We start from the raw sequence: 111,337 nt of genomic DNA, 5'->3' as shown, positions 1-111,337 counted from the left end.
CGCGCGTGCGCCCTGCGCGAACAGGGCATCCAGCACGGGCATGCGGCCGCTGCCCGGGATATCGGCGCGCAGGCCATCGATGGAAACCAGCAGCAGGGTGGGGGGTGGAACGGACGCGGCATCGTCGCGCCGCGCGGGGGAGCTGCAGGCGGCCAGGCACAACAGCATGGCCAACCACGCCCCCCTGACGATTGGCAGGTGCATGGGCTACGTAATCACTCTAGAACGGCAACAGCTTGGCAGACTCCGGGACATTCCGCATGACAACGCACCTCCGACTTTCGTCCACGCTGCTGTTGGGACTGGCCGCCGGCAATGCCCTGGCCGCCTCACCGGACGCCACGCGGCAGGCCGAATGCGCTGTCTGGCAGCGCGAACTCAGCTTCGCCCAGTCCGTCGCCGACCACGATCCGAAGGCGTTCGCCGAGCACCTGCATGCCGATGCCGCTTTTGGCGTGAGCCGTGCGCCCACCCGGGGGCGCGAGGCCATCACCCGGGAATGGGCGCCGTTGATCGAGGGCAAAGCCTTGAAGCTGCGCTGGTACCCGGCGGTCGTGACGCTCGGCGGCGACGGTCGCACGGCCTATTCCAGCGGCCCGGCCCTGTACGAAGATCCGGTGACCGGCGAGCACAGGATCGGCCGCTTCGGCTCGGTGTGGCAGCGGGACGATGACGGCACATGGCGCGTCCTGTTCGACGATGGCGTGTCGCCGCAGAAGGTGGATGCGGCGGCCGTGCAGCGCTTCCACGAAGGGCGCAAGGCCCAGTGCCCGGCTGCCTGATTTCAGCCTGAACGATCAGGGCGCCCAGACTCACATTAACGCGTGGCGAGGCGTAACGTAGTGATCACACGCTCGACCGGGAGTCGATCATGAAACGCCTGACCCTCTTCGCTTTCGCTGCCTGCCTGGCAGCCACCGCCGCGCACGCCGAATCGCCTGTTGCCGAAGCGCAAGCCGCGCCTTCTCCAGAAGCGACGGCCACTGAAACCCGCGACGCGATGCCGGCCATGGACGCAGAGGCCGCTTCCGCATCCACCGAAAAGCCGCCCGTGTCGGAAGCCAACTGCGTGCGCCAGACCGGCAGCCGCATCCGTCCGCGCGATCGCAAGACGGCCTGCAACGGTCTTCCGGGCCGTGCGTACACCAAGGAAGATCTTGACCGCACCGGTCACATCAGTCTGGGTGACGCATTGCGCACGCTGGATTCCTCCATCCGATAGGTCCGGAACGGCGCACGCCTTCCCGGTTCCGGATCGGCCAGGAAGCAGGCGCTCCGGCGCGCGCTCCTCGCTGAGGGGGGCGCAACGCCTCAACAGTCGTCCGAACGCCCCGCGGCATACCGCAGCCCGCGCACCAGCTGCGCGATGACGTTCGCATCCGCATACACCACGGCATCGTGGCCCAGCCCCGTGTACCAGCTGCGTCCGCCATCGAAGGCATGGCACCACGCGATGGGATGGTCTTCACCCATCAGGCCGCCGTCATACGCGCGTTCGTCCACCGTGGCGATCACCTTCACGCGTCCGCGTGGATTGGCGCGGTAGTTGTACAACTCGTCGGTGATCGGCCAGCGCTCGCCCACGGGCTTTCCGTCATGTTCGGGTTGCACGTGGGTGGATTGCAGCCCGGGCGGGTGATCGTGGAAGTACGCGCCCACCAGTTGCCCGTACCAGGGCCAGTCGTACTCGGTGTCGGCCGCGGCGTGCACGCCGACGAAACCACCACCGTTGCGCACGAAGCCCTCGAGTGCCGCCTGCTGTGCATCGTCCAGTACATTGCCCGTGGTGCTGGCGAACACCACCACGCGGTAGCGCGCCAGATGGGCGGCGGTGAAAGCGCTGGCATCCTCGGTGTGGTCGGCGACCATGCCTTCCGCCGTGGCGATCCGTTGCAGCGTTGCCACGGCCACCGGGATGGATTCGTGGCGGAACTTCGCCGTCTTGGTGAACACCAGGATGCGGTCCGGCGGCGTGGCCGCCACAGGCGCCGCGCATGGCAGGCCGGCCAACAGAACAGCGGAGAGAAGCAGGCGGATGGCGGTCATGCCCCGATTCTGCCACGCATGCCATCGCGCACTGCAGCATGGCCGTGGCTCGCGCAGGGCATGGCCTCCCGCCGATAATGGCGGCATACCTGCATCTGGAACCCGCCATGTCCGATCCCCGCCACGACCCGTCCCGGGTCATCCGCGCGCCGCGCGGTGCCACGCTCACCTGCAAGTCCTGGCTCAGCGAGGCGCCATACCGCATGCTGCAGAACAATCTGGATGCGGAAGTCGCCGAAGACCCCACTTCGCTGGTCGTCTACGGAGGCATCGGCCGCGCCGCGCGCGACTGGGCCTGCTATGACGCCATCCTGAAGTCGCTGCGCGAGCTCGACGACAACGAGACCCTGCTGGTGCAGTCCGGCAAGCCGGTCGGCATCTTCCCCTCCCACGCCGATGCGCCGCGCGTGCTGATCGCCAACTCCAACCTGGTGCCGCACTGGGCCACATGGGAACACTTCAACGAACTCGATAAGAAGGGCCTGATGATGTACGGCCAGATGACGGCCGGCTCATGGATCTACATCGGCAGCCAGGGCATCGTGCAGGGCACGTACGAAACTTTCGTCGAGATGGGGCGCCAGCACTACGGCGGCAACCTGACCGGCAAGTGGATCCTCACCGCCGGCCTCGGCGGCATGGGCGGCGCGCAGCCGCTGGCCGCGGCGCTGGCGGGCGCGAGTTCGCTCAACATCGAATGCCGCCAGTCCAGCATCGACATGCGCCTGCGCACGCGCTACGTGGACGAACAGGCCACCGACCTCGACGACGCGCTCGCCCGCATCGCCAAGTACACCGCGGCCGGCGAGGCGAAGTCCATCGCGCTGCTCGGCAACGCGGCCGAGATCCTGCCGGAACTGGTGAAGCGCGGCGTGCGTCCGGACGCGGTCACCGACCAGACCAGTGCGCACGATCCGGTGCATGGCTATCTGCCGATCGGCTGGTCGGTGGAGCAGTGGCTGGCCGAACAGAAGGCCGAACCCGAGCGCGTGCGCGATGCCGCCAAACAGTCCATGCGCGTGCACGTGGAGGCGATGCTGGCGTTCCAGCAGATGGGCGTACCCACGTTCGACTATGGCAACAACATTCGCCAGATGGCGTTCGACCAGGGATTGAAGAACGCGTTCGACTTCCCCGGCTTCGTGCCAGCCTACGTGCGCCCGCTGTTCTGTCGCGGCGTGGGCCCGTTCCGCTGGGTCGCGCTGAGCGGCGATCCGGAGGACATCTACAAGACCGACGCCAAGGTGAAGGAACTGATCGCCGACGACGCGCACCTGCACCGCTGGCTGGACATGGCGCGCGAGCGCATCAGCTTCCAGGGCCTGCCGGCGCGCATCTGCTGGGTCGGCCTGGGCCTGCGCCACAAACTCGGCCTGGCGTTCAACGAGATGGTCCGCAACGGCGAACTGAAGGCGCCGGTGGTGATCGGCCGCGATCACCTCGATTCCGGCAGCGTGGCCTCGCCGAACCGCGAGACCGAGGCGATGAAGGACGGCAGCGACGCAGTCAGCGACTGGCCGCTGCTCAACGCGATGTTGAACGTCGCCGGCGGCGCCACCTGGGTGTCGCTGCACCACGGCGGTGGCGTGGGCATGGGCTATTCGCAGCATTCCGGCGTAGTGATCGTCTGCGATGGCACGGAGGAAGCCGACAAACGTATCGCGCGCGTGCTGTGGAACGACCCGGGCACCGGCGTGATGCGGCATGCGGACGCAGGCTACGACATCGCGGTGCAGTGTGCGAAGGAGCAAGGATTGAAGCTGCCGATGGTGTGAGGGTGGAGGCGTGATCCCGCTACGAAACGGCCCGCGATCGCGGGCCGTTTCATGTGTGGCTGCTTCAACGGCAGTTTGCGGGCTACCTGGAAAGCCGTTGCGGTGTATGGTCGATTTTCGACCAGCAGCTTCGTCGCCAACAGATCCCTGCCAAAAGGAGCTCCAATGAAATACCTCGGCCTTGCCTACTTCACCCCTGAGAAATTCGCGGCGATGAGTCCAGGCGACATCGAGGGCCTGGTCAGCCAGTGCCCTGCATTGGACGAGAAGATGCGCGCTACCGGCAAGGTGCTGGTTTCCGCGTCACTGGGAGATCGGGACGGCTGGGCCACGCTGCGTCCGCGGGGTGGCAGGACGCATGTCAGTGATGGGCCCTACGCCGAGTCGAAGGAAGTGGTGGGCGGCCTGTTCATCATCGAGGCGGACGACCGCGACGAGGCCCTGCGCATCGCGTCCATGCATCCGGCAGCCACGCTGGGCGAAGAGGGAGGATGGGCCGTCGAACTCATCCCCATGGATTTCTTCCTGGCACGCTGAGGTCACGGGCACGGTGTTCCGACGCCCGATGTCCATCCCCCCATCGACGGCTTCGCGAGGCATTGCGGCGATGTCTGTTCCCGACGCATGCATACAGCCGAGACCTGGGGCCATGCCTCCAGGCTCTCAGCATGACCTTTCGTTGAAACGGGGATTAACCCGTACAGCTTGAAGGTCGCAGCTGACGTCTGGCGGGCACGTTGCCGTGCCCGCCGTTGGACGTTCTCAGAAGTCCCAGCGGCCGGTGATGGACAGCGGAACCGAGACGCGGCTGCCGGTGTCGTTGATGGCCGCCAGGCCAAGCCCGGCGATCGCGGAATCGTCGTCGGCAAGATCGTCGATGTAGTTCACCCCTGCGGCGAGCTTCATGCTGAAGCGCTCGGTGAACGGGATCTGCACACCGGCCTCGAGCCCGCCGCTCAGCGCCCAGCCCTTCTCGTAGAACGGCGCATCCGGAATCGTGATCGCGGCGTCGGGAATCTCGAAGGTGGCGCGGATGACATCGGTCTCGGTCGCACCCAGTCGCGCCGCGACGAACGGCCTGACCCGGCCACCGTCGCGAAAGAAGTGCCGGTAACCCACCTCCCACGTGTACGCGTCATAGCCCGAGAACTTGCCGAAGACGTCGAGCTCGGTATCGAGCGCCGGCACGTAGGCGGCACCGACGCGCACGCGACCATCATCGGCGCTGGTCTCCCTGGCCAGAAGGAACACTTCGCTCCGGTCACTCAGTCCATAGCCCACCTCCAGGCCCCAGGACTTGGCGGTGCCGTAGATCTGCTCGTGGCTGCGGGAGCGGATGCGCAACTCCGCGCTGACGCCTGCCAGTGCGGGATTCAACGGACCGAGATCCGGCACCGGCGCCACGGCGCCGGAGTGGACATCGCCGCTGACCGGGAAGTCGACGCCGCCTGACACCGACATCGAGAATTTTCCCTGCTCGGGACCTGCCGCGAATGCCGGTCCTGCCACCATCAGCAAGGCAGCGCCAAGAAGTTTGATCTGCATGTTCCTCTCCCATCAGAACGGGTGACGCCTACCCACTGTAGGCAGGTGCTTTACGCAAGAATGGTGGAGATGGATTCACCGAGGCGCCGTACGTAAGCGCCCTTTCAGAGGTCCTCACACCGTTTCCACGTTGCTGTACGCACTTGCCGTTTGTAGGCCCTGCCACGGCTTGGTCCGACTGCCGCATCCGATCTGGAAGATCAGGGCCATGGTGGGCGCATCGATGGTGTCTTGTCTGCTCTGGATCACTTTGCGTCCGCACAGAACCACGCCGCCTGGCGTGCAAACGGAGCGGTGCTCGGAAGGTGAGGGATCGAGATGCGTTTGCCCAGGTGGGGCTATACCGCACGCCAGGGCGTCTGCTTCCGACCTATTCCGTTGAAACACTCTCCAGTGACGCGGGTAAGGTCGAAAACAGCGCGTTTTCAGCACAGTTTGAAGCTCGAAACCTGTGGATATCACGCTCTCGTGGCATTTCGCCCGGTGAGAAATCCGGGCAACCAGGTTTTCTCAACAGAATAGACCCGAAGCGGACGTTCGCGCTTCCACCGACGTCCCCTCCGTTCGCCATGCGATGATGCGGCAAGCCTCAAGCGCCTAGCCCTCATGCTCCGCATCGTCTTCGCGTCAATCATCCTGGTTGTGTCATTCCACAGTTCGGCCACCGAAGCGGAAAAACCGCTTGTCGGACCGCGTCCCATCGCTGTACTTCTCACCAAGGATCCGTGGGGCATGGTTCTTGGTGCTGACACGCCGTGGTTTGCACTCTACGACGACGGCCAAGTCATCTTTGTTGAGCAAACATCCGAAAACGAGTACACGCACATGGCGGCTCGCTTGACTCCTTCGGAATTGGCGGGAGTCAAGGCAAAACTATCCACATACGTCGCAGAACCTGCTCCGAAGGAAATCAACTTGCGGCCTGGTGTGAGCGATCAACCTGAATCTCAGTTTTTCCTGGACGTTGACGGGCACAAGCTTGCTACGTTCGTCTACGGTCTCGGAACACCTGCGGATTCCGACGATGAACCAACCGATGGTCGGGATGGGGTCGATGTGCTCCCCGCCAACATCAAAGGCTTGCATCAGTATCTGTCAGAGTTCCACGTTGCGACTGCCAAGAAGTGGACCCCCGACCAGATCGAAGTGATGCTCTGGGATTACAGCTACGCGCCCGATGCGTCTATCCAGTGGCCGGCCCACTGGCCGGACTTGAGTGATTCGACCACTCTGAAGCGCGGAGACGCATACTCGATATTCCTGCCTGGTACTCAAGAAGAGGCATTGATTGCGTTCCTAGCAACCCGAAGGGAGAAGGGAGGGGTGGAACTCGACGGCAAGAAGTGGGCAGTGTCCTATCGCCGGGTTTTCCCACGCTGGCATGACGCATTTTCCAAGTAGCAGCGGATCTCCGCTTCTGGCCGAGACCAGCCACTATAGCCTCGTGGTTTTACTAAGCACGTCTACCTCTACAGGCTGCGTGTTCCCCACGCGGATCAGTGAAGGTGAGCGCCGTGAGAGGCTTTTCCAAAGCGTCGTCGGCAAGAGCGACTTGTCAGTCTGCGTTGGGTCTTCTTCTCTGCGTCGCTTTCGCGGTCGCCGCGGCATCAGGGCCATTGCCATCAGCCGCTATGATGCCAGTAGCTGATTGCCTCAAGATCGAGCAGCATCTGACGGAAGAACTGCAAACACGAATCAATCGACAGAAGCGGATCGAAGGACAAAGCAGGGAAGTATCTGCGCAAGTTGGATTCGATCACTCCAGCAAGAGAGTGATCGTGGATCTGAGTCGAGGATATCTTCCAACGTATGCTGGGGGACAGTTGGAAGACCTCGAAACGGAACTAAGAACAGTCGTTGAAGAGCTTTTGATGGGCTTGGTCGACTTTAGCGGCGTCCAGTTCCGCTACGACGGAGAATCAATCCAGTACTTCCATCCCGATCCACCACGGCCCACTCGCCGCCCTGGCAGCCGGACTCCGCCTGGCTCCCGACTCTGACTGTATCTGGAGGATCCCTCCGCTTCCGCCCCGAAACGGACATCCCGGGGTTGCGCGCCAAGAAGGTGACCTTTTGGCGACATTTGCATTGCTAGCTTCGCGCTGCTTCATCAAGTGAACATGGCCACTTCTTGGGGGTAGCGCGATATGAAAAGGTACTTCAGACGGGCATTGTGGTTGGCTCTTTCGGCGCACTTGATCGGATCCGGCCTGTCCGCCCACGCGGCGGAGGCGCCCGGCGCCCTGACCATCGTCGTCAGGGATCAATACACCGAACGGCCGCTTTCAAGCGTGCAGGTCACGATCACGGAACGGGAGACCGACCTGGTGCGATCTCTGGAAACCGATGCACAAGGTCGCATCGTCGTTGATCAGCTCGATCCCGGCCTCTATTCGGTAACCGTGGCCAAGGTCGGGTTCGCTCCGCTATACGAACCCAGCGTGCGCGTCATTACGAGGAAGAACTCCAGGATCGAGCTCGAACTTGGAGCGCCGACACTGGAAGAAGTGGTGGTTGAAGCTCGGGTACTCGATGCATTCGCATCACCCTCGAGTACCTATCTCGATCGCGAAGCCTTGCGGGATGCCGTTGGCGGTGGCGCGGATCCGCTGCTCTCGCTGGACGGCCTGCCGGGCCTGGCTTCTGCCAGCGAGTTCGCAGCCTTCAGCGTGCGCGGACGGGGGCCCCGGGACAACCTGATCTTCGTCGACGAGTTCCCCTTCGACAAGGCGGTGCACTTCGACGCGACGCTGGGCGAAGACGAGGACGTTGGGGGTGGCGGCCGCTTCTCGATCTTCGCACCGAACGTCATCAATGGTGCCGAGTTCTCACCGGGCGGATGGGGGCCTGCGTATGGCGGGCGGGCAGGGTCGCTGCTCAAGCTTGACGTCGCCGACGGCAGCCCGAGCCCGTCGGCGAGTCTGCGCCTGGACCTTGCAGGCTATGAAGTCGGCTACGACGGGCCGCTCGGCATCACGCAAGATGCCACCGTGCTGGTATCTGCCCGCCGGCTGGATTTCGGTGACTTCTTCGAGGACATCGAAGAACTGGACATCGGAAATCCCGTGCTGAGGGACATCCTCGTCAAGTCGGCCGTACCGATCAACCCGTCCAACACGCTCGAGGTGCTGCTCATCGATACGCGTGAGACCTACACGCGCGACGTGACCCACGTCTTCCAGTCGCCCAACTTCGAAGATGCATCGCTGCTCGATTTCAGACAGGACAGCGATCTGTACGGGCTGACCCTGCGATCATTGATCGGTCAAGACGCTGTCTGGACAAACAAGGTGTACCGCCGCGCCAGCAACAAGGTCAGCTCGGAGGGCGAAGCATTCCCTGATCTGGTGCCCCCCGGATCGCCCGCCTCCAGCTTCCCGGTCCGGGAAGACATCATCACCGTTACCGAAGACGAGACCGAGATCGGCTGGCACAGCGACTTCGCGACGTTGAATCGATGGGGTGCTTTCAATGCAGGCGTCCAGCTGACGCAGATCGACCTGGACTACAGCACCGTGCTGGACGGCGACTGGATCCGGTACGTCTACGACGCCGATGACTTCCGGCCAGACCCCGGGCAACGCTACATCGTGTTGACGCCGGAGAACATCAACGCGTCGCTGAGCCGGAAAGCGACCAGCTACGCGGGCTACGTGGACCAGGTATTCAAGCGCGGCGTGTGGGACCTGAGCACGGGCTTACGGCTGGAACGGGACGGCCTGACGGACGAAACCCTCGTGTCGCCGAGACTCAGGGCCAACTGGCGGCCGAGCAAGAGCGTCAGATACTTCGCGACTGCAGGGCTTTTCCACCAGTCACCCCGGTTCCTGGACCTCGCGGCCAACGAGGCGAACACGCTCGAGAACGAGAAGATCACGCACGGCAGTGTCGGTCTGGAGTACTTCCCGAACGACAGGTGGTCGGTGTTGACGGAAGCCTATTACCAGGATCTCGCGAATCTCGTCGTCGACCTGGATCGGGCGAGCGGAACGTTCGCCAACATCGGCGATGGCACGTCCTATGGCTTCGATGTCGTGGTCAAGGGCACGATTCGGGAGGGCCTCTACGCGACCGCGACCTACTCGTACAACGATGCGGAAGTGGACCGGAAGGATGGCCGTGGCGCCGTCGCCGACGCGTTCAGCCGCGAGCACGTGGCGACCCTCGGGCTGACCTGGGAAATCACCGATCGCTGGAAGGTGGCTGCGCGCTACAAGTATCTGTCCGGGAGGCCGGAGGACGCCTACATCATCCACGAAGACGTGCTGGGCCCCGGGCAACCCGTGCGTTACTCGAGGGAGACGATCGAGCGCGGCGTCGGTCGCAAATCCGGTTACGGTGTGCTGAACGCCCGTGTCGACTATCGGCGCGCATTCGGCCCCATCGACATCACGGCCTTTCTCGATGTCATCAACGTCACCTCGGCGTCGTCGACCGACGACACCGAGTTCGACTACCGCAGGGGCGTCAACGTGAAGGACGACAGCGAAGCCGAGCCGCTTATCGGACTTCGGCTAGACTACGCTTGGTAAACGGGAGACGGCAGATGGCACGCGCTCTTGATGCTGCGCCCATCAGGGCGTTGATCGTCGAGGACAACCGCGACATCTGCGGGAACATTGCCACGTACCTCGAAAAGCTCGGCTATGTCCTGGATTTCGCCCACGACGGCGTCACCGCGATGAACCTGGCGCTGACGAATCCGTTCGACGTCATCGTCCTGGACCTCATGATCCCGAGGATGGATGGCCTCACCTTCTGCCAGAGGTTGCGGGCCGATGCCGAGATCGAAACGCCCGTCCTCATGCTGACCGCGAAGGACACGCTCGACGACAGGCTCAGAGGGTTCGACGCCGGCGCCGATGACTACCTGGTCAAGCCATTCGCGCTGCAGGAGCTGCATGCGCGCATCCGGGCCCTGTACAAGCGGAGCCACCGCAATGCCGACACCCTGCTGACCGTCGGCGACCTGACATTGAACCGGTCCACGCTGCAGGTGCATCGGGCGGGGCGACGGGTCGAGATCAACCCTGCCGGCATGAAGCTGCTCCGGCGTTTGATGGAGGAGTCCCCGTCCGTCGTGGATCGCGACGAGCTCGAAACGCTGCTGTGGGCCGACGAGCGGCCCGATGGCGATGCGCTCCGCTCGCACATGTACAAGCTGCGGCAGGCAATCGACCGGTCATTCGACCGGCCATTGATCCATACGGTGCATCGGATCGGATATCGCATCGCAGAGGATTCCCCGTAATGCTGCGACAAAGTCTGCGCAAGCGTGTCGAGTATGCGTTCGCGCTGTGTGTGGTCGGACTCAGCGTGGCCTGGGGGCTCGCGTTCTACGCGGCCATCCGCTTCAGTGAAGACCGGGTGCTGGTCAATCAGCTGCAACGCGCCGCCGAGAACTATCCCGATCTCACGACGAGTCTTCGGGGCTACGACGATGCGGGGAGCTTGCCGGAACCCCTGAGGGAATGGGCGCAGGCAGGCCCTGACGAGGGCGTGTACGAGTTTGTCGCCGAAGAGCTGCATGTCGCGGTGGTCCCCGCCGACAATGCAGGGGGGCGCGCCTTCGTGGTGTTCGATGTCGCCGGCATCGAGGCGGCATCCTCCGAGGACTGGTGGTGGCTGCTCGTCATCACCGGTGTCGTGGGCGTGCTCGGCACCCTGGGTTTCGGGCTGGGCGTCCTGGTGATGCGGAGAGCGGTCGCGCCGGTGGTGCAGCTCGCCGATGTGGTCGCGGGGATCGACCTGGAGCATCTTTCCGCCGGAGACCACAAGCTCATCGAGTCCAGCCGGTTCGGAAGCGACGAGGTCGGCGTCCTCGCCGGTGCCATCGAGAAGACGCTCGAGCGCATCAGCGCGTTCGTCGTACGCGAGCGGGACTTCACCGGTTCCGCCAGCCACGAGTTGCGGACGCCCATCACCGTGATCACGGGCGCGCTCGAACTGCTGGAGCAAAGCGATCTGTCGGCCGACGACGTAAAGGCGGTGGACCGGATCCGGCGCGCGACGCTCGAGATGAAGTCCACGATCGAGATGTTCCTGTGCATCGCCCGCGAAGCCGACGACGGCCTGTATGGCGAACAGTTCCCGGTCGCGCCCTTGGTAAGCCGGGCGGTCGACCAGCAGCGCTACCTGCTGAACGGCAAGCGCGTCGACGTCGAGGTCGAAAGTCTTGCGACACCGGTCGTTCGAGGGCATCCGCAGGCCTTCCTCATCGCCGTCACCAACCTGGTTCGAAACGCGTTCGAGCAAACGCCCGGAGGGCAGGGGCCGATCACGGTGCTCCTCAAGGAGCACGCGCTTCTGGTCACCAACCGGTTGGGCGATGACGAGGTCGGGCGGCTCACGCCGGCCGCCGCCTCTTCCAACGGACATGGCCTGGGGTTGGGCATCGTCCAGCGACTGTGTGAGCGCAACGGCTGGGAATTCTCGCTGCAAGTGGACGAGGCGAATGTGACCGCCTGTCTTTCCTGGTGATCGCCACTTCGAAACAGCGGGCGCGCGGCAGTCAACGTCCCGCGCTTATCGCCGATCCACAGAGGAGTTCAAGAAACGCGGTGGCCGTCATCGGTGGATGTCGCGGTCGCGACGCCCGGTGAAGCTCGCAAGACCCACAGGCCGAGCAGGCAGTACCACAGGCTCTGCGCGACGACCACGAACGTCATGCCGGGGACGTCGAGCGAGATCAGTCCAGTGGCATAGCCGATCAGGCACAGCAGGCCCGCGATCGCGCCGCAGGCGCCGCATGTGGTCGCCAGTGGCCCGGCCTGGCGCAGCATCGCGATCGACCACAGCACGATTCCCGCCGACATGCCGAGCGTGCCGAATCCCGCCAGCACCTGATTGGCGGAGAAAGCAAGCAGTACCGAAGGCAGCGCGCCCTCAGTGCGTGGGATCAACGGCAGGACGCGTTGCAGGTAGTCGCCGATGAGGAAGCCGCTGATCAGTGCGGCGCCCAGCATGGCAGCGGCGCCCAGGGCGTAGACGCGTATTGCGGTCCATACCCAGCCATTGTCCTGCCATCGCCGCGCGAGGTGGGCCAGCGACAGCCAGAGGGCGACGATGCACATGATCATCGCAAGGTGCACGTGCCGGCTGAGCGCCGAGATTTCCGTCAGGCTGGTGAGCCGCGACGCCATGTCGCCGCCCTGCGCGGTGGGATGGAAGATCATGATGAGCGGCGCCAGCACTCCGCTCGCGATCAGCAACACGCCGGACAGCACTGCGCCTGTCGCGCGGGAGGAAGTCGTGGTCATGCGATGCCCCTGCGAAGATGGAGCGTACAGGCTAGCGAGGCGATCACGGCTGGTTTCCGGACAATCGCGGCCCAATGTCCGGGAGGGTTCGTGGGATGATCCCGCTCATGACGCAGCTCGAACCCAACGAAGATCCCCGCAGGCGGCGCACGCGCCAGGACCTGATGGCGGCGTTCTTCTCGCTGGTGCTCAGTCGGCGCTACCACGAGATCCGCGTCGGCGATGTGCTGGCGCGATCGGGCGTCAGCCGCTCGACGTTCTACGAACACTTCCGCAACAAGGACGAGTTGCTTGCCGCCAGCCTGGAGGGGCCTTTCCAGACACTGGCCAATCTGGTGGGCGAGCAGGCGGACGTCAACAAGGTGTGCGCGATGCTCGAACATTTCTGGCAGAACCGCGCGCTCGCGCGCAGTCTCTTCCAGGGCGCTGCGCTACGTGTTGTCCGTTCCACGCTGGTCATGCACGTGGAGAACACGCTGTCCCAGGCGCAGCGCAGCCGCCTGCGCATTCCCGTGCGCCTTGCCGCACATGGGCTCGCCGATGGTCTGTTCTCGCCCGTGGTGGCGTGGTTGCTGGGCGACGCCAAGTGCAGTGCGCAGGAACTCGCCGTCGCGTTGCAGCTGTCCACGGCAGCGGCCACGCGCGCACTACAGACCGGCGTTTCCGCCGACGACTGGCCAAGGAGAAGAGGATGAAGATGCAGCGCGTGATCCCGATGCTGCCCGTCCGCCACATGCCGACGAGCGTGGAGTTCTACGCAAAGCTGGGTTTTGCCGTGGAAAAGCGCAACGACGAATGGCGTTGGGCGATGCTGGTGCTGGACGAGTGCCGGCTGATGGTGGACGAATCGATCAACCAGCCGCCGGATGCACCGCGCACTTCGGTGATCTACCTGTACCCCGACGACATCTTCGCCTACCACCGCGATGTGCGGCGGCGTGGCCTGGACGTGCCTTCGATCGGCCATCCCTTCTACGGGATGAGCGAGTTCCGTATCGAAGATCCCGACGGCAACCGTCTATGGATCGGGCAACGGACGGGAAGCTGAGCTTCGCTTAGGGAGCATGGCGTTCAACGGAACGCCCCCGAGGATGTCTGTTCCTGGCGGGAAGCGGACATCCGCCTTCTTTTCCTACAGGGCAGGCACTTGACTCCGGCTATGGCAGGCGTAGGATTTTAAGCAGCCGCGGGACAGACCCAAGGCACGCACAACGACATGAGGGATTCTCATGGAATACGACTATCTGGTCTTCATCGGGCGTTTCGAGCCCTTCCACAATGGCCATGCCGCCGTCGCCCGCCTCGCACTCAGCCGGGCCAGCAAACTGATCTTCCTCGTCGGCTCTGCCGACACCCCCCGCAGCCTCCGTAACCCTTGGACCGTGGCCGAACGTGCGGTGATGATCCAGGCTGCCCTCGATGGGTCAAGCGATCGTCTGCTGATCCGTCCGCTGCGCGACCACCTCTATAACGAGGCCCAGTGGATCGCTGGCGTGCAGCGTACCGTGGCTGAGGCGATTCGGAGCGACGGCGGTGATGCCGAGGCTAAAGTGGGCCTCATCGGCATGGACAAGGACGCCTCGAGCTACTACCTGCGCGAGTTCCCGCAATGGCCGCTGGTGGACGTGCAGCACACCGAGACCCTGTCGGCCACCGAGTTGCGCCGCTACCTGTTCGAGGCGGGCACCATCGATTTCCACGGCGCCCTGCTGATGCTACGCGGCAATGTACCGGCGCCGGTGTACGACATGCTGGAAGCCTTCCGCAAGAGCTCACCGTCCTACGGCCAGTTGGTGGCCGAGTACCAGTTCATCGAGCACTACAAGGCGGCCTGGAAGGACGCTCCCTACGCGCCCACTTTCGTCACCACCGATGCGGTGGTGGTGCATTCGGGCCACGTGCTGCTGGTGCGCCGCCGCGCCGAACCAGGCAAGGGTCTATGGGCGCTGCCGGGTGGCTTCGTCGGCCAGAACGAGGGTCTGCTGGACTCCTGCCTGCGCGAGCTGCGGGAGGAGACGCGCCTCAAGATCCCGGTCCCAGTACTGAAGGGGTCGCTGAAGGGTCAGCACGTGTTCGACCACCCCGAGCGCAGCCAGCGCGGCCGCACAATTACCCACGCCTTCCACTTTGACTTCCCGACCGGTGAGCTGCCAGAGGTGCGTGGTGGCGATGATGCCGACAAGGCCCGCTGGATCCCGGTCAGTGAAGCGCTCGACATGGGTCCCAAGTTGTTCGAGGACCACCTGCACATTCTGGAGTTCTTCCTGGGCCGGGGCTGATCCCGACCTCTCCCGCTGGTGGATAGACCGCCGGCTTCACTCGACGCGAAGGAGCTTCCGTCATGCAATGCCTCAACAATCTTCTCCTCAACACCGACAGCTACAAGGCCAGCCACTGGCTGCAGTACCCGCCAGGTACGGACGCTACCTTCTTCTACGTGGAATCGCGCGGCGGCACCTACGACCGCACCGTGTTCTTCGGTCTGCAGGCCATCCTGAAGGAATACCTTGCCAAGCCGATCACCCACGCCGACGTGGACGAGGCGCGCGACCTGTTCGCCGCCCATGGCGAGCCGTTCAATGAGGCTGGCTGGCGATACATCGTCGACCACCACCATGGCCTGCTGCCGATCCGAATTCGCGCCGTGCCTGAGGGCACCGTAGTGCCAACGCATAACGCGCTGATGACCATCGAATCGACCGATCCCCAAGCCTATTGGGCGCCGTCCTACCTGGAGACCATGCTGCTGCGCATCTGGTATCCCGTGACGGTGGCGACCATCAGCTGGCACGCCAAGCAGACCATCCGCCAGTTCCTGGAGCGCACCAGCGACGATCCGGAAGGCCAGTTGCCCTTCAAGTTGCACGACTTTGGTAGTCGAGGCGTTTCCAGCGTTGAGTCGGCCGCCATCGGCGGCGCGGCGCATCTGGTCAACTTCCTGGGTACCGACACGGTCTCCGGCCTGCAACTGGTCAAGGCTTACTACCACGAGCCAATGGCGGGCTACTCCATTCCCGCCGCCGAGCACAGCACGATCACCAGTTGGGGTCGTGAGAACGAGGTGCAGGCCTATCGCAACATGCTGATGCAGTTCGCCAAGCCGGACTCCATCGTGGCGGTCGTGTCGGACAGCTACGATATCTATCACGCCATCAAGGAACACTGGGGCAAGACGCTCCGGCAGGAAGTCATCGACTCCGGCGCCACGGTCGTCATTCGGCCGGACTCGGGCGATCCGGTGGCGGTGGTGCACCAATGCCTGGAGCTGTTGGACGAGAGTTTTGGCCACAGCATCAATGGCAAGGGTTACAAAGTGCTCAACCACGTCCGGGTGATCCAGGGCGATGGCATCAACCCGACCAGCATCCGCGCCATCCTAGAGCGCATTACCAGCGCCGGCTATGCCACAGACAACGTGGCCTTCGGTATGGGTGGTGCACTGTTGCAGCGGCTGGATCGCGATACCCAGAAGTTCGCACTCAAATGCTCGGCCGCCCGCGTCAACGGCGAGTGGATCGATGTTTACAAGGATCCGGTGACCGACAAGGGCAAGCAGAGCAAGCGGGGGCGCATGACCCTGCTCCAGCACCGCGAGTACGGCAACTTCCGTACAGTCCCGGTATCGGTCGAGGCCGAGTCACTAGCCGAGGTCGAGAAGCCGCTGGGCTTCGATGATGCGATGGTGACGATTTGGGAAGACGGCAGGATCGTCCACGACGACACCTTCGCCGACATCCGCGCCCGCGCCAACGCCGCCCGGCTCTAGCCCGTCCACTCGTTGCCAAGTATTAGTAGTCCACACTCGGATTGAACGGGTCATCCATTCGGGATGGCCCGGCTGACGTCCGCTCCCGACCCGAAGTACACATCATTCCAGGTCAGGTGCGAGTGATGGACACGCCGCCGTCGACGAGAAAGGCAGTCCCCGTGATGAAACTCGACGCATCCGATGCGAGGTGCAGGACGGAGCGTGCGATCTCTTCTGGCGAGGCCATGCGCTTCAACGCGTGGATACGCTCAACGAAGGCCTGCACCTCCGGCGTGGCGTCCGGCGCGTTGGTGATGCTGGCGGGCGTGTCGGTGCCTCCGGGGAGTACGGCGTTCACCCGGATCCCGCTCGCGCCGTATTCGGCCGCCAAGGCCTTGACCAGGCCGATCTGGCCCGCCTTGCTGGCGGCATACGCCGCCATGCCGGGAAGGCCGGCCGTGTAGCCGACGAAGGAAGACGTGAATATGAGCGAGCCGCCGCCGCGCGCCAGCATGGCCGGCACCTGATACTTGGCGCCCAGGAACGCGCTGGAAAGATTGGCGTCGAGCGTCTCGTGCCATTCGTCGAGCGACATCTCCGTGATGGGCTTGGTCTCTCCCAGCACCCCTGCATTGTTGAACGCTACGTCAAGGCCTCCGAAGCGGTCGATGGCTGTGTCGACCAGGGCTTTTGCAACTTCTTCGCGCTTGATGTCGCCCGCAACCGCGATTGCATGCCCGCCCGCCGCTTCGATTTCGCTGACGAGCGTGTCGAGTTCGGCGTGACGACGCCCACTCACTACGACGCATGCGCCTTCTCTTGCGAACAGCCTGGCCGTCGCGCGTCCGATGCCGGAACTGGCTCCCGTGACGATGGCCACCTTCTCTGCCAGTACATCCATCTGCAACTCCCGTCTCGTTGTGTCGGGAGAATCTATCGGCCTGTGTCGCCGGCCGATATCCGTTTCTTGCTTTCGCACCAAGGAAGGTGGAGCGCATATTCATATGGCATGCCAGGTCGGGATGCATTGATGGGCCTCCGAATGCACATGCAGCAACCCGAGGCGTGCCATCTCGGGTTGCGGGTGTCTCGTATGTTCACTGCTGGCAGGAATCCGTGATTGCGCACGGGGCCGTGGTGATGCGGTAGAGACCATGCCGACGTGAAGGGACATATTGCTCTCCTCGTTGATCCGTCGAAGAAGGCTCGAAGGTTGCTCCGCGCAAGAACAACTCGTTCATCGAGGTCGATTGTTCGCCTCGGCGCAGGGCGCCGACTGCGGACAAGTCCGCAACGTCGTTCAAATGCCGCGAATTCTCCTGGAGATCGATGGGTTCAAGTGGCAACGTGCGCGAGTTGCCATCTTCACAACGCATCCACGTACTCCAACGTAGGCTGAAGACGCGTGATGGCTCAGGCTAAAAGACAGATATATTTCGAGGCCCAAGACGAAGGAGGTTGGAATGTTTACGAATACCAAGCAACACTTTGCGATGGCGCGTGTGCTCGGCGTGGCGATCGTCGCCGCCATGGGTCTGGCGGGTTGCGCCACCTACGATGACGAGTTCGCAGGGATCAACTCGCGCCTCGATCAGCTCGACACGAAGGTGCAGGGCGCGGCCCAGAGCGCCGACGCCGCGAATCAGTCCGCGCAGCAGGCCAACCAGCGCCTGGACCAGATCGAAGGCCGCGTGCGGCAGCTCGAAGCGGCGCCGCGCCGCGTGCCGCGCGGCTGATCGCGCTTGCACGGTTCGTGACGAATCGTGAGACCTGGAACCCGGTGGCCGCTGCTGGCCGCCGGGCTTCCGCTTGATACCGTTTTGTTTTGAGGAACTGCGCCATTCGTACCTGCCTGCACCCTGCAATCCGTGCCTGTTCTGGCGCGCTGCTGCTGACGTTGGCGTTCGCGAGCTCCGCTGCGCCCAAGACCGAGCCTGACACCCAGCAAGCGACCGCCGTCGCCGACCAGCTTCCGGAAGGCCAGGACGTCTCCGGGACGGTGATCGAGCTTGCTGGCTGGATCGTCGCCACCAAGGACAGCCAGGGCTATCCCTTCGCGATCATCGACAAGGCATCCGCGCAGATCCTGGTGTTCGGCGGTGATGGGCGGCCTCGCGGTGCGGCGCCTGGACTGTTCGGCTCGGCGGTCGGCGACCACACGGCCCCAGGCATCGCCGGTCTCGCGCTTCGCGAGATTCCAGGCCGTGATCGCACGACGCCTGCCGGTCGCTTCGTGGGTGGTTTCGGTCCGTCCATCGACGCGGGACGCGTGCTGTGGGTGGACTACGATTCCGCGGTATCCATCCACCCGACCGCCACCGGCGTCCCGGCCGAGAAGCGTGAAGAACGCCTCGCATCGCCCACGCCCGATGACAATCGCATCACGCACGGCTGCATCAATGTATCGCCCGAGTTCTACGAGCGGATCATGCAGCCGACGTTCGAGAAGGGCGGGGTGTTCTACATCCTCCCGGACAAGGACTCGATCGAAGAGACGTTCCCGGAGTTCGCGCAAAGTCGTGCGGCTGCGCAACGCAGCGACGGAAAACGTGCACGGTCCGCCCGCCGGTAGAGGCCCGTCGGCGTGTTGCCTCTGGCGTGAGGGACAGAGCAGCGGCTGACATGGCAGCTGCACGCCCGGAGCGGGAACGACGGTTTCCACGCGGCAACGCTATGCCATCCGGATAACGACCTTGCCCTTCGTTCGCCCTTTGTCGACGTATGCCATCGCCTCGTTCGTCGATGCGAATGGGAATGTCCGGTCGATGACGGGCCGGATGGCTCCGGCGTCGATCAGGGAGCCGAGTGCGCGCAACTGATCGCCGCTGGCCTTCATGAAGAGGAATGAATAGCTCACACCTTGGCGCCCCGCTTGCTTCCTGATGCGCCGGCTCAGCAGCCGCATGACCTGCCTGATGAACCAGGGGGCGCCGATCTCCGTGGCGAAGCCGGGATCGGGCGCCTCGTGACCACCGCAAGAGGGCTGCAGGCGACGCCGGGAGCATCGCCAGCGCGCTGGCCAGCCCCCCCCCGCGGGTGCGTCAGCTCCCAGCCGCAAGCCGCGGACCCTCGCCGGCGCCCTTCCGATTCCCGACGCTGACATGCCGTAGCCCTGCGCGCGGGGTGCAGAGACTTGCGCGCGAGTCCGGAAGCGTCGGGGAAGCAAGCCTCGAACACCTGACCGCAAGGTGCGGAGGTCCGGTTGCAGGTCGCGGAAACCCGCGCTCCCCGCTTCGAGCTTCGCGGGCGAGCGTTCGAGGCTTGCAGCGGCAAGCGTCTGCGCCTCGCATGCAAGCCTCCACGCGTCGTCGTCGCGCGCTGGCGGCTTGCGCGCACGTCATTTCCGGCGACGTGTCGCTTTCCAAGCCCTGCCGACGAGGATCCCGGGCTTGCCGTGCGGACTCAATTGGCCGGCTGAATCCGGGCTCCCGCGGTGCACCGTTACCCGATGCCGGGCAGCGGCGCGTCGGGCGCGACCAGCCCGGCGCTGCGCAGGTCGCGCCAGAAGTCGACGGGCACCGTCTCGTGCAGGGCAGCACGGTCCTCGGCGATGCGTTCCGGCCTGCTGGCGCCGGGGATGACCGCGGCGACCGCGGGATTCGCCAGCACGAACTGCAGACCGGCGGCTTTCATGCTGATGCCATGACGGTCCGCCAGCGCCTTGATGCGTGCCACCTTGTCGAGGATCTGCGGCGTGGCCGGTGCGTACTCGAAGTTGGGGCCTCCGACCAGCGCGCCCGAGCTGTAAGGTCCGCCGACCACGATGCCCAGGCCTCGTTCGGCGACCTTGGGCATCACGCGTTGCAGGGCGCGGCTGTGGTCCAGCAGGGTGTAACGGCCCGCCAGCAGGAAACCATCCGGACGCGGGCCTTCCAGATCCAGCAGCAGCTCGATCGGCTCCACGCGGTTCACGCCCAGCCCCCACGCCTTGATAACGCCTTCGTCGCGCAGGCGGTCCAGTGCCTTGAAGGCGCCGGTGCGCGCGCTTTCGAACATCGAAAGCCATTCGTCGCCATAGAAGTCCTGCGCGATGTCGTGCACCCAGGCGATCTCGATGCGGTCGGTCTTCAGGCGCGTGAGGCTGTCGTCGATCGAGCGCAGCGTGGCGTCGTAGGAATAGTCGTTGACGATCCGGTTCGGACGGCCGTACTTGAACACGTCGCCCTTCTCGCCGAGGTCGCGCGCACTGACATCCTCGATTTCGTCCAGCACCAGTCGCCCGACCTTGGTGCTGATGACGTAGGCATCGCGCGGCTTGTCGGCCAGCGCTTCGCCCATGCGGATTTCCGCCAGGCCGGCGCCGTAGAAGGGCGCGTTGTCGAAGTAGCGGATGCCGTCGTTCCACGCGGCGTCGACCGTCGCGCGCGCTTCCCCCTCTGGGATGTCGCGGAACATGTTGCCGAGCGGGGCAGTGCCGAAGCCGAGCTTGCCGGGAAGCAGGTCGTGGAGGGACATGGTGGACTCCTGGATGCGGGAACGGGGGGAAGAAGGTGGAAGCGCGCCGCCGCCGTCAGGCCGCGTTCGCCTCGGGCAAGGTGAACTGCGTGTAGCCTTCGGCGCCATCGCCGAAGTAGGCCGACAAGGGTGCATCGAACTGCGGGGTTTTCGTGCACAGGCGGTCGACCGGACCGGGGTTTCCGATGAAAGGCGTGCCGAGGGCTATCCGCCCTCGGTAACGCGCGCGACATTGCCCATCCTGATCTGCCGCCATCTGGCGCCGCTCCGCGAGCCGGCACACCAGTGACTGCGTGCCCGCCTTAAAGTCCTCTTAAATATTGCTGCCTAACTTGGTGGGCAATGTGGAAGTCAGCGTGTCCGGGATGCCGATGAAACGGCAGTTCCCGCCTGACGATTTCCGCACGGCGTTCTTTGCCGCTGTCGGCATCCTCCGTCGGACACCACGCAGGCGTTGGATGGGAGGAAGGCCGCCACGCACGCGCCTGCAGGAACGTGTCCGTCATCCGCGGAGCGCGGTCTGCGTCGTGCGGACGCCGCGTCATCCAGCGCGACAGCGTCATCGCGTTGACCACCCCGCCGCATCACCAGAAGAGGCAATCATCATGGCGAATTGGACAGCGTCCGACATTCCGCCCCAGACAGGCCGCACCGCGGTCGTCACCGGGACCGGTGGCATAGGGTTCCAGACCGCATTGGCGCTGGCGCGGGCAGGCGCCAATGTCATTGTCGCGGGTCGCAATGCAGCGAAAGGCGCCGTCGCGATCGCGCAGATCCGCCGCGAAGTCCCGGTGGCCAACGTGCGTTTCGCGGCGGTGGATCTTGCCAGCCTGGAATCCATCGAAACCTTTGCGGATACCTTGCGCCGTTCGCATGGCGGCCTGGATCTGCTGGTCAACAACGCGGCGGTGATGGCACCCCCGCGCCGGCTGCAAACATCCAACGGTTTCGAGCTGCAGTTCGGTACCAACCATCTGGGGCATTTCGCCCTGACGGGTCACCTGCTGCCGCTGCTGTGCAAGGGCAACCGTCCGCGTGTGGTGAGTCTTTCGAGCGTGGCGGCCAGGAGTGGCGCGCTGGATTTCCATGACCTGCAGTCGGAGCGCGACTACAAGCCGATGGTGGCCTACGGCCAGTCGAAACTGGCGTGCCTGATGTTCGCGTTCGAACTGCAGCGGCGGAGCGTGGCGGCAGGTTGGGGCATCCAGAGCATCGCGGCGCATCCGGGTATTTCCCGTACCGATCTGCTGATCAATGGCGTGGGCGCAGGGAGTATGCCGGGCATGGCGCGCCGCTATCTGTGGTTTCTTTTCCAGCCTGCCGAACAGGGCGCGTTGCCGTCGTTGTTTGCCGGCACCGCGCCCGAGGCGGAGGGCGGCGCTTACTACGGTCCCGACCGGATGGGCGAGACGCGTGGATTCCCGCGCCCGGCCAGCGTGCCGATGCAGGCGAAGGACCTGGAGGCCGCCGAAAGACTGTGGAGCGAATCGGAAAGGCTCACCGACACGGTGTTCGTGACCGACAGAAGGCCGCAACCCGCATCCTCGCTGTTCGCTGTCTAGTCTGCTCGCGGATTTGTGTTGCCATGCCGTACGCGCTGCATGGTGGTGTTTCCGCGGCATGGGACTTTGTCCATGTGCCATGTCGCGGCTGCGCATGTTCAAGGATCGTCGTCATCCGATCGCTCATGCGCTTAAAACAATCTTAAACGTGGAAGACGATGCTTGCGTCAGGCCGACGAGCAAGCGGAAGTCTTCGGCCTGATCCCGCAGCAACCTCCTGGCTGTTCCCACTGCTGCCGTTTCCCGCATCGCGGTTCCGATGCCATGCGCGATGCGTCGCGGCGCGCTGCAAGCGGTGGTGCCGGTCATCGACGCACTGGCTCGACGTTCGTTGGCCGATCGTCTGCCCGACAAGCAACAAACATCCCGTAGCAATCCTTCCCCCATCACTACGCGAGTGAAAAAAGATGAGAAATGATCTCTCCATTGAACGCACCCAGCCCACGCGAGCCCACTGGCGACGCCGCGTCGCGGCGATGGCACTGATGCTGGGCGCCATGGCCGGTTCGAGTGCTGCCCTGGCGCAAACGGCGCCGAAGCCCGACTGGAGCCTGGCGGACATGCCTTCGCAGGCGGGCCGCTTCTTCCTGGTGACGGGCGGAACCAGCGGCATGGGATTTGAAGATGCCAAGGCGCTGGCCGCTTCGGGCGCGCACGTGGTGATCGCCGCGCGCAACGCCGAGCGTGGGCGCGAGGCGATGGACAGGATCAGGAAGGACACGCCGGATGCCAGGCTCCAGTTCGAAGTGGTCGACCTTGCGAACCTGGACTCGGTGCGCGCCTTGGGCCGGCGTCTCGGTACGGCGCTGCCGCGCCTGGATGGCCTGATCAACAACGCAGCGGTCATGGCGCTTCCGCAGCGTGGCGTGTCCGCCGATGGCTTCGAGATGCAGCTCGCCACCAACTATCTCGGACACTTCGCGCTGACCGCGGAACTGATGCCGCTGTTGCGGAAGAGTGCGTCTCCTCGCGTGGTCACGCTGTCCAGCATCGCCGTCCATCGTGGTGGTCTCGATTTCGACAACCTCCAGTCCGACAAGGCCTATGACGCGTATGCGGCCTATGCGCAGTCGAAGATTGCCTGCCTGATGTTCGCTTTCGAGCTGCAGCGGCGCAGCGACGCGGCGGGCTGGGGAATCACGAGCATGGCCGCGCATCCGGGTATCGCGGTGACCGAACTGGTCGCACGCGGTCCGGGGCTGGACAGCGAGCAGGGGCGTCGGTGGGCGGCCGGGAAAGACCAGATGCAGTCGGCGGCGCAGGGCGCGATCCCCACGCTGTTTGCCGCGACGGCGCCCGAGGCCGTGGCCGGTGCCTACTACGGGCCGACAGGCATGAACGAAATGCGCGGCCCGCTCGGCCTGGCCACGGTGCCTGCGGTGGCACAGGACGCCACGGCTGCAGCGCGTCTCTGGGACGTATCGGAAGCGCTGACGGGCGCGCGTTTCCGCTGACATGAGCACGCCGCTTCCAGGACAATCCATGAGCAGCTCCGACGCGCGCACCGCGGGCCCGAACCCGCCCCCTAGCAGGTGGCAGGCCATGTTCAACCTGCGCCGCGGGGAAGCCGTTCCCGTCCTGATCGCGGCGTGCTTTTTCTTCCTCGTCCTCACCGCACTGATGCTGCTGCGGCCCGCGCGTGATGCGTTGGGCATGGAACGCGGCATCGAGAGCATCCGTTGGCTGTTCATCGGCACCGCGCTGGTGACGTTGGCCGTCAATCCCGCGTTTGGTTGGCTGGTCAGTCGGTTGCGGCGGTTGCACTTCATCGCGGCGACCTATGGCTTCTTCATCCTGGGTCTGGTGGGCTTCTGGGCGCTGTTGATGTTCGCGCCGGAGGCGGTGGGGCAGCGCAGCGGCCAGGTGTTCTACGTGTGGTTCAGCGTATTCAACCTGTTCGCCACCATGGTGTTCTGGGCGTTGATGTCCGACCGCTTCACCAGCGACCAGGGCGGACGCTTCTTCGCGCTGATCTCCATCGGCGGAACGCTGGGCGCGATCGTCGGGCCCTGGCTGACCTCGCAACTGGCCGAACCGTTGGGAACCGCCAGCCTTCTGCTGGTCTCGGCGGGATTCCTGTCCCTCGGCCTGCTGACCGCATGGCTGCTGGTGAGGGTCGCGCCGGACCGCACCGGAACGAATGGCGTACATGCACCTGCGTTTCCGGACGAAGCCGAACGCATCGGCGGCAGCATATGGGCCGGTGTCCGTTCGGTGATCCGGTCCCCCTTCCTGAGCGGGATCGCCGGCTATGTGCTGCTGATGGCGGTGATGGCGACGCTGGTGTACTTCACGCGCATGCAGATGGTCGCCGACGTCGCCGAAGGTACGGACGCACGTGCCGCACTGCTGGGCAGCATCGACATGTGGACGCAGATCGCGGTGCTGGTACTCCAGCTCACCCTGACCGGGCGCTTCATCAGGCGCTTCGGCCTGGGCGTTGCGCTGGCGATCCTGCCGCTGGCGACGGCGCTGGGATTCATCGGCCTGGCGATCTACGGGTCGTTCGTCGTGCTGGTGCTGCTGGAGGCTGCCAATCGCGCGGTGCAGCGCGGCATCACGCGCCCGGTGCGCGAGGTGCTGTTCACCGTGGTCGATCGCGAGGACAAGTACAAGGCGAAGGCGTTCATCGACACCTTCGTGTACCGCGCCGGCGACGTGGTCGGTGCGCAGGCGGAAGGCGTGCTGGGCCGGATCGGCCTGGCGATCGGTGGCCTGGTCAGCGTGGTGGTTCCGCTGGCGTTGTTCTGGGCCGCGTTGGCGCTATGGCTGGGCCGCGCGCATGCGCGACGTGTGTCCCAGGCGTCGGATGTCGTGCCGGACCGCAGCGAGCGGCATGCGCACGATGAGCCAGTCGTCGGTCGGCACGCGCAGCCCCTGCCGCAAGCCGGACCGCCATGACCCGGCCCATCGGCCGAATGCGCCTTCGATGACAGCGGTCAGGCTTCCAGCGAGTCAACGCCGCATGCGGCGGGTCAGGGACGCCACGCCACCCAGTCGCCAGGGGCCACCGGTTGAACGTCCACCGATCTGTCGCGCGCCGCTGCCCGCAGCCGATCGAGGGCGTCGTCCGCTTCCACGTATTCCTTCATGCCGGTGACGCCGTAGTGGATGGGCACCAGCGTGCGCGCGCCCAGGATGGTGGCGGCGGCGACCGCCTGCTCGGGTGTCAGCACGCCCGGCTGGCCGCTGACCGGTTGTCGCCAGCCGAATCGCGCGCCGTTGATCGGAAGGAAGACCGCATCGAATGGCCCGAACTGGCGGCCGATGCGCCACCAGTGGCCATGCCATAGCGTGTCGCCCCCATGGAAGATGCGGCGTCCGCCGGCAGCGACCACCCACGACACCTGGGTGTCGCCATATCCGTCCGATGCCGGTACCGGCGTGGCGGTGAAGTCGCCCAGCAGTTGGGGTTCCCACAGCGCGCTTGGTCGCGCGCGTGCGCCGGCCGGCATCGGCAACGGCTGTGTCCCTGCCGGATAGGCGAGCATGCCGCCGCGGCCGAGCGCATCCGCCACGGCGTGCGCATCGAAATGGTCGGAATGTGTATGCGTGATCAGCACGCTGGTCTCGCCCACGCCGTCATCCACCGGCACCAGCCGGTCGCCGAGTGCGGTTCCCCACGCGTCCGGGTTGACCAGCGGATCGATGAACAGGGTCGCCTGCGGCAACTGCAGGCGGATGCCGGCCCACGCCAGGCGCTGGACGCGGAGCACGGGCGCGGGGCCCGACGCCAGCAGGCTGCCCGAAGACAGCAGCGCCGCGGCGGATGCGCCCACGCAACCCGCGAGGAATCGCCTGCGGCCTTCCATGTGCGGATCACCGTTCATGCATGCATCTCCCGGGACGCGAGGGAGGCATCCAGCGCGAAGATCGCCTGCGACGTGATGACGCCGAGATTGTGTCCATGCCACTCGCGTTCGAACGCCGTGGGCACCACACCCGGTGCAAGGCAATCCTCGATGCGGAGCGTCGCGATGCGGTCGTCGGCGTCCACCTCCGATACCTGCGTGCGACAGCGGACCACGGCATCCCGCAGCCGGTCGAGATAGTGCAGGGCATTGTCGAGCACCTTCGCATCGAACCTGCCGATATGTCCGCCGATCACCGTGCCGCGGCCGAATTGGAGCATCCGCCCGATGGCGGCGCGGAGCAGGGCAGGATCGGCCTTCGACAGGTAGACGATGTTGCCGACGATGTTGTCGCCCGCGCAGACCAGGTCCGCCGTGGGCACGTCCACGCTCAGGTGGTCCATCGTCTTGCCCGGGTTGTGGAGGAAGCGCAGCGCATGCGCGCCCCAGCGGATGGCCATGTTGTCGAACACGATGTCCGGCTCCCGGTAGAGCGCGTCCATGCGGCGGTTCTGCGAGAGGTAGGCGTGGCGATGGTGACGGTGGGCCATCGTCAGCGCGTCGGGAAACAGTGACATGCCGGCGATGTGGTCGCTCATGAAATGGGTGGCGGCGACCAGGCGCACCGTCTTGCCCAACTCCCCGCAGAGCACATCGCGCAGGCGGCCCGCGTCCCGCGCGCTGCCCAGCGAGTCGACCAGCAGCACATCATCGCCATCGATGAATGCCGTGGCGACGGATTGCACGTCGTCGCCGACGAACATCAGTACGTCGGTATTCACTTCTTCGAACTTCACGAGGATCACCTTGCCGTGGGTGGCCACATGGTGGCCAAGGCCCTCACGGGCGACAAACGAGTTGTTTTGCCGTTCGCTTCAGAAAAAGTAACGCGATACGATGCCGGCCGGCCCCGCTACGCCCAGGTGCTCGTGAAGCCCCGTCATCCTGCGCCACTCAATGCACTCCGCACGTTCGAGGCGGCGGCACGGAACCTGAGTTTCAACGTGGCCGCGCAACAGTTGTTCGTCACGCCGGCGGCGGTCAGCCATCAGGTCAAGCATCTCGAGACGTATCTGGGCGTCACGCTGTTCCATCGCAGCAATCGCTCGGTGGAACTCACTGTGGAAGGCAAGGCGCTGGCGGCTGCGCTGGGCGACATCTTCGGGCAACTGGATCAGGCGCTGCACCGCGTGACGTCGCACGCATCCGCGGACCTGCGCGTGAGCACGCTGGAGTCCTTCGCCGCCAAATGGCTGGCACCGCGGCTCCACCGCTTCCATCGCGCGTTCCCCGATATCCGCGTGCGTATCGAAACCGGCAACGCGCCTGCCGACTTCGCGCGCGGTGTCGATGTCGCCATCCGCTATGGTCCCGGCGGGTATGCGGGCCTGCATGCGGAACGCCTGATGGAAGCGCCGGCATTTCCCGTCTGTGCGCCATCGTTGGCGCTGTCGCGGTTGGAGGACCTGCGACAGCAGACGCTGCTGCACGACGAAAGCGCGCTGGGCCGGCCCGGCGTACCCCAATGGGCCGACTGGCTGGAAGCCGCCGGTGTCGAGGGTGTCGATGCTAGTCGCGGCCCGGTCTTCGCCAGCATCTACCTGGCGCAGGAAGCGGCCATCGCCGGGCACGGCGTTGCGCTGGGCATCGCGCCGCTGGTGAAGGAGGACGTGCTCCATGGTCGCCTGCTCCCGCCCTTCGACCACAGCGTGCCCAATGCGTACGCCTTCTGGATCGTGCGACGGGACGATGCGCGCCCGCGCGCCGAGATCACCGCGTTCTACGGATGGCTGCAACAGGAAGCGGGCGACGATGCAGCATTCTGGGAAGCGCGACGCACGGATCGGTAAGGGTGTCGCGGCGGTGCGCTTGGGGGCGTCGGTAATTCCCGATGCCGGGACGCTTCACGGCCGCCCTGCATACCGGCTGGGCGCTTCGCCCACATGCCGGCTGAAGGCCACGCTGAACGTGCTGGTGGAGCCGTAGCCGACGCGCTCGGCCACGTCGGTGACCGTCAGGCCGTCGCGCCTGAGCAGTTCCTTCGCGACTTCCATGCGCCAGGCCAGCACGTACTCCATCGGTGGCACGCCGACGGTGCGGGTGAACCGCTCGAAGAACGTCGAGCGGGAGAGCGCGGCGATGTTTGCCAGTTCGCCCACGGTCCACGGGTGCGCGATGCGCGCGTGGATCTGCTTGAGCGCCATCGCCAGCCGCGCATCGCCCAGTCCGCGCAGCAGGCCGGGAGGTGCGTTTCCTGCGGTTGTCGAGCGCATGGCTTCCACCAGCAGCATCTCGACCAGCCGGGACAGCATGTACGCATTGCCCGGCTGCTGCTGTGCGTACTCCTCGCCGACCATCTGCACCAGGTGCATGAGCCGCTGCGAGCCCTGCACATGCACGACCGTGTGCAGCAGCGATACCAGCAGCGCGGCGTCCTTCGTGTCGAACAGGAATGCGCCACCCAGCGAGCGCATGTCCGGCGGTCCGTCCGGATCGCCATGACGCAGTTCGCCCTGTCCTCCGGGCACGATGCCGGGATCGATGAACACCGGTGGCGCGGGCAAGAAGCCTGAAAGCGTGAAGGCCGGCGTGGTGGGCAGCAGCACGAAGTCGCCCGCGCTGATGGTGATGGGGGCGTGCCCCTCCACGGCCAGCCGCGCGCTGCCTTCCAGCACGATGCAGAAGCCGGGCTGGCCATAGTCGGCATACCGCACGGCCCAGTTGCCCTTGCCGCTGATGACGTTGGCGAACACCGCCTGCGGGTGCAGCAGCTGGACGACATCGGACAGCGGATCCCCCATTCCGGACTCCGGCTAAAACAAACAGGACGATGCGTTATCGATCATCCGGGAAGGCTGGCCTATCGTTCCCGCCGAGTCAACTCACCCCGGAGAACGAAATGAAGACTGTCCTGATCACCGGCTGCTCGTCCGGCTACGGCCTGGAAACCGCCCGCCACTTCCTCGCGCAGGGATGGAACGTCATCGCCACCCAGCGGCATCCGCGCGAAGACCTGCTGCCGCCGTCGCCCCGCCTGCGCCTGCTCGCGCTGGATGTCACCCGCCCCGAAAGCATCGCCAACGCCGTGGACGCCGCCGGCCCCATCGACGTGCTGGTCAACAACGCCGGCATCGGTCTGTTCGGTGCGTTCGAGGCCACGCCCATGGCCACTGTGCGCGAGGTGTTCGAGACCAACACCTTCGGCCTGATGGCCATGTGCCAGGCCGTCATCCCGCAGTTCCGCCAACGCAGGGCAGGCGTCATCGTGAACGTCACCTCCAGCGCGACGCTGGCGCCGTTTCCGCTGGTGGCCGCGTACACCGCCAGCAAGACTGCAGTCGAAGGCTTCACCGCATCGCTGGAGCACGAACTCAAGGCCTTCGACGTGCGGGTCAAACTGGTGCAGCCCGGCTACGGCCCTTCCACCCGGTTCACCGCGAATGGCCAGCAGCGCATGCAGGGCCTGATCCCCGAGGCGTACGAACCCTTCGCCCACAGCGTGTTCGCCGGACTGGGCGACATCGCGGCGGTGACCACCGAGGCCGACGTCGCCGACGGCGTGTGGCGCGCCGTGAACGACACCACCGGGCAGCTGCATTTCCCGGCCGGTGCGGATGCGGTGGCGCTGGCGGCCTCGCGCTGAGCACGGTGCACAGGTCGGGTCCGCACTGTCCGTTACCGTTCCGGGCCGCCGGATGTGTCATGCTCCCAGCGGTCGCAACGACCATGGGAGTGCACGTGATGGCCAAGGGCCTGGACAAGAAGAAAGAGCAGAAGAAAAAGCCGGCGAAGACGATGAAGGAAAAGCGCGCCGAGAAGAGCGAGAAGAAGGCCACGCGCGGATTCGCGCCGACCTGATCCGCTCCTGCAGACGCGCACCGGCCGTGTGTTGGGGGGAGCGCGCGAACCCCAACCATGCACCCACGTTGCCAGCCGGCATCGGCGCGAGCATGTGGCGTGGAATGGACCTGGCGCGAGGCGGAACCGCTCGTCGCGTGTTGAGCGGGTTGCTGCACTGCCATAGAATGCGCGCACTGCGCAGGCCCTGATATCTCGATGACGCCGCCCTGACCCTTCCCTGATGCATGAAGCTGCCGATCCTCCGGCGGCCGAAGGGTTCTTGTCTTTTACGCCACCATGCAACGCGCCCTCGGCGGCGCGCAGGAGTCACCCCATGTCTGTCAACTATCCGCTGCGCGAGCAGTGGTTCGGCAATGTCCGTGGCGACATTCTTTCCGGTGTCCTCGTCGCACTGGCCCTCATTCCCGAGGCCATCGCGTTCTCCATCATCGCCGGTGTGGATCCGAAGATCGGGCTGTACGCATCGTTCTGCATCGCGGTGATCACGGCCATCGCCGGCGGGCGGCCGGGCATGATCTCGGCCGCCACCGGTGCCATGGCGCTGCTGATGGTGGACCTGGTCAGGGACCATGGGCTGCAGTACCTGTTTGCCGCGACCATCCTGGCGGGACTGCTGCAGATCGTGGCGGCGGCGTTGCGCCTCAATTCGCTGATGCGCTTCGTATCGCGGTCGGTGGTGGTGGGCTTCGTCAATGCGCTGGCCATCCTGATCTTCCTGGCGCAGTTGCCGGAACTGACCGGCATGCCGTGGACGGTGTACGCGGTGTGCGCGGCCGCGCTGGCCATCATCTACCTGCTGCCCCGCGTGACGAAGGTGGTGCCTTCGCCGCTGGTCGCGATCGTGGTGCTGACCGTTGTCTGCATCTGGCTTGGCCTGGACATCCGCACCGTCGGCGACATGGGCGAACTGCCGGACAGCCTGCCGGTGTTCCTGTTCCCGGACATTCCGTGGACGCTCGATACACTGAAGATCCTGCTGCCGGTGTCCGCGACGCTGGCGGTCGTCGGCCTGCTGGAATCGCTCATGACGGCGCAGATCGTGGAGGACATGACGGATACGCCGACCGACCGGCGCCGCGAGTGCGCGGGCCAGGGCGCGGCCAACATCGTCACCGGGTTCTTCGGCGGCATGGCGGGGTGCGCGATGATCGGCCAGTCCGTGATCAACGTGTCTTCCGGCGGCCGCGGAAGGCTGTCGTGCTTCATTGCGGGCATCGTGTTGCTGCTGCTGGTGGTCTATGCGTCGGAGTGGGTATCGAGGATTCCGATGGCGGCACTGGTCGCGGTGATGATCATGGTCAGCATCGGCACCTTCCACTGGAAGAGTTTCGCCGAACTGAAGACCCATCCCCGGACCGCGAACCTGATCATGATCGGTACGGTCGTCGTCACCGTCGCCACCCACGATCTGGCCAAGGGCGTGCTCACGGGCGTGCTGTTGACCGCGCTGTCGTTCACCCGCCGGGTGAGTGCGATGCTGACGGTGGACGATGAAGACGCGGCCGACAACGTCCGTGTCTACAGAGTGAGGGGCCAGGTATTCTTCGCCTCCGCGGTCCAGTTCGCGAACAGCTTCGACTACCTGCATGCGCCGAAGAAGGTGGTCATCGACCTGACCGGGGCCCACTTCTGGGACACCAGTGCAGTCGCGGCGCTGGATCGCGTGGTGTTGAAGATGCGCAAGCATGGGGCGGAGGTGGAGGTGGTCGGCCTCAACCGGGCCAGTGAATCGCTGGTGGACCAGTTGGGCACGCACCGGGACGGGAAGGCCGGGTTCAGCGCGGGTCACTGAATCCTGTGGGCCGTCTGCGAAGCCACGTTCGCGCGGCAGGAACACACCGGCCGGTCCTTGCGCCGGCCGGCCACGGCTTGCATGCGCTGCGACACGGCTGGCGACTCAGTCAGGCGTGCGTGCCACCCAGCCGCGGAACGTGAACCCGGCATAGAACAGCTCGATATCGACAAAGCCCGCCTCGCTCAGCAGCGCCTCGTCCTGTGCGGGCGACAGCAGCGGCAGGCGCGCGTTGATCGCGGCGGCGGCGTTGACCATGTTCGCCGCCGGAATGCCGGAGGCGACCGCGAAGGCGGCGTAGCGGGAGAGCCAGCGCTGGCGCTTGTCCGCCGCATCGTCAACGCTGTGGTGGGCGACGACGAACGGCGCGCCGGGCTTGAGGCGGCGGCGCACTTCGGCCAGCGTGTGCAGCCGCTGTTCCGCTGTCAGGAAGTGCAGGGTCAGCAGGCAGGTGGCGCCGTCGAAAGGACCCTGCGGTGCATCGTCGATGTAGCCTTCGATGAGCGCCGCGCGCGACGCCAGTGGCCCGAGGGTGGTGGTGGCCAGCTTCAGCATCTCGGCCGACGGATCGACGCCGGTGAAGCGCCAGCCGGGCTGCGCGTCGGCGAACGCCTTCAGTTCCAGGCCGCCACCTGCACCGAGCACCAGCACATGGCCGTCCTCCGGTACCGATTCTGTCAGCAGCACGCGCGTCATCTGCTGCAGGCCGTGGAAACCCGGCACCTGGCGGACGGGGCCCTCTGCATAACGGGTGACGGCATCGGGATCGGTGAAGGACATGCGACGCTCCGTGTGGGGGAAGCGCCATGCTAACGCGCCCCGCGGCCGGCTCAGGGCGCGGCGGGCCCGCCGCCCAGACGCGCCAGTTGCTCCTCCAGTTCCACCTGGCGCGAGATGTCGGTGAACACACCGAACCAGCTGCGGCTTCCGTCGGGCGCTGTCCTCGGCATGGCGCGGCTTGATACCCAGCGCCAGCGATCGTCGAACCAGCGAAGCCGGAAACGCGTCTCGAAGGCGTCGCGGGCATGCACGGCGGCCAGCCATTCGGCGCGGACGCGGAGGCGGTCGGTCGCATCCATCCGCGCATACCAGGCCGCCATGCGCGCTTCCATCGTGCAGCCTTCGGGCTCCTGCGGGGCCGGGCTGATGTAGGTCAACGTGCCGGCGGCGTCGCTGACCCACAACACGTTGGGCCCCAGCTCCACCACGGCCCGATAGAGCGCCTCGCGTGCGCGCACCTCTTCCTCGGCGCGCTTGCGGTCGGTGATGTCGATGGTGACCACGGAGACGCCGATGGGCTGCGCGGTCTCGTCGGTCACGCGTGTACCGACGACCAGGAAGGTCTCCTCGCGTCCCGGAAAGCGGAACTCGACGGTGGAGATGTCGCCGCTGTCCAGGATCCGCCGCGATGCCTGCACGATCCAGGCCGCGATGTCCGGTGCATAGACCTGCTGGACGTGCGCTTCGACGATCTCGCTCAATGGCCGGCCCACCATGCGCGCGAACTGCATGTTCGCAGCCGCGTACCGCATGTCCAGATCGAGGAAGGCCAGGCCGACCGGGGCGTTGGTGTAGAGCGAGGACAACTGGTGCTGGCGCAGGTAGGGCGACAACGGCAGCGACGCGGGCGACGCCGCGCACGTGGGTGCCGCCGCCAGCACGCGTGCCACCTCGTCGCCCGGCATCGGCCTGCCGGTCAGCCAGCCCTGCGCGAAATCACAGCCCAGCTCGCGCAGCACATCGGCCTGCGCTTCGGTCTCCACGCATTCGGCCACCACCGGCACCTCCAGGCTGTGGCCCAGTCCGATGATGGCCGACACCACCTTGCGGCTCTCGCGGTCGATCGCCAGGCGCTGGATCAGGCTGCCGTCGATCTTCAGTTCGTCGAAGCCGAACCGGCTGAGCCGCACCATGCTGGAGAATCCCGTGCCGAAGTCGTCCAGCGACACGCGGATGCCGTGGGATTTCAGATAGCCGAAGGCCCGTTCGGCCGTGGTTTCGTCCTCGACCAGTTCGTCCTCGGTCATCTCGATGCAGATGCGATCCAGGGGAAAAGACGATTCGGACATGGCCTCCAGCAGCAGGCGCACCGCAGGCGCGTCCTGCAGCAGCGAAGGCGGCACGTTGAATGCCAGGCAGAAACCGCCAGGCCATGCGCCGGCCTCGGCGCAGGCGCGGCGCACCAGGTTCAGTGTCAGCAGCGGCAGCAGCGAGGCCTGCAGCGCGATGGGGATGAAGTCCTTCGGCGGGACGGCGCCGAACTCGGGATCGTGCCAGCGCGCCAGCACTTCCAGCCCGTGGATGGCACGGGTCTGCAGGCAGACGATGGGCTGGTAGGCGGGGAAGATCTTTTCATGGCACACCGCGTCGGCGATCCGCTGACGGAGCGCGTGGGCAGTGTGGAACGGTGGCGTCGCCATGCAGTTCCCCTGTGCAGCCTTGCCAGACCTTCCGCGTCGTCGGGGTCTCCCCACACGGCATCGGCCGGCGGTTGCGCGACTTGAGCCACGTGGCGCAACGTGCGCATGCCGGCGACGCCAGTCACCTTAGCGCGTGCCGTGGGGCTGCGGAAAGGGCGTGCCGACAGGCGAGGAGGTAAGGGCGATTACATAACTGCTGTCGCGCTCAGTGCGGTACGCGGCGCAGCTTCGACACGTCGTAGCCCAGCGCTTCGATCTGGCGCACGCGCGCCTGGTAATCCGCCTCCGGAATCCGCGGCGTGCGCGCCATCAACCACACGTAATCGCGCTTGCTGCGTCCGACGATCGTCTGCTGGTAGTCGGCGCCCACGTACGCGATGACGTACTCGGCCTGGATCGGCCACACGAACTGCATGTCCCACACTGCACCGCCACCGTCGGGCTTCACGGTGCCGATGGGGTGCATCGTCTTCTCCGGTCCGTCCAGCGCGCCCTTGCGGAAGCGGAACGTGGTCTGGATGCGGCCGTCGGGCAGCTTCGCGTACGACTCCACGGCGGCATAGGCCTCGCGTTCGGGAAACGATGGGATGTGCGCGATGACGTACCAGTCGCCCATGAAGCGGTCCACGTCGACCGGTGCGGCCGTGGGAATGGACGGCTTGACGTAGCCGGAGCGGCAGGCGGCGGTGGTGGTGGCGACCAACAGCGCGAGCAGCATGAAGGGCAGGGTACGCATGTCAGTGCTCCCGGGTCGGGCGCTGGAAGCGATAGTGCGCGACCAGCCATTCCTGCCCGCCGCGATAGCCGAACAGTTCCGCGCACGCCATCCAGAACATGCGCCAGCGCTGGTTCCATAGCGGCGCGGCATCGCCATAGGCGCTGCGCAGCACGTCCATCACTTCCGCGCGATGTGCATCGTGCCGCGCCAGCCAGTGGTTGGCGGTGCGCTGGTAGTGGGTGCCGTCGAGCAGCCAGCGTTCCTGCAGATGCAGATGGTCCTGGAAGAACAGCAGCAGGTCGGCCGACGGCATCATGCCGCCGGTGAAGAAATGCCGGCCCATCCAGTTGTCCTCACCCTGCGTCTCGAACGGATACATCAGGTGGCGGTGTACGAAGATGTGCACGAACAGCGCGCCACCGGGGCGAAGCGCGTCATGGATCCGATGTAGCAGCGCGGCATGGTTGCTGACGTGTTCGAACATCTCCACCGACACGCAGCGATCGAAGGCCTGCGGCTCCAGCTGCAGCTGGTTCACGTCGCAGGTAATGACGCGTACGTTGGTCAAGCCACGTTCTTTGCAGCGCGCCTCGATGAACTGACGCTGCGAGTGGGAGTTGGACACGGCGGTGATGCGTGCGCCCGGATAGCGCGCGGCCATCCACAGCGTCAGCGAGCCCCAGCCGCAGCCCAATTCCAGGATGTCCTGGCCATCGGCCAGCGCGGCGCGTTCGCCATACAACGCCAGCATCGCGCCTTCGGCCTGGTCCAGGGTCTCGGTGCCGGTGGGGTAATAGCAACTGCTGTACTTCAGGCGCTCGCCAAGGCAATGACGGAAGAAGTCGGCAGGAAGTTCGTAGTGCTGCCGGTTGGCGGCATCGGTATGCACGGCCAGCGCCCCCTGGCGCAGCGCCTGCAGCCGATGCGCGAGCAGCGCGGACTGCGTTTCCTGGCCGCCCTTGCTTTCGTCGCGCAGCCGCTGCGCGCACAACTGGCGGATGCCGGCGCGTATCAGCATGTCGGGCAACAGGCCGCGTTCGGCCAGGCCCAGCAGGCCCGGGGCAGCCTTGTCGGCGGCCAATTCTTCCACCATCGCGTTCATCGTGTCGCCTCCTTGGTGGCGGGTTTGGGAAACCAGGGCAACAGCATCGCTGTGGTGCGCTGGTACTCGCGGTAGTCTTCGCCGCGCGTGCGCAGCGCCTGGGCTTCGGTATAGGGAATGCCGGAGATCCAGCGCAGGAACACGTACATCACCACCGGGCCTGCCCACGCCAGCCAGAACCACGACGAACCGACCGCCAGCGCGATGTACGCGAACCAGTGCAGCCATTCGAAGAAATAGTTGGGATGGCGCGAATATCGCCACAAACCCTCGCGGCATGTCCTGCCGCGATTGGCCGGGTCAGCGCGGAAGCGCGCCAGTTGCCGGTCGGCGACGGCCTCGCCGGCGACGCTGCCCGTCCAGATGGCCACCGCCAGCACGATCCAAGGCCAGGCCCCGTCCACCGGACTGCGCGCCACGGCGGCGAACGGCAGGGCGAACAGCACCACCAGCAGCGCCTGCGCCATGAAGAACAGGAAAAACTTGCCCTGGTGTCCCTGCCAGTGCTCGCGCAGATGGCGGTAACGGCCATCCTCCGGCTCGCTGCGCACGCGGTGCCACAGGTGCAACGCCAGTCGTGCACCCCACGCGCCACCGAGCACGGCCAGGGTGGCGCGCGCCTGCCACGCGCCGTCGCCCAGCGCGGCGAACAGAACAGCGCTGCCCCCCACGCATGCGGACCACAGCACGTCGACGATGCCGGCATTGGCATGCCGTCGCTGCCACCGCCAGCCCAGCATCATCACGACGGCCGCCAACACGGCGACGAGGGCGAAGACATGCAGGGGATTCATGCGGCCCCCGATGGATGGCCGGGACGCGCCATCAGCAGGTGCGACACGCCGATGGAGCGCTCCAGGAAGCCGCCTTCGCAATAGGCCAGGTAGAACTCCCACAGGCGGATGAAGCGCTCATCGAAGCCCTGTGCGCGTACATCCGCCAGGCGCGTCATGAAACGGCGCCGCCATGCGCGCAACGTATACGCATACGACAGCCCGAAGTCCTCCTGGTGGACGACCTGCAGGTCGCCGGCACGGGTCTTGGCGTCGTACATCGCGTTGAGCGACGGGATGAAGCTGCCGGGGAACACGAAGCGTTTGATGTAATCCACCGCGTCGCGCGCCTGCACGTAGCGGTGATCCTCGATGGTGATGGCCTGCAGCAGCGCCTGTCCGCCCGGCCGCAGCAGACTGCCCAGCCTGCCGAAGAACGTGTCGAGGTATTGCGCGCCGATCGCCTCGATCATCTCGATGGACACCAGCTTGTCGTACTGCCCCTGCAGGTCGCGGTAGTCCTGCAGCAGCAGGGTCACGCGATCCCCGAGGCCGGCCGCGGCGACACGCGCGCTGGCCAGCGCGTGCTGTTCCCGCGAGATCGTGGTGGTGGTCACGTGCGCGCCGTAGTGGCGCGCCGCATGCAGCGCGAAGCCGCCCCAGCCGGTACCGATCTCGATCACCCGGTCCCCCGGCGCCAGCGCCAGCTTGCGGCACACCGCATCGAGCTTGCGGTACGAGGCCGTTTCCAGGTCCTCGTCCGGCGAAGCGAACATCGCCGAGGAATACATCAGGTCCGACGACAGGAACAGGGCGAAGAAATCGTTGCCGAGGTCGTAGTGCGCAGCGATGTTGCGACGGCTGCCTTCGCGTGTGTTGCGCCGGAGTGCGTGCCAGCTGCGCAGCGCCCAGCCCCCCAGCCGCGCGAGGCCGCCTTCCATGCCATCCAGCAACGCGCGGTTGCGCACCAGCAGGCGCACCAGACCTACCAGGTCGTCGCAGCGCCATTGGCCGCCGATGTAAGCCTCGCCCGCGCCGACGCTGCCCTGGGCGGCCACCGCGCGGTAGAACGCGGGATCGTCGATCCACAGATGCACGGCGGGCAGCGCATCGCCACCGGTGCGACCGAAGCGGTGTTCGCCCAGCGCGTCGCGGACCACCAGCATGCCGTGGTCCAGCGCATCCAGGCGCGCCAGCAGCTGCGAGCGCAGCAGGCGATCGAGCGCGCTGAAGGACGCGGTGGCAGGGACGTCGGCGATTTCGTTCATGGGGTCTCGCGGGCGAGGGAAGGGTGGTCGTGGACGGGCGTGCGCTTGAGCCACAGGCGCAGCGCCTGCCAGTGGATGCCGGCGACGACCTGCGCGGTCATCAGCGGGTAGCGCCACAGCACGCGGGCGAGCGAGGCGCCATCCAAGGGTCGGCGCAGCAGGGTCAGGGTGGCGTCAAAGGCGCGCCGCCCTTCGCGCTCGACTTGCATGTGCACGCGCAGGGCGTCTTCAGGCGGTGTGAAGCGCCAGCGGTAGGTGCAGTCCATCGGCAGGAACGGCGACACGTGGAAGGCCTTGTCGAAGCCCCATGCCCAGCCGTCGCCGTACGGCACACCGTCCTGTACCGGCAACACGTAGCTGTGCCGTTCGCGCCAGGGCGTGTTGGTGATCTCGGCCAGCACGGCGTCCAGCGTGGTGCCATCAGGCTGGAAGCAGTAGTAGAAGCTGACCGGATTGAAGACGTAGCCGCCGTAGCGCAGGTGCGTCAGCAGGCGGACCGGGCCTTGCGGCCGATGGCCGAGCGCGCGTTCGACCCGGTCGCGCACAGCCTCGGCCAGCGGCCGGTCGTGCGGTGCCAGGTAGTCGCACCGGCGGAACTCGGCCAGGTTGCGGCGATCCACCGACCACAGCCAGCGACGGTCGAACACGGTATCGATTTCGTCCAGGTCCAGGTAGAGCTGCGCCATGCGATAGCGGAAGGCATGCGCGCGCGGCGCATACCGGCGATGCCGCACCCAGCCCTCGTATACGGCGCTTGCCAGCGGCGCGGTCACGCGCTCACCGCTTCTGCGTCGCGCCGGACGGCCGTTGCGGCGGTCAGCGCCTCGATGGCATCCACCACGTCGCGCGCGCTGCGGATGCCGTCCTCATGGAAGCCCCAACCCCAATAGGCACCGGCGAACCACGTGCGCCGGTGTCCCTGGATCTCGTGCCTGCGCCGCTGTGCGGCGACCATGGCGTGGTCGTAGACCGGATGGCGATACTGCATGCGCTTGAGGATGCGCGCGGGATCGATCGCCTCGCTGCGGTTGAGGGTCACCACGAAAGGATCCGGCGACACGACGTCCTGCAGCAGGTTCATGCAGTAGCTCACCGTGCACGGTGCCGACGGGTCGCGCGGCACGTGCGCGTTCCATGCGGCCCAGGCCTTGCGGCGACGCGGCAGCAGGCGCGCGTCGGTGTGAAGCACGGTGTCGTTGGACTGGTAGCGGATCGCGCCGAGGATGTCGCGCTCGCGGATGTCGGCGTCATGCATCAGGCGCAGCGCATCGTCGCTGTGGCAGGCCATCACCACGTGGTCGAAGCGTTCGCGGCCACGCAGCGTATCGAGTTCGACGCCATCCGCATCGCGCCGTACCGCCAGCACGGGCGTGGACAAACGTTCCTGCACGCGCCAGCGACGACGCAGCGCCTCCACGTACGTCGCCGAACCGCCGGCCACCACGCGCCACGGCGAGCGTTCACCCAGCGTCAGCATGTGGTGGTTCGCCATGAACTGCACCAGGTAGCGCGCAGGAAACGCGAGGATCCCCTGCGGCGGGGACGACCACAGGGCCGATGCCATCGGCACCAGATGTTCATCGCGGAAGGCATCGCCGTAGCCGCCGGCCTGCAGGTAGTCGCCGAGCGTGGGGCCCGTCTGCTCTCCGACCAACAATGCAGGCGCCTCGCGGTAGAAACGCGCCAGGTCGCGGAGCATGCCCCAGAAGCGCGGCGACAGCAGGTTGCGGCGCTGGCAGAACAGCGTATCGAGCGAGGTCGCGTTGTATTCCACGCCGCTGCGCGCGCTGTGCACGGAAAAACTCATCGTGGTCGGCTGCGAGGCCACGCCAAGCTCGTCGAAGAGCCCGCACAGCAGCGGATAGTGGTCCGGGTTGAAGACGATGAAGCCGCTGTCGATGCGGTACTCGCGCCCGGCCTGCTCGACGGCGTGCGTATGCGTGTGTCCGCCAAGGTAGTCGTTGGCTTCGAACAGCACCACCTCGTGCCGCTGCGACAGCCACCAGGCCGACGCCAGGCCTGCGATGCCGGAACCCACGATCGCGATGCGCATGCTCAATGCCTCGCCTTGGCCAGCACCCAGGCGGGCACGGGCTTGAGTTCCTGCACCAGGCCGACCAGGGCGAGCAGCCGCAGTCCGTACCAGGTCAGGTCGATCTCCCACCAGCGGAACCCCTGGCGCGCGGTACCAGGGAAGAAGTGGTGGTTGTTGTGCCAACCCTCGCCGAAGGTCAGCAGCGCGAGCCAGACGTTGTTGCGGCTGTCGTCGTGCGTGTCGAAGCGGCGGCGCCCGAAGCGGTGCGCCAGCGAATTGATGGTGACCGTGGCATGGAACAGCACAACGGTGGACACGAAGAAGCCCCACACCAGCAACTGCGGGCCGTCCGTTCCCCACTGCGGCGCGACGTGCTGCAGCAGTTCCCCGGCCGCATACAGGCTGGCGGCCAGCAACACCGGCACGACGGTGTCGTAGCGGTCCAGCCAGCGCAGTTCCGGATAGCGCGCAAGGTCGGGAATGCGCGCCCAGTCCGTGCGGAAGCCGCCGCGGGTGAGGAACCAGCCCGCGTGGCTCCACCAGAAGCCGTGCACCGCGGGCGAATGCGGGTCCGCGGGGGTGTCGGCATGGCGATGGTGGTTGCGGTGGTGCGCAGCCCACCACAATGGGCCGCGCTGCACGCTGGCGGCGCCGATCAGCGCGAACACGAACTGCAGCACGCGCGACGTGCGGAACGTGCGGTGCGAGAAGTAGCGGTGATAGAAGCCGGTGATCGCGAACATGCGCACGGCGTAGAGCGCCACTGCCGCGATCACCGCGGCAGGCGATACGCCGACCCACAGCACGGCCACGCACGCAAGGTGCATGCCGATGAAGGGGACGGCACGCAGCCAGTCGATCTCGCGGGCGCGCCCTGCGTCTTCGTCATCCGCCATCTGCGTGTCGAACCAGCGACGCACGGCCGCCAGACCGCGTGCCGCCAGCGTGGAGAGGGATGAAACGCTGGCCGGCATCGCTCTGTCTCCGCTGCATTCACGGCACATACGTGTGCAGGCGGCGATCGGATGCACGCGGTACGACGCTCAGGACGTGCACCGCTGCACGAGCGGCGTGGCGAAAGCGCGCTGCAGGGCGCCGGCATCGGCGGGCTTGGCGGGTTCGGGGAACACGATGCGCACGTCCTGGTGCCGCCCCGCGCTGTCGCGGATGGTGGCGATGCCGGCGAATTCCAGCAGGCGTTGGTCGATGTTCGCGTAGGTCAGTTCCATCGAGGGTGCGACGAAGCCGTACCAGCGGTCCAGTCGCATGGTCATGCGCTGCGCGGGAATGCCCTGCCATCGCGGACGGTCCGGGCTGCAGGCGTACCGGCACGAAGGACATCCTGCTGGGCAGCAGGAAGGGTTGGGTCACGTCGTCACCGGCGCGAAGGGTCGCCCAATGCCGGCGCACGCTGGCATCGAAGCCCGCATCGATCACGCCATCGGCGGGTACGACCAGCGCACGTTCCTTCAGGGGAGCGCGCGCGTCCGCCCGGACGTAGACCACGCGCCCCTGCGGTCCGCTGCGCACGCCTTCCCGATAGCCATCCCGCGCATCCTGGAAATCGAAGTCCGGTGCCTGGGCGATGGCGCGTTCGACCACGGTCTTGCGCGCGAACGCACGGCCATCCGGACACCGGTACAGCACCAGCCGGCGCGCCGTTCCCTCCTGCCGGTAACGCCAGTGCGATTCGCGGTAGAGCAGCGTTTCGCCCTTGCGGGCATGGGCCCGGGCTTCCTGGTGCTGGATGTCGGTGTCCGCACGGGCGGGACCGGCCGCACAGGCGCCGATGGCGCCCATCGACAGCGCAAGCAGGTGGCGGTGTATGGACATGCGTCTGGATTCCAGGGGCTGGACCGGTTCGTCCTACGCCGCGCGGGGCAGGGCGGATGCACCCGGGCATCGGATGACGCCGCATCCAAACGGCGATCCCGCCCGTACATACGCCCATCACGACCAGCAACGGGGCTTGGCATACCATGCCGTCCGACTTCACAAGGATCACGTCGCCCCGCGGGGCGGCACGGCCGGTGTCCACGCCCACGCCCTCCACCCGGGATACGCATGACTGGACCCGCGAGATGATCGCGGTGGCGCGGCTGCGCGACCGAGGCAGCTTCATGCGGATCTACGATCACTTCATGCCGCGCCTGTGCCTGTACCTGCGCGGGCTGGGCAGTCCCGAGGCGGTGGCGGAAGAGCTCTCGCAGGAGGCGCTGCTGCGCCTGTGGCAGCGGGCGGCCATGTACGATCCGCAGCAGGGCGCGGTGTCCACGTGGCTGTTCCGGATCGGCCGCAACCTCCACATCGACCGCGTGCGACGCGAGCCAAGCTGGGTGCAGGTGCTGGAGGATGCGTGCCAGGGCACGGACGAGGAGTTGGCCCGGCCCTTCACGTCGGCGGAGGACTACGCCGAGCACGTCCACCTGCAACGCCGCATTGAGGAACTGCCGGCGGTGCAGGCGAGGTTGATGCGGATGTCGTATTTCGAAGCCAAGAGTCACCAGGAAATCGCCGACGAACTCGGCATGCCGCTGGGCACGGTGAAGTCGCACCTGCGGCGCGCGTTCCTGCGCCTGCAGGGCCAAGTACGGGGACAGCCGTGAATCCGCACCATCATCTCGATCCCTCCACCCTGGTCAGCTACGCGGCGGGCGCGCTGACCGTCGAGATGGCGATCGTCGCCGCCACGCACCTGGAAACCTGTGCGCATTGCCGCGCGCGCGTGGAGGAGGCCGAATGCATCGGGGGACAGCTGATCGAACACCAGCAGCCCGGACCGGGCGCCCCGGACGAAGGACACCAGGCCGTCCTGCGCGAGGCGATGCTGCGTCGCCTCGATGATGAGCCTGTCGCGGTGGCGCCACCACCGCGGATCGCGCCGTACGAGACGGATGATCGCCTGCCGGCGCCGCTGCATCCTTATTTCGGCACGTCCTACCGTGCCTTGAAATGGCGCTGGATGGCGCCGGGCGTGCATTGCATCCGGGCGGCGGGCACGCCGACAGGCACGCTGCTGATGCTGAAGATCGGCCCCGGCCGCAGCATGCCCGTGCACAGCCATGGCGGGACGGAACTTACCCAGATCCTGCGCGGTGCCTACCACGATGCGCTGGGGCACTTCGCCCCCGGTGACGTGGCCGACCTGGACAGCGACGTCGAGCACCAGCCGGTAACCGTGCCCGGCGTCGCCTGCATCTGCGTCTCCGCCCTGGATGCGCCGCTGCGCTTCCCGGGCTGGCTGGCGCGACGCCTGCAGCCGCTGTTCAAGCTCTGATCGAGGCCTTCGGGCCCGCCCGGCACCTTCCGTGCCGGGTCTGTGCGTGCATGCCACAAGCGCGGCGGATCCCGTTGCCCGGCGTTCCAGGCCAGGGCGCGCGGGCAGGTGCCGCCTGCGTTTCGCGAGGTAACCGGTATACCTGAGCCTTGCAAAATAAGAACCATTCGCATCTAATGACCGCATCGCGTGGTGTCGCGGGCGGGGATGTCGTTGTCCGCCACGGCCGCGCAACTCCATCCCCTCCCCGATACCCCCCCCATGCCCTCCACGTCCCCCCCATCCTGCTGTCTTCCCGTGCCGTCGCTCCCTTGCCACCCCCCCAAGGCGGCGCGGCTGCGTACCGCCATCTGCATCGCTCTGGCCTGCACGGCGGGCACGGCAATCGCCGCGCCGCAGGACGCAGTGCCTGCCGTCCAGGCGGCCGCGGATGCTTCCGCGACAGCGACCGACCTCGATGCGGTGATGGTCGTCGGTCAGCGCGCCAGCCGCGTCAGCAACGGCGCCACCAACCTCGACCTCGCGATCAAGGAAACGCCGCAGTCGATCAGCGTGGTGAGCAGCGAGCAGATGATGCAGTTCGGTACCGACAGCCTCAACGAAGCGTTGCGCATGGCGACCGGCATCCAGGTGGAGGAATGGGAAACCAACCGTACCAACTTCACCGCGCGCGGCTTCGACATCGCCAATACCCAGATCGATGGCGTCGGTCTGCCCAACAGCTGGGGCATCGTCACCGGCACGCAGGACACCTTGGGCTACGAGAAGCTGGAGGTCATCCGTGGCGCCAATGGCCTGCTGACCGGCGTGGGCAATGCCGCCGGCACGATCAACTACGTGCGCAAGCGCCCTACCAACGATCCGCAGGGGAGTGTCGGCATCAGCTACGGCTCCTGGGGCACGACGCGGGCGGAGGTCGATTACTCCACGCCGTTCACCGAGAACGGCACCTGGGCCGGACGGGTGGTGGCTGCGCACGAGGAAGGCGATTCATGGCTGCGCGGCAAGGACGACACGCGCGACTTCCTCTATGGCGTGGTGGATGGCCAGATCGGCGAGAACGGCACGTTGACGCTGGGGTATTCCTGGCAGGAAGGAAAGACCAACGGCAACATGTGGGGCGCGCTCGGCTTCATGTACAGCGATGGCACGCAGGCCGAATGGGATCGCGGAGCCTCGACCACCCAGGACTGGACGTACTGGGACACGACCACCAAGACCGGTTTCATCGAGTACACCCACCAGCTGGGCGCAGACTGGCAGATGAAGCTGTCCTACAACCATCGCGACATCCGCAACGACGACAAGCTGTTCTACGCCACTGATTTCGCGGCCACTGGCCTGGAGCCGGGCACCAATCTGGGGCTGTATGGTTATCCGTGGGGCGGCGCCGACAAGTTCACTGCCGATCTGGGCTCGGCGACGCTCAATGGCCACTTTCCCATGTTCGGCCGCGACCAGGAAGTCATGCTTGGCGTGAGCTGGTCCAAGAGCGAAAGCGTCAGCAGCCAGTACGCGGGCGCCATGTGCGGCACCGAACTTTGCGGTTACATCGAGATGCCCGGCTTTCCGTGGGCGGGTGACGTGATCCCCGAGCCGGTGTGGGGCGATCTGTCGGTCTACAGCACGCTGGATGAGCGGCTCAAGCGCGCCTACGGCGCGACCCGACTGTCGCTGACGGACAGGCTCAAGGCCGTGGTCGGATTCAACTACGCCGAGTACCACCGCGAAGGCGTCAACTACGGCGTGGTATTCGATCAGACCGAGAGCGAGACCAGTCCTTACGCGGGTCTGACCTTCGACTTCACGCCCAACGTATTGGGCTACGTCAGCTATTCGGACATCTACCAGCCGCAGAGCCAGTCGGATGCGGACGGCCGTTACCTGGATCCGACCAAGGGGTCGAACTACGAGTTGGGTGTGAAAGCCGATTGGCTGGACAAGCGCCTGCTGACCACGCTGGCCGTGTTCCGGGCCGAGCAGGATGGTCTGGCAACCGGTGCCGGTTACAACGACCTTGGCCAGTTCTACTACGAAGGCGTGGACGTCGAGTCCAAGGGCGTCGAATTCGAAGCCACGGGCAAGCTGAGCGACAACGTCGACATGGTGTTCGGCTATACCGCGCTGAAGCTGACCGGGCAGGATGGAGACGATACCTATCGCTGGGTGCCTCGCCGGACGGCCAACCTGTTGCTGAGCGCGCGCCTGCCGACCTATACGGCACTGTCCTTCGGCATTGGCGGGCGCTGGCAGAGCAGCATTTCGAACGTGGAATCCAGCGGCTTCACCGTTCGCCAGGACAGCTACGCGGTGTTCAACGGCTTCGCCGCGTGGGACTTCCTGCCGAACGCCACGCTGCGGCTCAACGTCAACAACATCGGCGACGAGAAGTACATCAATACGCTGCGTTACAGCGGTTACTACGGCGCGCCGCGCAACTACACGCTCAGCCTGAACTGGCGGTTCTGAGCCGTCGCTTCCCCGCACCGAGACACGAGCCATCGCCATGTCCAGCACCACCGCCGCTTCCTTCCACGCGCCACGCCTCCACTTGGCGGCCCGCATCACCGCCGCCGTGTTCGGCGGCTATGCCTTCGCGTGGGGCATCGTCGCCGCTGGCGCCAGCCTGATGTTCGCCGCCGGCATGGATTTCCACGATGCCGAGTTCCTCGCCAGCCTGCTGGGCGTGCTGACGTTCCTGGTGGCGTTCCTCTGGACGTTCGCGGCGCGGCGGGTGTGGGTGGCGTGGGCGGTGCTGGCCGGCGGCGGTGCGTTGCTGGCGGGCGTGGGCTCGTTCGTGCAATCGCTGCTGGTCTGAGGAGGCCGACATGTTCCCGAGCTTCCGTCAGGCCATGGCATGGCTGCATACCTGGTTCGGCCTGGTGCTGGGCTTCGTGCTGATGGCCGCGTTCTTCTTCGGCGCGCTGTCGGTGTTCGATCGCGAAATCGACCGCTGGGCGATCCCGTCCACGCGTTTCGAGCCGCAACCGATGCCTTCGTATGAAAAGGTGCTGCGCCCGGCTTTCGAGCGCATGCAGCCGCTGCCCGCAGCCGTGGATGCGATGCGTCCCCGCGTCAGCGGCGAGATGCCGGCCCGCTTCGATACCGTGGTCAGCTGGAGCGCCTACACCACCCACCGCGACCCGGTGTTGCAGGTGTTCGCGGGATACGAAGTGCCAAATGCGAAGGATCCGGAGGAAACCATCTGGGCCGACGGCACCCTCGATCCACGCGACGGCACGCCCTTGCCCAACGACAGGCTCAAGGTCGGCAGCGGCTTCTTCTATCCCATGCACTACGGCCTGACCCTGGACTGGAAGAACCTGGGCATCTGGATCGTCGGCTTTTCCGCGTTGATCATGCTGGCCGCGCTGGTCAGCGGCGTGGTGATGCACCGCAAGATCTTCCGTGAGTTCTTCACCTTCCGGCCGGACAAGGCGCGCCTGCGCAGCGTGCTGGATCTGCACAACCTGACCGGCGTCGTCGCATTGCCGTTCCATTTTTTCTTCGCGTTCACCGGCCTGCTGATCTTCGCCGCCACGTACTACTTCCCGCTCGGCCACACGCAGTTGCACGGGCTGCATGACCTGCACGCGGAAGTGGAAGCGCGCGAGACCGGCCTGCCGCATGAGCGCGCCGGCGTGCCTGCAGGCCTGGCCAATGTCGACGCGATGGTGGCCGATGCGCAGCGCCGTTGGGCGGCCAGGGACAAGGCGGGCGACGTCGGCTTCCTGGTGCTGCAGCACGTGGGCGATGCCAATGGCTACGTCAGCGTCTACCGCGCGGGCACCGACCGCATCGCGCTGGTGGGCGACGGCATCCACTACAAGGCATCGACCGGCGAACTGATCCGCGAGGATCCTGCCGCCACCCCAGTGGGCCGCGTCAGCGAATTCCTCACCGGCCTGCACCTGCAGCACTTCCGCCACTGGCTGCTGCGCTGGTTCTACGTGCTGGGTGGACTGGCGGGTGCGGTGTGCATCGCGACCGGGTTCGTGTTCTTCGTCGAGAAGCGCAAGCGCCAGCATGCCCAGCGCGGCAGCCAGGGCGCGAGGGTGGTCGATGCCCTGGCCGTCACCACGGTGACGGGCATGGTGCTGGCCGCGCTCGGGATACTGGTCGCCAACCGCGTGTTGCCTGAAGACCTGTCGGCACGCGGCGACTGGGAGCGCTACGCCTTCTGGGGAACCTGGGTGCTGGCGTTGCTGCATGCCGGTTGGCGCAGCGCGCCGGTCGCGCGCGGGCTGGCCAATCCCGCCTGGCGCGAGCAATGCGGGACGATAGCGGTGCTGGCGATGGTCGCCGTGCTGCTGAACTGGGTGACGACCGGCGACCACCTGCTCGCCACGCTGCGCGCTGGCTATTGGCCTGTCGCGGGCGTGGACCTGTCATTGCTGGCGACCGCGGCCGTCGCGTTGATCACGGCACGCATCCTGAGGCGGCGTGCCGTTGCGGCCGGGATGCGCGTGGCCGGCGTGGAGGCGTCGCATGCCTGAGTCCATGACGGCATGCCTGCTGCTGATGGCGTTGCTCTCCAGCATGGCCGGCATGGCATGGCTGGCCCTGTCGATGCAGGCCCACGTGCAGCAGGTATGGGCGCCTGGATGTTCCCGTCATACGCCGGGCTTGTTGCGCCTGCTGGGCGCCGCGGGCCTGGTTGTCGCGCTGGCCCTGTGTCTGGTGGTCGACCACGCCTCCATGGCGGTGCTGGTGTGGGTGATGAGTCTCGCGGCGGGCGCGCTCGCCACCGCGTTCATGCTCACCTGGCGCGCGCACTGGCTGCGCGTCCTTGCGCCATGGGTACGCGCGGCCCGCTGACGCCGCGCCGCAGGCACCTGATCAGGCCGGGGGAAGGACGCACCGGTGCCCCGTGCGGGGCACCGGTGCGCGCGATCAGAACTTCCAGCCCACGCGTGCGTAGTAGAAGCCGCCGTTGAAGCCGTAGGGCGAGTGCACGGGGTAGGCCGCGCCCGCCACGGCCGCACCCCACGGGTTGTCGTCCGGGGTTTCGTCGAACAGGTTCTGCGCACCGACGTTGACGTACAGGCCGGAGGGGAACGTCCAGCCCACTTCGGCATCCACGATCACCTTGCTGTCCTCGTAGATCGGCAGGCCGCCGTCGTCGATGCTGATGGCGCCGCTGTCCAGGTGATCCTCGTACCAGGAGCCGTAGTAGCCCAGGCGCAGATTCGCGTGGAAGACCTCGCGTTTGTGGTTGACGCTGAAATAGCCCTTGGTCTTCGGCAGCGATTCCTCGATCTTGTAGACGCGGGCTTCGTTGATGAAGTTGGGGTCGTAACGGTCCACCTCGGTCTTGTTCCAGTTGGCGGCGAGCGAATAGGTGGTCGTGCCGCCGAAGTGGTCCGTCTCGACGCTGGTGACCAGGTCCACGCCGGTGGTGGTGGTGTCGAACGCATTGCCGAAGTAGGTCACCGAACTCAGCGACGCCGCTTCCGGATTGCCGGAGGCCACCAGTGCATCGCGTTCCTCGGGCGTCAGCGCGAAGCTGGTGCTCAGGGCAATGCGGTCTTCCACCTCGATGCGGTAGCCGTCCAGGGTGACCAGCCAGTCGCCGCTGCTCCACACCATGCCCAGCGAGAGGTTCTTGGACTCTTCCGGCGTCAGCGCCTGGGCGCCCTTCAGGATGGCGATGGGATTGGTCGGCGGTAGCGTGGCGATGTCCTCCAGCACGCTGCCGTTGAACGCGGTACTGATCTGGCTGATGTTGGCCTGGCCGGGCGTGGGCGCGCGGAAGCCGGTGTTGTATGCGCCGCGCAGGGCGAAGGTGTCGGACACGTCGAAGCGCGCGGTCAGCTTGCCGTTGGTGGTACTGCCGAAGTCGTCGAAATCCTCGTGGCGCACGGCGGCAGCGAGCAGCAACTGTTCGGTGAACTGCGCTTCCAGGTCCAGGTAGACCGCCCAGTTGCGGCGATCCCATTCGCCCGCGGTGCGCGGGCTGAAGCCGTTGAAGCCGTTCGAGCCCAGTGCGAAACCCTGTTCGGTCAACGGGCCGATGCCGGTGGAGGCATCGTCGCCGGCCTTCACCTCGAAACTCTCCTCGCGCCATTCCGCACCCGCGGACAGGCGCAGGGCTTCGGCGGTGAACGAGGTCTCGATGTCGCGGCCGACGTCGAAGTTCACGCCCTTCTCGGTCTGGGTATTGCCGCCGGGATTGAAGCGCAGGCCCGTGGGCTGTGCCGCGCCGAGCGACGCATTGACCGTGTTGTAGATGACGAAGTCGATATCGTTGCGGCCGTAGGTCGCGCTGACATCCCAGTGCCATGCGCTGCCCCAGGTACCCTTGACGCCGCCGACCACGGACATGTCCTCCAGACTGCCGCCGAAGCGCGGCGTGAAGCCCCCGGGCAACGTGGACAGGAAGGTGAAGCAGTTGACAGGCAGCGCGGCCACTGCAGTGCTGACCGTGCTGTACGGGATGAGGTTGCCGTTGACGTCGCGCAGGGCGATGGTCGGGCAACCGCCGGCGCCGGTGGTGTCGCCGATCAGCAGCGTCTCGCCGCCGTCGTTGGAGTACACGCCGGAGCGCGCGGTGGGGTCACGGAAGTAGAAGCCGCCGTCGACCTCGCGCTGCGCGTAGTTGCCGAACAGATAGACATCGACGCTGTCGCCGGTGATGCCGAGGTTGGCGACGAACTTGAGGTCGTCGTCCACCTTCGGCGAGCCCCAGATCTGTGCCGGCACCGGCACGCCCGGATAGCCGGCCGCGATCGCGGCTGCGGCGTCGTCGCGCTGCACGCTGCGCGAGGTGTCATCGGCCTGGCGCCATTCGGCGGTCAGCGTGGCGTAGCCGCGCTCGGTCAGGGGCAGGCCGATCTGCGCGGAATACTGGGTGGTGAAGCCATCGCCTTCGTAGTACTGGCCGGCGAAGGCTTCGAAAGCCCCGCCTTCGCTGATTTTCTTCAACCCGAAATTCACGACGCCCGCGATGGCGTCCGAACCGTATTGCGCGGCCGCGCCGTCGCGCAGCACTTCCACCTGCTCCAGTGCGAGCGAGGGGAAGACGGAAAGATCGGGACCCTGCGAGCCGTCGGACAGGCCGTGGCCGAGGAAGGTGATCACGGCGGAGCGGTGGAAGCGCTTGCCGTTGACCAGTACCAGCGTGTTGTCCGGCGGCAGGCCGCGCAGGTTGGCCGGCCGGATCAGGCTGGCGGCGTCATCGATCGGGATGGTGCTGACATTGAATGAGGGCACCAGCACGCGCAGTTGGTCGAGTGCATCGGTGGCGCCCTGGTTGCGGAATTCCTCCGCACTGATGATGTCGATCGGCACGGCGGAGGAGGACACGGTGCGCGGCTGGCCACGGTTGCCCAGCACCGAGACGGTATCGAGCGTGGTGGCTTCCTCTGCGGGTGGCGTTGTCGCCGGCGCGGGTGGGGGTTCCGTCGTCTGCGCGATGGCGGTGCTGCTGCCGACCAGGGTGGCGGCGGCGAGGGCCCATTTCACTGCGGATGCCAATGGCGTGCTCGAAACACGTACGTGCGGCTTCTCTCTGTTGCCCATGCGGTGCGCCCCTTGAATGTGCCGTGTGGTGTCGAAGTTGTTCTTGCGCGAGTGCAGTCAGCGGCCACGCGGATACCGCCCGCACTCCGGGTAGTGGGCGTTACACATTTCTGTCATCGCCTTGCTACCGCCTGCACCTTAGGCGGCAGCAAACCGCTTGAAACGAGGCATGGATCACACGATGGCGCGGTGCACAACGAAAGTAATCACCGTTCCGTGCTGTGTTCTTCGCACGCTTTTCACGCGATGCCATGCACGCGAACGGTGCGCGTCGCGCCAGCGTCGTGCAGTGGCGCCGCATACACGCATGTACGTGCATGGGAAAGGATCGGATATCGGCCAGGAACCCGAAACGCACCGCATGCGTGCGTTCGCCGTCCGACTTTCGCACCATGCGGGTTCGCGCCGGATTGCATCCGAATGCATTGGCGCGGGAGCCTTGTCGTTGTCAGGCAGGCATCGTCCAGCGTGCAGATGCGGATGGCTGGCACGCAGATTGAGCCACGTTCAAGGCTGACTTGCGAAATGCTCGCTTCGCGCCACGCATCCTGCCGCGTAGCGTCGCGCCAGCCCTTGAAGGAGGCACCGACATGCTGCGCGCCACAGGTGTACTGCTGCTTTCCTGTCTTGCCGCCAGCGGCGTGGCGGGCGAACCCGGAGATCTCCCCATCCCTGTCCCGCAGCGATGGACGCCGCCTGCGCTGAGCAGTGACCAATACGAATCGTCGCCCGTGTTCTCCCCGGACGGTCGCGAGCTCTTCTTCTTCCGCGCGCCGCCGTCGTTCGACCGTTATCGCCTGCTGACTTCGCAGTGCGAAGGCGGGCGATGGCGTGCGCCACGCGAGCCGGCCTTTGCCGGTGCAGCCGACGCGCTGGAAACCGATCCCGCCTACAGCCACGATGGCACTTGGCTGTATTACGCCAGCGACCGCGCGAACAAGGACGACCTGGACATCTGGCGCGTGCAGCGCCACGCCGACGGCCGCTTCGGCGAACCCGAGCGGCTGCCCGCGCCGGTGAATTCGCCGCAGACCGAATTGCTGCCCCGGCCGCTGCCCGATGGCCGCCTGCTGTTCGGGTCGCATCGCCCGGGAGGTGCAGGTGGGCGTGATCTTTATATCGCCACGCCGCATGTCGACGGGGGCTGGGATGTCGCGCCGCTGCCGGCACCGGTCAACACGGCGGCCGATGAATACGAGGCCGCTCTCGCGCGCGATGGCCGGGTACTGGTGGTGGTCGCCAATCGCGGTACCCGCTCGCACCTGTATGTCTACGATCGCGACGGCGATGCGTGGCGCGAACGCGGTCGCGTTCCGGCGCGCGATGATGTCTTCCAGGTGGGGCCGTTGCTGTCGCCGGACGGAAGACGGCTGCTGTTCGCGCAGGCCGATGGCGAGGCATCGGGCGAGTTCTTCCTGGTCGATCTTGCGCCGGGAGCCGACATGGCGTGGCCCCCGGCGTGCGGGGATGGGCGTGCGGATCAGCCGCGCAGTTCGACTACCGGCGAGAATCCGCCGTAGACCATGCGCTGGCCGTCGAACGGCATCGGCGGATTGTCGGGATTGGACGGGTCCATGCGCGGGTCTTCCATCATCTTCTGCATGCCGGCATCGCGCGTGGCCTTGTCCGGCCACTCCACCCACGAGAACGCCACGGTTTCATCGTCTTTCGCCTGCACTGCGCGGAAGAAGTCGGTCTGGGTGCCGCGTGGCACGTCGTCGCCCCAGCCTTCGATGATCCGGGTGGCGCCAAACCCCATGAAGATGGTGTCGAAGGTATTGGCATAGTCGGTGAAAGCCGTCTTCTTCGCCGTAGGTGCGGCGAGGATGAAACCGTCGACATAGGATGAGGGTGCATCCGTGCCGCCCAGTTCCAGTGCCGGGGTGAAGCCGCCATAGATCAGTCGTTTGCCGTCGAACGGCATCGGGTTGTTTTCCGGCGACATGCGCGGGTCTTCCATCATCTTCTTCATGCCGGCGTCGCGGGTGGGCTTGTCGGGCCATTCGATCCACGAGAACACCACGCTTTCGTCGTCCTTCGCCTGCACGGCCTTGCGGAAATCGGTGACGGTGCCGTCGGGCACGTCGTCGCCCCAGCACTCGATGACCCGGGTAGCCCCCTGTTCGATGAACACCGGGTCGCCGTGGTTGGCATGGTCGATGAACTTCTGTTTGTTGGCGGTCGGCACGGCGGCCACGAAACCATCGATGTACGGCATGGGAAACCTCCGGAATGCGACGCCGGAATGGCGCCTTCATGGATGCGACGAATGGGGCGGGTGGAATTCGACAGACGGCTGGCCGGTACCGGCCGGGCGCGGCGTTCAACCTGCCACGATCATGACGAAGGTGGTGTGATGGCGGTTTCTGCAACCGGCGCGGTGCCGCGCCGGACCGGCCCGTGGGGCATCGGCAGCATGGCGTGGATCCTGGCGCTGGCGGCGTTGGTGCTGGCGGGATTCTGGAAGACGTACTTCAGTCGCCTGGGCCTGGCCGATCTGGTCACGCACCTGCATGCGGGCTTCATGCTGGCGTGGATCGCCATGCTGCTGGTACAGCCCTGGCTGGTGCGTACGCGGCGCATGTCGCTCCACCGGCAGGTGGGGCAGTTTTCGTATGGCGTGATGCCGGGCGTGCTGGTGACAGCGCTGTGGCTGTCGCACCTGCGCATGGCCGCGTCGCCGCCGGAGATGTTCGGCCTGCAGGCGACGTTGCTGTACCTGGGCACGGCGGCGTCGGTGATGCTGGCGCTGTTCTGGGGCCTGGCGATCCGCCACCGCCGCGACCCGGCGCTGCACGCGCGCTACATGGTGGCCACGGCGCTGGTGATGATCGATCCGGCGATGGCGCGCCTGGTACTGGCGCTGTTGCCCGAAGGCGTGCGCATCAATCCGTCGTGGGGCGGTTACGCGCTGACCTTCGCCGTGCTGGGGCTGCTGATGTGGTGCGAACGTGCAGCCCCGCGTGGCCGCGGCGTGTTCCGCTTCGTCACGCTGGTGTTCGTGGCCAACTTCGTGCTGATGCACGTGGTGCCGGGCACGCAGCCTTGGCAGGCGTTCGCGCGCTGGTGGGGCGGGCTGGCCGGCTGATGCGCGGTCTCAGCGCTGCAGGCAACGCCGGTAGCGCTCGTCCACGCGCGTGGCGAACCACGCGGTGGTGAGGTCGCGGGTGATCTTGGGACTTTCCAGCTTGATGCCGGGGATCATCGCGCGCGGCAGCGGCTTGCCGGCGCGTGCCTCGGCCAGGGCGTACACGCGCGCGTACAGGTCGGTATCGCCGAAATCGAGCCGGTTGCCGCGTTGGAGTGCGGCGCGGATCGCACGGTCGTCCATCCGCAACGCGTCGGCCAACCTGCGGACCGCGCGTTCGGTCTGGCCCGGTGTGTCCAGTGGCGCGCCGGGATTCAGCAGGTCGCCGTCCAGTGCGAGGGACACCCCGGTCGCGATGCCGACGGCACTCTGGAAGGCCGCATTCCGGCTGGCGTACCAGCCGGCGTTGTAGTCGGCGAAGCGATGCACCTTGCGCGTGTAGGGCGTCTGGTACCCCAGCAGGTGGGCAATGCCGAAATACAGGCCACCGCGACGGGTGAACACTTCATCGCGGATGCTGCTTTCGATGGGATAGGGATAGTCGGAAGCGTTCGATTCCGCGAAGGGGATGCCGACCTGCATCGGCCCACCGGTCTGCACCGGGTTGTAGTCCGCGAACAGGCGCTTGCCCAGAGGTACGCTGCCGATCATGTCCTCGTAGATGTCGCTCAGGTCGCGCTCGGTACGCACCGACTGCAGGCGATCGGCATAGCTGCGCCCGTCGGGCGAGCGCAGCGCCAGCGCGGCATCCACCAGGAACCCGGGCACGTGCAGCGCCGCCGCGCGACGGTCGATCTCCCCGCGTGCGATCTTCGGCAGGTTGGCGACCGCCGGATTTGCGACGTAGCCGGATTCCTGTTCGGTCACCGCCAGCACCGCGCAGATGTTCTCGCTGTTGGGTTCGATGCGTTGCGCGGCGAACGCGGTCTCGATGTCGGCGGCCCAGCGCTCGCGATCCACGACCTTCGCCGGCATGCGCCGCGCGATCTCGCTGCGTGTATCCGAAGGGGCGCGCGTGGGTGCCGGCGGCGCGGTGACGCAGCCTGCGAGCAGAAGTGCGGGCGCAAGCGGGAGCATGCGCAGCAGGAAGCGAAGGGCAGGGGTCGTCATGCGCGCAGCATACGTAGCGTGGCGCCCGGATGCACGATGGTTCGCCGCGTCGTGACGTTTCGCGCCAGGCATGGATAATCGCGGTTCCCCACCTCTTCCTCCGCCGATGACCGACACGCTGGACAATCCATTCTGGTCCGCGCTGGATTCGATCCATCGCGGGATCGCATTGCGCGCAGGCGACGTCGCGCGGTATCCGGCCGACCACGCGCCGTTCCTCGGGGTGGCGTCGGCCGCAGTCCGTGTGGGCGATGCCTTCGAGCGGCTGGTGGCGCCGGGCGAAGCGGTCTATCTGCTGGGCGTCGTGCCCACGGTCCCGGTGGGCTGGGCGCTGCAGGCGTTCCGGCCGTTGGCGCAGATGGTCTGCGACGCGCCGCTGGCGTCCGTGGACGGGCCGGAGATCGTGCCGTTGGGCGAAGCGCAGCGGGCCGATGTGCTGGCGCTGACGGCGCTGGTGTATCCGCATTACTTCAGGCCGTGCACGATGGACATGGGGCGCTACTTCGGCATCTATGAGCAGGGCCGGCTGGCCGCGATGATCGGGGAGCGGCTGGGCAGCGACGCCACCCGCGAGATGAGCGCGATCTGCACGCACCCGGACTTCAATGGCCGCGGCTACGCACGCCGCCTGACCGTGTGGCTGACCAACGACACGCTGGCGCGCGGCGTGCAGCCGTTCCTGCATGTCAGCCATGAAAATCCGCGGGCCAAGCAGTTGTACGAGCAGCTTGGCTATCGCGTGCGGCGCGACATCGGCTTCTGGTCGCTGCGGCGCGCGTGAGCAGGGATGCGCGCCGCGCTAGGGTGCGCCCACCTGTTGCAGCATGCGGCGCATGCCGCCGAAGCGCCGGCGGTACTGCGCGGGCGACAGGCCGACCTTGCGCCGGAACAAGCGGCTGAAGTAGGCGGCGTCCTCGTAGCCCACGGCCTGCGCGATGGCCTCGACGGAATCGTCGCCGGCCTCCAGGTGCTGCTTGGCTTCTTCCAGCCGCAGCGTGTGCACGTACTCGAGCGGTGACAGGCCCGTCGCCTGCTGGAACCGGCGCGCGAATGTGCGCTCGGCCAGTCCGCTGGCCTGCAACATGCCCGCGACGGGGGCCGGCGTGTCGTAATGCTGCGCGATCCACACCTGCGACCGGGTGATCGCGGTGTCCGAATTGGTGCGCGTGCGCGCCAGGTTGGCGAAGGGCTGCTGGCCGGCCTGGTGCCAGTCGATCAGGAACACGCGCGCCGTCTGCATGGCGCACTCGATGCCGGCCACGCGCGCGATCAGGTACAGCGACAGGTCCTGCCAGCTGGAGCCGCCACCCCCCATCACCAGCCGCTGGTCCGGTCCGGCGGTGACGACCACGCGCTGCGGGTGGACCTTCACGCGGGGGTGCCGTTCGGCCATCGCGTCGCAGTACGCCCAATGCGTCGTGGCATCGCTGCCGTCGAGCAGGCCGGTTTCCGCCAGCAGCATCGCGCCGGTGCAGGCGGCGGCGATCACGCTGCCGCGGGCATGGCAGTCGCGCAGCCAGTGGGCTTCCTCTTCGTAGCCGTGCAGGGCGATGTCGCCCGGGTAGATGGCCAGGTCGGGGATGCAGATGAAGTCCGGGTCGGGCAGGTCGCGCATCGCGACCTCCGGGGTCACCACGATGCCATTGATGACCGGCATGGGCGTGGTGTCGCGCGCCACCACGATGGGACGGAACACCGAAGCACCCGGTGGCTCTCCGATCATCGCCGGCCAGTCGCGTCCCGCGGAGTTGAACAGGTCGTACATGCCGTACAGCACCGACGCGGCGGCACCGCGGGTGGCGAGCAGGGCGATGGTCGGGGGATCGCGGCGCGGCATGACGGAAATGTCAGGTTGGCGGCGGAAACGGCTGCGGTGCCAGGGTGCGGCGACCCGTATCGTGCCGCCTCCCCCGTAGTAGAACAGAGCCGCCGCCGCCATGCCATCGCCCCTCGAACTCCTGCTCCACCCCCTGTCGTTCGCCTTCTTCGGCATGTATGCCGTGCTGATGCTGTGGGAAGCCATCGCCCCCGCACGCATGCTGCCGCGCGTCGTGCGCTGGCGCACGCGCGGTCTGCTGGCGGCGGTGTTCTATTTCCTGCTGTCGTCCTATCTGCCGATGCTGTGGACGCAGTACCTGCTGCCCCTGCAGTTGATCGACCTCAGTCACCTGGCGTGGCCGCTGGGCGGACTGGTCGGCCTGCTGGTGTACCAGGCCCTCGCTTACGCGTGGCACCGCGCATTGCATGCCAGCGACGTGCTGTGGCGCTTCGGCCACCAGCTGCATCACAGCGCGGAGCGGCTGGATACGTTCAGCACGTTCTGGTTCAGTCCGCTCGACACGCTGGGCTGGACCGCCGTGGGCAGTCTTGCGCTGACGCTGGTCGTCGGGCTGAGCCCGGAGGCGACCACGTTTGCGCTGCTGGCGGCCACGCTGCTGGCGATGCTGACCCATGCCAACGTGCGCACGCCGCGCTGGCTGGGCTGGTTCGTCGAGCGCCCCGAGATGCACTCCTGGCACCATGCGCGCGGCCTGCACCGGCAGAACTATTCCGAACTGCCGGTATTCGACCTGCTGTTCGGCACGTTCCACAACCCGCATGGTTTCGCTCCGCAGACGGGCTTCCACGAAGGCGGTTCCGCGCGGGTCATCGAGATGATGATGGGGCGCGACGTGGCACGCGATGCAGCTTCGTGAAGCCGTGTTGACATCGTCATGCGCAGCGGCGGCTATGGTCGCCGCTTTCGCATGAGGAGGCACCGCATGATCGAGATCCTGGCCAGCCCGCCGCACGTGGCCGCGTACCGGTTCACCGACCAGCTGACGGGCGAGGACTACGACGCGTGCATCGCCGACATGGAAACCCGGCTGGCGCGCTTCCCCCGCATCGCCGTGCTCAGTGACCTCAGCGACATGCAGGGCGTGTCGCTGGAAGCGGTCGCCAAGGACCTGCGCTATGCGGCATCCAAGCTGGGCGAGTTCGGGCGCTTCGCGCGCGCGGCCATCGTCACCGACAAACGCTGGCTGGTCGCCGCCACCGAATTCGCCGGGCATCTGTTGCCGCATACCGAGGTGCGCACATTCGCCCAGGACGAGCGCGTGCTCGCATTGGCCTGGGCGGCGGAACTCGATCCGCACGCGCCGACCCCCTGAGAACTTACGGGAACAGCGCCCCGCTGAGCACCGCCAGCGTCATCCCCAGCCCCATGAAGGCCAGGCGGTGCAAAAGCGAGAACGGGGCGGTCGAACGGTGCATGGTGGTATCGAAACCCAAGTGGCGCGAATGTGACGTGAAACCCCTGTGCCTGTTCCAACGCCACTACCGGCGGCCACCGGCCAGCGGCTTCACGCAGGTAGCGCGCATCCCTCCGGACTGCAGCTTTCACCCTCAGCCGTCCGGGATTGGACCCCACGAACACGGGATCCCGACTGCGCCTGCTGCACCAGCGACGCAATCTGCGCGCCCAGCACCAGGTCGTTGACCTGGCCGAAATGCTGGTGGCGGATGCGGCCCCGTGCATCGATCAGGATGAGCGTGGGCGTGCCGCGAGGGCGTCCAGCGTCGGCAGCGCGATCAGCATGGCCGCCGCGCGTCCGCTGGCTCACGTCGCAGCTTGTGCCAGGGTCGTGCGCCCGCGGCGCAATGCGCGTACCTGCAACGCCATGCCGACAAGGAAGACGAGGAAGGTGCCGCCGACCAGCTTCTGCAGCAGCGGATCCTGTGGGCCGGATACCAGCGGTGCGCCGATCGGCACGCGCGTCAGCGTTTCGGTGAAGCCGGGGATGAAGTGGAAGTACACCGTCAGCGTGAACGCCAGCGCCGAAGCGACGTGCCGCCACGACCCGATCACGGCGTTGCGCCCGAGCAGCAGCGCAACCGCCAGCACGATCAGCGTCAGCACGGTCAGCCCGTGCGCTTCGCTCAGTTTGCCGGTCCGCATCAGGAAGAAGCTGGTGATGCAGGTGGCGACGGTGAACCAGGTGTACGCCTTGCCGAGCGGCGTTGCGTAACGGATGTCGTGATGGCGCAGCAGCGCATACAGGCCGCCGAACAGCGAGACCAGGCTGATCGCGGTATGGAACCAACCGAACGGGGTGATGTTGAGCATGGGGTGTTCCTCAGTGGGCAGGCGGCGGCGGATCGGGAAGATCGAACTGCATGAGGTTCCAGCGGGTGACGTCCTCTTCCCACTCGTCGCCGGTCGCGGCGGTGAGCGGCAGGGCCAGGTTCGCGACGATCATGCGGCGCCCCTGCACCGCGCTGGCCGCGGGGAACAGCAGCCCGCGCGGTGCGCCCTGGTCGTCCACCCCGAGGAAGTCGCCGGCACGATGGCGGACGCGGCCACGCTCGTCCAGTGCCACCAGCGTGTCGATCTGGTTGGCGGACACCCACAGCAGGCCGGCGTGGAACAGCAGCCCGTCGGCGCCGTAGACGCCGTCGGCCAGCACATCCATGGGGCCGTCGGGCATCCGCTTGCGCAGCACGCGCCCGTCGCCGGCGTTGTTGATGTAGAGGAATGTTTCGTCGGCGTTGAAGGCCATGCCGTTCGCGCCGAACGGCAGCGCACCCGTGGTCGCCAGCAGGGGATCGCGTGCGAACAACTCGACGGTGCAGGGCCGGCACGTGGCCGCCTTCGCGATGCGATAGACCGCGCCCTGGAACGAATCGGAGACGTACAGCGTGCCGGCACGATCGAACACCATGCCATTGATGGCGGGGAAACCTTGCGACCCGAATGTGATCGTGTCCTGGCTGCCATCGGGATTGTCGATGCGCCGCGCGGGTGGCGCCGCCGGCGACAGGGCCGCGAACGTGGCGACATCCTCAATGGCGCTGCCTGCGTCGAAGCGCGCCGGCAGGCGTTGCAATTTCGATGCGCCGAAGTTCAGCACGTAGACGTGGCCGTCGTGGAACGCCACCCCGGTGAGCGGCGTGGGCCCGAAGCGGCGCTGCGCCAGCAGCCGGCCGTCGGCGGCGAAGCGCAGCAACTGGTTGTTGCGACCGGAATCCGGCAAGCGCGCATCGAAGGTGCCGACATAGACCTCGCCGGTGGCCGGATCGACATCCAGGCTCTCCGGGTGCCGCACGTCGGACGGCAGCGTGGCGAAGGGCGTCACCGGCAGCCGACCGGTGTCGGCCGCGACGGAAGGACCCGCGATCGACAGGACGGCGAAACCGAAGGCGAGCAGGAGGCGAGCGCGCATGCAGGGCTCCACGAAGGGGCAGACCGCACGCTGGCATGCCGTTCCCGCGGACGCTTGTACGGGCGTGCGGGCAAGGTCCGGAAACGCGGAACGCCGGCATGTGCCGGCGTTCCAGGTGACGCATGAAGCGAGGGCGCTTCAGCGGTTGTCGATGCTCCAGCCGCCCGCACCTCGGGCCGCCAGCGTGATGAAGCCGCCGGCCAGGGCGAAGTTCTTCAGGAACATGATCTGCTGGATCTGGTCGCCCAGGTTGCTGTGGAACAGAACGGCGCTGGCGATCGAGAACACCGCCAGCACGCTGGCGACGATGCGGGTCCTGAAACCGGCGACGATGGCCAGGCCGCCGGCGACTTCCAGCGCGATGACCAGCGGCAACAGGGCACCGGGAACGCCGACGGATTCCATGTAGCCGGCGGTGCCGGCATAGGCGGCCAGCTTGCCGAGGCCGGAGACGATGAAGAGCGAAGCGAGCAGGCTGCGGCCGACAAGGTCGGCGGCGCCACGCAGGGCGGGAATGCGGGTGGTGGTCGGAATGGCGGTAACGGTGGACATGGTGGACTCCGGGGAATGAAGGTGGGTGCAGCGGGTACGGAGTGCAGGTTAGGCCGTGGCGATGCATCCCGGAAGCCTATATATTTCGATGATATCCATCGTCTGGGGCGATACATGCTCGATGCCGTCACGCTCGACCAGCTCCGCACCTTCATCGCCGCCGCCGAACAGGGCAGCTTTTCCGCCGCAGGCCGGAAGCTGCGGCGCGCCCAGTCGGTGGTCAGCCAGACCCTGGCGAACCTCGAACTGCAGCTCGGCGTCACCCTGTTCGACCGCAGCAGCCGCTACCCGCAGCTGACCGAAGCCGGCCGCCTGCTGCTGCTCGAAGCGCGTGCGGTCGCCGAGCACATGGACACCTTCAAGGCACGCGCCCGCAGCGTGGCCGAAGGGCTGGAGCCCGAGCTATCGGTGGCGGTGGACGTGATGTTCCCGATGGAGGCGCTGACACGCGCCGCCGCCTACAGCGGAACCGCGTTCCCGCACACGCCATTGCGGCTTTACGTGGAAGTGCTGGGCGGCGTGATCCAGCCGGTGCTGGACGGTACCTGCCGGATCGGCGTGGTGGGGTCATTGCCGGAACTGCCTGACGAGGTGGTGGCGGAGCCGCTGCTGTCGGTCCCCTTCGTCACCGTCGCCGCACCCACGCACGCGATGGGCGGCCTGCGCGGCACCGTGCCGGTGAAGACCGCGGCGAAGCATGTGCAGCTTGTGCTCACCGACCGCACACCGCTGACGGCGGGCCGCGATTTCGCGGTGCAATCGCCATTGACCTGGCGGCTGGCCGATCTGGGCGCCAAGCATGCGTTCCTGCGTGCGGGCCTGGGCTGGGGCCACATGCCGCTGCACATCGTCGAAGAAGACCTCGCTGCAGGGCGACTGAAACGTCTGCGCATCGCCGACGCCGATCCGCGCTACGCGCAGATGCCGATGCGCGCGGTATGGCGCAAGGACACGCCACCGGGACCCGCCGGGCGCGCCTTCATGGCGCAGCTGCGCGAGGGTTAGGCTTGCACAGCTACTTCGGCGCATTCAGTCCGGTGAAACCGCGTCGACATCGCTGACGACGTGTGGTGCATGTCAACGCGGGTGCGGGCCGCGCGTTGAAAGGGGTATCGCCCCACGGAACGCCGCCATGATCCGACGCGAAACCACCAGCGCCGCCAACCGCTTCGGCCTGGGCGCACGGCCCGGCACGCTGGCGCAGGTCGACGATCCGCGCGGCTGGCTGCATGCACAGCTTGCTCTGCCCGCCGCCGTGCCACGCATCGCCTTGCCGACTAGTGCGGACTATCTGCGGCAGGAGTACGACTACCTGCGCGCACGGCGCGCCGCACGCAAGAACGAGGGCAACGGGCAGGACGATGCGGTGATGGGATTCCGCGAGCGCTTCGCACGGCTGCAGCTGAGCGAACTCGGCTGGCGTTACCGGCAAGCGGTGGCGACCGAACAGGATTTCATCGAACGGCTGGTGCGGTTCTGGTCGAACCACTTCGCCGTGTCGGCCGACAAGCGCACGGCGGCGCTGTATGCCGCGCCGATGGAGCGCGAGGCGATCCGTCCGCGCGTGACCGGCACTTTCGCCGGGCTGCTGGTCGCGGTGGAACAGCACCCCGCGATGCTGCGTTACCTGGACAACGTGCGTTCGGTAGGCGAGCAATCGCGGCTGGCGCAGCGCCAGCGGCGCCGCATGGACGAAGACGGTGCGCGGCGCGCAGGGCTCAACGAGAACCTCGCGCGCGAGATCCTGGAACTGCACACGCTCGGCGTGGACGGGGGCTACACGCAGGACGACGTGCGCGAACTGGCGCGCGCGATCACCGGCTGGAGTGTGCCGCTGCCACGCGACCTCGACGCCTCCGGCGCCGCCACGTTCCGCTTCCGCGCCAACGCGCACGAAGCGGGCACGCGCGCGGTGCTGGGACGTCGTTATGCCGCCGAGGGCGAAGCGCAGGGCCGCGCCATCCTGCGCGACCTGGCGGTGCACCCGGCCACCGCGCGCCACGTCTGCGGCAAGCTCGCGCGGCACTTCGTTGGCGATGTGCCGCCGCGTGCATTGGTGGACCGCATGGCGGAGGCCTGGGTGCGCAATGGCGGCGCGTTGCTCAGTGTGTACGCGGCGATGATCGACAGTCCCGAGGCCTGGGCCGCGGATGCCCGCAAGCTGAAGACGCCGGACGACTTCGTCGTGTCGGCGCTGCGCAGTACGGGCACGTTGCCGGGTGAACAACCGCGCGCGCTGGTCGGGTTGCTGGGAAAGTTGGGGCAACCGCCGTTCACGCCGCGCTCGCCGGCGGGCTTCGCCGATGGTGCGGCGGAATGGAGTGGCGCCGATGCGGTGTGGAAGCGGATCCAGGCAGCGCAGACGCTGGCCGAAACTGCAACGGACACGGCACCCGATCCGCTACGCACGGCAAGCGACGTCTTCGGTCCTCAGCTGGATGCCGACACCGCGCTGGCGGTGGGGCGTGCCGAATCACCGCGCGAGGGGCTGGCGTTGCTGTTCGCCAGTCCCGCCTTCCAGTGGAGGACCTGATCATGAAACTCACGCGACGCCATTTCCTTGCCGCCGGTGGTGCCGTTACCACGCTCAGCCTGTGGCCACGGCTGGCGCACGCGGCGGATGCACGGGACACGCGCCTGCTTGTCGTGCTGCTGCGCGGCGGCCTGGATGGCCTGCATGCCGTCACTCCCGTCGGCGATCCGCAGTTCGCGCGCCTGCGTGGCGGGCTGGCGGTGGAGGGCGCGCGCAAACTCGATGCCGACTTCGCACTGCATCCCGCCCTGGCGTTCAGCCACGCACTGTACGCCCGGCGCGAGTGGCTGCCGGTGCTTGCGGTCGCGCCGCCCTATCGATTGCGATCGCACTTCGAAGCGCAGGACAACCTGGAAAGCGGCACGGCCGTCGGCGGCGGCATGGCGAACGGCTGGCTCAACCGCTGCGTCGCCGCGCTGCCGTCGTCGCGCGCGCTGTCGGTCAGTACGGTGATGCCGCTGATCCTGCGCGGCCCGGCTGATGCGACCACGTGGTCACCGCCACTGCCCGAGGACGTCAACCCGATCCTGCTGCAGCGCCTGCAGTCGCTCTACGCGGCCGATGCGCAGCTCGCGCATCCGTTCGAACAGGCGGTCGCGGCGCAGGGCATGCAGGCCGGCGGCAATGTCGCGCGCCTGCCGCAGGCGATGGCGGCGGCGGCGCGTTTCATGGCCGCATCCGACGGTCCGCGCATCGGTTTCGTCGAGAACACCGGCTGGGACACGCACGCGCAGCAGGGCCCGGTGCTGGCGCGCAAGCTGGCCGAGCTGGACCAGGGAGTGCGCCAGTTCCATGACGGCATCGGCGCGCTCTGGCCGCGCACGGTGGTGATGGTGGTGACCGAGTTCGGCCGCACCGCCGCCGTCAACGGCACCGGCGGCACCGACCACGGCACCGGCACGCTGGCGATGCTCGCCGGCGGCGCGGTGGCGGGCGGGCGCATCGCCGGTGACTGGCCCGGCCTGGCGCCAGCGCAGCTCAACGAAGGCCGCGACCTGCGCGCGACCACGGACCTGCGCAGCGTGTTCAAGGGTGTGGTCGGTGATCACCTGGGCATCGCAGGCGCGACGCTTGAGGCGCGCGTATTTCCTGACAGTAGTGGCGCACGTGCGGTGAAGAACCTGCTGCGCGGCTGACCTCCGTGCAGGCTGTTCAGGGTTGCGCCTGGCGCAGTTCGCCGCGCGCCAGCGCGGTGGCCTCTTCGACTTCCATCGGCCTGCCGAAGAAATACCCCTGCATCTCGTCGCAGCGCATCTGCTGCAGCGCGTGCATCTGCTCGGCGGTCTCGACGCCTTCGGCAATGGTGCGCAGGCCCATTTCGTGGGCGAGTACGAGGATGGTGCGCGCAATGGCGCGATCGGTGCTCTCCGCGGCGATGCCGTCCACGAAACTGCGGTCGATCTTGATGATGTCCAGCGGCAGGCGCTGCAGGTACGACATGCTGGAATAGCCGGTGCCGAAGTCATCCAGCGCGAGCTGCACGCCGAGCGCATGCAGGGACTGCAGCATCTGTTGCGCCGCGCCCATGTCTTCCACCAGCACGCTCTCGGTGAGTTCGAGCGTCAGCGCGTTGGCGGGCAGCGCATGGCGTTGCAGGCAGTCGGCGATCCACGGCGCCAGCGTGGGCTGGCCTAGCTGGCTGGGCGACAGGTTCACCGCCATGCCCAGCGTGCGCAGGCCCATCGCACGCCAGCGCGCCAGCTGCTGGCAGGCCTGTTCGAGCACGAAATGGCCGATGTCTTCCATCAACCCCGCGCTCTCCGCCAGCGGGATGAACACCGACGGCGGCACCTCGCCCCATACGGGATGCCGCCAGCGTGCGAGCGCCTCGAATCCGGTCAGCTGCTGGGTGTCGCCCGCCACCACGGGCTGGTACGCCAGCCGCAACTGGCCGCGGGCGACGGCTTCGCGCAGGGCGGTCACGCGGCTCAGGCGGTCGTTGGCCTCCTGTTGCGCGCTGGCGGAAGGCAACCGCACCTGGTTGCGGCCGGCGCGCTTGGCGAGATGGCGCGCATCGTCGGCGCTGCGCAGCAGGGTCTGCAGGTCAACCCCGTGTTCGGGCGAGTGGGCCAGGCCGATGCTGGCCGTGACGGTGAATGAGGGATGCGTGGAATACAGCGCGATCGGCTGCCCCACGGCGCGGCGGATGTCTTCGGCGATGCGGGTGAGCTGGTCGATGTCGATATCGGCGAAATGCGCCAGGAAGCCTTCGCCGCCATAGCGGTACACGAAACCCTGCCCGCCGCATGCCGCAGAGATGCGCTGGCCCATGCGGCGCAGCACTTCGTCGCCACCGTCGTGGCCGAATGAATCGTTGACCATGCCGAAGCCGTCCAGGTCCATGATCGCCAGGCCATGCCCGGACACCGATGGCGTCGCGATCCGCTCGGTGATGAGGTTGGCCTGGGCCGAGAAACGCGGCAGGCCGGTGGCGCTGTCCATCGCGGCGGCATCATTCAGCCGCCGCTGCGCATCCAGGCGGCGTTCGGTTTCCAGCAACAGCGAGCGCGCGGTCTCTGCCGCCTCCGACGAGCGCCGCCGCGAGAGTTCCAGCAGGAACAGGACGAACGCGATCAGCAGGCCGCTGCTCAGGCCGCCAACGACCAGTGCGCGCGGCAGCACGAATGAACTGAGTGCCGGCGGGGACCACATTTCCAGTTGCACGTCATGGCCCGGCAGCGCGACCGTCTGCACCGACAGGGGCGATCCCACGGGCTGGCCTTGTTCCACCGTGGCCATGCCCTCGGCCGTGGCGCGGACGGGGCGGTCCGACAGCACCGCCTTGCTCAGCGTCTTGACGAAGTCGTCCAGCGCGATGAAGGCCTGCGTGCGCCGTCCCGTGACATCGACGGTCAGCCACCAGCCGCCGGGGACGGATTGCAGGTGGCCTTCGTCCGCCACCGGCACGGCGGGCGAGGGCGCCACCGGGGCATCGAAGCCTGGCTGCACCCAACGCAGTTCGCTGCCGTCGTCGCCTACGCTGCGCACGACACGGAAAGCGCCGTAAGCGCGCACCATGTCGTCGACATGCTGGTTGAAGAGGGCCTCGGCAGCGTCGGGCCTTGCCGCGGCCAGCGCGGCGGACAGCTGGCGCAATGCACCGCGCCGCAGTTCCATGCCGCGCAGGAAGGTGGGCGTGGCGCTGGCGGTCTGGATTTCCATCACGCGGCGCGCCATCGCATCGCGGTCGGCGGTCGCGGCGAGCCAGTACATGCCACCGAGGAGCAACGCGGCCGCCATCGGCATGATGCCGAGCAGGCGATGGCGCAGCGAGTTCTCGCCCGCCACGGCAAGTGCCAGCCCCACCGCCACCAGTTGGACCGAGGCGGTCAGCGACACCTGGTAGATCGACAGGCCTTCGCGGTGATAGGGCAGCTGGATGAGCAGTCCCAGCGCCGCCATGCCGGCGACCGAGGCCATCGCAATACCTAGGCCGTGGGTGATGCCCCAGCGCTGGCTTTCCCAGCGCTGCAATGGCTGCGGCAGCACGGCGACCGCCAGCCATGCGGTCAGCACGCCGTAGTCGGTGTATCCGCCAATCAGCGGCGTGCCGATGCGAGGCAGCCAACCGAGCCGATGCAGGAGGGCATTCGCCGGGGTGACGATGCCGCCCAGCGTCTGCAGCAGCGTGAGCAGCAACGGCACGGTGACCACAGCCAGCAGGATCCAGGCCGGCCGCTCCCGTTCACGTTGGCGCAGTAGCAGCGCCAGTGCCACGAGCGCCACGCAGAGCGTGGAAATGGGCCGCATGGGCGGATAGGCCACGCCCATCTTGCCGACCAGGCTGCCGGGGACGTGCCAGCCGACCAGGGCGAGCGCCGCGAACGCCAGCACGAAGGCGACCAGTTCGGTACTTGCGTCGAGCGTGCGGCCCGAGCGCAGGGAAGGCGTGTAGACCAGCAGGAACATCGCGAGCGCCGACAGCGCCACCGACCAGCCGATCTCGGCCTCGCCGCCGGGCTGCAGCGCCCCCAGCACTGGCTGCACGGCGAGCAGCAGCAGCGCCGCGGCGAATACGCGCATGACGAACTCGGCCCAGAAGCCGCGCCACAAGCGTGTCCACACGATGATCGCGGTCGCGGCCAGTACCAGGCAGGTGCCGAGCGCGTGGAAATGCCACAGGTGCAGCAGGAACAGCAGCGCAAGCAGCCCGGCGACGGCGAGCCGCACCGGACGCTGCTCGCTGCGCCAGGTGGCGATGGCCACCATCACGCCGATCACCGGCACGCTGTCGTCGACGAAATGCAGGCCGCCGATGTTCACCAGGGTGAAGGTGGCGGCCAACAGCCACGCGAATGCCGCCGCGAAGCGTTGCGCCCAGTGCACGGGCCGCCAAAGGTCCTGGTGTATCGCCAATGCTGTCCCCTGGGAGCCGACACTCCGTCGCACTGTGATACCCAAATCGCCGCCCACCCGCAAGCGGAGATGCCGCAATGGGTGACCCGGTCCGGCAGAACGGCTGCCCGCGTGCGGCCTGCGTTACGCGGGCCGCACTCGGGGGGCGCCGGATCGTCAGCTCTTGGCGAACGCCAGCATGTCGGCGTTGAGCTTGTCCTTGTGCGTATCGGTGATGCCGTGGGGGGCCCCGGCGTAGACGATCAGCTGACTGCCCTTCACCAACTGGGCCGAAGCGCGCGCGGCGGCATCGATGGGCACGATCTGGTCATCGTCGCCGTGGATGATCACGGTCGGCACGTCGAATTTCTTCAGGTCTTCAGTGAAATCGGTTTCCGAGAACGCCTTGATGCTGTCGTACGTGTTCTTGTGCCCGCCCATCATGCCCTGCAGCCACCATGCGTCGATGACGCCTTGCGACGGCTTCGCGCCGGGACGGTTGTAACCGAAGAACGGCCCCGAAGGGATGTCCTTGAACAGCTGCGAACGGTTGGCCAGCAGGCCCGCGCGGATGCCGTCGAACACGTCGATGGGCAGGCCGCTGGGATTGGCCTCGGTCTTCACCATCAGCGGCGGCACCGCGGACACCAGGCCGGCCTTCTTCACCCGCTTCGTGCCGTGGCGGCCGATGTAGCGCGCCACTTCGCCGCCGCCGGTGGAGAAGCCGAACATCGCGATGTCCTTCAGGTCCAGGTGTTCGATCAGCTGCGCGAGGTCATCGGCGTAGTGATCCATGTCGTTGCCGTCCCATGGCTGGCTCGAACGGCCATGCCCGCGCCGGTCGTGTGCGATCACGCGGAAGCCGTTCGCGGCAAGGTGGTACGCCTGCGATTCCCAGCTGTCCGCGTTCAGTGGCCAGCCGTGGCTGAGGGTCACGACAGGTCCGTCTTTCGGACCCCAATCCTTGAAGTAGATCTGAACATCGTCTTTGGTGGTGAACAGGCCCATGGTGGTTCTCTCGAGGGTGGGGGAAGGGGGAGGGAGCGCCGATGCGGTGGAGGCGGGCGCGTCGGTGCGGCTGCACGCGGCCAGCGGCAGGAAGGCGGCACCGGTGATCGCCGCGCCCGCCAGCATCAGCTGCCGACGTTGCAGGTCGATGTCGTGGCGAGTGTCCGGCATGGGAGGTAATCCGGGGTGATGGTGGGGGTGCGCCCACGTTCCCATCCCGGTCCGCGCCCCGATTGCACCGGCGTGCGCAGATGCTGCCTTCACGCGCCGCACGGGCGCGTCACGCGGGCCAAGTTTGCGCCGAGTGAAGATGTCCCTGCGGCAGCCTCCGTCGTCGATGCAGCCGAAGACACTCCGCGCGCCTGCGTACCCTCGTCGAGCGAGACGGCAGGTGCGCGGGGCTGCGGTAGAGTGGGGGTTACCGTGCACGAGGACGCTCGCCATGCCGATCGAACTGAAGATGCTCGCCTGGTCCATCGCACTGGGACTGGCGCATGTGCTGCTGGGCGCTGCATTGACCACCCGGCAGCGTGGATTGAAATGGAATGTCGGTGCGCGCGATGCCGTGTTGCCGCCGCTGGAGGGCGTGGCGGCGCGGGTGGACCGGGGATTGCGCAACTTCCTGGAGACCTTCCCGTTCTTCGCCGCCGCCGTGCTGGCGGTGGTCGCGCTCGATCGGGGCGATGCCGGTACCGCGCTTGGCGCGCAGTGCTATTTCTGGGCCCGTCTCGCCTACGTGCCGCTGTATGCGGCGGGCGTCCCATACCTTCGCACCCTCGTCTGGGCGATTTCGCTGTGGGGCCTGCTGCAGCTGCTCTGGGCCTTGCTGTGACGTCGCGGCGGGAGGCGGGTTCATCCCGCGGTAGGCCCACGCAGCGGGTTTGACACTAGACTAGACGGACCCTCACCCAAGCCAGCGCCTTCCGAACCTGGCGTCGTGCCCTCGTCGACCGGATGTTGTCCCGCAACCTGCACCTTCCCCTGCTGATGCTGCTCGCCGCCAGCCTCCCGCTGGCCGGATGTGGTGCGGGCGAGCCGGACGGCGACGCGCCCGACGCAATGGCACAGGCACCGGCCACCGACGCGGCTCCCCCTCCCGAAACAACCTCGCAGCAGGCCGAACGTGGCGACGGCGCCGTGTCGACCGGCCCGGCATCGCCTGTGCGTGGCGCACCGGCCGAGAGTGGCTCCCGCGAAGGCCTTCCGACCGACTGGCCGCTGGCGAAAGTCGAGTCGGGCAAGGCCTGGGTCAGTTGCGGTGCCGACTACAACAGCGAAGAAGGCGACGGCGAACCGTTGGAATCGCTGGCCTTCTTCAGCGTGGTCGATGCGTTGTCGCCGTGCCAGAAGGGCGGCGTGCTGCGCCTGCGCTACCAGGGCAAGATCGCGGCGGATTTCACCGACCTGGTTGCCCGGGTGGCCGACATTGCCGAGCGCATGGCCATCCACAAGCGCATCCTCGATCTGGATTCGGCCGGTGGCCAGGTGGAGGACGCCATCAGGGCGGGCGACGCCATCGGCGGTGGAGGCTGGACGATCTGGGTACGTGAAGGCTCTGCCTGCCACAGCGCGTGCGTGTTCGTGCTGGGCGCCGGCGACAACCGCATGATCTCGGGCAAGGTGGGGGTGCATCGCATCATCCGCATGAGTTCCACCGCGACGACACGCAGCGAACTGAACGAGGAACTGCGCGGTGTCTACGATCGGGTGAAGGACTACCTGTCGCGCAACGGCGTGGCGGTGGCGGTGGCCGACCTGATGATGACGGTGCCGAACCGCCGGTTGCGCCTGCTCGACAAGGACGAGTTACAGGAGTTCGGGCTGGATGGCACCAATGCCGCCCAGGACGACCTGGACCGCCTGCAGCTGATGCGGCGCTGCGGCGAGGATTTCGTACTGCGTCGCGATGCCTTCATGCGCAGCTTCGACAGCGAGTGCAAGACCGGCGGCACCACCGGGCTGGACGAGATGCAGGCCTGCGGCCTGGCGCTGCGTGAGCGTTTCCGGTTTCCCGACGCGAAGTGCCCGGCCGACAGTCCGTTGTCGGAGTTCGACCGCATGGCGGATGTGGAGGCGTCGCCCGATGCACTGGATGACACGTCCGCAGACCCCCGGCCGGAAGCCGGCACCGCACCCTGAGCGACTCGCGCGATCCTTTTCCACTCGCGCGCCAGCAAATAAGCTCAATGCCCGGTCTTTGCGTGATCAGGCCGGGATTTCGCGCAGGTGGAGCGGGGTGCCGAGTTGTGCAGTGGCCTCAGCCAGCGGCGGCCTGCACCCGGATCTCGGCATCGCCGATGCGGACCACCTGCCCCGCGCGGATCTTCGCCGTCTTGCGAAGTTCCACCTCGCCATCCACCGTCACCTCACCGCTGGCCACGATGGCCTTGCCCTGGCCGCCGCTGTCGGCAATGCCGGCCAGCTTCAGCAGCTGGTTGAGTTCCACGTAGTCGTGGGGCGGATCAAGGTCGAAGTCGATGCGTGGCATGCGCGGCAGTGTAAGCCACGGCCCGTTCACTCGGCCTCGAAGCGCGCGATCTCCTCGATCTGCGCGCGTGCGCGCCGCAGGCTGCCGCCGGTCACGCTGTCCTCCATGGCCTTGGCCAGCCGGGGACGGGCCGGGTCACGCGACCAGCGATGGAACCAGAAGGTCGCCGCCAGGCCGGCAACGCCCACGCCCAGGCCGATCCAGACCAGGCCCGGCGCCCGCGCATGCAGGTCGTCGCCACCCAGGCCTGCCAACACGACCAGCACCGGCACCCACATGAACCACCATGGCAGCCCGGTCAGCATGCCGTTGACGATGTAGGTGCGGCGCAAACGGGCCAGGCGTGTCTGGATTTCGATGATCGGCTGCGCGCAATCCACCTCGCGCATGCGGCGCAGGGTCTCGCCCGCCATCGCGACTGTCGCGATGCCGTAGAGCTGCACCACCACGCCAGCCGCCAGCACCGTCCACGGCAGGCCGTCGGCCGACTGACCGCCGCGGATCCACAGCAGGGCGGCCAGCAGGACGAAGGGGATGCCGAACAGCATCTGCGCCACCTGGCCCCAGAACAGCGGGCGCAGGCTGGACAACGCCTTCTGCTTGCGCTGCTCCAGCAACAGGTGGGTTTGCAGCGCGTCGTGTCGTTCCAGGCGGCGCGACAGGGTCTGCCACGCGAGTTTCAGGTCATCGGGTTCCATGGTCGTTTCCGTGTGGTGTCATCGGTTCAGAGTTCGTTGCGCAGCCGCTGCTTCAGCCGGCTGATCTTGGTCGCCACGTTGGTTTCGCTCAGGCCCAGCACATCGGCCATCTCGCGATGGCTGCGGTCTTCCAGGTAGAGCAGCAGCAGGGCGCGGTCGAGCGGGGGCTGCGCCTGGATGAATCGGTACAGCAGGTCGACCTGCTCGCGCGCTTCGTGGTCGTGCGCATGCGGGTCGGCGAGATCGTGGTGGTCTTCGTGCCATGCCTCGGGCGACGGCGCGCGCGTGCGGCCGCGGACATGGGAGATCGCCACGTTCAGCGCTATCCGGTACATCCAGGTGGCGAACGGGCGGGCGCTGTCGTACCCCGGCCACGCGCGCCACAGCTGCGTGGCGATGTCCTGCATCAGGTCGTCGCGGTCGTCCGGGTGCCAGGCATACGTGCCGGCGACCTTGGCGACGATGCCGCGGTGGGCCAGCAACTGGGCCTGGAAGCCTGCGCGGGCGTCCGTGTCCGTGGTCATGGCGGGGGTCGATTCCATCCGGGCGTGTGCTCGATTGTGCGGGTCTGGAAGGTGATTCGCCGCCGCGTCCGGAACATCACAGCGCCCGTCCACGTGAAGGCGCTGGCGTGCTGCAACGCGACAGGAGGGCCCCGAAGGGGCACAATATGCGGCTCGGCGTGCGGCTCCGCGACGCCCCGGAGTCTCCGCATGTCCACCGAATCCCCCTCCCCAGCCCCGCTCCTGTTCGCCGACCTCGGTCTGCCGGCGCCGGTCATGGCCGCTGTCACCGCCGTGGGGTACGAAACCCCGTCGCCGATCCAGGCGGCCACCATCCCGGCGATGCTGGCCGGCCGCGACGTGCTGGGCACGGCGCAGACGGGCACCGGCAAGACCGCCGCCTTCGCGCTGCCGGTACTGGCCAACATCAATCCCGGCGCGGGCAGCCCGCAGGCACTGGTGCTGGCGCCCACGCGCGAACTCGCCATCCAGGTGGCCGAGGCGTTCCAGAAGTACGCGGGCAAGATCCCCGGCTTCCACGTGCTGCCGATCTACGGCGGCCAGAGCTACTACCCGCAGCTGCAGGCGTTGAAGCGCGGCGTGCACGTCGTGGTCGGTACGCCCGGCCGCGTGATCGACCATCTGGAGCGCGGCTCGCTGGACCTGTCCGGCCTGACCACGCTGGTGCTGGACGAAGCCGACGAAATGCTGCGCATGGGCTTCATCGACGACGTCGAGACCGTGCTGAAGAAGACCCCGGAAACGCGCCAGGTGGCGCTGTTCTCCGCGACCATGCCGCCGGCCATCCGCCGCATCGCCCAGACCTACCTGAAGGATCCGGTCGAGGTGAACATCGCCTCGAAGACGACCACCTCGGCCAACATCCGCCAGCGTTACTGGTGGGTCAGCGGCATGCACAAGCTGGATGCGCTGACCCGCATCCTGGAAGTCGAGCCGTTCGACGGCATGATCGTGTTCGCCCGCACCAAGGCTGCCACCGAGGAGCTGGCCGACAAGCTGCAGGCGCGAGGGCTGGCTGCGGCCGCGATCAACGGCGACATGCAGCAGGCGGCGCGCGAGAAGACCATCCAGCAGCTCAAGGACGGCAAGCTGGACATCCTGGTCGCCACCGACGTGGCCGCGCGCGGCCTGGACGTGGAGCGCATCAGCCACGTGCTGAACTATGACATTCCGTACGACACCGAAAGCTACGTGCACCGCATCGGCCGCACCGGCCGTGCCGGTCGCACGGGTGACGCGATCCTGTTCGTCACCCCGCGCGAAAAAGGCATGCTGCGTTCGATCGAGCGCGCCACGCGCCAGCCGATCGAAGAGATGCAGCTGCCCAGCGTGGAAGCGGTCAACGACCGCCGCGTGGAGAAGTTCCTGGCGCGCATCACCGACACGCTGGCCTCGGGCAAGGCGGGCGAGTTCCGCGCGTTGATCGAACGCTATGAGCGCGAGCAGAACGTACCGGCGGTGGACATCGCCGCCGCACTCGCGCAGCTGGTGCAGGGCGATACGCCGCTGCTGCTGTCGCAGGAACGCACGCCGCGCGAACAGCGCCCGGTGCGCAGCGAGACCTATGGCAATGCACCGCGCCGCGAACGCGACGAGCGTCCGCGTCGCGATGACGGCCCGGGCGAGCGCCCTGCACGCAGCTTCGACAAGCCCGAGCGTTCGCGCATCGAGCGCCCCGACACTGATCGTCCGCGCGCCGACAAACCGCCGCGGACCGACAAGCCGGAGGTGGGCATGGAGACCTACCGCATCGAAGTGGGCCACGCGCATGGCGTGAAGCCGGCCAACATCGTCGGCGCGATCGCCAACGAGGCGGGCCTGGAAAGCCGCTACATCGGACGCATCGACATCCAGCACGACCACACCACGCTCGACCTGCCCGAAGGCATGCCGCGCGAAGTGCTGATGCATCTGAAAAAGGTCTGGGTGTCCGGTCAGCAACTGCGCATCCACAAGCCGGGCGAGGGTGGCGGTGCGGGTTCTGCGCCGCCGCGCAAGTTCGGAGGCCCGGGGGCCGGCAAGGGCAAGCCGCGCGGTGACAAGCCGTTCGGCGCAGGCAAGCCGCACCGCAAGGGGCCGCCGCGCGAGTGACGGCCTGCCGGCCTGGGGCGCCGGCACGTGGCACGGAAGTTGCATTTCGTAGACGCAAGCCAGCGCACCGGTAGTCGGGAGGGCGGCGACGTACCGGAGTGTTCGTGAGGGAGAACGGGGATCAACGTGGCGGGATCGCAGGGTGGCTGTTGCTGCTCGTCGCGTTGTCGTGCCCGGTCCAGGCGGCGCCGGAACCCGGCCGCGACTACCTGGTCACCGGGGCGCCGACCTCCGAGCAGGCGCCGCAGCGCCACTGCACGGCCGCGATGCAGGCGGGGCTCACGGAGCGGGTCGAGATCCCCGCTCCACCGGAAGGGTGGTCGGGTGCCCCGCAGGCCATCAACGTGTTCAACATCTTCGCGGGCGAGGTGCGGGTGCACCACGGAGACCGTGAGGTATGCGGACGCATGCACGACGCCCGCACGCGCGATTCCCGGTTCCGTGCAGGCGTGGGCATGGTGGTGGTGCCCCCGGCGGGCAACCGGGACCCCATCGAGGTGGCGTGGGCCAAACCGCTGAAGCCCGGCTGGATCCCCACGGTCCGCATTGGCGCGCCCAGCCCGGTCCAGCAGGTCGACACGGCACGCCTGCTGGTGCGGACGGCATGCGTGGCCATCGCCATCGCGTTGGCCTTCATGGCGCTGATGGGTTTCCTGAGTACGCGCGACCGCGTCTTCCTGGGCTACGCCCTGCTGTGTGCGCTCAGTGTGCTGGGGCAGGCGGTGCTCAGTGGCCTGAGCGGCTACCCCGAACCCTGGCTGCCCATCGGCAATGGTGAATCCCGATGGCTGGTCGCATTTTCCTGCCTGGGCCTGCCGACGCTGCTGTACGCGATGTGGCTGCTCGTCGGTGGCGCGCGCGCCTGGCCCGGCACGCGTCGCTGGTTGCCGTGGCTTACGGCAGGCCTCTGCGCCACGAGCGTGGCCGCGGGGTGGTTGTCGCAGGAAGGCCTGTCGCGGTTGGCGACAGGCATTGACCAGGGCTTCGCTGCCGGCTGCGTCGCCATCCTGGTGCTGGGGCTGTATTTCCTGCGTGGCCAGCGCGCCGATGCCATCGCGGCGATCGCGGCCGTCACGCCGTTCCTGGCGATGGCGGCGATGGACGTGGTCGACAGCCATCTGCTGATCGAATACCGCGTGGAAGCGATCCAGTTGTCGATCACGTGGTTCCTGACCGTCAGCGCCTACGTGTTGAACCTGCGCCTGGGCCAGTTGCGCCGCCAGCGCGACGAGATGCGTGCCCTGGCCGACACCGATGAGCTCACCGGACTCCCGAACCGCCGCGCCGGCCTGAAGCGGCTGGAACAGCACATGCGCGACGCCCGCGCAGGTGCGGGGCCGCTGGCCGTGGGTTTCCTCGACATCGACCTGTTCAAGCGCATCAACGATGTGCATGGGCATGCGGTCGGCGACCGCGTGCTGGTGGCGGTGGCGGCCCACCTGACCTCGATGGTGCGCGATCCCGCGGATGTGATCCGGATGGGCGGCGAGGAATTCCTGGTGCTGCTGCCCGGCATTGGCGGCGCGACCGCGCGCACGCGCCTGGAAACGATGCGCACGCAGGTGCACGCGACGGGCACCGGGCTGGGCATCGATGGCCTGCAGGTGACCGCCAGCATCGGCCTGGCCACGCTCGAGCCGGAAGACATCGACGCGGCATCGCTGCTGCGCCGGGCCGACGAGGCGATGTACCGGGCCAAGCGGGCCGGGCGCGACCAGGTGGTCGACGCCGGGGCCGCCCCCGGATGACGACAACTGACGCGGGACGACCATTTGTCGGCCGTCCGTGTCGAATGCTGACCCAGCCCTCAAGGGTCGCAGGGCCGGGCCGATGAACGACGGTGGAGGCCCACGCGAACGCCTTCCATCGCGCGGGCCAACAGGAGTGACATGTGGACAACAGGGAAGCATCCGTAGCCGGCGGGACCGCCGGCGATGACCGCAACCGGGGCCTGCAGCGGCGGCTCCCGGCCCGGGTCGCGGCGCTCATCGTCCTGTCCGCGCTGGGCGCGCTGTTGATCGCTGCCGTGCTTGAAACGCAGGCGGGCGCCACCGCCTACATCATCGGTGAGAGCCATTGGTCCAAGGCGCAGCAGCGTGCCGTGCACAGCCTGTACCGCTATGCCAGCCATGCGCAGCCCGCCGATCTGGCGGATGCGCGGGTCGCCCTGCGTGTGCCACTGGGTGACCGTGCGGGCAGGCTGGCGCTCGAGCGTTCGCCCGTGGACCTGGAGGCCGCCCGCCAGGGGTTCCTGCAGGGCGGGAACGCGCCGGAGGACATCGGCCGCCTGATCTGGATGTACCGCATGCTGGGCAAGGCCCCGTACTTCCGCGAATCGGTGCGCCTGTGGCGCGAGGCGGAAGTCGAGATCCTGCATCTGGTCGCGCTCGCCGACGAGCTCGAGGCGCGTGCGCCAGGCGCCACGCGCGACGGCGCGAGCGTCCGTGCCTACCAGCACCGGCTGATGGGCATCGATGCGCGCGTGCGCCCGAAGGAACTGGCGTTCTCGCGCTCGCTGGCGGAGGGCGCGCATTTCATGCGGCGCGTCCTGCTTGGGCTCAGCGCGGTGGCGTTCCTGGCGCTCTGCGCGTACGCGCTGCATGTCATGCGCAGTACGCTGCGCCGCGTGCGCGAGACCGAAAGCGAATTCCGCATGGCGTTCCACCAGTCCGCGGTGGGCATGCTCAAGCTGGACCGCGATGGGCGTTTCACCCGGGCGAACGACGCGCTGGCGAAGATCCTCGGCATGCCGCTGCATGACATCCGCCTGCTGCACCTGTCCGATGTGCTGCATGCCGACGACCTGCGGTGCGACGCCCGTGGCGCCATCGACTGGGCCCACATGCTCGAACCGGGCGAGCGCCGCCTCGTGCGCCGTGATGGCGACGTGCGCTGGGTGCGCTGGACGGCCTCGGTGGTGGCGTCGCGCGCGCGCAGCGCGGAGCGGGTGTTCGTGCTGGTGGAAGATGTGTCCGAAGCGCATGAGCTCGCCTGCGAGATCGCGCACCAGGCCAGCCACGATGACCTCACCGGCCTGATCAACCGGCGCGAGATCGCCCGTCGGCTGGGGAGCGTGCTTGGACAGGCGCATGGATGCGATGGGCGGCACACGCTCTGCTACATCGACCTGGACCAGTTCAAGCTGGTCAACGACACCTGCGGGCACGAGGCGGGCGACCGCTTCCTGTGCCATTTCGCCAGCCGGGTGGCGGCGCAGCTGCGTCGTGAAGACTGGCTGGGACGCCTGGGCGGCGATGAGTTCGCCGTGCTGCTGCACGACACCACGCTGGAGGAGGCGGAAGCCGCGATGGCGCGCATCCATGCGGCGCTGGGCGAGTCGTCGTTCCAGTGGAATGGCCGCACGTTCGGCCTGAACTGCAGTATCGGCGTGGCCGAGATCAATGATGCGGCGGTGGACGTGGACTGGCTGCTGCGCGCGGCCGATGCCGCGTGCTACGTGGCCAAGGAAGAAGGGCGCAACCGCATCCGCTGCTATCGCGATTCCGATCCCAGTCTCTCGCGTCGTCGCCATGAACTGGAATGGGTGGCGCACACGCAGCTTGCGATCGCGGAAGATCGCCTGTTGCTCTACGCACAGCAGATCGTCGCGCTGGATGGCAGCCAGCGCCTGCAGTACGAAGTGCTGGTGCGCCTGCGTGATCGCGAAGGCCGGCTGCATGCGCCGGGGGTTTTCCTGCCGGCGATGGAGCGCTACGGGCAGGGCATGGCGGTGGACTGTTTCGTGGTCGATGCGGTCTGCCGGCATTTCGCGCTGCATCCCGCGCAGTTGGCGCGCGTGGATCTGTGCCACCTGAACGTGTCCGCGCAGTCCATCGCCGACCCCGCCTTCCTTGAGTACGTGAACCTGCTGCTGGACCGGCAGCCGGGCGTCGCGACGCGGTTGTGCTTCGAGATCACCGAGACCGCCGTGATCGCCAACATGGATGATGCCTGTCGCTTCATCGATGCGATGCGCACGCGCGGCTGCCGGATCGCACTGGACGATTTCGGCAGCGGTCTGTCTTCGTTCGCCTATCTCAGGCGGTTGCCGGTGGACATCCTCAAGATCGATGGCGCGTTCATCCGCGACCTCGCGCGCGGCGAGGCCGACCTGGCGCTGGTGCGATCGATGAGCCAGATGGGCCAGGCGCTGGGCAAGATCACCATTGCCGAATGGGTCGAAAGCGACGCGGTGATGGCGCAGCTGCGTGAGGTAGGCATCGGGCTTGTGCAGGGCTACGCCGTCCATGTGCCGTGTCCGCTCCAGGACCTGATGGCGGCATGGGAGTCCGTTCCTGTCCCCGCTCACGCGGAACCGGCCTGAAGCCGGCGACGGCGGGCGCGCGATCCCGGATAATGCCGGCATGACCGTCCGCCTCAACAAGCACATCGCCGATACCGGCTTCTGTTCCCGCCGCGAGGCCGACCGCCTGATCGCGGAGCGCCGCGTAACCGTCAACGGCATCGCCGCCGGCGTCGGGGCGGTGGTGGGCGAGGGCGACGAGGTGCGCGTGGATGGCCAGTCGCTGAAGGCGCGCGCCGCCAGGGCCGGCAAGCGCAAGCATGTCTACATCGTGCTCAACAAGCCGGTCGGCGTGACCTGCACCACCGAATCTTCGGTGAAGGACAACATCGTCGACTTCATCGGCCACGAGCAGCGGATCTTCCCGATCGGGCGTCTCGACAAGGATTCGGAAGGCCTGATCCTGCTGACCAGCAATGGCGACATCGTCAACCAGATCCTGCGCGCGGAGAACCGCCACGAGAAGGAGTACCTGGTGGCGGTCAACAAGCCGGTGACGGACGAGTTCCTGCGCGGCATGGCGCGTGGCGTGCGCGTGCACGGGCAGATGACGCTGCCGTGCCGGACCGGCCGCATCGCGAAGTTCGGCTTCCGCATCACGCTGACCCAGGGCCTGAATCGGCAGATCCGCCTGATGGCCGCGGCTTTCGACTATCGCGTCACCCAGTTGCGCCGGGTGCGGATCGACAACGTGAAGCTGGGCGACCTGAAGCCTGGCCGCTGGCGCAACCTCACCGATCAGGAACTGCGTGGCCTGCTGCCGCAGCAGGAGACCTGGTGACGCATGGCGTGATCGTCGTCGCGAGGCGACGACCTTGGGTGCGCGCGAACATCGGCATGCTGCTCTGATATCCCTGTCCCCTGCCGGCATGAGCCTGCCGCCGGGCATTCGCGGCTGCGCTGGAGCCGCGATGCGCAAGGCCGAAGAGCCGGGTGAACCGCTGGCGGTGGCGATGCTGGACGTGGACCACTTCAAGACGATCAACGACCTGCATGGCCACGATGAAGGCGACCGCGTACTCGTGGCGCTGGCGGACATGCTGAAGTCCCGGTCGGCCGGACGTGGACTGGCTCCGCCATGGCGGCCGATCACGCCCTGCATGAGGCCAAGCGCGGCGGGCGCGACCAGGTTGGTGGCGGCCTGAGTTGATCGGGATCAATGCGCGCCGCGACGGACTGACGCATGCTGTCTCCATCGGCGGCGCAGCGGGCGCCCGCCCCATGCGGAGAACGACGATGAAGATCCTGTTGGCCGTGGATGGAAGCGAGATCGGCCTGGCGGCCGTGCGGCACCTGGTGGAGCTGAGCAAGTCGTTGGCCGACCTGCCTGCCGTGACCCTGCTGTATGTCGATCCGCCGCTGCTGCGCTCGGTCGCGCTGGAACTCGGCAGCGATGGCGTGGAGCGTTACCACGCAGAGAACGGCGCCTACGCGATGAAGAAGGCGCGCATCGCGCTCAAGCGCGCGCAATTGCCCTTCGTGGAGAAGATCGTGGTGGGCGAGCCGGCCGAGAGCATCGTCAAGCAGGCCAAATCCGGCAAGGCGGATCTGATCGTGATGGGCACCCACGGCCGCGGCGCGCTGAAGCAGTTGCTGGTCGGTTCGGTGGCGCTGAAGGTCATCGCCACCAGTCCGGTGCCAGTGGTGGTCGCGCGCTGAGTCGCGCACGGTTCAATCGCTGCGGGTGCGCCAGAGGGCGGGCCAGTCACCCGGATTCCCGCCGCGGCACCATCCCAGGCGGTGGTAGCCCTGCAGGCGGAAGTCGCGCCCGTCGAAGGTCCAGGCCGCGCTCTCGCCGCAGTCGGCAAGGCCCCGGCCTTTGGCGAAATGGAACAGCCGGCCCTGGCCGAACCCGATACTGGTGAATGCGTCGATCACCCGCGGGGCGCCTTCATCCTGCACGGGCACCGTCAACCGTACGCGGGCGGGCACGCCAGCACCGTCGCGCCGCAGGCGGAACAGCAGACTGGATGACTGGTAGGCGCCGCGCCAGCACTCCAGGGCGACGAGGGCTTCGTCGTCGTCCAGGGCATGGGCCTCGTCATGGGCGGTGTCCGGTTCGACGAAGCAGTCCTCGCGCTGTACTTCGTCCGCTGCCTGCAACCGTACCCGCGTGACCAGGCGGCGTGTTTCCGCCTCGTCCAGCAGCGGTGCGACCACGGCACGGATGGGCGCAGGCACCGCCGGCGCGGCGGGCACGCGCGCGGCCGGCAGCGGGCCGCGCCGGAGCAAGGCCGTCGTCGTGCCCAACCGGCCCTGGGTTTCATCGATCAGCAGCAGGGCGGCCGACAAGCCGGCGAGCGAGGCGGTGGGAGCCTCCTCGCCGGTGCCGGCCTGCAGTCGTGCGCCATGGCGGACCGCATCGAGGAACGTGCGTACCTGCGCGCCGTCGTGCCCGATGCGTTGCACGCCTTCGTCGGTGGTGGTCGCTGGCTGCAGCAGCGCCGCAACGGCGAACGGCTCGCCGTCCAGGCGCAGGTCGCGTGCGGATACCGGTGCCTCCGATTCCAGCGACAGCACCGGTTCGCCCGCGGGGCCCGCGTCGACCACCAGCCGCAGGATGAGCTGCGGATACGCCTCTTGCATGCCGATTGCTTCGCAACGCGCGGTGTTGTCGCAGGCCACCACCCAATCCTTCATTTCGCGGTACACGGGCATGGCCGCGGAGGCGGTGGACGCCATCGACAGCGCGAGGAGGGCCGCGGCGAAGGGCAGGCGCAGGCTGTGGACGTGCGATGTCTTCATTCGACGATGTTCTTGGCTTCAGACGTGCCCAGCACTTCCGGGTGTTCGATGCGCTTCGGTCGCTGCGCGAGCGGATGCAGGAACACCGCCGCCAGGATGATGCCCACGCCCAGGTAGAACAGCGGCGTGAGTTCGCGCTGTTCGCCCAGCAGCACGATCGCCAGCAGGATGGCGTAGACGGGTTCGAGGTTGGTCACCAGCTGCACGCCGTACGCGCTGAGATGCTTCAGCGCGACCAGCGACAACGCGAACGGCAGCAGCGTGCAGGCCAGCGACAGCACCAGCAGCAGGGCGCCGTCGCGCAGGCCGGGCAGCACGAACAGGTCGCCGGCGAACGCCGGGAACAGCATCGGCATCACCGGCGCGAGCAGGGTCAGCAGGAGCGTGCCCGCGCCGAGTTCCAGGCCGGTGATCGTCAGCGGTTCGCCATGGTCGATCAGACGCTTGTTGAGCGGACCGAACAGCGCCACCAGCAGCGCCGACAGCGCACCCACCAGCACGCCCAGCCGCATGCCGTCGGGAATCCCTCCGACCACCAGCGCCACGCCCGGCAGGACGGTCACGCCGAAGAGCAGTTCGCGCCAGGAGAACGGCCGGCGCGTCAGCCAGGGCTCGATCACCGAGGTGAAGGCCGGCGCCAGCGCGATGCAGGTCACCGCCACGGACGCGTTCGACAACTTGATGGCGCCATAGAACGTCAGCCAGTGCAGCGCCACGATCAGGCCGATGCCGCAGTAGGCGAGGATCAACTTCGCCGGCATCGCACGCAGGCCGCGCCACACGCGCGGCAGGAAAGCGAGGGCGACCACCACGATCAGCATGCGCCACCACACCAGCGGCAGCGCGGACAGGCTGATCAGCTTGCCCAGGATGGGCGTGAAGCCCCACAGCAGCACGCACAGGTGGATCTGCAACTGGGCCTTGGCGGTCGGTGTCATCGGCATGCGTGCATTGTCGCCGAAGCGCCGCGCGGCTGGCGATGGGACCACTCCCGACCGGGCGCTCGCCGTGGCAAGCTGGCAGGACCGCGGATCGAGGATGACCGATGTCGCACACATACCTTCCCGTCGTGCCCCGCACGTTCGCGGCTCTTGTGGGGCTGCTCGCCCTGGCGGCGCTGGTGCTGCAATACGTCCTGATCCTGCAGCTGACCCGCGACAATGTCGGCGTGGTCCTGGGCACGGTGCGATTCGTCACCTACTTCACCATCCTCAGCAACATCGCGGTGGCGCTGGTCGCCTTCTCCGCGGCGACGGGGCAGTCGGGCTTCTTCGGACAGGCCCGCGTGCGCGGCGCAGTCGCGCTCTACATCGGCGTCACCGGGAGCATCTACTTCTTCATCCTGCGCCACCTGTGGCAACCGCAGGGTGCGCAGTGGTGGGCCGACACCGGCCTGCACTACGCGGTGCCGCTGGCGTACTGGGCGTGGTGGCTGACCTGCGCGCCGCATGGGGCGCTGCGCTGGCGCGACGTGGCGGGATGGCTGCTGTTCCCGCTGGCCTATGTGGTCTGGGTATTCGTGCGCGGCGCTTGGCTGGGCGAATACCCGTATCCCTTCATCGATGTCGGCCAGCTGGGCTGGGGGAAGGTGGCTATCAATGCAGTGGGCGTCATGGCGGTGTTCGTGGTGCTGGGGTTGGTCATCGTGGGGGTGGATCGCGTGCTCGGTCGTCGCCGTGCATCCTCCCTGTAGGAGCGACGTGAGTCGCGACCGCACGTTGTCCGATCAGGTGAAGCTGCATCGTCCGCGGTCCGTCGGTTCGCCGATGTCTACGGACGCGTTGGGGGCACGGTCGCGACTCACGTCGCTCCTACAGGGGGGCGAGGGCGCTGGACGCATGTCGGTCGGCATGCGATGTTCGCGCGCCTCGACCGTGCCGAGATCCAGGACGCCTGCATGACCGCCACCACCGCATCGCCTCCGATACCGCGGCCCTTCGATCGCCGCGACGCGAAGACCCTCGGCCTGTCGGCGCTGGGCGGCGCGCTGGAGTTCTACGACTTCGTCGTGTTCGTGTTCTTCGCCAAGGTGTTGGGCGCGTTGTTCTTTCCGCCGGACACGGCGCCGTGGCTCGCGCAGCTGCAGGTCTACGGCATCTTCGCCGCTGGCTACGTGGCGCGGCCGCTGGGCGGCATCGTGATGGCGCACTTCGGCGACAGGCTCGGGCGCAAGCGCATGTTCACGCTCAGCGTCTTCATGATGTCCGTGCCTACTTTGCTGATCGGGCTGTTGCCGACGCACGCGCAGGCAGGCGCGCTGGCGCCGTTGCTGTTGCTGGCGATGCGCGTCGTGCAGGGCATCGCGGTGGGAGGCGAAGTGCCCGGGGCCTGGGTGTTCGTGGCCGAACACGTGCCGGGCAGCCGCGTCGGCATCGCCTGCGCGACGCTGACGGCCGGACTCACTGCCGGCATCCTGATCGGTTCGCTGCTGGCCGCTTGGATCAACGCCCACTACAGCGCCGCGGAGGTGCAGGCCTGGGTGTGGCGCGTGCCATTCCTGCTGGGCGGCGTGTTCGGCTTCATCGCCGTGTGGCTGCGTCGCTGGCTTGAGGAGACGCCGGTGTTCGTCGAGATGCGCGCGCGCAGACAACTCGCGCGGCAGCTGCCGGTGCAGCAGGTGCTCGCCGCGCACCGTCCGGCGGTGATCCTGTCGATGCTGGCCTCGTGGCAGTTGACCGCCGCCATCGTGGTGATCGTGCTGCTGACGCCGACACTGGTGCAGACCAGCTTCGGCATTGCGCCCGCCGTGGCATTCCAGGGCAACAGCCTGGCGACGCTGGCGCTGGTGTTCGGTTGCCTGCTCGCGGGCTGGGCGGTGGACCGCATCGGCGTGGGGCGCGCGCTGCTGGTCGGATCGCTGGGGTTGGGCGCGGCTGCGTACGCCCTCTACGGCGCGCTGGTGGCGGGCCATCAGGCGGAGTTCGTGGCCTGGTACGCGCTGGCCGGTTTCTGCTGCGGCGTGGTGGGCGTCACGCCGGCGTTGATGGTGGCCGCATTCCCGCCCGAGGTGCGCTTCTCCGGACTGTCGTTCTCGTACAACGTGGCGTACGCGGTGTTCGGCGGGCTGACGCCGCCCCTGATCGCCTGGCTGTCGAAGGCGTGGGGCCCGCTGGCGCCGGCGCACTATGTCGCGTTCACCTGCCTGGTCGGCGTCGGCGTGGCGCTGTGGTGGCTCCGGCGGCCCTTGAACCCCTCTCTGTAGGAGCGCCCTTGGGCGCGATGCTTCTTTGCTAGGTGGGCATCAAAAACAAGAAGAGCATCGCGCCCAAGCGGCGCTCCTACAGGCGGCGGATCAGTTCCATGGCTGCGGCAGGATTGCGTTCCTTCGCGCTGCTGATGAAGTACACGAACACATCGCGCCGCGGCATCACGGACGCCGGCTTGCCCACGTGCGGCAGGTCGGCGATGTCTTCGCCGCGCGACCAGGCGCGAGCGCGTTCGGCCCACTGCGCCAGTGCCTTCGGCGGATACCCGGTCTCGATCGGCTGCGAGCGCATCAGGCGTGCGTAGACGAAGTCCGCGGTGAGGTCGGCGAAAGAGGGATAGTCGGCGGAATCGGTGAAGACCGTGGCGACCTGGTGGCGACGCGCCAGTTCGATGAAGTCCGCGTCCACCGCGCCGGGATCGCGGACCTCCAGTGCGTGCCGCAGCGGGCGGCCGTCGACCTCGCGAGGCAGCAGCGCCAGGAAAGCATCGAGTTCGTCCGCGTCGACGCGTCGTCCCGCTTCGAACTGCCAGACCAGTGGACCGAGCTTGGCGCCGAGTTCGGCGATGCCGCCCACGAAATCCTCCACCTGCGCCTGCGTCGATGCCAGCGAGCGCGACTGCATGATGCGCTTCGGTGCCTTGGCCGAGAACACGAAGCCATCCGGTGCCTGGTCGCGCCAGCTGGCGTAGGTCGCCGGCTTCTGTGCGCCGTAGTAGGTACCGTTGATTTCGATGGCGGTCAGTTGGCGGCTGGCGTATTCAAGTTCGCGCCGCTGCACCAGACCGTCGGGATAGAAGTTCTTGCGCCATGGCGCGAAGGTCCAGCCGCCGATGCCGACGCGGATGCCGTCGGCGGGAACGGGAGGCGGGGAAGCGAAGAGGTCATCCATGCGCGAAGCATAGCCCGCTGTGCGTCGCGCCCGCGTTACCATGCGGTCAAGCCGCGCCCTCGGAGATGCCGCATGTCCTGGACCACGCCCGACCTCTGCGACCAGTTCCCCGACGTGCGGGTCGCCGAGCCGGTGTTCCGCGGCTATGGCGGACGCGTCGCCTTCGCCGGGCCCGCGGTGACGGTGAAGTGCTTCGAAGACAACTCGCGCGTGCGCGAGCTGGCGGCCACGCCAGGCGAGGGGCGCGTCATGGTGGTCGATGGCGGCGGCTCGCTGCGGCGTGCGCTGCTGGGCGACCAGATCGCGGCCAATGCGGTGAAGCACGGCTGGTCCGGCTTCCTGATCTTCGGTTGCGTGCGCGATGTCGACGCCCTGGCGGCGTTGCCGCTCGGCGTGCAGGCGCTGGCTTCCCACCCGATGAAGACCGAGAAGCGTGGTCTGGGCGACGTGGACGTGCCGGTGGCGTTCGCCGGCATGTCGATCACGCCGGGCGACTGGATCTATGCCGATGCCAACGGCGTGATCGTGGCGAAGGCGCGGCTTTTGTAGGAGCGCCCCATGGGCGCGATGCTCTTCGATCGATGAAGCAAGAGCATCGCGGGCATGGCCCGCTCCTACAAAGGCGTGGTCACGTTGGCCTTACTTGATCGGTTCGTCCAGCATCCGCCAACGGCGTAATCGTGGCGGAGGCGCGGCTTTTGTAGGAGCGCCCCATGGGCGCGATGCTTTTCGATCGATGAAGCAAGAGCATCGCGGGCATGGCCCGCTCCTACAAAGACGCCGTGCCGCCGGTCTTACTTGATCGACTCGTCCAGCATCAACTGGCGGACGAAGCGCACCGGCGGCGCGCCGTACGACAGTACCTGGTCGTGGTAGGCCTTCAGGTTGAACTGCGCGCCCTGCTTGGCTTCGGCGGCCTTGCGCATGTCGAAGTGCTCCTGCACGCCGACGAAGTACGTCGGCAGCTGCGCGGAGGTCAGCTGCGCGCGCGTCCACTTGCCGGCGGCTTCGCGCTCCTGCTGGAAGGTCTGGCGCACCATCAGGTCCATCGCCTGCTCGCGCGTCCAGCCATCCACCTGCACGCCCTGGTCGAGGATCGCATTGGCGATCGTGCGCAGGTAGAACTTCATCTGCACCAGGTGGAACAGCGGATCGTTGTCGAGGTAGCCGGCGTCGGACATCATCTTCTCGGTGTAGACCGCCCAGCCTTCGGCGAACATGCCCGAGCGCAGCACCGCGCGCAGCGTCGACGGGAACTTGGCCGAGTGCCAGCCTTCCAGGTAGTGGCCCGGCGTGCCCTCGTGGACGCTCAGCAGGTGGATCATCCGGCTGTTGTATTCGCGCAGGAAGGAATCGACCTGCGTCTGATCCCAGTCTTCCGGAATCGGCGAGACCGCGTAGAACGTCTTCAGGTGCTTGTCGAGCGGGCCGGGCGAATCGCAGTACGCCACCGCCACGCCGCGCTGGAACTCCGGCATCTCGATGATCTCCACCGGCGCATCCGGCAGCGTGACCAGGTCATGCTTGCGCACGAATTCGGTGGCCTGCGCCAGCGCCGCTTCCGCATCCGGCACCACCTTGTCGCGTGCCGGGCGCTCGGCATAGGCCAGCTCGAGCGCGGCCTCGATCGCCTTCTGTTGTTCGTCGGCGGTGGGCGTTTCCGGCAGGGCGGGCGCACCGGGCTTGTCCTTCAGCACGGTGCGGGCGATGCCGTACATCTCTTCGCGCACGCGCTTGAGCTCACCCTCGGCGCGCTGCTTGATGTCGGCACGCGACAGCGACGACAGCAGCGCGAACTGCAGCTTCTGGTCGTACAGCGCCTGGCCGATGCGGAAGTCGCCCTTCGCATTCGGCACCAGCGTCTTGTCCAGCCAGGCCTGGTGTTCGGCGACGGCCTTCTTCAGCGTGTCGATGGCGGCCTGCGCCTGCGCGCGGTCGGCTTCCGGCAGGTCCTTGAGGTTCGGTGTGATGAAGGTATCCACGATGCTCAGGATGCCGGCGTTCTGCCTGGCGACGGTTTCGGCATGCACCTTGGGCACGCGCGCCGGGTCGAGGTTCTCGCGTGCCTGCGCCAGCAGCGCCGGGATCTTCTGCATGCGCGCGGTGGCGGACTTCAGGCGCTCGGGCAGCGGTGCGAACTCGCGCGCCATCAGGCCGTAGATCGCGCCGCCGGCGACGTTGTTGTAGACCTGCGGGTCCCAGGCCCAGCTCTGCAGCGTTTCGGCGGTCCAGATGTCGTACTGCAGCTGGTTGCGCAGGATGGCGGCGTCGACCTGGTTTTCGCGCGACAGCGCGGCGATGTCGGTCGCATCCAGCTCGGCCAGGATCTTCTTGCTGAAGTCCAGGCCTTTCTGCCTGCCGCCGGCGCTCAGGTCGTCGAGTTCGCCGTCGTACTTGTGCTCGCCGATCTGGGTGGCGCTGACGGGCGAGAGCTGCAGCCAGCCCTCAAGCGCGCGCTTGGAAAGATCGGCGAAGGCGGCATCGGCCCTGGCGGTGTCGGCGGTCGCGGTCGCGGTGTCGGCACCGGCACCGGGGGCGGCGGTGGGGGCTTCGCCCTTCTGGCAGGCGGTCATCGAAGCCAGCAGGGCGGCGGCGAGCAGGGTCTTGCGCATGGGAATCCTGTTGCGATGCGGTGTGGGTCAGGGTGCACAGGATAGGCCGGAGGTCATGCCCACGCCCATGCCATTCGATATACGCTGGCGTACCGGACGACGGAGAACCGTGACATGAAGCACGAAGGGAGCTGCCATTGCGGCCGCATCGCATTCGAGGTCGAGGGCGACATCTCGGAGGTCATCGACTGCAACTGTTCGCTGTGCCGGCGGCGAGGCGGCCTGTTGTGGTTCGCACCGCGTGAAGCGCTGGTGCTGAAGACACCGGAATCCGATCTGTCCACCTACACCTTCAACAAGCACCACATCCAGCATCGCTTCTGCGCGACCTGTGGCATCGCGCCGTTGGGTGAGGCAGCGCATCCGGCGACAGGTGCACAGATGGCGGCCATCAACGTTCGCTGCCTGCCCGATGTGGACCTTTCCGCGTTGAAGGTCATCCCCTTCGATGGCGCCAGCGCCTGATCATGGCGCGAACGGGGTAGTTCACCTGCACTGCTGTTTTCCGCGTTGTCGCAAGCATGCAGGATGGGTCGTGAAGTCGGGCGATGGCACGAGGTCGAGGAGATGACGATGCGTTCATGGGCATGGCTGGCGTGGGCGGGGATGCTGCTGTCGTGGTCGGCGCAGGCGGCCTGTCCGCCCGAGGGCACGGACAGGGGTTCGTTGCAGTTGCTTCGGGAACAGAAATTCGCCGTGCCTGACGACGTGCGTGCTGCCCTGGCGACCGGGCTGCCGGCATGCCTGGCCGATCCCGATCCTGCCTTGCGCGATGGCGTGGCCTACGAAGGCCTCAGCACATGGCTGCGTGCGGGACAGTTGGACGTGGAACAACGCCGTGCCTTGCGCGACCGCCTGTACGCGATGCTGGGCGAGGACGCCGCCGCGGGATTCGGCCCGCCTTTCGCAGCGCTGGTGTTGTCGGAGGTTGCGCGCACCGACCGCATCGCGCCCTGGATGTCGGCCGATGAACGCGCCGACATGGTCGCGCGTGCTGCCGCCTATCTGGCGTCGGTGCGCGACTATCGTGGCTTCGATGCGGTCGAGGGCTGGCGGCATGGCGTCGCGCATGGGGCGGACTGGCTGCTGCAACTGGTGCTCAATGAGCAGGTGGATCGCGCGCAGGTGGACGTGTTGCTGCAGGCCGTGGCGGAACAGGCCGTGCCGGAAAGCGCGCACGCCTATGTCTTCGGCGAGCCGGGGCGGCTCGCGCGGCCGGTGTTGTATGCCGCCAGGCGTGGCCTGTTGGACGAAGGGGCGTGGACGCGCTGGTTCGGCGCGCTGCCGCCAAGGCTGGGTGTCCCGAAGCAGGCCTATGCCGACAGTGTCTGGCTCGCGCGACGTCATGATCTGATGACGTTCCTGATGAGCGTCCACCTGGAGGCCGACCAGTCCGCGGACCCCAACATCCGTGCGCTGAAGCCGGCCGTGGTGCAGGCGCTCAAAACCGTGCCCTGAGGGCGCGCGTACGGGTCAGCTACCGCGGCGTCCCAGGAAGTCGTCCGGCATCGGTGGCAGGGGCGTGCGCTCGTCGCGCGCTTCTTCCTTCAGCCAGTCGATGAATACCTGCGCGGCGGCACTTGGTGGTCTGTGCGCCGGGTGCACGGCGTAATACGCGAAGCGCGCCTTCAGGGCAGGGCCGGGCAGGCGCACCAGTTCGTAGCGTTGCAGATACGGTTGCGCGATGTGGTGGCGCGCAAGCGCGGCCCCCACGCCGTACACGGCGGCGCGCATTGCGTCGGTGCTGTCGTTGAAGCTGTGCATGGCGGGAAGTCGCAGACCGCGTACACCCGCAGCACGGAACCAGTCGCGCCAGCCCTGCAGCGCCAGGTCGGTGACCAGCGGCAACTGCGCGATCTGGCGAGGCTCCCGAACGGCCTCGATCCCGGGCAACGCGGGCGACGCCACCGGAAACAACTCGTCGTCCATCAGATGGTGCGCGGTCAGGCCCTGCCAGTGGCCGGGCCCGTGGCGGATGCCCAGTTCCGGCCCCTCGTCATCGAACCGCGTCAACGCGATACCGGTATCGACATGCAGCCGGATGTGCGGATGGCGCGCGCAGAAGCGAGGCACTCGTGGCAGCAGCCAGCAGTAGGCCAGCGAGTGCAGCGTGGTGAGGCGCAGCGTGGTGGTCTTGCCGGCCAGTTGCAGATGCGAAGCCACCGCATCGATATCGCCCAATGCCGCGTTGGCCGCATCCGCCAGCTGCCGGCCTTCGGCGGTGAGCTTCACGCCACGGGCGTGGCGCTGGAACAGCACCACGCCCAGCAGCGCCTCCAGCTTGCGCACGTGGTGGCTGACGGCGCTGGCGGTGAGGTGCAGTTCGTCGGCCGCGTGGGCGAAGTTCTGGTGGCGCGCGGCGGCGGCGAACACACCAAGGGCAGGCAGCAGGGCGGGACGCAGGCTCATGGTGGCTCCAGGCACAAGCCAGATTTGTGGCTTGGCCGTATCGTACGCGCTTGTGGGGACCGTACGTTCGGCCAGAATGGGGGCAGGCACGAACGAGGGCATGGCGATGACGCAGGGAAACGCAGCGGTGGGAACGCTTCCCGAGGTGGCCCAGCGCGACTGGCGCACGCCGCTGGAACTGCTGGCCCTGGGCGCGATCTGGGGCAGCTCGTTCCTGTTCATGCGGATCGCGGCCAACCCGTTCGGGCCGTTCGCGCTGGTGGAAGTGCGGCTGGCGCTGGGCGCGCTGGTGCTGCTGCCGTTCCTGTGGCGCGAGCGTGCGCATTTCAGCGCCGGCATGTGGCCGAAGCTGGCCCTGATCGGCGCGATCAACTCTGCGATTCCCTTCCTGTTGTTCGCCTGGGCCGCACAACGTTCGCCGGCCGCGATCGGTGCGATCTGCAATGCGATGACCGTGTTGTTCGCGGCACTGGTGGGGTTCCTGTTCTTCGGGCAGACGATCGGGTTGCGGCGGTCGCTTGCGCTGCTGGTGGGGTTCGTCGGCGTGGTCGTGCTGGCCACCAGCAAGGCGGGAGGCCTGAGCGTGGGCGGTGCCGTCGTTGCGGGTTCCACCGCGGCGCTGCTCTACGGCGTGGGGGTCAACCTGGTGCGCAGGCATCTGGCAGGGATTCCTCCCGCCGCGGCGGCAGCCGCCACGCTGGGGTGTGCAGCCGTGCTCGTGCTTCCGTTCGCGGCCACGCACTGGCCCACGGCGTCGATCAGCATCGGCGCCTGGAGTGCCGCGATCGCCATCGGTGTGGTCTGCACGGGTTACGCGTTCCTGCTGTATTACCGCCTGATCCACCGCATCGGACCCGCACGCGCTTCGACGGTGACCTACCTGGTCCCGCTGTTCGGCGCCGCCTTCGCTTGGCTGTTCCTGGGTGAGCCGGTCACGCCCGCGATGCTGGCGGCCGGTGCCTTGATCCTGGGCAGCGTGGCGGCGAGCCAGCGCGCATGAGCGAGAACCGCGTGGTGTTCGATTTCGAGATCGATTTCAGCAACGGCGGCGGCCTGCAAGGCCAGGATTTCCGCCTGGACATCGACGGCGACACCATCGCCGACGATGCGTTGGCGGACTACATCGTCCGTGACCTGCGTCTGTTGATGGTGGGCAGTGTGCGCATCCGCAACAAGCGCATCGTCGAGGAAGCGCACAAGCGCACGGTCTAGGCGAAGACGCCTTGTGCCAGTGCCGACGGAGCATGCTGGCGCATCAGGTGGTCCGCGGCCATCCTCAGCATGGCCGGCGAGACATAGCGATGGTGGACGCCATCGATCGCCGCCATGTAGAGCCGGCCAAAAGCATTGCGGCATTGCACGCGCGTGCCCAGTGTGATGTCCACGCTGTCTTCGTTGATCTGCACGCCCACGCACGAACGGAACACCAGGTGGCGGTCGTCCGCGCCCAGCAGCACCTGCGCGCGCTTGCCGTCCGCGGCGACCTGCTGGCCCAGCACGGGATATCGGCCCGCGAATAGCGGTTCGCGCGATGGTGAGAGCAGCGAGGACACCGGGCACCCGAGCGGTGATGTGCGCAGACGCAACGGCCGCACCAGCGCGTTGCGCAGGCGCATGAGCTGGGTCACACCGGTCGGGCGACGGGTGAGGAAACCTTCCAGCACATCGGCCAGCAGTACGCTGGCCTGCGCATGCCTGCCGATGTCGCCGCGCAGCCGCAGGCGGAACGTGTCCTGGTGATGATGTCGCGGCAGGTGCTCTCGCAACAACGAGCCGGCGGGTGGCGTGGACAGGGCTTCCACCGGCGGGCGGTGCCGCACCACGAATCCCAGACTGCCGCACCACGTCGACAGCATCGCGCGGACACGGCCCGCATGGCGACGCACCGCGGCACACAGGCGCTGCTGCCAGCTGCCCGGCGGTGCGTGCAACGACAGGCGCGTGGTCGGGATGGACGTGGCATCCAGCGGATGCCGGGACAGCCAGCCTTGTACGGTTGCCGGCAGGGTTTCGGTCAGGGTGGCGAGCGTGGCGTTGCCGGCAAGCACGTCCTCTCGCAGGGGTTTCTTCTCCAGGCCACCGAGTTCGTCGGTATGGCATGACAGCGCGAACAGGACCGGATGCCGGCTGTCTGTCTGCAACGGCGCGAACTGATGCCACGTACCGCCGCCGAAGCGCACGGTGAACAGGCAGTCCGCTGGAAGATCCACGTGGTGCAGGGCGGCGATGAAGTGGGCGGGATCCTGCGCGAGCTGCGCATCCGATGCAGTGGAGAAACGCAGCCGTGCCCCCGCACTGCCGGTGACGGCGGTAAAGACGCGATGGCCAGCGTGCCGATGGAACGGATGGCCGCCACTGCCCACCGCGAAGGTGTAGAGCGCCGAGCGCTCACCCTGTTCGAAGGCGGGCGACGCCACGCGGGCGGACGGCTCGTCCAGTTCGTCCACGAAACCCGGGTGCGCACGCTGGCGCATGCTGGCCTCGGCGTGCAAGTGGTCACCCGCTCCATGGCCAAGTTGCGACAGCAGGATCACTTCGACGGGAAGGCCGCCGCAATACGAAGGAATACGGGCGGTGGGAAATCCGGGGACGGCATCGGCAGGGTGGCTCATCGTGCGTTCCTGGCAAAGAGGTGGAAGTCAGCGGGGTTTGGCGGGGGCGGGCTTGCGCGCAGTGACCGCCTGCTTGGCCCGCTGTCGCGACTCGCGTTTCAGCGGCCCCGCCGTGGGGCATACCTCGAAGGCGAAACCGGTCAGTGTGTTGACCAGGTTGTCGGGCGTGAGCCGGTAATAGATGAACTGTCCGCGGCGTTCGCTGGCAACCAGGCCTGCGGCCTCCAGCACCGAAAGATGGCGGGAAATGGCCGGCGCGCTCATCGCGAAGCGCGCGCCGATCTCGCCGGCCGTCAGCTCCTGCGCGGACAGGTACGCCAGGATTTCACGACGCGGGCGCGAGGCGAGGGCGTCGAAGATGCGGTCGGTGGCCATAGGTACTTAGATAATTAACGTATTTGCTAAATATCAAGCCGTCAGGCCGCGCTGTCAAGCATCGCCGCTGTGCGGTGATGCATAGGGCTGCTACGGGTTCCGGATCAGGGTGCGGGCGGTGTCCTGACGGGCAGCGGCACGTTGCAAAGATCGATGTGGCCTGCGGGCTGCACGTACCAGCCATCGCGGCGATTGCGGCGAGCTTCGGTGGCGGCAGCAAAGGTTTTCGAGTCGGTGCGCAGCACCTGCAGCGGCATGCGCTCGCTCTCCGGCACTTCACTGGCCAGGCGGATGGCGGTGATCGGCGTGCGTTCTTCCGCCTTCTCGTAGAAACCCATGGGCTCCGGCCCGCGCGGAATCGCGCTGAGCAGTTCCATGCCCTTCACCACGCGGCCCACCAGCGTGATGTTGCGGTCCAGCTGGCGCGGCGACTGCCCGGTGACCACATACAGTTCGCTGCCGTTGCTGCTGTCGGGCGGGCCGCCGCGGCCGGCACCCAGCGCGCCATAGCAGTGCGCCAGCCAGGCATCGCCGGTTTTCGGATCGCGCGCGGCGGGAAACCCGTCCACGAAGCCGACTTCCGGGGCCCATCCATCCACGTCCGGCAGCCGGGTGAAGGTCAGGCCGGTTGCCGTGCGCGCGAACTCGGCCGGCAGCTTCGTCTTCGCGGTGCCCAGCGACTTGGCTTTTGACGTGTCCTCCGCATCGGCATCGCCGAACTGCACCACGAAGTTGTCGTGCGAGCGGTAGATGCCCAGGCCGTTCCAGAAGCCCTCGCGCGCCAGCGTGCGGATGTTGGCGACGTGCTCCGGCGCGAACGCGGGGGCCAGTTCGATCACCACGCGGCCGCCGGGCACGTCCATGTACAACGTGTTGGCCGGCTCCAGCGTGCGCCAGTCGGCATCAGGCGACGCGTCGAGGATCTCCTTCGCACTGGGATGCTTCGGCGGTTCCTCGGCATGCGCGGCGGGAAGGGCGAGCAGGTAGGCGAGCAGCAGCGGCGTCAGGCGCATGGCGGATCCGAGTCGGAAGATGGACCGATTGTAGGGAGGCCGCCGGTCCCAGTGACTACTGGCACATTCGCTATATCAAACTTCGTAATAGCATCGTCTACAACCTAGCGGGAGTGCCGCGGAGGGGGAGCCATGAGTGAGCCCTATATCCAACTGAAGAAGTTCCAGAAAGAACTGAGCGCAGGCACCGTGTCGCTGGCCTTGCTGGCAGTGCTGGCCCGGGCCGGTGAACCGTTGTACGGATACCTGATCGCCAAGCAGCTGGAGCGCGTCGGCGACGGCGTGCTCAGCGGCAAGCAAAGCGCGCTTTACCCGGTGCTGCGCAACCTGGAGGGCGGCGGATTGCTGGACAGCTTCGTCGAGCCGTCCGTTGCGGGCCCGCCACGCCGCTACTACCGCATCACAGAGCCAGGGCGGCTGACCCTGCAGTCCTGGATCGCCGCCTGGCGCGCCACCCGTGATTCCGTCGATTCCGTGCTTGAGGGGATTCCTGCATGAACACCACCACTGCCCCGGGCAGCCTGCCCACCACCATCCCCGAATACCTGGACCAGTTGCGCGCCGCGTTGTCGGGCGCCGACAAGGCCATGGTCCAGGATGCCCTGTACGACGCGGAGGAGTACCTGCGCTCGGAAATGGCGGAGAACCCCGGCAAGTCGGAAGCCGAGGTGATCGCATCGGTCGCCGGCAGCTACGGCGCGCCGGAGGAAGTCGCCGACATCTACAGGGAGACCGAAGTCACCGTCGCCAAGGCCTTGCGTCCACCGGTACCGCCGAAGCGCAAGTCGCTGCTGGGCCGCTTCTTCGGTGTCGCCGCCGATGCCCGCACCTACGGCGCGCTGTTCTACATGCTGCTGTCGCTGGCCACCGGCACGTTCTACTTCACCTGGGTCGTGACCGGCGCCAGCCTGTCAGCCGGCCTGCTGATCCTGATCGTCGGCATCCCGCTGCTGCTGCTGTTCCTGATGTCGGTGCGGTTGCTGTCGCTGGTCGAGGGCCGGATGGTGGAAGTGCTGCTCGGCGAGCGCATGCCGCGTCGTCCGCTGTACACCCAGCGCGACAAGCCGTGGATGACGCGCTTGAAGGAACTCTTCACCGACGGTCGCACCTGGACGGCGATGCTGTACCTGCTGCTGATGCACCCGCTCGGCATCCTGTACTTCTCGGTCGCCATCACGTTGCTGGCGTTGTCGCTGGGCTTCATCGCAGCCCCCGTAGCGTACTTTCTGCCCTTCGACTACGTCATGAACTTCGGCGAATGGAACCTGGTCACGGAAGCGCCATGGCTGCTGCCGCTGGTCTCCGTCTTCGGCATCGTCCTGTTGTTCGCCACGCTGCACCTGGCGCGTTTTGTCGGTGTCTTCCATGGCTGGCTGGCCAAGCACCTGCTGGTGCGTACGCCGGTGGTGTGAGGGATCGATGTGGGAGCGACGTGAGTCGCGAACGAAAAGGCCGCCTGTGAGGGCGGCCTTTTCTACTGTCGGCATGGATGCGCCGATCCCTCAAAAGCTTCGCGACTGACGTCGCTCCCACAGGACGCGTCGATTCAGCCTGCGTACTTCGCGATGAAGTCGCGCACCTGCGGATACACCTTTTCGCGCCAGCGGCGGCCGCTGAAGATGCCGTAATGACCGGCGCCCTCGACCGTCAGGTGCTTGTGGTGCGCCTTCGCGATGCCGGTGCACAGGTCATGCGCGGCAGCGGTCTGGCCCTGGCCGGAGATGTCGTCGAGTTCGCCCTCGATGCTCATCAGTGCGGTCTTCTTGATCGCGGCCGGCTTCACCAGTTCGCCATTGACCGTCCATTCGCCGCGCGGCAGCAGGAACTCCTGGAACACGGTGCGGATGGTGTCCAGGTAATACTCGGCCGGCATGTCGAGGACGGCGTTGTATTCGTCATAGAACTTGCGATGCGATTCGGCGTCCTGCAGATCGCCCTTCACCAGATCCGCATAGAAATCCCAGTGCGACATGAAATGGCGGCTGGGGTTCATCGCAAGGAACCCGGCATGCTGCAGGAAGCCGGGATACACGCGACGGCCTTCGCCGGGGTAGGGCACGGGGACCGCGTGGATGACATTGTTCTCAAACCACGACAGCGGGTTGCGCGTGGCCAGGCTGTTCACTTCGGTGGGGCTGCGGCGCGCGTCGATCGGGCCGCCCATCATCACCAGCGAACGCGGCGTGGCTTCGCCGCGCGCCGCCATCAGCGACACCGCCGCGAGTACCGGCACGGTGGGTTGGCAGACACTGATGACGTGGAGTTTCTCTGCGCCGATGTGGCGGATGAACTCCTCCACGTAGGCGACATAGTCGTCGAGGCTGAAGGGGCCCTCCGACGCGGGCACCATGCGCGCGTCCACCCAGTCGGTCACGTAGACCTTGTGGTTGCGCAGCAGGGTGTGCACGGTGTCGCGCAACAGTGTGGCGTGGTGGCCCGACAGCGGCGCCACCACCAGCACCACCGGGTCGTCCTTCAGCAGGGCGATGGTGTCGGCGTCGTCGGTGTAGCGTTTGAAGCGGAGCAGGCGGCAGAACGGCTTCTTCACCGCCTCCAGTTCCACCACGGGGACCGTGCGGCCATGCGCCTCGACTTCGCGGATCTCCCACGCCGGCTTTTCGTAATCCTTGCCGATGCGGTGGACGAGTTCATTGCCGGCCGCGATGCGCTCGGCCCCCGGCACGTTGGAGAGCCAGCTTGTCGGTGTGGAAAACATCCGTGCGTTGGCTTCGGCCATGTAGGCCAGCGGCGCCATCCATGCGCGTCCGAGTTCGTGCAGTTGGTACAAGGTCATGGCTGTCCGGAATCCCGCTTTTGGTGCACGGTGCTGCGCCGCAGCATACCGCAAAGCCGGTACCGCCGCGCACGCCTGTTCAGGTTATCGGCCGGAAATCCGCCGCCTCCAGCACCGCGACATCGCCCGCCAGGCGCGGGCCCAGCCAGCAATGGTTGCCGATCGACTGGAAACCCAGTCCATCGAACGCTTCCCGGTACCACGCCGCCTTGCGCGGCTGGAATCCCTCGTGGTCGCCTTCGAATTCGTCCTCCTTTGCGAAGGTTTCAAGGAAGGCGACACCGGCGCACAGTTCAGCCAACCCCGGTAGCCCGCGCTTCAGTTCGCGGGTCGGTACGTAGTGCAGTACATCCGAGCACACCAGCAGGTCGACCGGCTCGCAGGGACGCAGGTACTGGAAATCCTCGAAGCGCGCGTAGTGCAGGTTGCGGGTGCGCCCGAAGCGGCGGATCGCGTACTCGCTGCTGTCGAAACCCAGGTACTGCAGTTTCGGCCGCAGTTTCAACAATGGCGCACGCCACGCGCCTTCACCACAGCCGACGTCCAGCACCGTGCGGATGGGACGTTCCAGGTGGTACTCGGCCACCGCCACGGCCATCGCCACCTTGCGCGCCAGCCGCGGCGCGCCACCGATGTCGCCGTCGCGGTACCAGCGCTGGAAGTAATCGGCGTCGTAGTGCTTGGTCATCGGGATGTACAGGAAGAGGGAGGCAGAAGGTTGTTGCTCGTCATCCCAGCGGTTTTCAACAGCCGAATGGCTGGTCAAGCCGGGATCCATCGCGCGTTGCCGCGCAGCGCGATGGCGGAATCGAGATGGGCTCCAGCTTACGCTGGAACGACGGGCTCGTGGCCTCTTCTTCGAGCGGGGGCGTCGTGGCATTCCATTGCGTTGGACAGTCCTTGCAGCGGTAGCGGAGAATCCCGCATCACCCTTTCGATGCGATGGAGCGGCCAGCGTGGACAAAGCCAGCCTGTACCTCTGGGTCAAGACCTTCCACCTGGTTTTCGTCATCGCCTGGATGGCGACGGTGTTCTACCTGCCGCGCATCCTGGTCAACCTGGCCGAGACGAGCGGACAAGCCGATGTGCAGGCACGCCTGCTGCTGATGGGCCGTCGGTTGTATGGCTTCGGCCACAGCATGTTCGGCATCGCGGTGATCCTGGGCGGCGTGCTGTGGTTCCATTTCGGCATCAGCGGCGGCTGGCTGCATGCCAAGCTCACGCTGGTCGCGCTGATGCTGGTGCACTTCATCGTCACTGGCCGCTGGCTGAAGGGTGCTGCAAAGGGCACGTCGCTGCCTTCGCCGACGGCCCTGCGCTGGTTCAACGAGCTGCCGCTGTTCGGGCTGATCGCGGTGGTGTGGTTGGTGCTGGCGAAGCCGTTCTGAAACGATCGCGCCGGCCACCCGGCGCGAGAACTCACTTCTTCTCGAAATCCGCCGGCTTCGGCAGTTCCACCGGCACGCCATTCGCGTCGCACGTGCCCGCTGCGCACAGGCGCGCACGCAGCTTTGGTGCGGCCTGCACGATGACGTGGTAGATCGCGTTCTGCTCCAGCGTGCCGCGGAAGGCGTCGCTGCCGGGACCGATGGCCCAGATGCCGACGTCTTCGCCGCCGTGCGATTCCGACTTCAGCGGCACCAGCGCTTCCTGCAGGTAATCCGGGTGCTCGGTGTCGACGTGGCTCAGGTCCGGCCGACCCTCCGACGGTTCGACGCTGCTGGGGGCATGCAGGAACGTTTTCGACCCCGCAGGCTGGCGGTTGCTGGCGCCGGTGTAGCCGGGACCATTGGCGTACGTCAGCGTGGTGAAGGTCAGGCCCGTCTGGTCGCGCGCGAGGTCGCCTGGCGTGTCGTCTTCGCCGCCCTGGCCACGCACCTTGCCCAGGATCGGATTGCCGCGCACGGGATAGCCGACGAAGTTGAGCGTGTGCGAATGATCGGCGGTGACGACGATCAGCGTGTCATCGCGTGAAGTGGCCTCCGTCGCGGCGCGCACGGCATCCGACATCGCGACGGTCTCATCGAGTGCGCGATACGCGTTGCCATAGTGGTTGGCGTGATCGATGCGCGCGCCTTCCACCAGCAGCACGAAGCCTTCCGGATTGCGCGAGAGCGTGCGGATCGCGCTGCGCGTCAGGTCGGCAAGCGAAGGTTCGCCCTGGTCATCCTTGCGGCGGTCGTGTTCGAACTGCATGTGGTCATACTCGAACAGGCCCAGCAGCTGCGGTGCATCCGTGGCGGCTTCCAACTGCCGTGTATTCCAGGCATAGGCACCTTGCGGATGCGCCTGTTGCCACTCGGCGACCAGGTTGCGGCCGTCGAGGCGCTGGCCGACCTTGTCGTCTTCTTCCGGGTCGCGCACATCCACGGGCAGGAACTCGCCACGCCCTCCGCCCAGCACCACCGTCGGACCATGTCCGAAGCGTGCAGCGCCCAGCAATTGCTGGGCAATGTCCTTGCATCCGGCCTCGGTCGCCTCCGCGGGCAGGTCGCTGTCGTTCTCCCAGTCGCGATGCGAGACGTGAGCGTAGGTCGCCGCGGGTGTCGCATGCGTCACCCGCGCGGTGGTGACGATACCGGTGGCCAGGCCGGCGCTGTCGGCCAGCGTCAGCCAGCTCAGCAGGTCCTTGCTGCCGTCGGGCGTGCATTCGCCCTTGCGGCCGGCCGACACGCCGATGGCGCCCATGTGCGATTTCACGCCGCTGGCAATGGCGGTCATGGTGCCGGCCGAGTCGGGCGTCTGCGAATCGGTGTTGTACGTCTTGCTGAAGGCAGTGTGCGGGAAGTGCTCCCAGCTCAGCAGATTCTCCTCGCCCGGCATGCCTTTGCGCTGGCCTTCGAAGATGCGCGCGGCGGCCACCGTGGTCAGGCTCATGCCGTCGCCGAGGAAGACGATGACGTTCCTGGCCTTGCCCTGCATCGCGCCATTGGCGGCGGCCTTCGCTGCACCATTCCGGTACCACCATTGAGGCGTTTCGCCCTGCGGGTGGGCCACCGGCGCGACATCGACATGGACGACGGAGGACGTGGCGGGCGAGGTGCTGGCGCAACCGGCGAGCGCGGTGAGCAGGGTCATGCCGGCGAGCGGCGACACGAAAGAACGCAGGTGCATGGCGAACCGGAGGAAGGCGGACGCGCCATTATGCCGTCCGCGCAGTGTCCTGTTCATGACACCCGGCATTCCGCCGGCATGGTCGCCCCGCGCGGAGTCATGGGCTAAGGTGGCGCGTCCGTTTTTCTGAGTCGCGGTGGATGAGTCTGGTCTCGGCCTGGTTGAGGATTCCGTTCTGGCAGCGCGTGGTCGCCGGCTTCGTGCTGGGCGCGCTGGCGGGATGGATGCTGGGACCGGCCTCCGGTGTCTGGCTTAAGCCACTCGGCGATCTCTACGTCACTCTGATCAAGATGATCGCGGTGCCGCTGGTGTTCTTCGCGGTGATCAATGCCGTGTCCAGCCTGCACGGGCAGAAGTCCGTGGCGGCGCTGGGAGGGCGCACGTTCCTGTGGTTTGCCGCGACGGCCACGCTGGCGGTCTCTGTCGGCCTGGCCGTGGGCTGGGTGGTGCAGCCGGGCAAGGGGCTGACCGGGCTGATGATGGCGCCGGATTACCAGGTGCGCGAAGTCCCCACGCCGGTACAGGTGCTGCTCGACATCGTGCCGGCCAATCCGTTCAAGGCGCTGACCGAGGGCAAGATCCTGCAGGTGATCTTCTTCGCCGGCCTGCTGGGCTTCGCGCTCGTCAAGCTGGGCGAACGCAGCGCGGGCCTGCGCAAGCTCGCCGGCGAGGCCAGCGACGCCATGGTGCAGGTCACGCGCTTCGTGCTCGAGATGACGCCGATCGGCACGTTCGGCCTGATCGGTTCGCTGGTGGGGACCTACGGGTTCGAGAAGCTGCTGCCACTGGGCAGCTACATCGGTGCGCTCTACCTGGCCTGCGCGCTGCACATCGTCGTCGTATACGGCAGCCTGCTGCTGGCGCACGGATTGAACCCGTGGAAGTTCTTCCGCGGCGCCGCGCCGGGCATGCAGGTGGCGTTCGTCAGTTCGTCCAGCTTCGCTTCGATGCCGGTCGCGCTGCGCAGCGTCACCCACAACCTGGGCGTGGACAAGGACTACGCCGCGTTCGCGGTGCCGCTGGGCGCCAGCATCAAGATGGATGGCTGCGGCGCGATCTATCCGGCGCTGACGTCGATCTTCGTGGCCCAGTATTTCGGGCTGGACCTCTCGATGAACCAGTACTTCGTCATCCTGTTGGCGTCGGTGCTGGGCAGCTTCGGCACGGCCGGCGTTCCGGGCACGGCGACGGTGATGGTCACCCTGGTGCTGAGTGCGGCCAACCTGCCGTTGGAAGGCATCGGCCTGCTGGTGGCGATCGACCGCATCCTCGACATGATGCGCACGATGACCAACGTGACCGGCCAGATGCTGGTGCCGGTGCTGGTGGCGAAGGAGACCGGGCTGCTGGATCGGGAAGTCTACGAATCGGCGTCCACCAACGTGGGGCTGGAAGAGGGCGAACCGCGCTCGGGTTGAACCGATAGGCTCCTGTGGGAGCGACGTCAGTCGCGATGAAGGCACCGGAGTGTTCGTTCGCGACTGACGTCGCTCCCACGGGAAACACCCTCGCAACTCAGGTGTTCGCCGCCTTGTCCCGCGACACCCACCATGCGAATACGCCCGCCGTGACGAACATCAGCAGGCTGTACACCGCCGCTGGCACCGAGATGGTCGGGTTCTGCAGCACGTTGAGGGCGATGAAGATCGCCAGCGTGCCGTTGTGGATGCCGATCTCCATGGCGATGGCGATGGCCTGCTTCTTCGGCAGGCGCAGCGCCAGCGGCGCCGCATAGCCGGCGCCCATGCTGGCCAGGTTGAACAACAGGCAGGCCAGGCCGACGATGGCGAAGTAGGTGGTCAGCGTTTTCCACTCCTGCGCCACCGCCGCGACCACCAGCAAGGCCAGCACCAGCACCGATAGCAGGCGGATGGGCTTCTCGGTGCGTGCCGCGAACCCTGCCGCCTTGGCACGGATGACCATGCCGATGGCGACGGGCAGCAGGATGATGGCGGCAACCTCGACGACTTTCTTCGTCGGTGGCGGTACGTACTGACCGGCGCCGAGGAAGTACTCCAGGGAAAGGTTGAGGATCACCGGCAGCGTCAGCAGGCAAAGCAGGCTGTTGATCGCGGTCAGGGTGATGTTCAGCGCGACGTCGCCGCGCGCCAGATGGCTGTAGATGTTCGCGGTGGCGCCGCCGGGCGAGGCGGCCAGCAGCATCAGGCCCACTGCGAGTTCCGCAGGCAGGCCGAAGCCGAGTGCCAGGCCGAACGCGACCCAGGGCAGTACCAGCGTCTGCAAGGCGAGCCCGATCAACACCGCGCGTGGGTAGCGCGCCACGCGGCGGAAATCCTCAAGCGTCAGTCCCAGCCCCAGCCCCAGCATGATGATGCCCAGGGCCAACGGCAGCAGCAGATTGGTCAGCAGTGATGCCTGCATCGCGTACGACTCCCCTTCGGCGCGAAGAAATGGTTGCGCCTTCACGGCGCGATCGCCGGAGGATGGAGGCAAGCCGGCGAGCGATGCAAGCTGCGGCGCACAGGAGAGGGAAAAGAAGAAGGCCGCGCAGGGCGGCCTTCCTCATCGTTGCAGTGGCCTGCGTGCGGTCACATCGCGACGCGGCGCGCACTCAGGTAGCGATTGGCCCAGTAGCCGGTAAGCAGCGTGTCCACGCGTACATCCTTGCCGCGGCTGGGCGAATGCAGGAAACGACCTTCGCCGACGTAGATGCCCACGTGGTTCACCCGGCCTTTCAGCCCGAAGAACACCAGATCACCCTGACGCAGATCCTCGCGCGCACCGACCATTTCCGCGTCGGCCTTGGCGGCCATGTCGCGGGAGACGCGCGGCAGTTCGATACCCAGCGCGGTGCGGAAGACGTAACCGACCAGACCACTGCAATCGAAACCGCTGTCGGGCGAGGTGCCGCCCCAGCGGTACGGCGTGCCCATCAGGGCCAGTGCGCGTTGCAGGACGGCCTGGACCTTGCCGCCCTGCTGCTCCTGCGCGACCACACCTTCCTTGCTCAGGTCGTAGGCGGCCAGCAGCTTGCTGATGTCACCGGCGACCATCGCCGAACGATCGACCAGCGGCAGCGTGTCGCTGGCGGCCAGGCGCGGGAGCAGGGCGGAGAGGGTGGCGGTGGCGGCCTCGGCGGCCTTTTCCTTGACGCTGGCGGTGACGGACCTGGCAGCGGGGGCGGGGGCCTCCACCACATCGCCGGATGCCGGCGTTGACGCGGACTCGACGGCGGTCGGAGCAGTCTGGGCCTGCGCCACGGAGACCATGGCGCACAGGCCAAGGCTCAAAAGAAGTCGGGAAACCCTCCGCGGCAGGCGGTGGGTGGCGGCAGGCTGGCCTGTTGGCAGGTCGTCGTCGGTCGTCACGCGCGGGAGGGATTTAACAAGTCAGGGGCGATAATGCCGGCTGATCGGACCGATTTGGTTCAGAAATCGTTATTTATTCGTTAAATGTGAACGTTGCGCGTCACAGACTTGACCGAATCCTAACGAAGCACGCGTTTTGCGCCGCTGTAGTGGTCGCGCCAGTAGGGCCCATCCAGATGGTCCAGCCGCACGGTTCCGCCTGTACTGGGCGCATGCACGAACCGGCCCTCGCCCACGTAGATGCCCACGTGGGTGACGTTGCCCTTGTTGCCGAAGAACACCAGGTCTGCTGGCGCCAGGCGGCGTGGCTCGATCTTCGGTCCCTGAACCTGCGCGAGTTCCCGCGAGGTACGCGGCAGGCGAAGGTCCAGCATGTCCCGGTACACGTAGGTCACCAGGCCGCTGCAGTCGAAGCCGGATTCCGGCGTGTTGCCGCCGTAGCGGTAGGGCGTGCCGACCAGGCCGATGGCGCGCATCAGGACCGAGGTGGCAGCGGCGGGATCGTCGGCCTGCACCGCCGGCCACGCGCGCTGCGCGGAAGGCGGTGGCGACTTGCGGGCCTGGGGCTTGGAGCCACCGCAGCCGGCCAGGGCGACAAGGCTGCTGCAGAACAGGAGGACGGCCCAGCGCCGAAGTGGCGCGGGCAGGGTCAAGCCGGGATAATGTCGGGCCTTCATCGCGGCGCATCTTCGCCGCATTCCCTTGCGGTCCACAAGCCGCGCCCGTCCTGCCCGCCGGCAGGCCCCGTCCAGAGTCCCGCATGAAAATCGCAAAAGACAGCGTCGTCCGTTTCCATTACACCGTGTCCGAAGCCGGCCAGGAGCCGATCGAAAGCTCGAAGGACCGTGAGCCGCTGGCGATCCTGATCGGCCACGGCAACATCATCCCGGGCCTCGAGAGCGCCATGCAGGACCGCGAGGCAGGCGAGAGTTTCGGCGTGGACGTGGCGGCAGTGGATGCCTACGGCGAGCGTCGCGACGGCCTGAGCCAGCGCGTGCCCAAGAAGCACTTCGGCAACCAGCGCCTGGTGCCGGGACAGCAGGTCGTGCTGCAGACCAACTTCGGCCCGCGCGCCGTGACCATCCAGAAGGTCGGCATGAGCGTGGTGGACGTGGACCTCAACCACCCGATGGCCGGCAAGGACCTGCACTTCGACGTGGAGATCGTGGAAGTGCGCGAAGCCAGCGCCGAGGAGCTCGAGCACGGCCATGTGCACGGCGACGGTGGTCATCACCACTGATCCACGCGGCATCGCGTGATCCCGACGGCCCGCGCAAGCGGGCCGTTTCGTTTGCCGCGCAGGATGCGGCATGGCGCATGGTCTAATCCCTGACCAGAGCGAGACCAACGGGGAAGGGAATGAAGGCGACGATCACGGACAACCTGGCGCCCATCGCGGTGGCCGAGCGCATCGAAGCGATGGATGTGCTGCGCGGCTTCGCGCTGTTCGGCATCCTGCTGATGAATCTGGAAGGCTTCGTGGGGCCGGTGCTGGCGTCGGGTACGGGCCTGGACCCGAAGCTCGTGGGGATGGACCGCACCGTCGACCTGCTGGTGTACGTGCTGGTGCAAGGCAAGTTCTACACGCTGTTCTCGCTGTTGTTCGGCATGGGTTTCGCCGTGATGTCGCAGCGTGCCGAACAGGCGTCACGGCCCTTCGCAGGGGTGTACTGGCGCCGCGGCCTGGTGCTGCTCGCCCTGGGCGCGGTGCACGCACTCTTCGTGTGGGCTGGCGACATCCTGATGATGTACGCCCTGTGCTCGTTCCTGCTGCTGGCGTTCCGGCCATTGCCGTACCGCTGGTATGTCTGGCTCGGCCTGGGCGCATATGCCATGCCGATCGGCTTCATGTTCCTGATGGGCGGCATGGGCTCGCTGCTGGCGGGCACCGAAGGCTGGGACAAGGCCATGGGTGAGATCGGCACGCAGATGCAGGCGCTGGTCGACAACGAGCGTGTCGCGTACGGCAGTGGCAGCTATGTGGATGCCACCTGGCAGCGCCTGAAGAGCACGGGCATGTTGCTCAGCAACATCACCATGTTCGGCTTCATTGCGTTCGGTCTGTTCTTGCTGGGCGCGTGGTTCGTGCGCAGTGGCGCCATCGCGCGGCCCGGAGAATTTCCGCGCATGTACGCGACCCTGCGCTGGGTGGCATGGCCGCTGGGATTGCTGGCCATGCTCGGGTCGGTGACGCTGGCACCCACGATGGATTTCGCCACGTTCAACCTGCGGATGTCCACGGCATTCGCACTGCAGATGCTGGCGAACCTGCTGATGTGCCTGGGCTATGTCGCCTGGGTGATGCGCGCATTGGCATCCCCACCGTGGCAGCGGTCGCTCGCCTGGCTGGCGCCCGCGGGACGCATGGCGCTGACCAACTATCTGATGCAGTCGCTGGTGTGCACCTGGATCTTCTACGGATATGGCCTCGGCTACTTCGAGCAGTTGCCGCGCGCGTGGCAACCGGTGTTCGCACTGGTGCTGTTCGGCCTGCAGGTGGCGCTGAGCCGGCTCTGGCTGTCGCGGTTCCGGTTCGGTCCGGTCGAATGGCTGTGGCGTTCATTGACCTACGCGAAGCTGCAACCTTTGCGGCTTCGCGCCGCGTGACAGCGACGGGGTGGACAGGGTGAATGTTCCCAGCGACGACGTCCTGGTTATCGGCGGTGGCGCCATCGGGCTGGCGACCGCATTGGCGCTGCTCGAATCAGGCCGTAGCGTGCGCGTGCTGGATGCCGCCCGCGTCGGTAGCGGTGCCTCGCATGGCAATTGCGGCACCATCACGCCCAGCCACGCGCCGCCCCTGGCCGCGCCGGGCGTGCTGGTACAGGCATTGCGGTGGATGTTCACGCCGGATGCGCCGCTATACCTCAAGCCCCGCGTCGATCCCGCGCTGTGGCACTGGCTGCTGCGCTTCGCCGCCCGCTGCAACCTGCGTGATTGGCGCCGCAGCACGCAGGCGCGTGCCGCATTGCTCAACGATGCGCGAGGCCGGCTGGCGGACTGGGTAGACCGCTATCGACTGGACTGCGAGTTCGAGGAGGAGGGACTCGACTATGTGTTCCGCGATCCACGCAGATTCCAGCGTCATGTGGACGAATGCGCGGTGCTGGCGGAATTCGGCATTGCCACGCAGGTGTTCGGCGGCAGGGACTACGAGCGGGAGGAACCCGCCATGCTGCCCGGCGTCGCGGGCGCCATCCGGTTTCCCGGCGATGCGCGGCTGCGGCCGGACCGTTATGTCGCTGAGCTTGCACGCGTGGTGCGGGAGCGCGGGGGGATCCTCGAAGAACACTGTCGCGTGGAGAGGCTCGAAACGATCTCCACCGGCGTACGGCTGACAACGGCGCAGGGCACGCGCGCGGGACATGATGCCGTCATCGCGCTGGGCGCCTGGACGCCCGCGTTCGCGCGCGCGCTGGGATTGAAGGCGCCCATCCAGCCCGGCAAGGGTTATTCGATCACCTATGCGCGGCCGGTGCGCGTACCGCGTCACCCGATGGTGCTGAAGGATCGCTCGGTCTGCGTGACCGTATGGGAAAGCGGCTTCCGCCTGGGCAGCACGATGGAGTTCTCGGGCCTTGACGACACGCTCAACGAGACGCGGCTGGCTGCCCTCGAGCGCGGCGCACGCGAGTTCCTGCGTGAGCCCTTCGGTGCCGAAGTGCACGAGCGCTGGTACGGGTGGCGGCCGATGACGTGGGATGATCTTCCGCTGCTGGGGCGTGCGCCCGGCCATCGTCACGTGTGGATGGCGGCCGGCCACGGCATGCTCGGCATCAGCATGAGTACGGCGACCGGTCAGTTGATGGCCGATCTGATGATGGGCCGCACCCCGGCGTTCGATCCCTTGCCTTACCGACCGGAGCGATTTGCATGAAGCCGCAGGAATTCGACCTGATCGTGGTGGGGGGCGGCTCGGGTGGTCTGGCCGGCGCGTTCCGCGCGGCATCGCACGGCGCGAAAGTGGCCTTGCTGGAACCCAGGGAGCTGGGAGGCACCTGCGTCAACGTGGGCTGCGTGCCCAAGAAGGCGATGTGGCTGGCGGCCGAACTGTCGCAGAAGATCGCCTTGGCATCGTCGCTGGGTTTCGACGTCGCACCGCCCACGCTGGACTGGAAGGAGTTCATCGTGCATCGCCAGCGCTACATCGCCGGCATCCATGCCAGCTATCGCAAGCGGCTGGATGAAAGTGGCGTGGTGCTGATGCCCTGCCATGGCCGGTTCAGCGACGCGTACACCGTGGTCAACGCAGATGGCGTGGCGCTGCAAGGCAGGCAGGTGCTGATTGCGACCGGGGGGCGGCCATCGCGACCGCAGATTCCCGGCGCCGGACTCGGCATGGTCTCGGATGACTTCTTCAACCTGTGCGCGGCGCCACCCCGCGTGGCGATCGTGGGAGGCGGCTACGTGGCGGTCGAACTGGCCGGTGTGTTGCAGGCGCTGGGCAGCCAGGTGGAACTTTTCGTGCGCGGCCAACGCCTCTTGGACGGCTTCGACGAGCAGATCACCGCGGAGCTGGCGGACGACATGCGCCAGCACGGGGTGCGTCTGCATTTCGGACATGCCGTGGCAGCGTTGGAAGAGGCATCCGGGGGCGGAGTGACGGTATTGGCGGTGGACGGGACGCGCAGCGAGCGCTTCGATGGGCTGATCTTCGCGACGGGGCGTACACCCAACACATCCGGCATGGGGTTGGAGAATGCGGGGGTGGCGACCGATGCGCGCGGATTCGTCCAGGTGGACGCGTACCAGAACACCTCCGTCGACGGGATCTGTGCCCTGGGCGACGTGACGGGACAGGCGGCACTGACGCCCGTGGCGATCGCAGCGGCACGCCGCCTGATGGACCGAATCTTCGGTGGCCAGGCCGATGCGAAGCTGGACTATCGCAACATCGCCACCGTGGTGTTCTCGCATCCGCCTGTCGGAAAAGTGGGGCTGACCGAAGCCGAGGCGCGTGCCTGCTTCGGCGATGAGGTGAGCGTATATGCGACGCGCTTCAGGCCGATGCTGCATGCACTGGCCGATTCGCCGCAGCGCAGCCTGTTCAAGCTGGTCTGCACGGGCGACGACCGGCGCGTGGTCGGCCTGCATCTGCTGGGCGAAGGGGCTGACGAAATGCTGCAAGGGTTCGCGGTGGCGTTGAAGAAGGGCATCACCCTGGCCGACCTGCACGACACGATGGCCATCCATCCCACCAGCGCCGAGGAAGTGGTGCTCCTGCGCTGACGCCTGCCATGGCGGGTGCGGCGATACAATGGCGGCATGGACACCTATACCCTGCATCGCGGCACGGCGCCGCTGCTCATCAGCCTGCCGCACCATGGCACCGCGCTGCCGGACGACCTCACGGCGCGCCTGACCACGGAGGCACGCCGCGTGCCGGATACCGACTGGCATGTCGCCGAGTTGTATGCCTTCGCACGCGGACTGGGCGCCTCGATCATCGTGCCTGCGTACTCGCGCTATGTGGTGGACCTCAATCGGCCCGAGGATGATGTCTCGCTCTATCCGGGCCAGAACACCACCGGCCTGTGCCCCACCGTGCGTTTCAGCGGCGAGTCCGTCTATCTGCCAGGACAGGAGCCGACGCCGGAGGAAATCGCGGCACGCGTGGACACCTACTGGCGCCCCTATCATCGAGCCCTGCGGGCCGAGATCGCGCGCCTCCACGAAGCGCACGGGCGCGTCGTGGTGTGGGAAGGCCACTCCATCCGCAGCGAGGTGCCCTTTCTGTTCGAGGGTCGCTTGCCGGATTTCAATCTCGGTACCGCCGGTGGAGCGAGTTGTTCGCCGGCCCTGCAGCACGCACTGGAAGGCGTGCTTGCGTCGCAGGCGGACTTCAGCTTCGTCATCAACGGTCGATTCCGCGGTGGCTACATCACCCGTCACTACGCCGATGTCGCCCATGGCATCCAGGCGGTGCAGCTCGAACTGGCGCAGCTGAACTACATGGACGAGGACAGCTTCGCCTACCTGCCCGAGCGTGCCGCACGCACGCAGGTGCTCATCCGCCGCCTGCTGGAATGCACGCTGGCGTGATGCGGTCGCCATGACACGGCTGCAAGCGGAAGACGAACTGGCGCAGCCACTCGACGTGGCGCCAGCCGAGGCGGTGGAAGCACCAGCGGCGCGACAATACCTGAACGCGGTCAGCCGTTCCGGCCTGCTGCTGGCCGCGCTGGGTGCCATCGCCTTTTCCGGCAAGGCGATCATCGTCAAGCTGGGCTATCGCTACGGCGCCGACGCAGTGACGTTGCTGGCGCTACGCATGCTGGTCGCGTTTCCGTTCTTCCTGCTGATGGGGGTGTGGGCCGCGCGGCGCAGCGCGGCGCTGTCGAAGGACGACCTGGGCAGAATCCTGCTGTTGGGTTTCCTCGGTTACTACCTGGCCAGCTTCCTCGACTTCGCGGGTCTGGCCCACATCACCGCCACGCTGGAGCGGTTGATCCTGTACCTCACGCCGACGCTGGTGGCGCTGATCGGCTGGCTGGCGTACCGCAAGCGCATCTCGCGCAGGCAGGCGTGGGCGCTGGGGGTCAGCTATGCCGGCGTGGCCCTGGCGTTCGGTCATGACCTGCAGGCAGGCGGGTCCAACATCGCGCTTGGCAGCATGTTGGTATTCGGCAGCGCGCTGGCTTATGCGCTCTATCTTGTCGGCAGTGGCGAAGTGGTCGCACGCGTCGGCGCGGTACGCCTGACCGCATACGCCAGCAGTGTGGCCAGCGTGCTTTGCCTGCTGCAGTTCCTGCTGCTCCGGCCGCTCGGCGCGCTGGTGCTGCCGTGGGAGGTGTACGCGCTGTCGCTGGTCAACGGTACGCTGTGTACGGTATTGCCGGTGCTGGCGGTCATGATGGCCGTGGCCCGGATCGGTTCTGCACTGGCAGCGCAGGTCGGCATGATCGGCCCGGTGTCGACCATCGTGCTCAGCCTGCTGCTGCTGGGCGAACCGATGGGTCCCTGGCAGGTCGCGGGGACGGTACTGGTGATGGCAGGTGTTTTCGTGGTGTCGCAGCAGAAGGCCATCGCGCGCTGAGCATGCGCGCCGGTCACGCAACGACGCTTGCGCGCGCGAGCCATTGCACCACATGGTCGAGGGCCTCGGCATGCGTGTCGCCGGCCAGGCGGCGTTCGCGGTGCAGTTGCAGTTGCCGATGGGCGCTGGTGCCTTCGTCGAGGATGCACCAGAAGCGTTCGATCTGTGGCCGGCATGCCAGCGCGTCGATGTCGTCGGCCAGGGCATCGAGCGTGTTGTCCAGCATCTCGCGCACGGAGACCAGGCGCCGGCTGCCCAG

The 111,337-nt window shown here is 67.1% G+C and carries 107 protein-coding genes and 2 pseudogenes (2 of these 109 running past the window's edge); 59 read left to right on the top strand and 50 right to left on the bottom strand.

Annotation, left to right across the window (positions count from 1 at the left end; translation table 11 throughout):
• A protein-coding gene (locus tag OY559_RS14330) for an alkaline phosphatase family protein (protein WP_277726916.1) crosses the window boundary here: on the bottom strand, positions 1–204 show its start. Its footprint begins 1,050 nt before the window's first position; only the first 204 of its 1,254 coding nucleotides appear in the window; the start codon lies at positions 202–204; its stop codon lies off the left edge, out of view.
• A gap of 56 nt (positions 205–260) precedes the next feature.
• Between OY559_RS14330 and OY559_RS14325 the strand changes: the two genes are divergently transcribed.
• Both OY559_RS14325 and OY559_RS14320 read left to right on the top strand, forming a co-directional pair.
• Positions 261–782: a YybH family protein gene (locus OY559_RS14325; protein WP_277726915.1), complete on the top strand. Its 522-nt coding sequence runs from the start codon at positions 261–263 to the stop codon at positions 780–782.
• Between the two features lie 89 nt (positions 783–871).
• On the top strand, positions 872–1,222 hold the full coding sequence (locus OY559_RS14320) for a hypothetical protein (protein WP_277726914.1): 351 nt from the start codon (positions 872–874) through the stop codon (positions 1,220–1,222).
• A gap of 89 nt (positions 1,223–1,311) precedes the next feature.
• On the opposite strand, the gene OY559_RS14315 is transcribed toward OY559_RS14320, so the two are convergent.
• Positions 1,312–2,046 (bottom strand): ThuA domain-containing protein, encoded by a 735-nt coding sequence (locus OY559_RS14315; protein WP_277726913.1) that lies wholly within the window; start codon positions 2,044–2,046, stop codon positions 1,312–1,314.
• A 107-nt stretch (positions 2,047–2,153) separates the two neighbouring features.
• Between OY559_RS14315 and hutU the strand changes: the two genes are divergently transcribed.
• Together hutU and OY559_RS14305 are read left to right on the top strand one after the other, a co-directional pair.
• Entirely contained in the window at positions 2,154–3,821 is a 1,668-nt protein-coding gene (gene hutU, locus OY559_RS14310; RefSeq protein ID WP_277726912.1) for a urocanate hydratase, read from the top strand.
• 165 nt (positions 3,822–3,986) lie between these two features.
• Positions 3,987–4,358 (top strand): YciI family protein, encoded by a 372-nt coding sequence (locus tag OY559_RS14305; RefSeq protein WP_277726911.1) that lies wholly within the window; start codon positions 3,987–3,989, stop codon positions 4,356–4,358.
• Positions 4,359–4,583: 225 nt separating this feature from the next.
• Here OY559_RS14305 and OY559_RS14300 read toward each other — a convergent pair whose 3' ends face one another.
• Positions 4,584–5,366: a hypothetical protein gene (locus OY559_RS14300; protein ID WP_277726910.1), complete on the bottom strand. Its 783-nt coding sequence runs from the start codon at positions 5,364–5,366 to the stop codon at positions 4,584–4,586.
• A gap of 606 nt (positions 5,367–5,972) precedes the next feature.
• Between OY559_RS14300 and OY559_RS14295 the strand changes: the two genes are divergently transcribed.
• The 4 genes from OY559_RS14295 (at position 5,973) to OY559_RS14280 (ending at position 11,846) form a co-directional block, all read left to right on the top strand.
• Positions 5,973–6,767: a VOC family protein gene (locus OY559_RS14295; RefSeq protein ID WP_277726909.1), complete on the top strand. Its 795-nt coding sequence runs from the start codon at positions 5,973–5,975 to the stop codon at positions 6,765–6,767.
• 794 nt (positions 6,768–7,561) lie between these two features.
• Positions 7,562–9,898: a TonB-dependent receptor gene (locus OY559_RS14290; RefSeq protein WP_277726908.1), complete on the top strand. Its 2,337-nt coding sequence runs from the start codon at positions 7,562–7,564 to the stop codon at positions 9,896–9,898.
• A gap of 41 nt (positions 9,899–9,939) precedes the next feature.
• Entirely contained in the window at positions 9,940–10,617 is a 678-nt protein-coding gene (locus OY559_RS14285) for a response regulator transcription factor (RefSeq protein ID WP_277730018.1), read from the top strand.
• On the top strand, positions 10,617–11,846 hold the full coding sequence (locus tag OY559_RS14280) for a sensor histidine kinase (protein WP_277726907.1): 1,230 nt from the start codon (positions 10,617–10,619) through the stop codon (positions 11,844–11,846). Before OY559_RS14285 ends, OY559_RS14280 begins: the two co-directional genes overlap by 1 nt.
• A gap of 68 nt (positions 11,847–11,914) precedes the next feature.
• Here OY559_RS14280 and OY559_RS14275 read toward each other — a convergent pair whose 3' ends face one another.
• A complete protein-coding gene (locus OY559_RS14275; RefSeq protein WP_277726906.1) occupies positions 11,915–12,625 on the bottom strand; it encodes a hypothetical protein in 711 nt (236 codons plus the stop codon).
• Between the two features lie 107 nt (positions 12,626–12,732).
• Between OY559_RS14275 and OY559_RS14270 the strand changes: the two genes are divergently transcribed.
• The 4 genes from OY559_RS14270 to OY559_RS14255 all read left to right on the top strand — a co-directional run bounded on the left by OY559_RS14270 (position 12,733) and on the right by OY559_RS14255 (position 16,391).
• Positions 12,733–13,320 carry a TetR/AcrR family transcriptional regulator gene (locus OY559_RS14270; RefSeq protein WP_277726905.1) on the top strand — a complete coding sequence of 196 codons (588 nt, stop codon included), beginning with the start codon at positions 12,733–12,735 and terminating at the stop codon, positions 13,318–13,320.
• Complete coding sequence (locus OY559_RS14265) at positions 13,317–13,673, top strand: VOC family protein (RefSeq protein ID WP_277726904.1); 357 nt, start codon at positions 13,317–13,319, stop codon at positions 13,671–13,673. Before OY559_RS14270 ends, OY559_RS14265 begins: the two co-directional genes overlap by 4 nt.
• Before the next feature lie 175 nt (positions 13,674–13,848).
• The gene (locus tag OY559_RS14260) at positions 13,849–14,904 is read left to right on the top strand and encodes a bifunctional nicotinamide-nucleotide adenylyltransferase/Nudix hydroxylase (protein ID WP_277730017.1); all 1,056 of its coding nucleotides are present in this window, start codon (positions 13,849–13,851) and stop codon (positions 14,902–14,904) included.
• 62 nt (positions 14,905–14,966) lie between these two features.
• Entirely contained in the window at positions 14,967–16,391 is a 1,425-nt protein-coding gene (locus tag OY559_RS14255; RefSeq protein WP_277726903.1) for a nicotinate phosphoribosyltransferase, read from the top strand.
• 112 nt (positions 16,392–16,503) lie between these two features.
• Here OY559_RS14255 and OY559_RS14250 read toward each other — a convergent pair whose 3' ends face one another.
• Positions 16,504–17,274: an SDR family oxidoreductase gene (locus OY559_RS14250; protein ID WP_277726902.1), complete on the bottom strand. Its 771-nt coding sequence runs from the start codon at positions 17,272–17,274 to the stop codon at positions 16,504–16,506.
• A 562-nt stretch (positions 17,275–17,836) separates the two neighbouring features.
• On the opposite strand from OY559_RS14250, the gene OY559_RS14245 reads away from it, so the two are divergent.
• Both OY559_RS14245 and OY559_RS14240 read left to right on the top strand, forming a co-directional pair.
• Complete coding sequence (locus OY559_RS14245) at positions 17,837–18,109, top strand: hypothetical protein (protein ID WP_277726901.1); 273 nt, start codon at positions 17,837–17,839, stop codon at positions 18,107–18,109.
• A 152-nt stretch (positions 18,110–18,261) separates the two neighbouring features.
• Complete coding sequence (locus OY559_RS14240) at positions 18,262–18,945, top strand: L,D-transpeptidase (protein WP_343228784.1); 684 nt, start codon at positions 18,262–18,264, stop codon at positions 18,943–18,945.
• 99 nt (positions 18,946–19,044) lie between these two features.
• Here OY559_RS14240 and OY559_RS14235 read toward each other — a convergent pair whose 3' ends face one another.
• From OY559_RS14235 to OY559_RS14225, 3 genes are all read right to left on the bottom strand, one after another.
• Entirely contained in the window at positions 19,045–19,278 is a 234-nt protein-coding gene (locus OY559_RS14235; protein WP_277726899.1) for a zinc-binding dehydrogenase, read from the bottom strand.
• Positions 19,279–19,814: 536 nt separating this feature from the next.
• On the bottom strand, positions 19,815–20,828 hold the full coding sequence (locus OY559_RS14230) for an aldo/keto reductase (RefSeq protein ID WP_277726898.1): 1,014 nt from the start codon (positions 20,826–20,828) through the stop codon (positions 19,815–19,817).
• A gap of 55 nt (positions 20,829–20,883) precedes the next feature.
• Complete coding sequence (locus OY559_RS14225) at positions 20,884–21,084, bottom strand: hypothetical protein (RefSeq protein WP_277726897.1); 201 nt, start codon at positions 21,082–21,084, stop codon at positions 20,884–20,886.
• A 349-nt stretch (positions 21,085–21,433) separates the two neighbouring features.
• On the opposite strand from OY559_RS14225, the gene OY559_RS14220 reads away from it, so the two are divergent.
• The gene (locus OY559_RS14220; protein ID WP_277726896.1) at positions 21,434–22,390 is read left to right on the top strand and encodes an SDR family oxidoreductase; all 957 of its coding nucleotides are present in this window, start codon (positions 21,434–21,436) and stop codon (positions 22,388–22,390) included.
• Positions 22,391–22,513: 123 nt separating this feature from the next.
• Here OY559_RS14220 and OY559_RS14215 read toward each other — a convergent pair whose 3' ends face one another.
• Entirely contained in the window at positions 22,514–22,699 is a 186-nt protein-coding gene (locus tag OY559_RS14215) for a hypothetical protein (protein ID WP_277726895.1), read from the bottom strand.
• A gap of 98 nt (positions 22,700–22,797) precedes the next feature.
• On the opposite strand from OY559_RS14215, the gene OY559_RS14210 reads away from it, so the two are divergent.
• Both OY559_RS14210 and OY559_RS14205 read left to right on the top strand, forming a co-directional pair.
• Entirely contained in the window at positions 22,798–23,844 is a 1,047-nt protein-coding gene (locus OY559_RS14210) for an oxidoreductase (RefSeq protein ID WP_277726894.1), read from the top strand.
• Between the two features lie 88 nt (positions 23,845–23,932).
• Entirely contained in the window at positions 23,933–25,291 is a 1,359-nt protein-coding gene (locus OY559_RS14205) for an NTP/NDP exchange transporter (RefSeq protein WP_277726893.1), read from the top strand.
• Between the two features lie 74 nt (positions 25,292–25,365).
• On the opposite strand, the gene OY559_RS14200 is transcribed toward OY559_RS14205, so the two are convergent.
• Positions 25,366–26,220, bottom strand: coding sequence for an MBL fold metallo-hydrolase (locus OY559_RS14200; RefSeq protein WP_277726892.1), 855 nt, complete (start codon positions 26,218–26,220; stop codon positions 25,366–25,368).
• Positions 26,217–27,038, bottom strand: coding sequence for an MBL fold metallo-hydrolase (locus tag OY559_RS14195; protein WP_277726891.1), 822 nt, complete (start codon positions 27,036–27,038; stop codon positions 26,217–26,219). Before OY559_RS14195 ends, OY559_RS14200 begins: the two co-directional genes overlap by 4 nt.
• A gap of 132 nt (positions 27,039–27,170) precedes the next feature.
• On the opposite strand from OY559_RS14195, the gene gcvA reads away from it, so the two are divergent.
• On the top strand, positions 27,171–28,091 hold the full coding sequence (gene gcvA, locus OY559_RS14190) for a transcriptional regulator GcvA (RefSeq protein ID WP_277726890.1): 921 nt from the start codon (positions 27,171–27,173) through the stop codon (positions 28,089–28,091).
• A 54-nt stretch (positions 28,092–28,145) separates the two neighbouring features.
• Here the strand turns inward: gcvA and OY559_RS14185 are convergent, their stop codons facing one another.
• Positions 28,146–29,042, bottom strand: coding sequence for an AraC family transcriptional regulator (locus tag OY559_RS14185; protein ID WP_277726889.1), 897 nt, complete (start codon positions 29,040–29,042; stop codon positions 28,146–28,148).
• A 98-nt stretch (positions 29,043–29,140) separates the two neighbouring features.
• Between OY559_RS14185 and OY559_RS14180 the strand changes: the two genes are divergently transcribed.
• Together OY559_RS14180 and OY559_RS14175 are read left to right on the top strand one after the other, a co-directional pair.
• A complete protein-coding gene (locus tag OY559_RS14180; protein WP_277726888.1) occupies positions 29,141–29,884 on the top strand; it encodes an SDR family oxidoreductase in 744 nt (247 codons plus the stop codon).
• A 531-nt stretch (positions 29,885–30,415) separates the two neighbouring features.
• Entirely contained in the window at positions 30,416–31,894 is a 1,479-nt protein-coding gene (locus tag OY559_RS14175; protein ID WP_277726887.1) for a SulP family inorganic anion transporter, read from the top strand.
• Between the two features lie 105 nt (positions 31,895–31,999).
• Here the strand turns inward: OY559_RS14175 and OY559_RS14170 are convergent, their stop codons facing one another.
• The 10 genes from OY559_RS14170 to OY559_RS14125 all read right to left on the bottom strand — a co-directional run bounded on the left by OY559_RS14170 (position 32,000) and on the right by OY559_RS14125 (position 41,484).
• On the bottom strand, positions 32,000–32,674 hold the full coding sequence (locus OY559_RS14170; protein ID WP_277726886.1) for a class I SAM-dependent methyltransferase: 675 nt from the start codon (positions 32,672–32,674) through the stop codon (positions 32,000–32,002).
• 50 nt (positions 32,675–32,724) lie between these two features.
• On the bottom strand, positions 32,725–34,314 hold the full coding sequence (locus tag OY559_RS14165) for a sensor domain-containing phosphodiesterase (RefSeq protein WP_277726885.1): 1,590 nt from the start codon (positions 34,312–34,314) through the stop codon (positions 32,725–32,727).
• A gap of 205 nt (positions 34,315–34,519) precedes the next feature.
• On the bottom strand, positions 34,520–35,050 hold the full coding sequence (locus OY559_RS14160) for a lipocalin family protein (RefSeq protein WP_277726884.1): 531 nt from the start codon (positions 35,048–35,050) through the stop codon (positions 34,520–34,522).
• Between the two features lies 1 nt (position 35,051).
• Positions 35,052–36,134, bottom strand: a complete 1,083-nt coding sequence (locus OY559_RS14155) for a cyclopropane-fatty-acyl-phospholipid synthase family protein (protein ID WP_277726882.1) — start codon at positions 36,132–36,134, stop codon at positions 35,052–35,054.
• Positions 36,131–36,928 (bottom strand): DUF1295 domain-containing protein, encoded by a 798-nt coding sequence (locus OY559_RS14150; RefSeq protein WP_277726880.1) that lies wholly within the window; start codon positions 36,926–36,928, stop codon positions 36,131–36,133. The genes OY559_RS14155 and OY559_RS14150 overlap by 4 nt, the downstream gene beginning before the upstream one ends.
• On the bottom strand, positions 36,925–38,175 hold the full coding sequence (locus OY559_RS14145) for an SAM-dependent methyltransferase (RefSeq protein ID WP_277726879.1): 1,251 nt from the start codon (positions 38,173–38,175) through the stop codon (positions 36,925–36,927). Before OY559_RS14145 ends, OY559_RS14150 begins: the two co-directional genes overlap by 4 nt.
• A complete protein-coding gene (locus OY559_RS14140; protein ID WP_277726878.1) occupies positions 38,172–38,948 on the bottom strand; it encodes a DUF1365 domain-containing protein in 777 nt (258 codons plus the stop codon). Before OY559_RS14140 ends, OY559_RS14145 begins: the two co-directional genes overlap by 4 nt.
• A complete protein-coding gene (locus OY559_RS14135; RefSeq protein ID WP_277726877.1) occupies positions 38,945–40,228 on the bottom strand; it encodes an NAD(P)/FAD-dependent oxidoreductase in 1,284 nt (427 codons plus the stop codon). The genes OY559_RS14140 and OY559_RS14135 overlap by 4 nt, the downstream gene beginning before the upstream one ends.
• 2 nt (positions 40,229–40,230) lie before the next feature.
• Complete coding sequence (locus OY559_RS14130; RefSeq protein ID WP_277726875.1) at positions 40,231–41,184, bottom strand: acyl-CoA desaturase; 954 nt, start codon at positions 41,182–41,184, stop codon at positions 40,231–40,233.
• 69 nt (positions 41,185–41,253) lie between these two features.
• Entirely contained in the window at positions 41,254–41,484 is a 231-nt protein-coding gene (locus tag OY559_RS14125) for a hypothetical protein (protein WP_277726874.1), read from the bottom strand.
• Between the two features lie 807 nt (positions 41,485–42,291).
• Here OY559_RS14125 and OY559_RS14120 point away from each other — a divergent pair.
• The 6 genes from OY559_RS14120 to OY559_RS14095 all read left to right on the top strand — a co-directional run bounded on the left by OY559_RS14120 (position 42,292) and on the right by OY559_RS14095 (position 48,305).
• Positions 42,292–42,816: a sigma-70 family RNA polymerase sigma factor gene (locus OY559_RS14120; protein ID WP_277730016.1), complete on the top strand. Its 525-nt coding sequence runs from the start codon at positions 42,292–42,294 to the stop codon at positions 42,814–42,816.
• Positions 42,813–43,487 (top strand): ChrR family anti-sigma-E factor, encoded by a 675-nt coding sequence (locus tag OY559_RS14115; protein WP_277726873.1) that lies wholly within the window; start codon positions 42,813–42,815, stop codon positions 43,485–43,487. Before OY559_RS14120 ends, OY559_RS14115 begins: the two co-directional genes overlap by 4 nt.
• 297 nt (positions 43,488–43,784) lie before the next feature.
• Complete coding sequence (locus OY559_RS14110) at positions 43,785–45,956, top strand: TonB-dependent siderophore receptor (protein ID WP_277726872.1); 2,172 nt, start codon at positions 43,785–43,787, stop codon at positions 45,954–45,956.
• A gap of 37 nt (positions 45,957–45,993) precedes the next feature.
• Positions 45,994–46,305: an iron uptake protein gene (locus OY559_RS14105; RefSeq protein WP_277726871.1), complete on the top strand. Its 312-nt coding sequence runs from the start codon at positions 45,994–45,996 to the stop codon at positions 46,303–46,305.
• Positions 46,306–46,315: 10 nt separating this feature from the next.
• Positions 46,316–47,983 carry a PepSY-associated TM helix domain-containing protein gene (locus OY559_RS14100; RefSeq protein WP_277726870.1) on the top strand — a complete coding sequence of 556 codons (1,668 nt, stop codon included), beginning with the start codon at positions 46,316–46,318 and terminating at the stop codon, positions 47,981–47,983.
• Positions 47,976–48,305 carry a DUF3325 family protein gene (locus tag OY559_RS14095; protein ID WP_277726869.1) on the top strand — a complete coding sequence of 110 codons (330 nt, stop codon included), beginning with the start codon at positions 47,976–47,978 and terminating at the stop codon, positions 48,303–48,305. Before OY559_RS14100 ends, OY559_RS14095 begins: the two co-directional genes overlap by 8 nt.
• A gap of 75 nt (positions 48,306–48,380) precedes the next feature.
• Here the strand turns inward: OY559_RS14095 and OY559_RS14090 are convergent, their stop codons facing one another.
• Positions 48,381–50,951 (bottom strand): TonB-dependent receptor plug domain-containing protein, encoded by a 2,571-nt coding sequence (locus OY559_RS14090; RefSeq protein WP_277726868.1) that lies wholly within the window; start codon positions 50,949–50,951, stop codon positions 48,381–48,383.
• Between the two features lie 647 nt (positions 50,952–51,598).
• On the opposite strand from OY559_RS14090, the gene OY559_RS14085 reads away from it, so the two are divergent.
• Positions 51,599–52,528, top strand: a complete 930-nt coding sequence (locus OY559_RS14085) for a TolB family protein (protein WP_277726867.1) — start codon at positions 51,599–51,601, stop codon at positions 52,526–52,528.
• Here the strand turns inward: OY559_RS14085 and OY559_RS14080 are convergent.
• Together OY559_RS14080 and OY559_RS14075 are read right to left on the bottom strand one after the other, a co-directional pair.
• Positions 52,489–52,878, bottom strand: coding sequence for a DUF1428 domain-containing protein (locus OY559_RS14080; RefSeq protein ID WP_277730015.1), 390 nt, complete (start codon positions 52,876–52,878; stop codon positions 52,489–52,491). The two genes, OY559_RS14085 and OY559_RS14080, sit on opposite strands and share 40 nt — an antisense overlap.
• A pseudogene (locus OY559_RS14075) lies at positions 52,873–53,226 on the bottom strand (DUF1428 domain-containing protein); the annotation flags it as partial. The gene OY559_RS14080 and the pseudogene OY559_RS14075, both read right to left, overlap by 6 nt.
• 138 nt (positions 53,227–53,364) lie before the next feature.
• Between OY559_RS14075 and OY559_RS14070 the strand changes: the two are divergent.
• On the top strand, positions 53,365–54,096 hold the full coding sequence (locus OY559_RS14070) for a hypothetical protein (protein ID WP_277726866.1): 732 nt from the start codon (positions 53,365–53,367) through the stop codon (positions 54,094–54,096).
• A 9-nt stretch (positions 54,097–54,105) separates the two neighbouring features.
• Here OY559_RS14070 and OY559_RS14065 read toward each other — a convergent pair whose 3' ends face one another.
• Entirely contained in the window at positions 54,106–55,206 is a 1,101-nt protein-coding gene (locus tag OY559_RS14065; protein WP_277726864.1) for a DUF1615 domain-containing protein, read from the bottom strand.
• A 106-nt stretch (positions 55,207–55,312) separates the two neighbouring features.
• On the opposite strand from OY559_RS14065, the gene OY559_RS14060 reads away from it, so the two are divergent.
• Positions 55,313–55,987: a GNAT family N-acetyltransferase gene (locus OY559_RS14060; protein ID WP_277726863.1), complete on the top strand. Its 675-nt coding sequence runs from the start codon at positions 55,313–55,315 to the stop codon at positions 55,985–55,987.
• A gap of 18 nt (positions 55,988–56,005) precedes the next feature.
• Here the strand turns inward: OY559_RS14060 and OY559_RS14055 are convergent, their stop codons facing one another.
• Positions 56,006–57,145: a GlxA family transcriptional regulator gene (locus OY559_RS14055; protein WP_277726862.1), complete on the bottom strand. Its 1,140-nt coding sequence runs from the start codon at positions 57,143–57,145 to the stop codon at positions 56,006–56,008.
• Between OY559_RS14055 and OY559_RS14050 the strand changes: the two genes are divergently transcribed.
• Together OY559_RS14050 and OY559_RS14045 are read left to right on the top strand one after the other, a co-directional pair.
• Positions 57,144–57,902, top strand: coding sequence for a sterol desaturase family protein (locus OY559_RS14050; protein WP_277726861.1), 759 nt, complete (start codon positions 57,144–57,146; stop codon positions 57,900–57,902). The genes OY559_RS14055 and OY559_RS14050 overlap by 2 nt on opposite strands.
• Positions 57,903–57,968: 66 nt before the next feature.
• A complete protein-coding gene (locus OY559_RS14045; protein ID WP_277726860.1) occupies positions 57,969–58,358 on the top strand; it encodes a SpoIIAA family protein in 390 nt (129 codons plus the stop codon).
• 449 nt (positions 58,359–58,807) lie between these two features.
• Here the strand turns inward: OY559_RS14045 and OY559_RS14040 are convergent, their stop codons facing one another.
• The 3 genes from OY559_RS14040 to OY559_RS14030 form a co-directional block, all read right to left on the bottom strand.
• On the bottom strand, positions 58,808–59,314 hold the full coding sequence (locus OY559_RS14040; RefSeq protein WP_277726859.1) for a hypothetical protein: 507 nt from the start codon (positions 59,312–59,314) through the stop codon (positions 58,808–58,810).
• Positions 59,315–59,324: 10 nt separating this feature from the next.
• The gene (locus tag OY559_RS14035) at positions 59,325–60,410 is read right to left on the bottom strand and encodes an SMP-30/gluconolactonase/LRE family protein (RefSeq protein WP_277726858.1); all 1,086 of its coding nucleotides are present in this window, start codon (positions 60,408–60,410) and stop codon (positions 59,325–59,327) included.
• A 138-nt stretch (positions 60,411–60,548) separates the two neighbouring features.
• Positions 60,549–60,962 (bottom strand): DoxX family protein, encoded by a 414-nt coding sequence (locus OY559_RS14030; protein ID WP_277726857.1) that lies wholly within the window; start codon positions 60,960–60,962, stop codon positions 60,549–60,551.
• A gap of 114 nt (positions 60,963–61,076) precedes the next feature.
• Here OY559_RS14030 and OY559_RS14025 point away from each other — a divergent pair, with 114 nt between their 5' ends.
• From OY559_RS14025 to OY559_RS14015, 3 genes are all read left to right on the top strand, one after another.
• A complete protein-coding gene (locus OY559_RS14025) occupies positions 61,077–61,967 on the top strand; it encodes a LysR family transcriptional regulator (protein WP_277726856.1) in 891 nt (296 codons plus the stop codon).
• A gap of 127 nt (positions 61,968–62,094) precedes the next feature.
• Positions 62,095–63,495, top strand: coding sequence for a DUF1800 domain-containing protein (locus OY559_RS14020; protein WP_277726855.1), 1,401 nt, complete (start codon positions 62,095–62,097; stop codon positions 63,493–63,495).
• 2 nt (positions 63,496–63,497) lie between these two features.
• On the top strand, positions 63,498–64,631 hold the full coding sequence (locus tag OY559_RS14015) for a DUF1501 domain-containing protein (protein ID WP_277726854.1): 1,134 nt from the start codon (positions 63,498–63,500) through the stop codon (positions 64,629–64,631).
• A 16-nt stretch (positions 64,632–64,647) separates the two neighbouring features.
• Here OY559_RS14015 and OY559_RS14010 read toward each other — a convergent pair whose 3' ends face one another.
• Both OY559_RS14010 and OY559_RS14005 read right to left on the bottom strand, forming a co-directional pair.
• Positions 64,648–67,821 (bottom strand): putative bifunctional diguanylate cyclase/phosphodiesterase, encoded by a 3,174-nt coding sequence (locus tag OY559_RS14010; RefSeq protein ID WP_277726853.1) that lies wholly within the window; start codon positions 67,819–67,821, stop codon positions 64,648–64,650.
• Between the two features lie 186 nt (positions 67,822–68,007).
• Positions 68,008–68,838, bottom strand: a complete 831-nt coding sequence (locus OY559_RS14005) for an alpha/beta fold hydrolase (RefSeq protein WP_277730014.1) — start codon at positions 68,836–68,838, stop codon at positions 68,008–68,010.
• A 442-nt stretch (positions 68,839–69,280) separates the two neighbouring features.
• On the opposite strand from OY559_RS14005, the gene OY559_RS14000 reads away from it, so the two are divergent.
• Positions 69,281–69,670 carry an MAPEG family protein gene (locus OY559_RS14000; RefSeq protein ID WP_277726852.1) on the top strand — a complete coding sequence of 130 codons (390 nt, stop codon included), beginning with the start codon at positions 69,281–69,283 and terminating at the stop codon, positions 69,668–69,670.
• A gap of 122 nt (positions 69,671–69,792) precedes the next feature.
• Positions 69,793–70,977 (top strand): COG3904 family protein, encoded by a 1,185-nt coding sequence (locus tag OY559_RS13995; protein WP_277726851.1) that lies wholly within the window; start codon positions 69,793–69,795, stop codon positions 70,975–70,977.
• A 118-nt stretch (positions 70,978–71,095) separates the two neighbouring features.
• Here the strand turns inward: OY559_RS13995 and OY559_RS13990 are convergent, their stop codons facing one another.
• The 3 genes from OY559_RS13990 to OY559_RS13980 are packed head-to-tail and all read right to left on the bottom strand — an operon-like array spanning position 71,096 to position 72,548.
• The gene (locus OY559_RS13990) at positions 71,096–71,326 is read right to left on the bottom strand and encodes an RNA-binding S4 domain-containing protein (RefSeq protein WP_277726850.1); all 231 of its coding nucleotides are present in this window, start codon (positions 71,324–71,326) and stop codon (positions 71,096–71,098) included.
• A gap of 26 nt (positions 71,327–71,352) precedes the next feature.
• A complete protein-coding gene (locus tag OY559_RS13985; protein WP_277726849.1) occupies positions 71,353–72,024 on the bottom strand; it encodes an MFS transporter in 672 nt (223 codons plus the stop codon).
• Positions 72,025–72,050: 26 nt separating this feature from the next.
• Positions 72,051–72,548 (bottom strand): RNA polymerase sigma factor, encoded by a 498-nt coding sequence (locus tag OY559_RS13980; protein WP_277726848.1) that lies wholly within the window; start codon positions 72,546–72,548, stop codon positions 72,051–72,053.
• A gap of 189 nt (positions 72,549–72,737) precedes the next feature.
• Between OY559_RS13980 and OY559_RS13975 the strand changes: the two genes are divergently transcribed.
• From OY559_RS13975 to OY559_RS13950, 6 genes and pseudogenes are all read left to right on the top strand, one after another.
• Entirely contained in the window at positions 72,738–74,639 is a 1,902-nt protein-coding gene (locus OY559_RS13975) for a DEAD/DEAH box helicase (protein ID WP_277726847.1), read from the top strand.
• Between the two features lie 104 nt (positions 74,640–74,743).
• Positions 74,744–76,387 (top strand): sensor domain-containing diguanylate cyclase, encoded by a 1,644-nt coding sequence (locus tag OY559_RS13970; RefSeq protein ID WP_277726846.1) that lies wholly within the window; start codon positions 74,744–74,746, stop codon positions 76,385–76,387.
• Between the two features lie 143 nt (positions 76,388–76,530).
• Entirely contained in the window at positions 76,531–78,963 is a 2,433-nt protein-coding gene (locus OY559_RS13965) for a putative bifunctional diguanylate cyclase/phosphodiesterase (protein WP_277726845.1), read from the top strand.
• Positions 78,964–79,003: 40 nt separating this feature from the next.
• Positions 79,004–79,723, top strand: coding sequence for a pseudouridine synthase (locus OY559_RS13960; protein WP_277726844.1), 720 nt, complete (start codon positions 79,004–79,006; stop codon positions 79,721–79,723).
• Between the two features lie 151 nt (positions 79,724–79,874).
• Positions 79,875–80,009: pseudogene (locus OY559_RS13955) on the top strand (diguanylate cyclase); the annotation flags it as partial.
• Positions 80,010–80,178: 169 nt separating this feature from the next.
• Positions 80,179–80,601, top strand: coding sequence for a universal stress protein (locus OY559_RS13950; protein ID WP_277726843.1), 423 nt, complete (start codon positions 80,179–80,181; stop codon positions 80,599–80,601).
• 12 nt (positions 80,602–80,613) lie between these two features.
• On the opposite strand, the gene OY559_RS13945 is transcribed toward OY559_RS13950, so the two are convergent.
• The gene (locus OY559_RS13945; protein ID WP_277726842.1) at positions 80,614–81,687 is read right to left on the bottom strand and encodes a DUF1176 domain-containing protein; all 1,074 of its coding nucleotides are present in this window, start codon (positions 81,685–81,687) and stop codon (positions 80,614–80,616) included.
• Positions 81,684–82,631, bottom strand: coding sequence for a DMT family transporter (locus tag OY559_RS13940; protein ID WP_277726841.1), 948 nt, complete (start codon positions 82,629–82,631; stop codon positions 81,684–81,686). Before OY559_RS13940 ends, OY559_RS13945 begins: the two co-directional genes overlap by 4 nt.
• 101 nt (positions 82,632–82,732) lie before the next feature.
• Between OY559_RS13940 and OY559_RS13935 the strand changes: the two genes are divergently transcribed.
• Positions 82,733–83,380 (top strand): Pr6Pr family membrane protein, encoded by a 648-nt coding sequence (locus OY559_RS13935; protein ID WP_277726840.1) that lies wholly within the window; start codon positions 82,733–82,735, stop codon positions 83,378–83,380.
• Positions 83,381–83,584: 204 nt separating this feature from the next.
• The gene (locus OY559_RS13930) at positions 83,585–84,889 is read left to right on the top strand and encodes an MFS transporter (RefSeq protein WP_277726839.1); all 1,305 of its coding nucleotides are present in this window, start codon (positions 83,585–83,587) and stop codon (positions 84,887–84,889) included.
• Between the two features lie 76 nt (positions 84,890–84,965).
• On the opposite strand, the gene OY559_RS13925 is transcribed toward OY559_RS13930, so the two are convergent.
• Entirely contained in the window at positions 84,966–85,784 is an 819-nt protein-coding gene (locus tag OY559_RS13925) for a DUF72 domain-containing protein (RefSeq protein ID WP_277726837.1), read from the bottom strand.
• 72 nt (positions 85,785–85,856) lie between these two features.
• On the opposite strand from OY559_RS13925, the gene rraA reads away from it, so the two are divergent.
• The gene (gene rraA / locus OY559_RS13920) at positions 85,857–86,333 is read left to right on the top strand and encodes a ribonuclease E activity regulator RraA (RefSeq protein WP_277726836.1); all 477 of its coding nucleotides are present in this window, start codon (positions 85,857–85,859) and stop codon (positions 86,331–86,333) included.
• Between the two features lie 245 nt (positions 86,334–86,578).
• Here rraA and OY559_RS13915 read toward each other — a convergent pair whose 3' ends face one another.
• Positions 86,579–88,396, bottom strand: a complete 1,818-nt coding sequence (locus OY559_RS13915) for a DUF885 domain-containing protein (protein ID WP_277726835.1) — start codon at positions 88,394–88,396, stop codon at positions 86,579–86,581.
• A 114-nt stretch (positions 88,397–88,510) separates the two neighbouring features.
• Between OY559_RS13915 and OY559_RS13910 the strand changes: the two genes are divergently transcribed.
• A complete protein-coding gene (locus OY559_RS13910) occupies positions 88,511–88,861 on the top strand; it encodes a GFA family protein (RefSeq protein ID WP_277726834.1) in 351 nt (116 codons plus the stop codon).
• A gap of 108 nt (positions 88,862–88,969) precedes the next feature.
• Positions 88,970–89,854 (top strand): DUF2785 domain-containing protein, encoded by an 885-nt coding sequence (locus OY559_RS13905; protein WP_277726833.1) that lies wholly within the window; start codon positions 88,970–88,972, stop codon positions 89,852–89,854.
• Positions 89,855–89,869: 15 nt separating this feature from the next.
• On the opposite strand, the gene OY559_RS13900 is transcribed toward OY559_RS13905, so the two are convergent.
• A complete protein-coding gene (locus OY559_RS13900) occupies positions 89,870–90,805 on the bottom strand; it encodes a LysR substrate-binding domain-containing protein (protein WP_277726832.1) in 936 nt (311 codons plus the stop codon).
• A 106-nt stretch (positions 90,806–90,911) separates the two neighbouring features.
• Between OY559_RS13900 and OY559_RS13895 the strand changes: the two genes are divergently transcribed.
• Together OY559_RS13895 and OY559_RS13890 are read left to right on the top strand one after the other, a co-directional pair.
• Complete coding sequence (locus OY559_RS13895) at positions 90,912–91,805, top strand: DMT family transporter (RefSeq protein ID WP_277730013.1); 894 nt, start codon at positions 90,912–90,914, stop codon at positions 91,803–91,805.
• Complete coding sequence (locus OY559_RS13890; RefSeq protein WP_277726831.1) at positions 91,802–92,017, top strand: cyclase; 216 nt, start codon at positions 91,802–91,804, stop codon at positions 92,015–92,017. The genes OY559_RS13895 and OY559_RS13890 overlap by 4 nt, the downstream gene beginning before the upstream one ends.
• Here OY559_RS13890 and OY559_RS13885 read toward each other — a convergent pair.
• The 3 genes from OY559_RS13885 to OY559_RS13875 form a co-directional block, all read right to left on the bottom strand.
• On the bottom strand, positions 92,014–93,417 hold the full coding sequence (locus OY559_RS13885; RefSeq protein ID WP_277726830.1) for a DUF2867 domain-containing protein: 1,404 nt from the start codon (positions 93,415–93,417) through the stop codon (positions 92,014–92,016). The genes OY559_RS13890 and OY559_RS13885 overlap by 4 nt on opposite strands.
• Before the next feature lie 27 nt (positions 93,418–93,444).
• Positions 93,445–93,792, bottom strand: a complete 348-nt coding sequence (locus OY559_RS13880; RefSeq protein WP_267793243.1) for a metalloregulator ArsR/SmtB family transcription factor — start codon at positions 93,790–93,792, stop codon at positions 93,445–93,447.
• A gap of 104 nt (positions 93,793–93,896) precedes the next feature.
• Positions 93,897–94,805 carry a peptidylprolyl isomerase gene (locus OY559_RS13875; protein ID WP_277726829.1) on the bottom strand — a complete coding sequence of 303 codons (909 nt, stop codon included), beginning with the start codon at positions 94,803–94,805 and terminating at the stop codon, positions 93,897–93,899.
• A gap of 132 nt (positions 94,806–94,937) precedes the next feature.
• Between OY559_RS13875 and OY559_RS13870 the strand changes: the two genes are divergently transcribed.
• Together OY559_RS13870 and OY559_RS13865 are read left to right on the top strand one after the other, a co-directional pair.
• Positions 94,938–95,303, top strand: a complete 366-nt coding sequence (locus tag OY559_RS13870; RefSeq protein WP_277726828.1) for a PadR family transcriptional regulator — start codon at positions 94,938–94,940, stop codon at positions 95,301–95,303.
• Positions 95,300–96,217 (top strand): sensor domain-containing protein, encoded by a 918-nt coding sequence (locus OY559_RS13865; protein WP_277726827.1) that lies wholly within the window; start codon positions 95,300–95,302, stop codon positions 96,215–96,217. The genes OY559_RS13870 and OY559_RS13865 overlap by 4 nt, the downstream gene beginning before the upstream one ends.
• 134 nt (positions 96,218–96,351) lie before the next feature.
• Here the strand turns inward: OY559_RS13865 and phaZ are convergent, their stop codons facing one another.
• Both phaZ and OY559_RS13855 read right to left on the bottom strand, forming a co-directional pair.
• Positions 96,352–97,599 carry a polyhydroxyalkanoate depolymerase gene (phaZ, locus tag OY559_RS13860; protein WP_277726826.1) on the bottom strand — a complete coding sequence of 416 codons (1,248 nt, stop codon included), beginning with the start codon at positions 97,597–97,599 and terminating at the stop codon, positions 96,352–96,354.
• A 79-nt stretch (positions 97,600–97,678) separates the two neighbouring features.
• Positions 97,679–98,287 carry a class I SAM-dependent DNA methyltransferase gene (locus OY559_RS13855; protein ID WP_277730012.1) on the bottom strand — a complete coding sequence of 203 codons (609 nt, stop codon included), beginning with the start codon at positions 98,285–98,287 and terminating at the stop codon, positions 97,679–97,681.
• Between the two features lie 331 nt (positions 98,288–98,618).
• On the opposite strand from OY559_RS13855, the gene OY559_RS13850 reads away from it, so the two are divergent.
• The gene (locus OY559_RS13850; RefSeq protein WP_277730011.1) at positions 98,619–98,987 is read left to right on the top strand and encodes a CopD family protein; all 369 of its coding nucleotides are present in this window, start codon (positions 98,619–98,621) and stop codon (positions 98,985–98,987) included.
• A 31-nt stretch (positions 98,988–99,018) separates the two neighbouring features.
• On the opposite strand, the gene OY559_RS13845 is transcribed toward OY559_RS13850, so the two are convergent.
• The gene (locus OY559_RS13845; RefSeq protein WP_277726825.1) at positions 99,019–100,713 is read right to left on the bottom strand and encodes an alkaline phosphatase family protein; all 1,695 of its coding nucleotides are present in this window, start codon (positions 100,711–100,713) and stop codon (positions 99,019–99,021) included.
• A gap of 140 nt (positions 100,714–100,853) precedes the next feature.
• Between OY559_RS13845 and OY559_RS13840 the strand changes: the two genes are divergently transcribed.
• Entirely contained in the window at positions 100,854–102,131 is a 1,278-nt protein-coding gene (locus OY559_RS13840) for a dicarboxylate/amino acid:cation symporter (RefSeq protein WP_277726824.1), read from the top strand.
• A 97-nt stretch (positions 102,132–102,228) separates the two neighbouring features.
• On the opposite strand, the gene OY559_RS13835 is transcribed toward OY559_RS13840, so the two are convergent.
• The 3 genes from OY559_RS13835 to OY559_RS13825 form a co-directional block, all read right to left on the bottom strand.
• Positions 102,229–103,095 carry a bile acid:sodium symporter family protein gene (locus OY559_RS13835; RefSeq protein WP_277726823.1) on the bottom strand — a complete coding sequence of 289 codons (867 nt, stop codon included), beginning with the start codon at positions 103,093–103,095 and terminating at the stop codon, positions 102,229–102,231.
• A 167-nt stretch (positions 103,096–103,262) separates the two neighbouring features.
• Positions 103,263–103,943, bottom strand: a complete 681-nt coding sequence (locus OY559_RS13830; RefSeq protein ID WP_277730010.1) for a C40 family peptidase — start codon at positions 103,941–103,943, stop codon at positions 103,263–103,265.
• A 218-nt stretch (positions 103,944–104,161) separates the two neighbouring features.
• Positions 104,162–104,719 carry a C40 family peptidase gene (locus tag OY559_RS13825; RefSeq protein WP_277726822.1) on the bottom strand — a complete coding sequence of 186 codons (558 nt, stop codon included), beginning with the start codon at positions 104,717–104,719 and terminating at the stop codon, positions 104,162–104,164.
• Between the two features lie 83 nt (positions 104,720–104,802).
• On the opposite strand from OY559_RS13825, the gene OY559_RS13820 reads away from it, so the two are divergent.
• The 6 genes from OY559_RS13820 (at position 104,803) to OY559_RS13795 (ending at position 111,078) form a co-directional block, all read left to right on the top strand.
• Entirely contained in the window at positions 104,803–105,282 is a 480-nt protein-coding gene (locus OY559_RS13820) for an FKBP-type peptidyl-prolyl cis-trans isomerase (RefSeq protein ID WP_277726821.1), read from the top strand.
• A gap of 119 nt (positions 105,283–105,401) precedes the next feature.
• A complete protein-coding gene (locus OY559_RS13815) occupies positions 105,402–106,649 on the top strand; it encodes a DUF418 domain-containing protein (RefSeq protein ID WP_277726820.1) in 1,248 nt (415 codons plus the stop codon).
• Between the two features lie 19 nt (positions 106,650–106,668).
• Entirely contained in the window at positions 106,669–107,919 is a 1,251-nt protein-coding gene (locus OY559_RS13810; protein ID WP_277726819.1) for an NAD(P)/FAD-dependent oxidoreductase, read from the top strand.
• Positions 107,916–109,271 (top strand): glutathione-disulfide reductase, encoded by a 1,356-nt coding sequence (gene gorA / locus OY559_RS13805; protein WP_277726818.1) that lies wholly within the window; start codon positions 107,916–107,918, stop codon positions 109,269–109,271. Before OY559_RS13810 ends, gorA begins: the two co-directional genes overlap by 4 nt.
• 36 nt (positions 109,272–109,307) lie before the next feature.
• Entirely contained in the window at positions 109,308–110,084 is a 777-nt protein-coding gene (hutG, locus tag OY559_RS13800; RefSeq protein ID WP_277726817.1) for an N-formylglutamate deformylase, read from the top strand.
• 73 nt (positions 110,085–110,157) lie between these two features.
• Positions 110,158–111,078, top strand: coding sequence for a DMT family transporter (locus tag OY559_RS13795; RefSeq protein ID WP_277730009.1), 921 nt, complete (start codon positions 110,158–110,160; stop codon positions 111,076–111,078).
• Positions 111,079–111,091: 13 nt separating this feature from the next.
• On the opposite strand, the gene OY559_RS13790 is transcribed toward OY559_RS13795, so the two are convergent.
• A protein-coding gene (locus tag OY559_RS13790; protein ID WP_277726816.1) for a carboxylate-amine ligase crosses the window boundary here: on the bottom strand, positions 111,092–111,337 show its 3' end. It continues 897 nt past the right edge of the window; only the last 246 of its 1,143 coding nucleotides appear in the window; its start codon lies beyond the right edge, outside the window — the gene reads right to left on this strand; its stop codon occupies positions 111,092–111,094.

Origin of the sequence: Pseudoxanthomonas sp. SE1 (assembly GCF_029542205.1) — a bacterium.
Lineage (GTDB): Bacteria > Pseudomonadota > Gammaproteobacteria > Xanthomonadales > Xanthomonadaceae > Pseudoxanthomonas_A.
The sequence above is the reverse complement of the archived record's forward strand: the minus strand, read 5'-3'. Positions and strand labels throughout refer to the sequence as shown.

Bases quoted from the DNA above. Each gene is read 5' to 3' on its own strand.
- OY559_RS14035 (WP_277726858.1), bottom strand. From the start codon at position 60,410: ATGCGCGCTCGCCTCCTGCTCGCCTTCGGTTTCGCCGTCCTGTCGATC.
- OY559_RS13890 (WP_277726831.1), top strand. From the start codon at position 91,802: ATGAGCGAGAACCGCGTGGTGTTCGATTTCGAGATCGATTTCAGCAAC.
- OY559_RS14265 (WP_277726904.1), top strand. From the start codon at position 13,317: ATGAAGATGCAGCGCGTGATCCCGATGCTGCCCGTCCGCCACATGCCG.
- OY559_RS14050 (WP_277726861.1), top strand. From the start codon at position 57,144: ATGCCATCGCCCCTCGAACTCCTGCTCCACCCCCTGTCGTTCGCCTTC.
- OY559_RS14160 (WP_277726884.1), bottom strand. From the start codon at position 35,050: ATGCGTACCCTGCCCTTCATGCTGCTCGCGCTGTTGGTCGCCACCACC.
- OY559_RS13845 (WP_277726825.1), bottom strand. From the start codon at position 100,713: ATGCACCTGCGTTCTTTCGTGTCGCCGCTCGCCGGCATGACCCTGCTC.
- OY559_RS13850 (WP_277730011.1), top strand. From the start codon at position 98,619: ATGGCGACGGTGTTCTACCTGCCGCGCATCCTGGTCAACCTGGCCGAG.
- OY559_RS14315 (WP_277726913.1), bottom strand. From the start codon at position 2,046: ATGACCGCCATCCGCCTGCTTCTCTCCGCTGTTCTGTTGGCCGGCCTG.
- phaZ (WP_277726826.1), bottom strand. From the start codon at position 97,599: ATGACCTTGTACCAACTGCACGAACTCGGACGCGCATGGATGGCGCCG.
- OY559_RS13975 (WP_277726847.1), top strand. From the start codon at position 72,738: ATGTCCACCGAATCCCCCTCCCCAGCCCCGCTCCTGTTCGCCGACCTC.
- OY559_RS14060 (WP_277726863.1), top strand. From the start codon at position 55,313: ATGACCGACACGCTGGACAATCCATTCTGGTCCGCGCTGGATTCGATC.
- OY559_RS13875 (WP_277726829.1), bottom strand. From the start codon at position 94,805: ATGCGCCTGACGCCGCTGCTGCTCGCCTACCTGCTCGCCCTTCCCGCC.
- OY559_RS14025 (WP_277726856.1), top strand. From the start codon at position 61,077: ATGCTCGATGCCGTCACGCTCGACCAGCTCCGCACCTTCATCGCCGCC.
- OY559_RS14170 (WP_277726886.1), bottom strand. From the start codon at position 32,674: ATGTCCTTCACCGATCCCGATGCCGTCACCCGTTATGCAGAGGGCCCC.
- OY559_RS13830 (WP_277730010.1), bottom strand. From the start codon at position 103,943: ATGGTCTCCGTGGCGCAGGCCCAGACTGCTCCGACCGCCGTCGAGTCC.
- OY559_RS13935 (WP_277726840.1), top strand. From the start codon at position 82,733: ATGTCGCACACATACCTTCCCGTCGTGCCCCGCACGTTCGCGGCTCTT.
- OY559_RS13925 (WP_277726837.1), bottom strand. From the start codon at position 85,784: ATGGATGACCTCTTCGCTTCCCCGCCTCCCGTTCCCGCCGACGGCATC.
- OY559_RS14245 (WP_277726901.1), top strand. From the start codon at position 17,837: ATGTTTACGAATACCAAGCAACACTTTGCGATGGCGCGTGTGCTCGGC.
- OY559_RS13915 (WP_277726835.1), bottom strand. From the start codon at position 88,396: ATGCGCAAGACCCTGCTCGCCGCCGCCCTGCTGGCTTCGATGACCGCC.
- OY559_RS14225 (WP_277726897.1), bottom strand. From the start codon at position 21,084: ATGGCGGCAGATCAGGATGGGCAATGTCGCGCGCGTTACCGAGGGCGG.
- OY559_RS14100 (WP_277726870.1), top strand. From the start codon at position 46,316: ATGTTCCCGAGCTTCCGTCAGGCCATGGCATGGCTGCATACCTGGTTC.
- OY559_RS13865 (WP_277726827.1), top strand. From the start codon at position 95,300: ATGAACACCACCACTGCCCCGGGCAGCCTGCCCACCACCATCCCCGAA.
- OY559_RS14250 (WP_277726902.1), bottom strand. From the start codon at position 17,274: ATGGATGTACTGGCAGAGAAGGTGGCCATCGTCACGGGAGCCAGTTCC.
- OY559_RS14045 (WP_277726860.1), top strand. From the start codon at position 57,969: ATGATCGAGATCCTGGCCAGCCCGCCGCACGTGGCCGCGTACCGGTTC.
- OY559_RS14165 (WP_277726885.1), bottom strand. From the start codon at position 34,314: ATGGCGACGCCACCGTTCCACACTGCCCACGCGCTCCGTCAGCGGATC.
- OY559_RS14015 (WP_277726854.1), top strand. From the start codon at position 63,498: ATGAAACTCACGCGACGCCATTTCCTTGCCGCCGGTGGTGCCGTTACC.
- gorA (WP_277726818.1), top strand. From the start codon at position 107,916: ATGAAGCCGCAGGAATTCGACCTGATCGTGGTGGGGGGCGGCTCGGGT.
- OY559_RS13960 (WP_277726844.1), top strand. From the start codon at position 79,004: ATGACCGTCCGCCTCAACAAGCACATCGCCGATACCGGCTTCTGTTCC.
- OY559_RS14120 (WP_277730016.1), top strand. From the start codon at position 42,292: ATGATCGCGGTGGCGCGGCTGCGCGACCGAGGCAGCTTCATGCGGATC.
- OY559_RS14210 (WP_277726894.1), top strand. From the start codon at position 22,798: ATGAGAAATGATCTCTCCATTGAACGCACCCAGCCCACGCGAGCCCAC.
- OY559_RS14205 (WP_277726893.1), top strand. From the start codon at position 23,933: ATGTTCAACCTGCGCCGCGGGGAAGCCGTTCCCGTCCTGATCGCGGCG.
- OY559_RS14295 (WP_277726909.1), top strand. From the start codon at position 5,973: ATGCTCCGCATCGTCTTCGCGTCAATCATCCTGGTTGTGTCATTCCAC.
- OY559_RS14155 (WP_277726882.1), bottom strand. From the start codon at position 36,134: ATGAACGCGATGGTGGAAGAATTGGCCGCCGACAAGGCTGCCCCGGGC.
- OY559_RS13870 (WP_277726828.1), top strand. From the start codon at position 94,938: ATGAGTGAGCCCTATATCCAACTGAAGAAGTTCCAGAAAGAACTGAGC.
- OY559_RS13980 (WP_277726848.1), bottom strand. From the start codon at position 72,548: ATGACCACGGACACGGACGCCCGCGCAGGCTTCCAGGCCCAGTTGCTG.
- OY559_RS14135 (WP_277726877.1), bottom strand. From the start codon at position 40,228: ATGCGCATCGCGATCGTGGGTTCCGGCATCGCAGGCCTGGCGTCGGCC.
- OY559_RS14200 (WP_277726892.1), bottom strand. From the start codon at position 26,220: ATGAACGGTGATCCGCACATGGAAGGCCGCAGGCGATTCCTCGCGGGT.
- OY559_RS14320 (WP_277726914.1), top strand. From the start codon at position 872: ATGAAACGCCTGACCCTCTTCGCTTTCGCTGCCTGCCTGGCAGCCACC.
- OY559_RS14305 (WP_277726911.1), top strand. From the start codon at position 3,987: ATGAAATACCTCGGCCTTGCCTACTTCACCCCTGAGAAATTCGCGGCG.
- OY559_RS13900 (WP_277726832.1), bottom strand. From the start codon at position 90,805: ATGAGCCTGCGTCCCGCCCTGCTGCCTGCCCTTGGTGTGTTCGCCGCC.
- OY559_RS14220 (WP_277726896.1), top strand. From the start codon at position 21,434: ATGGCGAATTGGACAGCGTCCGACATTCCGCCCCAGACAGGCCGCACC.
- OY559_RS14125 (WP_277726874.1), bottom strand. From the start codon at position 41,484: ATGACCATGCGACTGGACCGCTGGTACGGCTTCGTCGCACCCTCGATG.
- OY559_RS13840 (WP_277726824.1), top strand. From the start codon at position 100,854: ATGAGTCTGGTCTCGGCCTGGTTGAGGATTCCGTTCTGGCAGCGCGTG.
- OY559_RS13985 (WP_277726849.1), bottom strand. From the start codon at position 72,024: ATGGAACCCGATGACCTGAAACTCGCGTGGCAGACCCTGTCGCGCCGC.
- OY559_RS14150 (WP_277726880.1), bottom strand. From the start codon at position 36,928: ATGAATCCCCTGCATGTCTTCGCCCTCGTCGCCGTGTTGGCGGCCGTC.
- OY559_RS13910 (WP_277726834.1), top strand. From the start codon at position 88,511: ATGAAGCACGAAGGGAGCTGCCATTGCGGCCGCATCGCATTCGAGGTC.
- OY559_RS13945 (WP_277726842.1), bottom strand. From the start codon at position 81,687: ATGAAGACATCGCACGTCCACAGCCTGCGCCTGCCCTTCGCCGCGGCC.
- OY559_RS14085 (WP_277726867.1), top strand. From the start codon at position 51,599: ATGCTGCGCGCCACAGGTGTACTGCTGCTTTCCTGTCTTGCCGCCAGC.
- OY559_RS14180 (WP_277726888.1), top strand. From the start codon at position 29,141: ATGAAGACTGTCCTGATCACCGGCTGCTCGTCCGGCTACGGCCTGGAA.
- OY559_RS14040 (WP_277726859.1), bottom strand. From the start codon at position 59,314: ATGCTCAACATCACCCCGTTCGGTTGGTTCCATACCGCGATCAGCCTG.
- OY559_RS14185 (WP_277726889.1), bottom strand. From the start codon at position 29,042: ATGGGGGATCCGCTGTCCGATGTCGTCCAGCTGCTGCACCCGCAGGCG.
- OY559_RS13930 (WP_277726839.1), top strand. From the start codon at position 83,585: ATGACCGCCACCACCGCATCGCCTCCGATACCGCGGCCCTTCGATCGC.
- OY559_RS14065 (WP_277726864.1), bottom strand. From the start codon at position 55,206: ATGACGACCCCTGCCCTTCGCTTCCTGCTGCGCATGCTCCCGCTTGCG.
- OY559_RS14280 (WP_277726907.1), top strand. From the start codon at position 10,617: ATGCTGCGACAAAGTCTGCGCAAGCGTGTCGAGTATGCGTTCGCGCTG.
- OY559_RS13820 (WP_277726821.1), top strand. From the start codon at position 104,803: ATGAAAATCGCAAAAGACAGCGTCGTCCGTTTCCATTACACCGTGTCC.
- OY559_RS14145 (WP_277726879.1), bottom strand. From the start codon at position 38,175: ATGAACGAAATCGCCGACGTCCCTGCCACCGCGTCCTTCAGCGCGCTC.
- OY559_RS13940 (WP_277726841.1), bottom strand. From the start codon at position 82,631: ATGCCGATGACACCGACCGCCAAGGCCCAGTTGCAGATCCACCTGTGC.
- OY559_RS14215 (WP_277726895.1), bottom strand. From the start codon at position 22,699: ATGACCGGCACCACCGCTTGCAGCGCGCCGCGACGCATCGCGCATGGC.
- OY559_RS14230 (WP_277726898.1), bottom strand. From the start codon at position 20,828: ATGTCCCTCCACGACCTGCTTCCCGGCAAGCTCGGCTTCGGCACTGCC.
- OY559_RS13885 (WP_277726830.1), bottom strand. From the start codon at position 93,417: ATGAGCCACCCTGCCGATGCCGTCCCCGGATTTCCCACCGCCCGTATT.
- OY559_RS14300 (WP_277726910.1), bottom strand. From the start codon at position 5,366: ATGCAGATCAAACTTCTTGGCGCTGCCTTGCTGATGGTGGCAGGACCG.
- OY559_RS13880 (WP_267793243.1), bottom strand. From the start codon at position 93,792: ATGGCCACCGACCGCATCTTCGACGCCCTCGCCTCGCGCCCGCGTCGT.
- OY559_RS14000 (WP_277726852.1), top strand. From the start codon at position 69,281: ATGCCGATCGAACTGAAGATGCTCGCCTGGTCCATCGCACTGGGACTG.
- OY559_RS14055 (WP_277726862.1), bottom strand. From the start codon at position 57,145: ATGGCGGCGGCGGCTCTGTTCTACTACGGGGGAGGCGGCACGATACGG.
- OY559_RS14095 (WP_277726869.1), top strand. From the start codon at position 47,976: ATGCCTGAGTCCATGACGGCATGCCTGCTGCTGATGGCGTTGCTCTCC.
- OY559_RS14175 (WP_277726887.1), top strand. From the start codon at position 30,416: ATGTCTGTCAACTATCCGCTGCGCGAGCAGTGGTTCGGCAATGTCCGT.
- OY559_RS14030 (WP_277726857.1), bottom strand. From the start codon at position 60,962: ATGTCCACCGTTACCGCCATTCCGACCACCACCCGCATTCCCGCCCTG.
- rraA (WP_277726836.1), top strand. From the start codon at position 85,857: ATGTCCTGGACCACGCCCGACCTCTGCGACCAGTTCCCCGACGTGCGG.
- OY559_RS13855 (WP_277730012.1), bottom strand. From the start codon at position 98,287: ATGACCAAGCACTACGACGCCGATTACTTCCAGCGCTGGTACCGCGAC.
- OY559_RS14070 (WP_277726866.1), top strand. From the start codon at position 53,365: ATGGCGGTTTCTGCAACCGGCGCGGTGCCGCGCCGGACCGGCCCGTGG.
- OY559_RS14235 (WP_277726899.1), bottom strand. From the start codon at position 19,278: ATGCGGCTGCTGAGCCGGCGCATCAGGAAGCAAGCGGGGCGCCAAGGT.
- OY559_RS13990 (WP_277726850.1), bottom strand. From the start codon at position 71,326: ATGCCACGCATCGACTTCGACCTTGATCCGCCCCACGACTACGTGGAA.
- OY559_RS14130 (WP_277726875.1), bottom strand. From the start codon at position 41,184: ATGCCGGCCAGCGTTTCATCCCTCTCCACGCTGGCGGCACGCGGTCTG.
- OY559_RS13815 (WP_277726820.1), top strand. From the start codon at position 105,402: ATGAAGGCGACGATCACGGACAACCTGGCGCCCATCGCGGTGGCCGAG.
- OY559_RS14275 (WP_277726906.1), bottom strand. From the start codon at position 12,625: ATGACCACGACTTCCTCCCGCGCGACAGGCGCAGTGCTGTCCGGCGTG.
- hutG (WP_277726817.1), top strand. From the start codon at position 109,308: ATGGACACCTATACCCTGCATCGCGGCACGGCGCCGCTGCTCATCAGC.
- OY559_RS14255 (WP_277726903.1), top strand. From the start codon at position 14,967: ATGCAATGCCTCAACAATCTTCTCCTCAACACCGACAGCTACAAGGCC.
- OY559_RS14005 (WP_277730014.1), bottom strand. From the start codon at position 68,838: ATGGGCCTGTTCACCACCAAAGACGATGTTCAGATCTACTTCAAGGAT.
- OY559_RS14020 (WP_277726855.1), top strand. From the start codon at position 62,095: ATGATCCGACGCGAAACCACCAGCGCCGCCAACCGCTTCGGCCTGGGC.
- hutU (WP_277726912.1), top strand. From the start codon at position 2,154: ATGTCCGATCCCCGCCACGACCCGTCCCGGGTCATCCGCGCGCCGCGC.
- OY559_RS13995 (WP_277726851.1), top strand. From the start codon at position 69,793: ATGTTGTCCCGCAACCTGCACCTTCCCCTGCTGATGCTGCTCGCCGCC.
- OY559_RS13895 (WP_277730013.1), top strand. From the start codon at position 90,912: ATGACGCAGGGAAACGCAGCGGTGGGAACGCTTCCCGAGGTGGCCCAG.
- OY559_RS14270 (WP_277726905.1), top strand. From the start codon at position 12,733: ATGACGCAGCTCGAACCCAACGAAGATCCCCGCAGGCGGCGCACGCGC.
- OY559_RS14105 (WP_277726871.1), top strand. From the start codon at position 45,994: ATGTCCAGCACCACCGCCGCTTCCTTCCACGCGCCACGCCTCCACTTG.
- OY559_RS13825 (WP_277726822.1), bottom strand. From the start codon at position 104,719: ATGAAGGCCCGACATTATCCCGGCTTGACCCTGCCCGCGCCACTTCGG.
- OY559_RS13905 (WP_277726833.1), top strand. From the start codon at position 88,970: ATGCGTTCATGGGCATGGCTGGCGTGGGCGGGGATGCTGCTGTCGTGG.
- OY559_RS13835 (WP_277726823.1), bottom strand. From the start codon at position 103,095: ATGCAGGCATCACTGCTGACCAATCTGCTGCTGCCGTTGGCCCTGGGC.
- OY559_RS13950 (WP_277726843.1), top strand. From the start codon at position 80,179: ATGAAGATCCTGTTGGCCGTGGATGGAAGCGAGATCGGCCTGGCGGCC.
- OY559_RS14325 (WP_277726915.1), top strand. From the start codon at position 261: ATGACAACGCACCTCCGACTTTCGTCCACGCTGCTGTTGGGACTGGCC.